Annotated in this window: 99 protein-coding genes, 3 pseudogenes and 1 riboswitch (2 of these 103 only partly in view); of the genes and pseudogenes, 53 read left to right on the top strand and 49 right to left on the bottom strand. The window is 65.6% G+C overall.

The annotated features are described in order from the left end of the window. Both ligB and ACSMEV_RS01140 read left to right on the top strand, forming a co-directional pair. On the top strand, positions 1-921 hold the 3' portion of the coding sequence (gene ligB / locus ACSMEV_RS01135; protein ID WP_459206911.1) for an NAD-dependent DNA ligase LigB. Its footprint begins 780 nt before the window's first position; the window shows 921 of its 1,701 coding nt (coding positions 781-1,701); its start codon lies off the left edge, out of view; it ends in the stop codon at positions 919-921. Between the two features lie 133 nt (positions 922-1,054). Continuing rightward, positions 1,055-1,450, top strand: a complete 396-nt coding sequence (locus ACSMEV_RS01140) for a DUF1090 domain-containing protein (protein ID WP_459206912.1) — start codon at positions 1,055-1,057, stop codon at positions 1,448-1,450. A 30-nt stretch (positions 1,451-1,480) separates the two neighbouring features. Here ACSMEV_RS01140 and ACSMEV_RS01145 read toward each other — a convergent pair whose 3' ends face one another. Further along, on the bottom strand, positions 1,481-1,927 hold the full coding sequence (locus tag ACSMEV_RS01145; RefSeq protein WP_459206913.1) for a c-type cytochrome: 447 nt from the start codon (positions 1,925-1,927) through the stop codon (positions 1,481-1,483). Between the two features lie 123 nt (positions 1,928-2,050). On the opposite strand from ACSMEV_RS01145, the gene mltA reads away from it, so the two are divergent. Beyond that, positions 2,051-3,205, top strand: coding sequence for a murein transglycosylase A (gene mltA, locus ACSMEV_RS01150; protein WP_459206914.1), 1,155 nt, complete (start codon positions 2,051-2,053; stop codon positions 3,203-3,205). A gap of 2 nt (positions 3,206-3,207) precedes the next feature. Here the strand turns inward: mltA and ACSMEV_RS01155 are convergent, their stop codons facing one another. After that, the gene (locus ACSMEV_RS01155) at positions 3,208-3,594 is read right to left on the bottom strand and encodes an MAPEG family protein (protein ID WP_459206915.1); all 387 of its coding nucleotides are present in this window, start codon (positions 3,592-3,594) and stop codon (positions 3,208-3,210) included. A gap of 25 nt (positions 3,595-3,619) precedes the next feature. Continuing rightward, on the bottom strand, positions 3,620-4,453 hold the full coding sequence (locus ACSMEV_RS01160; RefSeq protein WP_459208274.1) for an EamA family transporter: 834 nt from the start codon (positions 4,451-4,453) through the stop codon (positions 3,620-3,622). Between the two features lie 215 nt (positions 4,454-4,668). Here ACSMEV_RS01160 and ACSMEV_RS01165 point away from each other — a divergent pair, with 215 nt between their 5' ends. After that, positions 4,669-5,904, top strand: coding sequence for a sodium:proton antiporter (locus ACSMEV_RS01165; protein WP_314491755.1), 1,236 nt, complete (start codon positions 4,669-4,671; stop codon positions 5,902-5,904). 47 nt (positions 5,905-5,951) lie between these two features. Here the strand turns inward: ACSMEV_RS01165 and ACSMEV_RS01170 are convergent, their stop codons facing one another. Next, positions 5,952-6,353, bottom strand: coding sequence for an acyl-CoA thioesterase (locus ACSMEV_RS01170; RefSeq protein ID WP_459206916.1), 402 nt, complete (start codon positions 6,351-6,353; stop codon positions 5,952-5,954). A gap of 187 nt (positions 6,354-6,540) precedes the next feature. After that, positions 6,541-6,637: riboswitch (S-adenosyl-L-homocysteine riboswitch) on the top strand. Positions 6,638-6,657: 20 nt separating this feature from the next. On the opposite strand from ACSMEV_RS01170, the gene ahcY reads away from it, so the two are divergent. The 4 genes from ahcY to ACSMEV_RS01190 all read left to right on the top strand — a co-directional run bounded on the left by ahcY (position 6,658) and on the right by ACSMEV_RS01190 (position 12,266). Next, positions 6,658-8,067, top strand: a complete 1,410-nt coding sequence (gene ahcY / locus ACSMEV_RS01175; RefSeq protein WP_296266186.1) for an adenosylhomocysteinase — start codon at positions 6,658-6,660, stop codon at positions 8,065-8,067. A 155-nt stretch (positions 8,068-8,222) separates the two neighbouring features. Further along, entirely contained in the window at positions 8,223-9,068 is an 846-nt protein-coding gene (metF, locus tag ACSMEV_RS01180) for a methylenetetrahydrofolate reductase [NAD(P)H] (protein ID WP_459206917.1), read from the top strand. A gap of 316 nt (positions 9,069-9,384) precedes the next feature. After that, entirely contained in the window at positions 9,385-10,170 is a 786-nt protein-coding gene (locus ACSMEV_RS01185; RefSeq protein ID WP_459206918.1) for a substrate-binding periplasmic protein, read from the top strand. Positions 10,171-10,391: 221 nt separating this feature from the next. Next, a complete protein-coding gene (locus tag ACSMEV_RS01190) occupies positions 10,392-12,266 on the top strand; it encodes a DEAD/DEAH box helicase (protein WP_459206919.1) in 1,875 nt (624 codons plus the stop codon). Between the two features lie 168 nt (positions 12,267-12,434). On the opposite strand, the pseudogene ACSMEV_RS01195 reads toward ACSMEV_RS01190, so the two are convergent. Then, positions 12,435-12,877 (bottom strand): annotated as a pseudogene (locus ACSMEV_RS01195) (IS5 family transposase); the annotation flags it as partial. A 250-nt stretch (positions 12,878-13,127) separates the two neighbouring features. Between ACSMEV_RS01195 and ACSMEV_RS01200 the strand changes: the two are divergent. After that, complete coding sequence (locus ACSMEV_RS01200; RefSeq protein WP_459206920.1) at positions 13,128-14,963, top strand: M60 family metallopeptidase; 1,836 nt, start codon at positions 13,128-13,130, stop codon at positions 14,961-14,963. A 94-nt stretch (positions 14,964-15,057) separates the two neighbouring features. Here ACSMEV_RS01200 and ACSMEV_RS01205 read toward each other — a convergent pair whose 3' ends face one another. The 3 genes from ACSMEV_RS01205 to ACSMEV_RS01215 all read right to left on the bottom strand — a co-directional run bounded on the left by ACSMEV_RS01205 (position 15,058) and on the right by ACSMEV_RS01215 (position 18,532). Continuing rightward, positions 15,058-15,636 (bottom strand): YceI family protein, encoded by a 579-nt coding sequence (locus ACSMEV_RS01205; protein ID WP_459206921.1) that lies wholly within the window; start codon positions 15,634-15,636, stop codon positions 15,058-15,060. Between the two features lie 35 nt (positions 15,637-15,671). Next, positions 15,672-16,223, bottom strand: a complete 552-nt coding sequence (locus ACSMEV_RS01210) for a cytochrome b (protein ID WP_459206922.1) — start codon at positions 16,221-16,223, stop codon at positions 15,672-15,674. 338 nt (positions 16,224-16,561) lie between these two features. Then, positions 16,562-18,532 carry a flavin monoamine oxidase family protein gene (locus ACSMEV_RS01215; protein WP_459206923.1) on the bottom strand — a complete coding sequence of 657 codons (1,971 nt, stop codon included), beginning with the start codon at positions 18,530-18,532 and terminating at the stop codon, positions 16,562-16,564. A gap of 194 nt (positions 18,533-18,726) precedes the next feature. Here ACSMEV_RS01215 and ACSMEV_RS01220 point away from each other — a divergent pair, with 194 nt between their 5' ends. Both ACSMEV_RS01220 and ACSMEV_RS01225 read left to right on the top strand, forming a co-directional pair. Then, the gene (locus ACSMEV_RS01220; protein WP_459206924.1) at positions 18,727-20,133 is read left to right on the top strand and encodes an adenosylmethionine--8-amino-7-oxononanoate transaminase; all 1,407 of its coding nucleotides are present in this window, start codon (positions 18,727-18,729) and stop codon (positions 20,131-20,133) included. Positions 20,134-20,284: 151 nt separating this feature from the next. Beyond that, positions 20,285-21,004: a 16S rRNA (uracil(1498)-N(3))-methyltransferase gene (locus tag ACSMEV_RS01225; RefSeq protein WP_459206925.1), complete on the top strand. Its 720-nt coding sequence runs from the start codon at positions 20,285-20,287 to the stop codon at positions 21,002-21,004. 57 nt (positions 21,005-21,061) lie between these two features. On the opposite strand, the gene trhA is transcribed toward ACSMEV_RS01225, so the two are convergent. From trhA to ACSMEV_RS01260, 7 genes are all read right to left on the bottom strand, one after another. Continuing rightward, positions 21,062-21,679, bottom strand: coding sequence for a PAQR family membrane homeostasis protein TrhA (gene trhA, locus ACSMEV_RS01230; protein ID WP_459206926.1), 618 nt, complete (start codon positions 21,677-21,679; stop codon positions 21,062-21,064). Positions 21,680-21,773: 94 nt separating this feature from the next. Then, entirely contained in the window at positions 21,774-22,232 is a 459-nt protein-coding gene (locus ACSMEV_RS01235; protein ID WP_459206927.1) for a chemotaxis protein CheW, read from the bottom strand. Further along, positions 22,225-27,135 carry a hybrid sensor histidine kinase/response regulator gene (locus tag ACSMEV_RS01240; protein WP_459206928.1) on the bottom strand — a complete coding sequence of 1,637 codons (4,911 nt, stop codon included), beginning with the start codon at positions 27,133-27,135 and terminating at the stop codon, positions 22,225-22,227. Before ACSMEV_RS01240 ends, ACSMEV_RS01235 begins: the two co-directional genes overlap by 8 nt. Before the next feature lie 10 nt (positions 27,136-27,145). Then, on the bottom strand, positions 27,146-29,170 hold the full coding sequence (locus ACSMEV_RS01245; protein ID WP_459208275.1) for a methyl-accepting chemotaxis protein: 2,025 nt from the start codon (positions 29,168-29,170) through the stop codon (positions 27,146-27,148). Positions 29,171-29,217: 47 nt separating this feature from the next. Then, on the bottom strand, positions 29,218-29,772 hold the full coding sequence (locus ACSMEV_RS01250) for a chemotaxis protein CheW (RefSeq protein ID WP_313741024.1): 555 nt from the start codon (positions 29,770-29,772) through the stop codon (positions 29,218-29,220). After that, complete coding sequence (pilH, locus tag ACSMEV_RS01255) at positions 29,769-30,134, bottom strand: twitching motility response regulator PilH (RefSeq protein WP_413046100.1); 366 nt, start codon at positions 30,132-30,134, stop codon at positions 29,769-29,771. Before pilH ends, ACSMEV_RS01250 begins: the two co-directional genes overlap by 4 nt. Before the next feature lie 46 nt (positions 30,135-30,180). Next, the gene (locus ACSMEV_RS01260; protein ID WP_313741025.1) at positions 30,181-30,582 is read right to left on the bottom strand and encodes a response regulator; all 402 of its coding nucleotides are present in this window, start codon (positions 30,580-30,582) and stop codon (positions 30,181-30,183) included. Positions 30,583-30,833: 251 nt separating this feature from the next. On the opposite strand from ACSMEV_RS01260, the gene gshB reads away from it, so the two are divergent. The 10 genes from gshB to ACSMEV_RS01310 all read left to right on the top strand — a co-directional run bounded on the left by gshB (position 30,834) and on the right by ACSMEV_RS01310 (position 39,881). Beyond that, on the top strand, positions 30,834-31,796 hold the full coding sequence (gene gshB / locus ACSMEV_RS01265; RefSeq protein ID WP_459206929.1) for a glutathione synthase: 963 nt from the start codon (positions 30,834-30,836) through the stop codon (positions 31,794-31,796). 209 nt (positions 31,797-32,005) lie between these two features. Then, positions 32,006-32,905, top strand: coding sequence for an energy transducer TonB (locus ACSMEV_RS01270; protein ID WP_459206930.1), 900 nt, complete (start codon positions 32,006-32,008; stop codon positions 32,903-32,905). 61 nt (positions 32,906-32,966) lie between these two features. Then, positions 32,967-33,536, top strand: a complete 570-nt coding sequence (locus tag ACSMEV_RS01275; protein WP_296266220.1) for a YqgE/AlgH family protein — start codon at positions 32,967-32,969, stop codon at positions 33,534-33,536. Then, the gene (gene ruvX, locus ACSMEV_RS01280; protein WP_459206931.1) at positions 33,536-33,961 is read left to right on the top strand and encodes a Holliday junction resolvase RuvX; all 426 of its coding nucleotides are present in this window, start codon (positions 33,536-33,538) and stop codon (positions 33,959-33,961) included. Before ACSMEV_RS01275 ends, ruvX begins: the two co-directional genes overlap by 1 nt. Positions 33,962-34,006: 45 nt before the next feature. Next, complete coding sequence (pyrR, locus tag ACSMEV_RS01285; RefSeq protein WP_459206932.1) at positions 34,007-34,525, top strand: bifunctional pyr operon transcriptional regulator/uracil phosphoribosyltransferase PyrR; 519 nt, start codon at positions 34,007-34,009, stop codon at positions 34,523-34,525. 11 nt (positions 34,526-34,536) lie between these two features. Continuing rightward, positions 34,537-35,541 (top strand): aspartate carbamoyltransferase catalytic subunit, encoded by a 1,005-nt coding sequence (locus ACSMEV_RS01290; protein ID WP_459206933.1) that lies wholly within the window; start codon positions 34,537-34,539, stop codon positions 35,539-35,541. After that, positions 35,538-36,809, top strand: coding sequence for a dihydroorotase (locus ACSMEV_RS01295; RefSeq protein ID WP_459206934.1), 1,272 nt, complete (start codon positions 35,538-35,540; stop codon positions 36,807-36,809). The genes ACSMEV_RS01290 and ACSMEV_RS01295 overlap by 4 nt, the downstream gene beginning before the upstream one ends. 421 nt (positions 36,810-37,230) lie before the next feature. Beyond that, positions 37,231-37,761, top strand: coding sequence for an ATP-dependent protease subunit HslV (hslV, locus tag ACSMEV_RS01300; RefSeq protein ID WP_296266229.1), 531 nt, complete (start codon positions 37,231-37,233; stop codon positions 37,759-37,761). Positions 37,762-37,837: 76 nt separating this feature from the next. Continuing rightward, entirely contained in the window at positions 37,838-39,181 is a 1,344-nt protein-coding gene (gene hslU / locus ACSMEV_RS01305) for an ATP-dependent protease ATPase subunit HslU (RefSeq protein WP_296266232.1), read from the top strand. A 322-nt stretch (positions 39,182-39,503) separates the two neighbouring features. Beyond that, positions 39,504-39,881 carry a gamma-butyrobetaine hydroxylase family protein gene (locus ACSMEV_RS01310; protein ID WP_459206935.1) on the top strand — a complete coding sequence of 126 codons (378 nt, stop codon included), beginning with the start codon at positions 39,504-39,506 and terminating at the stop codon, positions 39,879-39,881. Positions 39,882-39,893: 12 nt separating this feature from the next. On the opposite strand, the gene ACSMEV_RS01315 is transcribed toward ACSMEV_RS01310, so the two are convergent. After that, on the bottom strand, positions 39,894-40,169 hold the full coding sequence (locus ACSMEV_RS01315; protein ID WP_296266238.1) for a polyhydroxyalkanoic acid system family protein: 276 nt from the start codon (positions 40,167-40,169) through the stop codon (positions 39,894-39,896). Positions 40,170-40,292: 123 nt separating this feature from the next. Here ACSMEV_RS01315 and ubiE point away from each other — a divergent pair, with 123 nt between their 5' ends. The 12 genes and pseudogenes from ubiE (at position 40,293) to ACSMEV_RS01375 (ending at position 50,873) form a co-directional block, all read left to right on the top strand. Then, entirely contained in the window at positions 40,293-41,063 is a 771-nt protein-coding gene (gene ubiE / locus ACSMEV_RS01320) for a bifunctional demethylmenaquinone methyltransferase/2-methoxy-6-polyprenyl-1,4-benzoquinol methylase UbiE (RefSeq protein ID WP_296266240.1), read from the top strand. Then, positions 41,063-41,686 (top strand): ubiquinone biosynthesis accessory factor UbiJ, encoded by a 624-nt coding sequence (locus ACSMEV_RS01325; protein ID WP_313740747.1) that lies wholly within the window; start codon positions 41,063-41,065, stop codon positions 41,684-41,686. The genes ubiE and ACSMEV_RS01325 overlap by 1 nt, the downstream gene beginning before the upstream one ends. Continuing rightward, a complete protein-coding gene (ubiB, locus tag ACSMEV_RS01330; protein WP_459206936.1) occupies positions 41,683-43,293 on the top strand; it encodes a ubiquinone biosynthesis regulatory protein kinase UbiB in 1,611 nt (536 codons plus the stop codon). The genes ACSMEV_RS01325 and ubiB overlap by 4 nt, the downstream gene beginning before the upstream one ends. Before the next feature lie 159 nt (positions 43,294-43,452). Continuing rightward, complete coding sequence (hisI, locus tag ACSMEV_RS01335) at positions 43,453-43,845, top strand: phosphoribosyl-AMP cyclohydrolase (protein ID WP_313740745.1); 393 nt, start codon at positions 43,453-43,455, stop codon at positions 43,843-43,845. A 1-nt stretch (position 43,846) separates the two neighbouring features. Then, entirely contained in the window at positions 43,847-44,182 is a 336-nt protein-coding gene (locus ACSMEV_RS01340; protein ID WP_296266247.1) for a phosphoribosyl-ATP diphosphatase, read from the top strand. A gap of 99 nt (positions 44,183-44,281) precedes the next feature. Beyond that, positions 44,282-44,539 (top strand): annotated as a pseudogene (locus tag ACSMEV_RS01345) (twin-arginine translocase TatA/TatE family subunit); the annotation flags it as partial. Between the two features lie 243 nt (positions 44,540-44,782). Beyond that, entirely contained in the window at positions 44,783-45,253 is a 471-nt protein-coding gene (gene tatB, locus ACSMEV_RS01350; RefSeq protein ID WP_459206937.1) for a Sec-independent protein translocase protein TatB, read from the top strand. Beyond that, positions 45,250-46,035 carry a twin-arginine translocase subunit TatC gene (gene tatC / locus ACSMEV_RS01355; protein WP_459206938.1) on the top strand — a complete coding sequence of 262 codons (786 nt, stop codon included), beginning with the start codon at positions 45,250-45,252 and terminating at the stop codon, positions 46,033-46,035. Before tatB ends, tatC begins: the two co-directional genes overlap by 4 nt. Next, on the top strand, positions 46,032-46,739 hold the full coding sequence (locus ACSMEV_RS01360) for a 16S rRNA (uracil(1498)-N(3))-methyltransferase (protein WP_459206939.1): 708 nt from the start codon (positions 46,032-46,034) through the stop codon (positions 46,737-46,739). The genes tatC and ACSMEV_RS01360 overlap by 4 nt, the downstream gene beginning before the upstream one ends. A 160-nt stretch (positions 46,740-46,899) precedes the next feature. Beyond that, positions 46,900-47,904, top strand: a pseudogene (locus ACSMEV_RS01365) (methyl-accepting chemotaxis protein); the annotation flags it as partial. Between the two features lie 141 nt (positions 47,905-48,045). Further along, positions 48,046-48,759 (top strand): methyl-accepting chemotaxis protein, encoded by a 714-nt coding sequence (locus ACSMEV_RS01370; RefSeq protein ID WP_459208276.1) that lies wholly within the window; start codon positions 48,046-48,048, stop codon positions 48,757-48,759. 161 nt (positions 48,760-48,920) lie between these two features. Next, positions 48,921-50,873, top strand: a complete 1,953-nt coding sequence (locus tag ACSMEV_RS01375) for a HAMP domain-containing methyl-accepting chemotaxis protein (protein WP_459206940.1) — start codon at positions 48,921-48,923, stop codon at positions 50,871-50,873. Positions 50,874-51,000: 127 nt separating this feature from the next. Here ACSMEV_RS01375 and ACSMEV_RS01380 read toward each other — a convergent pair whose 3' ends face one another. From ACSMEV_RS01380 to ACSMEV_RS01435, 12 genes are all read right to left on the bottom strand, one after another. Next, entirely contained in the window at positions 51,001-51,735 is a 735-nt protein-coding gene (locus tag ACSMEV_RS01380) for an amino acid ABC transporter ATP-binding protein (protein ID WP_459208277.1), read from the bottom strand. Then, on the bottom strand, positions 51,728-52,690 hold the full coding sequence (locus ACSMEV_RS01385; RefSeq protein WP_296266262.1) for an amino acid ABC transporter permease: 963 nt from the start codon (positions 52,688-52,690) through the stop codon (positions 51,728-51,730). The genes ACSMEV_RS01380 and ACSMEV_RS01385 overlap by 8 nt, the downstream gene beginning before the upstream one ends. A 129-nt stretch (positions 52,691-52,819) precedes the next feature. Continuing rightward, positions 52,820-53,617 carry a transporter substrate-binding domain-containing protein gene (locus ACSMEV_RS01390; protein WP_296267295.1) on the bottom strand — a complete coding sequence of 266 codons (798 nt, stop codon included), beginning with the start codon at positions 53,615-53,617 and terminating at the stop codon, positions 52,820-52,822. 235 nt (positions 53,618-53,852) lie between these two features. Further along, entirely contained in the window at positions 53,853-56,408 is a 2,556-nt protein-coding gene (mdoH, locus tag ACSMEV_RS01395) for a glucans biosynthesis glucosyltransferase MdoH (protein ID WP_459206941.1), read from the bottom strand. Continuing rightward, on the bottom strand, positions 56,401-58,062 hold the full coding sequence (locus tag ACSMEV_RS01400) for a glucan biosynthesis protein G (protein WP_459206942.1): 1,662 nt from the start codon (positions 58,060-58,062) through the stop codon (positions 56,401-56,403). The genes mdoH and ACSMEV_RS01400 overlap by 8 nt, the downstream gene beginning before the upstream one ends. Positions 58,063-58,386: 324 nt before the next feature. Beyond that, complete coding sequence (dtd, locus tag ACSMEV_RS01405; protein ID WP_314491659.1) at positions 58,387-58,824, bottom strand: D-aminoacyl-tRNA deacylase; 438 nt, start codon at positions 58,822-58,824, stop codon at positions 58,387-58,389. After that, positions 58,821-59,792: a prolyl aminopeptidase gene (gene pip / locus ACSMEV_RS01410; RefSeq protein WP_459206943.1), complete on the bottom strand. Its 972-nt coding sequence runs from the start codon at positions 59,790-59,792 to the stop codon at positions 58,821-58,823. Before pip ends, dtd begins: the two co-directional genes overlap by 4 nt. A gap of 322 nt (positions 59,793-60,114) precedes the next feature. Next, entirely contained in the window at positions 60,115-60,687 is a 573-nt protein-coding gene (locus tag ACSMEV_RS01415; protein WP_459206944.1) for a lipocalin family protein, read from the bottom strand. Next, entirely contained in the window at positions 60,684-60,938 is a 255-nt protein-coding gene (gene bamE / locus ACSMEV_RS01420; RefSeq protein ID WP_459206945.1) for an outer membrane protein assembly factor BamE domain-containing protein, read from the bottom strand. The genes ACSMEV_RS01415 and bamE overlap by 4 nt, the downstream gene beginning before the upstream one ends. Positions 60,939-61,136: 198 nt before the next feature. Beyond that, entirely contained in the window at positions 61,137-61,733 is a 597-nt protein-coding gene (locus ACSMEV_RS01425) for a DUF924 family protein (RefSeq protein WP_459206946.1), read from the bottom strand. A 3-nt stretch (positions 61,734-61,736) separates the two neighbouring features. Next, a complete protein-coding gene (locus ACSMEV_RS01430; protein WP_459206947.1) occupies positions 61,737-62,747 on the bottom strand; it encodes a class 1 fructose-bisphosphatase in 1,011 nt (336 codons plus the stop codon). Between the two features lie 154 nt (positions 62,748-62,901). Next, positions 62,902-65,361: a glycogen/starch/alpha-glucan phosphorylase gene (locus ACSMEV_RS01435; RefSeq protein WP_459206948.1), complete on the bottom strand. Its 2,460-nt coding sequence runs from the start codon at positions 65,359-65,361 to the stop codon at positions 62,902-62,904. Between the two features lie 201 nt (positions 65,362-65,562). Here ACSMEV_RS01435 and ACSMEV_RS01440 point away from each other — a divergent pair, with 201 nt between their 5' ends. Further along, on the top strand, positions 65,563-65,967 hold the full coding sequence (locus ACSMEV_RS01440; RefSeq protein WP_296266282.1) for a YkgJ family cysteine cluster protein: 405 nt from the start codon (positions 65,563-65,565) through the stop codon (positions 65,965-65,967). Between the two features lie 110 nt (positions 65,968-66,077). On the opposite strand, the gene typA is transcribed toward ACSMEV_RS01440, so the two are convergent. Beyond that, positions 66,078-67,898 carry a translational GTPase TypA gene (gene typA, locus ACSMEV_RS01445; protein ID WP_459206949.1) on the bottom strand — a complete coding sequence of 607 codons (1,821 nt, stop codon included), beginning with the start codon at positions 67,896-67,898 and terminating at the stop codon, positions 66,078-66,080. Between the two features lie 126 nt (positions 67,899-68,024). Further along, complete coding sequence (gene thiI / locus ACSMEV_RS01450) at positions 68,025-69,479, bottom strand: tRNA uracil 4-sulfurtransferase ThiI (RefSeq protein ID WP_314491642.1); 1,455 nt, start codon at positions 69,477-69,479, stop codon at positions 68,025-68,027. A 510-nt stretch (positions 69,480-69,989) separates the two neighbouring features. Here thiI and glnA point away from each other — a divergent pair. From glnA to ACSMEV_RS01505, 11 genes are all read left to right on the top strand, one after another. Then, positions 69,990-71,396 (top strand): glutamate--ammonia ligase, encoded by a 1,407-nt coding sequence (glnA, locus tag ACSMEV_RS01455; protein WP_296266288.1) that lies wholly within the window; start codon positions 69,990-69,992, stop codon positions 71,394-71,396. 154 nt (positions 71,397-71,550) lie between these two features. Then, a complete protein-coding gene (locus ACSMEV_RS01460) occupies positions 71,551-72,093 on the top strand; it encodes a chorismate mutase (protein ID WP_459206950.1) in 543 nt (180 codons plus the stop codon). 257 nt (positions 72,094-72,350) lie between these two features. Next, positions 72,351-73,436 (top strand): nitrogen regulation protein NR(II), encoded by a 1,086-nt coding sequence (gene glnL, locus ACSMEV_RS01465; protein ID WP_296266293.1) that lies wholly within the window; start codon positions 72,351-72,353, stop codon positions 73,434-73,436. Continuing rightward, the gene (ntrC, locus tag ACSMEV_RS01470; protein ID WP_459206951.1) at positions 73,433-74,869 is read left to right on the top strand and encodes a nitrogen regulation protein NR(I); all 1,437 of its coding nucleotides are present in this window, start codon (positions 73,433-73,435) and stop codon (positions 74,867-74,869) included. The genes glnL and ntrC overlap by 4 nt, the downstream gene beginning before the upstream one ends. Before the next feature lie 76 nt (positions 74,870-74,945). Next, positions 74,946-77,285: a pyrroloquinoline quinone biosynthesis protein PqqF gene (gene pqqF / locus ACSMEV_RS01475; RefSeq protein WP_459206952.1), complete on the top strand. Its 2,340-nt coding sequence runs from the start codon at positions 74,946-74,948 to the stop codon at positions 77,283-77,285. 146 nt (positions 77,286-77,431) lie between these two features. Next, positions 77,432-77,503: a pyrroloquinoline quinone precursor peptide PqqA gene (gene pqqA, locus ACSMEV_RS01480; protein ID WP_003243383.1), complete on the top strand. Its 72-nt coding sequence runs from the start codon at positions 77,432-77,434 to the stop codon at positions 77,501-77,503. A 62-nt stretch (positions 77,504-77,565) separates the two neighbouring features. Continuing rightward, positions 77,566-78,477 (top strand): pyrroloquinoline quinone biosynthesis protein PqqB, encoded by a 912-nt coding sequence (gene pqqB / locus ACSMEV_RS01485; protein WP_459206953.1) that lies wholly within the window; start codon positions 77,566-77,568, stop codon positions 78,475-78,477. Between the two features lie 20 nt (positions 78,478-78,497). Next, on the top strand, positions 78,498-79,253 hold the full coding sequence (pqqC, locus tag ACSMEV_RS01490; RefSeq protein ID WP_459206954.1) for a pyrroloquinoline-quinone synthase PqqC: 756 nt from the start codon (positions 78,498-78,500) through the stop codon (positions 79,251-79,253). Continuing rightward, positions 79,250-79,525 (top strand): pyrroloquinoline quinone biosynthesis peptide chaperone PqqD, encoded by a 276-nt coding sequence (gene pqqD, locus ACSMEV_RS01495; RefSeq protein ID WP_459206955.1) that lies wholly within the window; start codon positions 79,250-79,252, stop codon positions 79,523-79,525. Before pqqC ends, pqqD begins: the two co-directional genes overlap by 4 nt. Next, positions 79,497-80,657 (top strand): pyrroloquinoline quinone biosynthesis protein PqqE, encoded by a 1,161-nt coding sequence (pqqE, locus tag ACSMEV_RS01500; protein WP_459206956.1) that lies wholly within the window; start codon positions 79,497-79,499, stop codon positions 80,655-80,657. The genes pqqD and pqqE overlap by 29 nt, the downstream gene beginning before the upstream one ends. Continuing rightward, complete coding sequence (locus ACSMEV_RS01505) at positions 80,650-82,557, top strand: S9 family peptidase (protein WP_459206957.1); 1,908 nt, start codon at positions 80,650-80,652, stop codon at positions 82,555-82,557. The genes pqqE and ACSMEV_RS01505 overlap by 8 nt, the downstream gene beginning before the upstream one ends. A gap of 36 nt (positions 82,558-82,593) precedes the next feature. Here the strand turns inward: ACSMEV_RS01505 and ACSMEV_RS01510 are convergent, their stop codons facing one another. From ACSMEV_RS01510 to bioB, 9 genes are all read right to left on the bottom strand, one after another. Then, on the bottom strand, positions 82,594-82,752 hold the full coding sequence (locus tag ACSMEV_RS01510) for a YqaE/Pmp3 family membrane protein (RefSeq protein WP_296266310.1): 159 nt from the start codon (positions 82,750-82,752) through the stop codon (positions 82,594-82,596). A gap of 338 nt (positions 82,753-83,090) precedes the next feature. After that, on the bottom strand, positions 83,091-84,869 hold the full coding sequence (locus ACSMEV_RS01515; protein WP_459206958.1) for an acyl-CoA dehydrogenase C-terminal domain-containing protein: 1,779 nt from the start codon (positions 84,867-84,869) through the stop codon (positions 83,091-83,093). A gap of 191 nt (positions 84,870-85,060) precedes the next feature. Beyond that, complete coding sequence (locus ACSMEV_RS01520; RefSeq protein ID WP_459206959.1) at positions 85,061-86,866, bottom strand: phenylacyl-CoA dehydrogenase; 1,806 nt, start codon at positions 86,864-86,866, stop codon at positions 85,061-85,063. Positions 86,867-87,098: 232 nt separating this feature from the next. After that, a complete protein-coding gene (locus ACSMEV_RS01525) occupies positions 87,099-87,395 on the bottom strand; it encodes a pyrroloquinoline quinone biosynthesis protein PqqE (RefSeq protein WP_459206960.1) in 297 nt (98 codons plus the stop codon). Between the two features lie 124 nt (positions 87,396-87,519). Then, entirely contained in the window at positions 87,520-88,200 is a 681-nt protein-coding gene (gene bioD / locus ACSMEV_RS01530) for a dethiobiotin synthase (protein WP_459206961.1), read from the bottom strand. 10 nt (positions 88,201-88,210) lie between these two features. Continuing rightward, positions 88,211-89,026, bottom strand: a complete 816-nt coding sequence (gene bioC / locus ACSMEV_RS01535; protein ID WP_459206962.1) for a malonyl-ACP O-methyltransferase BioC — start codon at positions 89,024-89,026, stop codon at positions 88,211-88,213. Further along, positions 89,019-89,750 (bottom strand): alpha/beta fold hydrolase, encoded by a 732-nt coding sequence (locus ACSMEV_RS01540; RefSeq protein WP_459206963.1) that lies wholly within the window; start codon positions 89,748-89,750, stop codon positions 89,019-89,021. The genes bioC and ACSMEV_RS01540 overlap by 8 nt, the downstream gene beginning before the upstream one ends. Continuing rightward, a complete protein-coding gene (bioF, locus tag ACSMEV_RS01545) occupies positions 89,743-90,915 on the bottom strand; it encodes an 8-amino-7-oxononanoate synthase (RefSeq protein ID WP_459206964.1) in 1,173 nt (390 codons plus the stop codon). Before bioF ends, ACSMEV_RS01540 begins: the two co-directional genes overlap by 8 nt. A 2-nt stretch (positions 90,916-90,917) precedes the next feature. After that, on the bottom strand, positions 90,918-91,976 hold the full coding sequence (gene bioB, locus ACSMEV_RS01550) for a biotin synthase BioB (RefSeq protein ID WP_459206965.1): 1,059 nt from the start codon (positions 91,974-91,976) through the stop codon (positions 90,918-90,920). An 89-nt stretch (positions 91,977-92,065) separates the two neighbouring features. Between bioB and ACSMEV_RS01555 the strand changes: the two genes are divergently transcribed. From ACSMEV_RS01555 to rarD, 4 genes are all read left to right on the top strand, one after another. Beyond that, positions 92,066-92,803 (top strand): double zinc ribbon domain-containing protein, encoded by a 738-nt coding sequence (locus tag ACSMEV_RS01555; protein ID WP_459206966.1) that lies wholly within the window; start codon positions 92,066-92,068, stop codon positions 92,801-92,803. A gap of 135 nt (positions 92,804-92,938) precedes the next feature. Then, positions 92,939-93,703, top strand: coding sequence for a TOBE domain-containing protein (locus tag ACSMEV_RS01560; protein ID WP_459206967.1), 765 nt, complete (start codon positions 92,939-92,941; stop codon positions 93,701-93,703). A gap of 79 nt (positions 93,704-93,782) precedes the next feature. Continuing rightward, positions 93,783-94,757 carry a serine/threonine protein kinase gene (locus tag ACSMEV_RS01565; RefSeq protein ID WP_459206968.1) on the top strand — a complete coding sequence of 325 codons (975 nt, stop codon included), beginning with the start codon at positions 93,783-93,785 and terminating at the stop codon, positions 94,755-94,757. Positions 94,758-94,977: 220 nt separating this feature from the next. Then, complete coding sequence (gene rarD, locus ACSMEV_RS01570) at positions 94,978-95,862, top strand: EamA family transporter RarD (protein ID WP_459206969.1); 885 nt, start codon at positions 94,978-94,980, stop codon at positions 95,860-95,862. 128 nt (positions 95,863-95,990) lie between these two features. On the opposite strand, the gene ACSMEV_RS01575 is transcribed toward rarD, so the two are convergent. Beyond that, the gene (locus ACSMEV_RS01575; RefSeq protein ID WP_459206970.1) at positions 95,991-96,509 is read right to left on the bottom strand and encodes a glycine cleavage system transcriptional repressor; all 519 of its coding nucleotides are present in this window, start codon (positions 96,507-96,509) and stop codon (positions 95,991-95,993) included. A 422-nt stretch (positions 96,510-96,931) separates the two neighbouring features. On the opposite strand from ACSMEV_RS01575, the gene ACSMEV_RS01580 reads away from it, so the two are divergent. Next, positions 96,932-99,106, top strand: a complete 2,175-nt coding sequence (locus ACSMEV_RS01580) for a malate synthase G (RefSeq protein WP_459206971.1) — start codon at positions 96,932-96,934, stop codon at positions 99,104-99,106. Positions 99,107-99,336: 230 nt separating this feature from the next. Here the strand turns inward: ACSMEV_RS01580 and ACSMEV_RS01585 are convergent, their stop codons facing one another. Next, entirely contained in the window at positions 99,337-99,783 is a 447-nt protein-coding gene (locus ACSMEV_RS01585) for a response regulator (protein ID WP_459206972.1), read from the bottom strand. Positions 99,784-100,158: 375 nt separating this feature from the next. Between ACSMEV_RS01585 and ACSMEV_RS01590 the strand changes: the two genes are divergently transcribed. The 3 genes from ACSMEV_RS01590 to ACSMEV_RS01600 all read left to right on the top strand — a co-directional run bounded on the left by ACSMEV_RS01590 (position 100,159) and on the right by ACSMEV_RS01600 (position 105,790). Beyond that, positions 100,159-102,096: a putative nucleotidyltransferase substrate binding domain-containing protein gene (locus ACSMEV_RS01590; RefSeq protein ID WP_459206973.1), complete on the top strand. Its 1,938-nt coding sequence runs from the start codon at positions 100,159-100,161 to the stop codon at positions 102,094-102,096. Further along, positions 102,093-102,803, top strand: a complete 711-nt coding sequence (locus ACSMEV_RS01595; protein WP_459206974.1) for a 3'-5' exonuclease — start codon at positions 102,093-102,095, stop codon at positions 102,801-102,803. Before ACSMEV_RS01590 ends, ACSMEV_RS01595 begins: the two co-directional genes overlap by 4 nt. A 173-nt stretch (positions 102,804-102,976) precedes the next feature. Beyond that, positions 102,977-105,790 (top strand): dermonecrotic toxin domain-containing protein, encoded by a 2,814-nt coding sequence (locus ACSMEV_RS01600; RefSeq protein WP_459206975.1) that lies wholly within the window; start codon positions 102,977-102,979, stop codon positions 105,788-105,790. Here the strand turns inward: ACSMEV_RS01600 and ACSMEV_RS01605 are convergent. From ACSMEV_RS01605 to glnE, 8 genes are all read right to left on the bottom strand, one after another. Then, entirely contained in the window at positions 105,751-107,193 is a 1,443-nt protein-coding gene (locus ACSMEV_RS01605; RefSeq protein WP_459206976.1) for a lipopolysaccharide kinase InaA family protein, read from the bottom strand. The two genes, ACSMEV_RS01600 and ACSMEV_RS01605, sit on opposite strands and share 40 nt — an antisense overlap. Then, a complete protein-coding gene (locus tag ACSMEV_RS01610) occupies positions 107,193-107,945 on the bottom strand; it encodes a lipopolysaccharide kinase InaA family protein (RefSeq protein WP_459206977.1) in 753 nt (250 codons plus the stop codon). The genes ACSMEV_RS01605 and ACSMEV_RS01610 overlap by 1 nt, the downstream gene beginning before the upstream one ends. Then, positions 107,942-108,676 carry a lipopolysaccharide kinase InaA family protein gene (locus ACSMEV_RS01615; RefSeq protein ID WP_459206978.1) on the bottom strand — a complete coding sequence of 245 codons (735 nt, stop codon included), beginning with the start codon at positions 108,674-108,676 and terminating at the stop codon, positions 107,942-107,944. Before ACSMEV_RS01615 ends, ACSMEV_RS01610 begins: the two co-directional genes overlap by 4 nt. Further along, complete coding sequence (gene rfaP, locus ACSMEV_RS01620; protein WP_459206979.1) at positions 108,676-109,482, bottom strand: lipopolysaccharide core heptose(I) kinase RfaP; 807 nt, start codon at positions 109,480-109,482, stop codon at positions 108,676-108,678. The genes ACSMEV_RS01615 and rfaP overlap by 1 nt, the downstream gene beginning before the upstream one ends. After that, the gene (locus ACSMEV_RS01625) at positions 109,479-110,603 is read right to left on the bottom strand and encodes a glycosyltransferase family 4 protein (protein ID WP_459206980.1); all 1,125 of its coding nucleotides are present in this window, start codon (positions 110,601-110,603) and stop codon (positions 109,479-109,481) included. Before ACSMEV_RS01625 ends, rfaP begins: the two co-directional genes overlap by 4 nt. After that, a complete protein-coding gene (gene waaC / locus ACSMEV_RS01630) occupies positions 110,603-111,661 on the bottom strand; it encodes a lipopolysaccharide heptosyltransferase I (RefSeq protein WP_459206981.1) in 1,059 nt (352 codons plus the stop codon). Before waaC ends, ACSMEV_RS01625 begins: the two co-directional genes overlap by 1 nt. Continuing rightward, positions 111,662-112,711 (bottom strand): lipopolysaccharide heptosyltransferase II, encoded by a 1,050-nt coding sequence (waaF, locus tag ACSMEV_RS01635; protein ID WP_459206982.1) that lies wholly within the window; start codon positions 112,709-112,711, stop codon positions 111,662-111,664. Between the two features lie 406 nt (positions 112,712-113,117). Then, positions 113,118-115,343 carry the 3' portion of a bifunctional [glutamate--ammonia ligase]-adenylyl-L-tyrosine phosphorylase/[glutamate--ammonia-ligase] adenylyltransferase gene (gene glnE / locus ACSMEV_RS01640; protein WP_459206983.1) on the bottom strand. The gene runs 708 nt beyond the window's last position, so 2,226 of the gene's 2,934 nt are visible here — the last part of the coding sequence; the start codon falls outside the window, past its right edge; it ends in the stop codon at positions 113,118-113,120.

Consider the following 115,343-nt stretch of genomic DNA (forward strand, 5'->3'; position numbering starts at 1 on the left):
GTCGCGCAGTGGCGTCGGCACTGGTACCGCACGCCGCTGCCCTTCGCCACCGATGGCGTGGTGCTGCGCCAGGATCGGCGGCCACCTGCCACACGCTGGCAGACTCAGGCGCCGCACTGGATCGCGGCCTGGAAATACCCCTTGCGCCAAGTGCTGGCCGAAGTGCGTGCCGTGCAGTTCAAGATCGGTCGCAGTGGCCGTATCACGCCGCTGCTGCACCTGCAGCCGGTGCAGCTCGATGACAAGCGCATCACCCAGGTCAGCCTCGGCTCGCTGGCGCGCTGGCAGATGCTCGACGTGCGCCCGGGCGATCAGGTACAGGTCAGCCTAGCGGGATTGACCATCCCGCGCTTCGAGAAGGTGGTGCACCGCACCCGCGTGCGCCAGACCCTGCCTGTGCCCGACCCTGCGACCTACCACGCGCTCAGTTGCTGGCGCGCGAGCGAAGGTTGCCACGAGCAGTTCGTCGCCCGCCTGGCATGGCTCAGTGGCAAGCAGGGGCTGGCCATGCCGGGTGTGGGCGCAGGCACTTGGCGGCGACTGGTGCAGGCTGGAGTGGTCAACCACCTGGGCGACTGGCTCGCCCTCGACCTTGCCGACTTGCGCCAGGTCCCAGGCATCGGTGAGGCGCGAGCCGAACAGTTGCTGCGCAGCTTCGGACTCGCCCGCACACGCAGCTTTTCGGCCTGGGTCCGCGCCCTGGGTGCGCCGCCCGCCAAGGGGCTGGTCTGGACGCCGGACTGGGCCAGCCTCGCTGGGCGCGACACTGCCCAGTGGCAGCAGACACCAGGTGTCGGCGCCCGCAAAGCCCAGCAGCTGCATGCCTTTTTCACCCACGAAGAGGTGCAGGCAGTGGCCGAGCGGTTGGGTCAGTTGCGCTTGCCCGGATTCGCCCCGCCTTCCATATCAGAGACGCAATAGTGAAAGGGCACATAACGCGTAGGCTAATTCTGATAAATGACTACAAAGCGTTATCAATGCTTTCTTAAAGCACGAAACCAAGGCAGGATTTCCCCCATCTTTTTGCTACCGCGCCCCGTTCAGGAGGCTTTCCATGAAACATCTGCCGTCCCTCGCCCTGTTCACCACCCTGTTCCTGGCCGCCGCTGGCGCCCAGGCCGCACAGCCCGACGCCGGCCTCACCGGTTGCGCCGCCAAGCGCAGCGCCATCGAGAACCAGTTGAAGATCGCGCGCGACAAAGGCAATTCGGGCCAGGTCGCCGGGCTGGAAAAAGCGCTGCAGGAACACAGCGAGCACTGCACCGACGCCAGCCTGCGCAAAGAGCGCGAGCAGAAGGTGCTCGATGCCCGTCACGAAGTGGCACAGCGCACCAAGGACCTGGACAAGGCCATGAAGAAAGGCGATGCGGACAAGATCAACAAGCGCAAGGAAAAGCTCGCCGATTCGAAGAAAGAACTGCAAGACGCCATCGACCAGCTCGAGCGCTGAGTTTCGCGCTTCATAGCGCTTGGCGTGGTTTCAGTGGTTGCGAAACTCCCGGTGGCAAGCCGTGCACGCCTGCTCGACCGCGTCCAGCGGCGCTTGCAAACCACTCGCACGCAAGGGCCGATGCTGGCTTTGCCCATGCAATGCAGCTGTCGCCGCCTCCAGTTGCTCAGCCAGATCCTCGAAGCGCGCCCGGCGTTGCCATACGGCGGGCTGGGCATTGCTCCGTTCCCCCTCGGCAGGTACCGGAAAGTGCTGCCAGGGCTGGCGAGCCAAGGCATCGAGACGCGTGGCGCCTTCGGTGAAGGCGTATTCGTCGAACGCCACTCTGCCGCGCAACATGCCGCCCAACTGCTCGCTGACGTGCAGCATGTCCTTGAAAATCGTTTTGCGCAGGTTCAAGGGCGAGTTCGGGTCGGCCCGCTCGCAGCCACACAGTACGGCGGCGACGCACAGCATGGCGATGAGACGCTTGTACATCCTCGGCCCTCGGGCAGGTAAGCAGGTGAAAAGGCCCGCCAGTATCCGCGCCCGTGCCACAAAGACCAATCCCTTACAAACATCAGGGCCAAGCGCTCGCCCGCCCGCAAGGACACCAACCCCATGACCCATTCCCTACGCCGCCTCGCCGGCGCCCTCGCGGCCCTGGCACTGCTGGCAGGTTGCAACGGCAGCGACGAGGACAAGAAACCCGCGCCCCACGCCATCGCCACCTATACCCCCGCCACCTGGAAAGACCTGCCCGCCGTCAGCGACGCGGACCTCGTGGCGGGTTTCGCCGCCTGGCGCCAAGGCTGTGAAAAGCTCGCGCGTAATCCGGTCTGGGCGGCGACCTGCGAAGCCGCGCAGGCCGTGCCGGCCGATCCGCAGCAGGTACGTGGCTTTCTCCAGGAGCGCTTGCAGGTCTACGGCCTGCGCTCGGCGCAGAACCAGGCCAACGGCCTGATCACCGGCTACTACGAACCGGTCTATCGCGGCAGCCTGACCCAGACCGCCGAAGCCTCGGTGCCGGTCTATGGCATCCCCGACGACATGATCGTGGTCGACCTGGCCGAGGTGTACCCCGAACTCAAGGGCAAGCGCCTGCGCGGCCGCCTCGAAGGCCGCGTACTCAAGCCCTACGATACTGCCGAGGTGATCGGTCGCGAAGGCGCGAAGGCGCCCGTGCTGGCCTGGCTGACCGACCCCATGGACTTGCAGTTCCTGCAAATCCAGGGCTCGGGCCGGGTACAGCTGGACGATGGCCGGCAACTGCGCCTGGGCTATGCCGACCAGAACGGCCACCCCTATCGGCCCATCGGTCGCTGGCTGATCGAACAGGGTGAACTGACCCAGGATCAGGTCAGCATGGGCGCCATCCACGCATGGGCCCAGGCGCATCCGCAGCGGGTCCCGGAACTGCTGGCGAGCAACCCCAGCTACGTGTTCTTCAGCACCCGCCCAGACAGCAACGAAGGCCCGCGCGGCTCGCTCAACGTGCCGCTGACCGCCGGCTACAGCGTGGCGATCGACCGCAAGGTTATCCCGCTGGGCAGCCTGCTGTGGCTGTCCACCACCCGTCCCGACGGCAGCCCGGTGGTGCGCCCTGTGGGCGCGCAGGACACCGGCGGCGCGATCACCGGCGAAGTACGCGCCGATCTGTTCTGGGGTACCGGGCCAGAAGCGGGCGAGCTGGCCGGCAACATGAAGCAACAGGGCCAGATCTGGATGCTCTGGCCCAAAGGCCAGCCATTACCGGACGTGCCCAAGGTGCCTTGAGCTCAGACCGATACCACGAAGAAGCTGACGATCAGCAACAGCCCGGCGAAGTACATCAGCGAACGCAGCGCAGCCCAGTCGGCCATGTAGCAGATGATGAACAGCAGTCGGCTGGTGATGTAGAGCACCGCCAGCACGTCTTGGGTCACCTGTTCGGCATTGCCCACCACGTCGGCCACCAGCACGGCGGCGGCGAAGGCAGGGAAGGTTTCGAAACCGTTCTGCTGGGCTGAGTGCAGCCGCCTTGGCAGGCCGGACAGGGTATCGAGAAAGGCGCGCGGGTCGTGGTTTTCGCGAAAACCGAAACGGCCACTGGCGACTTTGGCGCCCAAGGCGCTCAGCGGCGGCAACAACATGGCGAACAGGATGCACCACAGGGCGACGGTCATAGCAGGACCTCCAAGGTCGAATGAGTCAGAGTTTCATCACCAGCACGCCAGCTAAGACCAGCCCGCACGCCAGAAGTCTCGGCCCGCCGAAGGGTTCCTTGAGGTAGCGCATGCCCAGCAATACCACCAGAATCACGCTCAGCTCGCGCAAGGCCGCCGCTTCGGCGATCGACCCCAGGTGCATGGCGAACAGCACCAGCGCATAACTGAGCAGCACGCACACCCCCACCGCCAGCCCCAGCCGCCACTGCGTACGCCAGAACAGTACGAAGGCCGGTCGGCGCGCCACGCCCGCCAGCAACGGGAAGGGCACCGAGCAGCACAGTGTCAGCCACACCAGGTAGTCCCAGGGCTGGCCCCAACGCTGCACCGCCTGCCCGTCGAGCCAGGTGTAGCAGCCGATGCACAGGCCGATCAGCGCCACCACCGGCAACATCGACCAGGGCAGACGCTCGCCGCCCCCGCCCTGCCACAGCAGGCAGGCCATGCCGCACGGAATCAGCAGGATGCCGACGATCTGCTGCGCGCTCAGCGACTCCCCGGCGAACAGCAGCGTCAAGACCAGCACCACCAACGGCGACGTTCCGCGCATCAGCGGGTAGATCAGCCCCAGGTCGCCTACCCGATAGGCCTGAATCAGCAAAACCCGATACAGCAACTCGGCCAGCGCCGAAGCGACCAGCCATGGCCAGATCCCGGCCGGCGGCGTCTCGACCCAAGGCAGGGCACATAAGGCGAACAGCAGGCCGACCGTGTCCATGCAGGCGATCACCAGCGAGCGCTCGCCGCTGAACTTGATGAGGGTGTTCCAGGTGGCGTGCAGCAACGCGGCGAACAGGACGAGCGAGGTAGCCAACACCGTTCGAGGCTCCAGCATGGGATGAAAGGTAAGCGAATGTTTCGTCATGCACCCTACCCTGCTCGTGACCAGAAAACGAGGTTCCAGCGCGCCACAAAAGGAACGTTATGCAGTTTTCTGGTCAGAGCATGTGCCCGACCGCCCGGTCAGCTCATCGAATAACTGCCCCGAACCATTCGGGTTTCGACTTGGAAGCCATTGCCACAGGATTCAGGATGCTTGAACTCGTTGCTGCGTTTATCTGCTTGACCACCCTCCTCACCTACGTCAATTACCGTTTCATCGGTTTGCCGCCCGCCATCGGCGTGATGGTCACCGCCCTGCTGTTCTCGCTGATGATCCAGGGCCTGAGCCTGCTCGGCTTCCCGGGCCTGGAAGCGCGCGTCGAAGGCCTGATGAACCAGATCGACTTCAACGATCTGCTCATGCACTGGATGCTGTCGTTCCTGCTGTTCGCCGGCGCCCTGCACGTCAACCTCGGCGACCTGCGCAGCTACCGCTGGCCTATCGGCCTGCTGGCCACCGTCGGCGTATTGATCGCCACCGTGGTGATCGGCTTGCTGGCGCACTGGGTGTTCGCCCTGTTCGGCTGGCATGTCAGCCTCATCTACTGCCTGCTGTTCGGCGCACTGATCTCGCCCACCGACCCCATCGCGGTGCTCGGCGCGCTGCGTACGGCCAATGCGCCCAAGCCGCTGAAGACCACCATCGTCGGCGAATCGCTGTTCAACGACGGCACTGCGGTAGTGGTCTTCACCGTACTGCTGGGCATCGCCCAACTGGGCGAGACGCCGAGCATGGCCGACACCGCCGTGCTGTTCTTGCGCGAAGCGGTCGGTGGCGCGGTCTTCGGCGGCCTGATCGGCTACGCCACCTACCGCATGATCAAAGGCATCGAGCAGTACCAGGTGGAAGTCATGCTGACCCTGGCCCTGGTCATCGGCGGCTCGGTGATGTGCTACGAACTGCACGTCTCGGCACCGATCGCCATGGTGGTGGCGGGCCTGATCATCGGCAACCTGGGCCGCAACCTGGCCATGAACGACATGACCCGCCGCTACATGGACGGCTTCTGGGAGCTGATCGACGACATGCTCAACGCCCTGCTGTTCGCCCTGATCGGCCTGGAGCTGTTGCTGCTGCCATTCAACTGGCTGCACCTGGCGGCCGGCACCGTGCTGGCCGTGGCGGTACTGGCCGCGCGCCTGCTGACCGTGGCCCCGGCCATCCTGCTGCTGCGGCGCTGGCGCAGCGTGCCCAAGGGCACCATCCGCGTGCTGACCTGGGGCGGTTTGCGCGGCGGCGTTTCGGTAGCCTTGGCGCTGTCGCTGCCGACTGGCGATGAGCGGGATTTGCTGTTGTCGATTACTTACATCGTGGTGTTGTCGTCGATTCTGATTCAGGGGTTGACGGTAGGTGGGGTGGTGCGGCGGGTGAGTGAGCAGCCGTAAGCTGTAGCAATCCAATGCAAGGGCCGCGCAATGCGGCCCTTTTTCGCTCACTCCACCGCACTGTCCGGAAACTGATCCTGCAAATACTTGATCTGCGTCCGCCCATGCGCCGCCGGCAATCCATCCTCGCCCAGGTTGACGAACACCATGCGGTCCACCGTCAGAATGCTTTTGCGCGTGATCTTGTTGCGCACCTCACAGCGCAAAGTGATCGACGTCCGGCCGAACTCCGTAGCCATGATGCCCAGTTCGATGATGTCGCCCTTGCGCGAGGCGCTGACGAAGTTGATCTCCGACATGTATTTGGTCACCACGCGCTGGTTGCCCAGCTGGACGATGGCGTAGATCGCCGCTTCCTCGTCGATCCAGCGCAGCAGACTGCCGCCGAACAGTGTGCCGTTGGGGTTGAGGTCTTCGGGCTTGACCCATTTGCGAGTGTGGAAATTCATCGGTGCTCCTCGTGACTGAAAGGGCGGGATCGGGATGGGGCCATGATGGCAGAGCGGCCGGGGCCCGTGCATGCGTCTTGGACCATGGTCGCGAACGATTCGACAGAAAACCTTGGGCTCTGTCACCCGCGCAGCTATAATCGCTGCCGTTTCACATGGCCGCCCCCTGCGCGGCCATGCCCGCCACCCGTCCGAGGGGCGCTGCAGCAGGTCGATCCTGTCAGGCTCGGATGGGGCGTTGTCCGCGTTCGCGGACGCCTAACGCACAACGGCGCCCATTCGACATGACGAATGGAGGCTCTTGATGAGCGCTGTAAACACGCCTGCCGGTTTTTCCGATTTCAAAGTCGCCGACATTTCCCTGGCCGACTGGGGTCGCAAGGAAGTCATCATCGCCGAATCGGAAATGCCCGCGCTGATGGGCCTGCGCCGTAAGTACCAAGGCGAACTTCCGCTCAAGGGCGCGAAGATCATCGGCTGCATCCACATGACCATCCAGACCGCCGTGCTGATCGAGACCCTGGTCGTGCTGGGCGCCGAAGTGCGCTGGTCGTCGTGCAACATCTTCTCCACCCAAGACCAGGCCGCCGCCGCCATCGCCGCCGCCGGCATCCCGGTGTTCGCCTGGAAAGGCGAGACCGAGGAAGAGTACGAGTGGTGCATCGAGCAGACCATCCTCAAGGACGGCCAGCCATGGGACGCCAACATGGTGCTGGACGACGGCGGTGACCTGACCGAAATCCTGCACAAGAAATACCCGGCCATGCTGGAAAAGATCCACGGTGTGACCGAAGAGACCACCACCGGCGTGCACCGCCTGCTCGACATGCTGGCCAAGGGCGAACTGAAAGTCCCGGCGATCAACGTCAACGACTCGGTCACCAAGAGCAAGAACGACAACAAGTACGGCTGCCGTCACAGCCTGAGCGACGCCATCAAGCGCGGCACCGACCACCTCCTGTCGGGCAAGCAGGCGCTGGTCATCGGCTACGGTGACGTGGGCAAGGGCTCGGCGCAGTCGCTGCGTCAGGAAGGCATGATCGTCAAGGTCACCGAAGTCGACCCGATCTGCGCCATGCAGGCCTGCATGGACGGCTACGAAGTGGTCTCGCCGTTCAAGGACGGCATCAACACCGGCACCGAAGACGGCATCAACCGTGACCTGCTCGGCCGCATCGACCTGATCGTCACCACCACCGGTAACGTCAACGTCTGCGACGCCAACATGCTCAAGGCCCTGAAGAAGCGCGCCGTGGTGTGCAACATCGGCCACTTCGACAACGAGATCGACACCGCCTTCATGCGCAAGCACTGGGCCTGGGAAGAGGTCAAGCCGCAGGTGCACAAGATCCACCGCACCGGCGCCGGCAGCTTCGACGCGCAGAACGACGACTACCTGATCCTGCTGGCCGAAGGCCGCCTGGTGAACCTGGGCAATGCTACCGGTCACCCAAGCCGGATCATGGACGGCTCGTTCGCCAACCAGGTGCTGGCGCAGATCTTCCTGTTCGAGCAGAAGTACGCCGAACTGGACGCCGCGAAGAAAGCCGAGCGCCTGACCGTTGAAGTGTTGCCGAAGAAACTCGACGAAGAAGTGGCCCTGGAAATGGTCCGCGGCTTCGGCGGCGTGGTCACCCAGCTGACCCCGCAGCAGGCCGAGTACATCGGCGTGACCGTCGAAGGTCCGTTCAAGCCAGAGGCTTACCGCTACTAAGCGGCCACTGCGGGTAGGCGCACCCTCGGGTGCGCCCGCTTGCAGCTGTACAGGCAGTATTGGAATGATGTTCAGCCAGGCCGACCCATGTCGCCCTGGCTTTTACTTGCAGCTTGCAACTAGCAGCGCGTGGTTCGCTGCTCAGGAAAAAGCCGATGTCCAAACCCCGCAATTACAGTTTCGAATTCTTTCCGACCAAGACCGAAGCCGGCCACGACAAGCTGATGGCCGTTGCCCGCCAATTGGCCACGTACAACCCGCACTTCTTTTCCTGCACCTATGGCGCCGGTGGCTCCACCCGCGACCGTACGCTCAACACCGTGCTGCAACTGGAAAACGAAGTACAGGTGCCCGCCGCACCGCATTTGTCGTGCGTGGGCGACACCAAAACCGAACTGCGTGCCCTGATCGCCCAATACAAGGCAGCCGGCATCAAGCGCATCGTCGCCCTGCGTGGCGACCTGCCTTCGGGCATGGGCATGGCCGCAGGCGATCTGCGCTACGCCAGCGACCTGGTGCGGTTCATCCGCGAGGAAACCGGCGATCACTTCCATCTGGAAGTGGCGGCCTATCCGGAGATGCATCCTCAGGCACATAGCTTCGAAGCCGACCTGAAGAACTTCGCCACCAAGGCCAAGGCCGGTGCCGACAGCGCCATCACCCAATACTTCTTCAACGCCGACAGCTACTTCCACTTCGTCGAGCGCGTGCAGAAGCTGGGCGTCGACATTCCACTGGTGCCCGGCATCATGCCGATCACCAACTACAGCAAGCTGGCGCGCTTCTCGGACGCCTGCGGTGCCGAACTGCCGCGCTGGATCCGCAAGCAGTTGGAAGCCTATGGCGACGACAGCGCCAGCATCCAGGCCTTTGGCGAAGAAGTGATCACACGCATGTGCGAGCAGCTGCTGGACGGCGGCGCGCCGGGCCTGCACTTCTACACGCTGAACCAGGCCGAGCCGAGCTTGGCGATCTGGAACAACCTGAACCTGCCGCGCTGATAACACCTGTTTGCACCTGTCCAGCGGGCAGTCGAGGCACAGGCAGAATGCGCGTGCCTCGACTGCTTCCACCGCAAGCAGGTCAAGCATGGCACCACCGCCCGCACACCCCGCCCTCCCGCTCCCGCAGATCTGCGACGCGCGGTCGTCCAGTCCGCGAAACCTGGCGCGACATGCCTGGGGCGCCAGTGCGATGGCGCTGTCTCCAAACCCGAGGCGCAGCGAGATGGGTGCATTTGCTGGCCCGTTCACAGCGCTGACAGCGACGAAGACCACGCGCCTGTTCATCCATGAAGCACCCAGGTAGTCTGCCGACATGCGCATCTTCCTGACTCTGTTCGGCACCCTGCTGCTCATCTGCCTGAGCCCGTTGGCCCAGGCCGAACGGCTGCGCATCGTCAGCGACGACTGGGCGCCCTACATCTATCAGGAAAACGGCCAGCCGCGCGGCCTGCACTACGAAGTGGCCACCGAAGTGTTCAAGCGCCTGCACATCGAGGTGGAGTGGGGATTCATGCCGTGGAAGCGCTGCCTGGCCGCGGTCGAACAGGGCCAGGCCGACGGTATCCTGGGCGTGTTCAAACTGGCCTCCCGCGAACCCTTCATGCTGTATCCCGAAGAGCCCTTGTCGCAGGTCGAATTCGTGCTGTTCCAAGCCCGGGCACGTCCCCATTCGGTCACTACGCTGCAGGATTTGAGCGGGCTCACGGTAGGCACCTCGTCGGGCTATGACTACGGTGAGGCCTTCGACACTGCGGCCAACTTCCGTCGGGAATCGGCGCCGACCCACGTCGCCAACCTGGGCAAGCTGGCACTGGGTCGGGTGGACCTCGTGGTGACCGACCTCCATGTCGGCCGCTATCTGCTGCAACGCCTGGGCCTGGAGCAGCAGATCGAAGCCTTGCCGGTGGTGGTCAACGATTTGCCGCAGTACCTGGGCCTGGCGCGCAAACCCGGCCGTGAAGTCCTCGCCGAGGCCTTCTCGGAAACCCTGCGCGCATTCAAGCGCGAACCGGCCTACGCCCACATCATGAGCCGTTATGGCGAGCAGAATCCGAGCCTTGCCACTGCCGTTGAGCAACAGGGGCTCAGCACACACTGATTGCTCTGTTATACTCGGGCCTTCCCGCCAGGCTCACGCCCGGACGCTCGGCCTCGTAACAGGCATCCCGATCGGCAGAAACGCAGCTCCACGCGCCTTTGCCGCCCGCCCGATGCGCAGTGCACGCCCAGCTGGACCGGACGCGATCGCATTCCTCAGATGCCCGTCGCGCCAGGCAGATCATCCCATCGGGCTCAGCCCACACGAGAACAGGATTGCCCATGTCCTTTGCTTCCCTCGGTCTCTCCGAGGCACTTGTCCGCGCTATCGAGGCCGCGGGCTATACCCAGCCCACTCCCGTGCAACAGCGGGCCATTCCCGCCGTGTTGCAAGGCCGCGACCTGATGGTCGCCGCGCAAACCGGTACCGGCAAGACCGGTGGCTTCGCCCTGCCGATCCTGGAGCGTTTGTTCCCCGCCGGTCATCCCGACAAATCCCAGCGCCACGGCCCGCGTCAACCGCGCGTGCTGGTGCTCACGCCCACCCGCGAGCTGGCCGCCCAGGTCCACGACAGCTTCAAGCTGTACGCCCGCGATCTGAGCCTGGTCAGTACCTGCATCTTCGGCGGTGTCGGCATGAACCCCCAGGTGCAGGCCATGGCCAAGGGTGTCGACGTGCTGGTGGCTTGCCCGGGCCGACTGCTCGACTTGGCTGGCCAGGGCAGCGTGGATTTGTCCCACGTGGAAATCCTGGTGCTCGACGAAGCCGACCGCATGCTCGACATGGGCTTCATCCATGACGTCAAGAAAGTCCTCGCGCGTCTGCCGTCCAAGCGCCAGAACCTGCTGTTCTCGGCGACCTTCTCCAAAGACATCACCGACCTGGCCGACAAGCTGCTGCACAACCCCGAGCGCATCGAGGTCACGCCGCCCAACACCACCGTCGAGCGTATCGAGCAGCGCATCTACCGCCTGCCGGCCGGTCACAAGCGCGCCTTGCTGGCGCACTTGATCACCCTCGGCGCCTGGGAACAGGTACTGGTCTTCACCCGTACCAAGCACGGCGCCAACCGCCTGGCCGAGTACCTGGAAAAGCACGGCCTGACCGCCGCCGCGATCCATGGCAACAAGAGCCAGAACGCGCGCACCAAAGCCCTGGCCGAATTCAAGGCCAACACCGTGCGCGTGCTGGTCGCCACCGACATCGCCGCCCGTGGCCTGGACATCGACCAGTTGCCCCACGTGGTCAACTTCGAACTGCCCAACGTCGAAGAAGACTACGTGCACCGCATCGGCCGTACCGGCCGTGCCGGGCGTTCGGGCGAGGCCATCTCGCTGGTCGCACCCGACGAAGAGAAGCTGCTCAAGAGCATCGAGCGCGTCACCCGGCAGAAGATCGCCGACGGCGACTGGATGGGCTTCGACGCCAGCAAGATCGAAGTCGAAAAACCGGAAGTGCGCGAGCGCGCCCAGCCCAACGCACGCGGCGGGCGCAACGGCCAGAGCCGTGGCGACGGCGCCAACGCCGGCAGCGGCGGCCGCAAGGACAAGGGCAAGGACAAAGGCAAGACGCGCCAAGCCAGCGCCGACAAGCCGGCGGAAAAGGCCAAGTCCGGCGAGCAGCGCCAAGGCCAGCAGCCGCGCAAGCCACGCGAGCAGCAGAAGCCGCGCACGCAGCAGTCGGCCCAGGCCAGCAAGCCAGCTGACAACGGCAACCGTGACCCTGAAGCCTTCCTCGACGACGACGTGGACAACTTCGGTAATCGCGCCGACTACGTCAGCCCTTACCAGAACACCAAGAACCAGGGCCGCAACCGGCGCCCGGGCGCGGCCGCAGGCGGGCAGACCCAGGGCCAAGGCCAGGGCCGCAGCCAAGGTGCAGGTCAGCGTAACAACGGTCCGCGCACAGGCGGCGACAAAGGCCCGCGCAATAATGCCAACGCCGGTGGCGCACGCCGTGACGGCGGTGGCCGCAATCGCCGCGACGACAGCCCTCGCCAGGAACCTGCCGTGCGCAACCCGCGCGAGCAGCAGAACCAGCCGGTGATCATCCGCAAGGAATCCAAGCTGGAGCGCTATCCGACCCCTGAGCAGCTCGACGACCTGCCGAACCGTCCGCGTGGCGAACGTCCGGCATTGCTGACGCGTAATCGCTGATCACGAACAAGCGGGCTGTAATGAGCCCGCTTGCTTTGACAGATAAGCGCTGGCATGCGATATACCGTCAACGCTAGATCCTGTGTCCGTTCAGGGCTAGGGTCTGTACGAAAGGTTTTGAGACGCTAGCCAGACAAGGCCGATGGCGGCCCCGCGAAAACAGGCGAAAAAGCGGAGCGTACTAGCGTCGTAGAGCATGTGGATTTTAGTTGTCAGCCCCCCGGCTGCGGCCTAAGGCGTGATCGGCAGCCTCGTCAGGCCCCCTTTTTTCGAGCACCTGATGAGGCTCGGGTGTCGCGCACTGCGGTCGAGTCGATCATCCAGGTCTGCAAATCAATCAAACCTCGCTCGTTCAGTCGCAGGTGTAAGCGCTTGAGCATCCGGTCAAACGCCCCGTTGTTTCGCCAATCCCGAAACCGTTGATACACCGTTGACCATGGGCCGAAATGCTCCGGCATGGCGCGCCAGGCAGCGCCGGAACAAAGCACCCAAAGCACGCCATTGAGCATCAGCCGGTCACTCAATCGAGGCCGACCACACTTATGTATTTCGGTGAAAAGATCAGAGACCAGCTCCCAGGCCTCGTCCGAGATTTCGTACCGATTCGCCATCACAGAATTCCTTTCCGTTGATGGCTGAGGAATCTACAAAATCCTTGCGACGGCGGGGCAATGACTGGGTTTCTACGAATTTCGTACAGAGGCTGGTACCGTCAGAATAAACCTGTTGCACTCTGCCACCTGGATAGAGCGCGAAGCTTTTATATAACGGGCCGCTCGTTTTTACTGTTATTTTTGTCAGTTGCGCCCGCGAAGCACCATCCACCATGCTGCCGCTACCTATCAAGCGGAGCATTTTCAAATGCCTAACAAAAAAACACCTGCCTCTTCTCCCTTGCTCGACTTTGAATGCTCGACGCCGACGATGTCTGATGAAGGCCTATCAGCCTTCGCTACAGCGCAGACTTGCTGCGTCGTCGCTAATGCCATTTCGTCGGACACCCTCGCGATAGAGCTGACCACGCCGTCATTGCCCGATGGCACCCGTATCCATCTCAGACAAGCCGACGGTAATATGCATGAGCTTGGAATGATCCGACAAGGATCGTTCTTCCTCCCAGCGCTGGCCACAAGTGTCATTGGTCGAAGCGGCCTGGCGTTGTTTGTCGATGGCGTAAACCTTTCCTTCGAGACGAAGCCAGTTATTGAAACCTTATCCCTTAGAATTGACATGGTAAAAACGGAGGATGGCGAGAAAAAAGTGGCCGAGATGCGCGGCAGCACTTCAGCTCGGAGCGGCGTGGTAGAGGCGTATTCTGACGGAGTTTGGAAAGGTGTTGGGGCTGTTAATTCGGATGGCACATTCAACAATCCAAACGTACCCCTTAGCTACTTACAGACACCTGACAGCATTCTAGTCCGCGTCAAAGATCAGTTGATCTCGGAGCCCGTTTTGGCCAACGACTATTTTGTCCATTCCCGCTCCATTGAATTCTTCCCGACTGCGACCCAGGCAGATGATCAGGTCTTCTATCATTGGCGTCAGCAGCGCGCGCAATATCAACCTACGGGTTACTGGATTCCTGATGGTATTCGCGTGACCCTTTGGCTGGAAGGCGATGACAGCGTTGTATTGGCGTACGTAGGCACTCAAGGTATGGCGAGGGAAGAAGATCGGTCACAGCAGACGGATAACATGCGCATCACTCAACTCAAGCGTGGTTACAACACATTACCCCTGGACCAAGGTGGGGTCTTGCATATTTCCAATACGGGACGGTCGGCCTGTCGGATAATCATCGGACCAGAAGCAATACCCATCCCATTCTACAGATTGATGCAAACGCCTCCCCCCGATTGGGATCGCATGCGTGGCCATGAGTCAAAACGGCCTGTGCAGATGGTCGGGAAACAGGTAGTCATCTCTTGCTACCCCGATACCTATAAGCTCTTTGCCCACGATGATGTGGGCGAAATCGTTAGATCGCATGAAGACGTCATTGCGATGGAAACTGAAGCTGCCGGTTTCAAAGTCAATGATCCACAGGCGATTCATCGTGAAAGCAACACCTGGCTTTATGCAGTGGAGAGCAGTTCTAGCGCAGTTCCACACGCCACGACTGGCTATATCGGCTTGCCCCATCGCACCCAGCCCGGCAATGAGTACATGTTGGCTTTAGTAGGAGGAAAAGCACGTAATCTATGGGTAACACTGCATGAGTACGGACACCATTTCCAAACCAAGCTCAATAGCGTCTCTCCGTTCAGTGAGGTGTCAGTCAACATTTATGCCCTCGCCGTCAGTCGCCAGCACAAGAACCAGTACTCAGATGTATTTCCAGGACGCTGGTCCTCATTGCATCAATGGCTCCGACAAAGTTCGGACAAAGAATTCATTACGTCGCCCGATACCCATGCGATCTTCGAGCAACTGCGGCTGCATTATGGGAATAATTTTCTGCCAAACTGGGATCGGCGTTGTCGAGAGCTGGCACAATCCAACCCTGGCTACCCGAGCGATCTGACCCATTTCGCAACATCGCTTTCGCAGCTTGCCGGACAGAACCTGGCCAACTTCTTTGTGAGCTGGGGCGTTATAAAAAGCGGAGATAGCGTATGGCAAACGCTCCAGGCACTCAATCTGCCAGACGCGCCTGCTAGCATGATCGATATTGTGCCGTATCAGGGCAGCGCGTAACTGATATGGCCGGCTCTGCCCCTACGACGTTAGCCTTGGCAGCTCTGAAAGCATAAATCCGATGCCTGCAAAAGGCATCGGATTACAAGATGTGTTACTTCTGCTTCACGCCTTCGAGGCTGATGTCCAGGTCGAGGGTCTGCGAAGTCGGGCCTGGGCCCTTGATGCCGAAGTCGCTCAGGTTGAGCGTGGTGGTGGCGTTGAAGCCTGCGCGCTCACCGCCCCATGGGTCCTTGCCTTCGCCATTGAAGGTGGCCTTGAAGGTGACCGGTTTGGTCACGCCGTGCAGGGTCAGGTCGCCGGTCACGTCGGCGGTCTTGTCACCGGTCGATTTGACGGCGGTGGAGACGAACTTGGCGTCCGGGTATTTCTTCACGTCGAGGAAGTCGGCGCTGGCGATGTGCTTGTCACGCTCGGCGTGGTTGGACCACAGGCTGGCGGTTTTCAGGTCGACGTTGATCTTGCTGGCTTCAGGCTTGGCGCTGTCCCAAGTGAAGCTGCCGTCGAAGTCCTTGAAGGTGCCGTGGATGAAGCTGTAGCCCAGGTGGCTGATCTTCCAGTCGACGAAAGCGTGCTGGCCCTCCTTGTCGATCTTGTAGTCGGCAGCCATGGCCTGACCGGCAGCGAACAGGGCAGTACCGAGAGCCAGTGCGGCAAAGGTCTTTTTCAACATCCTTTGATTCCTTCCGTTGCGATTGAGTGGGTGTTTCAGGCTTTGCGACCGAGCATGCGCAGTAAGGTGGCGTCACGGTCGATGAAATGGTGCTTGAGTGCAGCCAGACCATGCAGGCCGGCGAAAACCACCAGCCCCCAGGCCAGGTAGAAATGGACTTCGCCGGCAAGATCGGCCTGGTCGGGCAGGTTGCTGACCAACGCCGGCACCTCGAACATACCGAATACCGGTATGCCCACGCCATCGGCGGTGGAGATCAGGTAGCCGGCGAGCATCACGGCGAACAGCCCGGCGTACAGACCCAGGTGGCCCAGATGAGCCGCAATCCGCGTGAAGCGACCATGACTGGCAAGCGCCGGCGGTGGCGGACTGAGCAGGCGCCACAGTACCCGCAGGGTCATGACTGCCAGCAGCACCAGGCCGATGCTTTTATGCAGGTCTGGACCGGCCTTGCGCCAAGGATCGTAGTAGTCCAACCCAACCATCCACAGACCCAGCCCGAACAGGCTGAAGACCGTGAGCGCTACGCCCCAGTGCAAGACGATGCTGACCACGCCGTAGCGAGAAGATGAATTGCGAAGTTGCATGATGCTGTCGTTCCCCGTGGAAGCTGTGGCAAGACTACCCGTTAACGTATCGAATAAAAGCAGAAAAAACTGCTCTGAAATATCGAATAAACCGATAGTAATTGTCTGCAAGCACTATTAAGGAAACGTTAACCCTAGACGGTTTTTTAAAGGGTGATCCGAGGCAATGGCGCAGCAGCGATTTGGCATTGCCATTGATGCGCAATGGCCCGCGAAGCGGGCCGAAGGTTGCGCTCGGGTTCTTGGGCGACATCGCTTCGCCTGGATGGCCACAGCGTCGTCGCCCATGCGGGTGAACCGAAGCGCCGGCTACCCGCAGTGGTTCAGAGCATTCGCCGTCAGGCGCCAGTCTGATCCTGCTTGACCGCTGGTTTCTTCTGCGCAGGCTCTGCCGGCTTTTTGGCCGGTGCCGCCTTGGCAGGCTTGTGGGCCGGTTGGCTCTTGTGGGCTGCCGGCTTGTGCGTAGCAGGCTTGGCCGTAGGTTTGAGCGCCGGCTTGGCCGCAGGCTTGGCCGGTGCGGGCGCTGCAACCGGCGCTGGGACAGGGGCCACAGCCGGTACCGGGGCAGGCGCTACCGCAGGTGCGGCAGGCTCCGGTTGGCTGACCGCCGCAGGCTTGGCCTCAGGCTCGCCCCGGCCGAACAGGCGCGAGAAGAACCCTGGTTTGGCCGGCTCGGCGCTGGCCGATGGGGCCTTGTCGTCAGGTTTGGCCGGCGCGTTCTGGGCCTTGTCGCCACCGCCGAACAGCCGCGAGAAGAAGCCCGGCTTGCCTTGCTCGGCCTTGGCCTCTGACGTCGTTTGCGGTTTCCCGGCCTTGTCGCCCTTGCCGAACAGGTTGGCGAAGAAGCCCGGCTTGCTCGCCGCCGCCGCACCGGCAGCGCTGGCAGTACCGGCCGCCGCCGTGGCCGCCACGGACTTGACCGGCTCGAACGACTTGCCCGCGGCCAGGTCCTGCACCTGGCTAGCGGCGCGCTGGCCGCTGCGCAAGGCGCCTTCCAGGGTGCCCGGGTACAGCGCATCGGTATGCTCGCCGGCGAAGGCTACACGTTGCACCGGCCGCTCCCACAGCCGCCAGTATTTGCTGATCTGCCCCGGTCCATAGGCCAGGTAGGCGCCGCCCGTGCTGGCATCGGTGCTGTAACGACGCACCTCATAACCGCTGAACGCGCCACGGGCCTTGGGGTAGAACGCGTGCATGCGGATCAGCACCTGGTCGACCATCTGCTTGTCGCCGAAGGCTTGCAGCAGGCGCGCGTTGTCGCCCGACAGGTTGATCACCACGTTGGCGCCGCCCTTGAGCGCAGGCTCGATCCACAGCATGCCCAAACCGGCGTTGCTGTAGATTTCTCCCGACATGCGCGACCGGCTTTCCCACACCGGCTGCTTGAACTTGAGCATGATCTGGTCGCGCCAGCCGTAGTTGGTGCCTTTGATCGCGGCCATGTGCTGGTTGTCCAGCGCGGGCGTCATCTGGATCTTGGCCAAGGCGCGCAGCGGCACGGCCATGACCAGATAGTCGGCCGTGTAGCCCACGTTGCCGGCTTTGACCGTCACGCCGTTCTTGTCCTGCACGATGGACGTCACCGCAGCATCGGTCTTGATGGTCTTGACCTGCTTGACGAAGGCCTGGGCCAGCACCGGGCTGCCACCCGGCAGGCGCACCGCACGCCGGTCGCGGTCGTCGACGCCGCGGTACACGCGGTTCTGCTGCGCGAAGTAGAGCAGCGACAGGCGCGACGGCTCGTCGTAGCGGCTGCGAATTTCCTGGTTGATCAACTGGCGCGCGGTGGTCGGCAATTGCAGGCGGTCGAGCCAGTTGGCGACGTTGATCTGGTCGAGGGCGAACAGCGTGCTGTTGGCCGCAGGATTGAGCGGATCGTCGATCGAGCGCGCCAGGTCGTCGACGGTCTTCTCGTAACGCTTGAGGGCTTCGGCGGTGGCCGGTTGCTTGAGGGCAAGGTCCGCTTCGGTGAAGTAGTCGCCGTCGATCAGGTAGCCGGGCGTACGCACGAACTCGGGCGCCGGCAGGGTCTGCAGCTTGAACTGTTGCAAGTACTGGTTGAGCAGCGGCTGGACCTTGTCGCTACCGATCCACTCGCTGGTCGCCAGGCCCGAGCGCCCGCCCAGGTTGGCCTTGGCTTCGAGCAAGGTCACCTGCCAGCCTTTGTTCTGCAGCTCGTAGGCCGCCGTCAGGCCGGCCAGGCCGCCACCGACGACGATGGCCGTCGGAGCCTTGCCCTGCCCCTGCGCAGCGGCGCTGGACAGGCCAATCATGATCACCGCGCACGCGCGCACCCAAGCAGCAGCCATCGAGGCAGACTCCAGATCAGAAAGAAACGTGAAGACGCGCAAGAGCGGACCGCCCTGCGCAAAGAGCCGCCTAGAATACGTGAGCCCCGGCTGCCCTGCTAGCACCCTGGCATCAGTTACATGGGTTGTTCCTACCGCCCGGTTCTCTTAGGCTTACGCGCTTTCACACCGCCATACCGCCAGGAGAACCGCCGATGGGGCTCAATCAACAGTGGATGCAGCGCGACCTCGAGGTCCTGTGGCACCCCTGCACCCAGATGAAAGACCACGAGCACCTGCCGCTGATCCCGATCAAGCGCGGCGAAGGCGTCTGGCTGGAAGACTTCGAAGGCAAGCGCTACCTCGATGCGGTCAGCTCCTGGTGGGTCAACGTGTTCGGCCACGCCAACCCGCGCATCGGCCAGCGCATCAAGGATCAGGTCGATCAGCTCGAGCACGTGATCCTCGCAGGCTTCAGCCACCAACCGGTGATCGAGCTGTCCGAGCGCCTGGTGGCGCTGACGCCCGACGGCCTGGACCGAGTGTTCTACGCCGACAACGGCTCGTCGTGCATCGAAGTGGCACTAAAGATGAGCTTCCACTACTGGCACAACGTCGGCAGGCCGCAGAAGAAACGCTTCGTCACCCTGACCAACAGCTACCACGGCGAGACCATCGCCGCCATGTCGGTGGGCGACGTGCCGCTGTTCACCGAAACCTACAAGGCGCTGCTGCTCGACACCCTCAAAGTGCCCAGTCCCGACTGCTACCACCGCCCTGAGGGCGTGAGCTGGGAGGAGCACTCGCGCACACTGTTCGCCGCCATGGAACAGACCCTGGCCGAACACCACGAGACCATCAGCGCGGTGATCGTCGAACCGTTGATCCAGGGCGCCGGCGGCATGCGCATGTACCACCCGGTGTACCTCAAGCTGCTGCGCGAGGCCTGCGACCGCTACGACGTGCACCTGATCCACGACGAAATCGCGGTCGGCTTCGGTCGTACCGGCACGATGTTCGCCTGTGAACAGGCCGGCATCCGCCCGGATTTCCTCTGCCTGTCCAAGGCCCTGACCGGCGGTTATCTGCCGCTGGCCGCCTGCCTGACCACCGACAAGGTCTACCAGGCCTTCTACGACGACTACCCGACCCTGCGCGCCTTCCTCCACTCGCACAGCTACACCGGCAATCCGCTGGCCTGCGCCGCCGCCTTGGCGACCTTGGACATCTTCGCCGAAGACGATGTGATCGAAGCCAACAAGGCCTTGGCCAGCCGCATGGCCAGCGCCACCGCGCACCTGTCCGAACACCGCCACGTCGGAGAGATCCGCCAGACCGGTATGGCCCTGGCCATCGAGATGGTCAAGGATCGACCGAGCAAAACCGCCTACCCCTGGCAGGAGCGGCGCGGCCTGAAGGTGTTCGAGCACGCCCTGAGCCGCGGCGCCTTGCTGCGGCCACTGGGCAGCGTGGTGTACTTCCTGCCGCCCTACGTGATCACCCCCGAGCAGATCGACTTCCTCGCCGAAGTGGCCAGCGAAGGCATCGACATCGCCACCCGCGAGCACGTCAGCGTGGCCGTGCCGGCCGATTTCCATCCCGATTTTCGCGACCCGGGTTGATGGCTGCGCCGCGCGCCCTCGCAGCGACGGCCGTTCGCTGCGGTGAGCGGTAGCGCCCACAACGCCTCGCCAAGCGCGGCGCAGGCGGGCCGGCCCCAACCCCGCCCGCCTGCGCCAAGCACAGTCCCCGTCCTCCCTATCCGAGCCCTACATGCGCCTGTCCCGTTTCTTCATCGATGCCCCTCTCTCCCTCGGCGAGCACACCCTGCCCGAAGCTCAGGCCCACTACATCGGCCGCGTGCTGCGCATGGCCACCGGCGACGCCGTGCAGCTGTTCGACGGCAGCGGCCAGGAGTTCCTCGGCCACCTGCTCGAAGTCGGCAAGAAGACCGTACGGGTGAGCCTCGACCAAGCCCTGCCCGGCCAACCCGACTCGCCCCTGCACGTGCACCTGGGCCAAGGCCTGTCGCGCGGCGAGCGCATGGACTGGGCGATCCAGAAAGCCACGGAGCTGGGCGCCAACGAGATCACCCCCATCGTCAGCGAGCGCTGTGAAGTGCGCTTGAAGGACGAGCGCGCCGACAAGCGTCTGGCCCACTGGCGCCAGGTGGCGATCAGTGCCTGCGAGCAGTGCGGCCGCTCGACCCTGCCGCTGATCCATCCGCCGCGCACCCTGGCCGAATGGCTGGGCGACGTCGACGCCGACCTCAAGCTGGTGCTGCACCCTGTAGCCGAGCCGCTGACCACTCACCCCAAGCCTGCGCGCCTGGCGTTTCTGATCGGACCGGAAGGCGGCTTGAACGATGCCGAAGTGGCGCAGGCCAGCGAAGCCGGCTTCCACGCCGCGCGCCTTGGCCCACGGGTGCTGCGCACCGAGACCGCGCCGGTGGTGGCGCTGTCGGTGGCCCAGCAGTTGTGGGGCGATTTCTAGACCCGTGCGCAGCTCACCCGGCCTGCGGCATGCCACCGCCGTAGGCCGGACGGGCTTTCAACGGACGTAGAAGAACACTGCGATGAAGTGCAGCAGGCTGCCGGCGATGACGAACAGGTGCCAGATGCCGTGCCCATGGCGCAGTCGTCGGTCCAGGGCGAAGAAGAGGATGCCCACCGTGTAGAACACGCCACCGGCCGCCAGCCAGGCGAAGCCCGCCGTGCCCAGGGTCGCCAGCAGCGGTTTGACCGCTACCAGCACGATCCAGCCCATCAAGGCATAGATGACGATCGACAGCACCCGCGCTTCGGAGCGCGGCTTGATCTCTTGCAGCATGCCGATCAGCGCCAGCCCCCAGACCACGCCGAACAGGCTCCAGCCCCAGGGGCCGCGCAGGCTGACCAGGCAGAACGGTGTGTAGCTGCCGGCGATCAGCAGATAGATCGACAGATGATCGAGCTTGCGCATGATCACCTTCGCCCGACCGCGGGTGCTGTGGTAGACGGTCGAGACGCTGTAGAGCAACAGCAGAGTGAAGCCGTAGATGGAGAAGCTGACGATCTTCCACGGATCGCCCTGCAATCCCGCGGCAATGATCAGCCAAAGCGCGCCCAACGCGGCCAGCATGGCGCCGACCAGGTGGGTCCAGGCGTTGAAACGTTCACCGTGATACATCGAGCGAAGGCCTCCTGGGTTGGATGTGTGCGAAGGTGCGCGCGTGTGCCGGGATGGTCTGCGTCTTAGTCCCCCTCAGCCGATGGGGCTGCCATCACAACTGCGTATCCCGCACCAGCCGCTCTAGACCGGCCAGATCCGGCACTCGCACCACCTGTTCGGCCACCTGAACGGCCGCCAGTTCCAGCGACGCCAGCGGCACGTCCACGTAATTGAGCTGGCTGTCGAGCTTGCACGACCGCGGAATGCCTTGCAGCAGCAGCGCCAGGTAACGCAGGCCGGTGTCGCCCAGGGCATTGAGCACCACGATGCGCGCCCGCTCGCCGCACGGCGTGTGCCCGCCGCAAGCGGCCTCGAAGCCGATCAACGGCAGACGGTGCTGGCGCCAGTCGAGCCAGCCCATGTGCCAGTCCACGACGCCGCGCTCGCAACTGAGCCGGCGCTGGCCCACCAGTTCGGCGACCGCCACGTTGGGCAGCACCAGGGTGCGGTCGCCCAGGGGCAGTAGCAGTCCGGTCAACTGGCTGCGCTGGCCGACGATGTGTTCAAGCATGGGGCGCGCTCCAATGGGCGATGCTGTTGAGCAGAACCGATTCCTGGTACGGCTTGCCCAAGTACTCGTTGACGCCGATGGCCATGGCGCGATCGCGGTGCTTCTGCCCGCTGCGCGAAGTGATCATGATGATTGGCAGGTGCTCGAGGCGCTCGTCCTGGCGGATGCGGGTCGCCACTTCGAAGCCGTCCATGCGTGGCATTTCGATGTCCAGCAGCAACACGTCGGGCTGATGCTCGCGCAACTGCGCCATCGCATCGACGCCGTCCTTGGCCGTGAGCACGCTCATGCCATGGCGCTCCAGCAAGCGGCTGGTGACCTTGCGCACGGTCACCGAATCGTCCACCACCATCACCAGCAACGGGCGCTGCGCCGCCGGCCCCGGCAGTTGCGCAGCGATGCGGCCCGCTGAAGGCAGGCGCGCCCGGCGTCGTTGCTGGCCGCGCAGCTGGCCGAGCAGGTCGAGGATCAACACTACCCGACCGTCGCCGAGCAAGGTCGCCCCGGCCAGGCCCGGCACGGCGGCGAACTGCGGGCCGAGGCTCTTGACCACGATCTCGCGGCTGGGCGACAGGCCATCGACCTGGATGGCGAACGAGCGCTCCTGAGAATGCACCAGCAGTACTGGCAGCGGCACGCTCAGGCCCAGCAGGCTGGGGCGCGGGGCATCTTGTAGCAGTTCGCCCAGGTAGCGCAGGTCGTAGCTGAAGCCGGCATAGGTGTAGCGGGGCGGGTCGAGCTGGTAACAGGCGTCCAGCTCGGCCGGCGGCACACGCACCACCCCTTCGATGGTGTTCAGGCCGATGGCGTACTGCTCCTCGCCCAGGTGCACCATCAAAGCGCGGTTGAGCGACACGGTGAACGGCAAGCGGATCAGGAAGCGCGCGCCCTTGCCGGGGCTGGACTCGATGCTCATGGCCCCGCCCAGTTGCTTGACCTCCTCATGCACCACGTCCATGCCCAGCCCGCGTCCGGAAATCTGGGTGATCTTTTCGGCGGTGGAAAACCCCGGCCGCAGGATGAACTGCAACACTTCGTGGTCGCTGAGCGTTGCCTCGGGATCGAGCAGGCCGCGCTTTATGGCTTTCTTGCGCACCGCTTCGAGGGGCACGCCGGCACCGTCGTCGCTCATCTCGATGACGATGTCGGCGCCTTCGTGCAGCAGGTTCAGGTGGATGGTGCCCTGCTCGGGCTTACCCGCCGCACGCCGCGCCGCGCCGGTTTCCAGTCCGTGGTCGACGGCGTTGCGCAACATGTGTTCCAGCGGTGCCACCATGCGTTCGAGCACGCTGCGGTCCAGCTCGCCCTCGGCGTTGCCCACCACCAGCTCGACCTGTTTGCCCAGCTCGCTGGCCACTTGCCGCACCACGCGCTGCAAACGCGGCACCAGGCGCTCGAAGGGCACCATCAGCGTGGCGGTGAGGCCCTCCTGCAACTGGCTGTTGATGCGCCCCTGCTGTAACAGCAGGCCATGGGTGAGCTGGGCGCGTTGAGCCAGCGTCTCCTTGAGATCGAGCAGGTCCGAGGCCGATTCGAACAAAGCCCGCGACAGTTGCTGCAACTGCGAATGGCGGTCCATCTCCAGCGGGTCGAAGTCGTCGTAGGCGTCGCCTTCGACCGCATGCCGACCGAGCAGACCGCTCTGCGTCTCGTTGTCCAGGCGCAGCAGCTGATCGCGCATGCGTTCGAGCGTGGTCTCCATTTCGTTGAGGGCGATCTGGGCGTCGTTGACCTGCTGTTCGATGCGCCCGCGGATGATGGCGTGCTCGCCGGCCAGGTTGCCCAGGTCGTCGAGCAGTTCGGCATCGACTTTGACCATGTCGCCCGCAGCGCGCTCCTGGGGGGCCACCGGCACCTCGGCCGGCGCCGTTTCGCTGGCCGGCACCTCGGTCACGCCGTCGTTGAGCGCGGCGCTGGAGAAATTGCGGATGTAGTCGATCAGCGCCGTGGCCGCTTGCAGCGGCTGGCCCAGGCGCACGGCGTCGAGCATGTGTGCCAGACGGTCATGGCAGTTCTGCAGCAGGCTGAACAAGGCCGGGCTCGACGGCAGGCGCCCGGCGGCCAGCAGTTGATAGAGCGATTCCAGCTCATGGGCCAGGTCGCCGATGGCGCCGATCTGCACCATGCGCGCGCCGCCCTTGAGGGTGTGCAGCTCACGCAGCAGGTTCTCGGCCTCGGTAGAGTCGCGGGGCTCGGCCTGCCAGCGGGCCAGCGCGGTGGCGGCGCTTTCGACGATGTCCGAGCTTTCTTCGAGAAAGACTTCCAGCAGCGCGGCGTCGTCCGGGGTGTCGTCCAGCACCGGGGCGTCGGCTTCGGGATCGAGCGCTGGCGGCAGCGCGGCCAGCGTACGCACGCCGTGTGCGCCGACCACGCCAAGGCTGTCGGGGTCGAGCGCCTCGTCGTGGGCACCGCGCAGGTCGGCAAGCAAGGCGGCGCGTGGGGCGATGGCCTGGCCGGCGGCCAGTTCGTCGAGCATGTCCATCGACGCCGCAAGCCCCTCTTCGGCCAGCGCGAACAGGCGTGGCGTCGGCGCCAGGCTGCCTTCCTCGACGGCGCCGAGCAGGTCGAGCAGGGCTTCGCAGACCTCGTCCAACGCGACCAGATCGGCCAGGTGCGCGGCATGGCCCAAGGCGGTCAATTCGTCGAGCAAGGCGTCCAGTGCGTCGCGCTGCGCCGGCTGGGCCTGCCAACGGGCGAGCAGCGTTTCGGCTTCGAGCAGGCGGTCCATGGCCTCGCCGAGCCATTGCCCGGTGGCCTGCGCATCGCGCGTGGGGCCTGCGCTGGTCGGCGCGGGGGGATCGGCCAGCCGTGCGTCGAGCGCCTGGCCGAGCGTTTCGATCAATTCGGCGGCGCCTGCGAGGCGTTGCAACGGCGCATGTTCCACGCGCTTAAGGGCCTCGTGCAGTAGACCGCTCGCCGCCTGCAACTGCGCGAGATCGTCGGCCTGCAAGGCCCAGCCATGCGCCTGATGCTCGCGGACCAGGCGGTCCAGCGCCGTAGCCAGCTCCGCCATCGGCAAGACGCCGGCCATGGCTGCGCTGCCCTTGAGCGTGTGCACGGCCCGTTGCAGCGCGTCGCTGACCACGCTGGGCGCGCTTTGGGCGGTTCGCAGGAAGGCATCGAGCTGCTGCAAGTGCCCGGCGGCCTCGGCGGCGAAGATGCTCAGCAAACGCGGATCGAGGCCGTCCGCCTCGAGGGACGTGGCCGGTGCGCGGTCGGCCAGCGCATGCAGATGGGCCGCCAGGGCTTCGACCTCGCGCGGCGCTGGCATGTGCCCGGCGGCGATGTCGGCCAGCATGTCCGGCAAGCGCATGAACACCTGCTGCAAGGCCGTTTGCTGCTCATGGCCCAACGCCGTGCGCCCTTGCAGCACGCGGTTGAGCAGGTGCTCGCCGCCCCAGGCCAGCGCCGCCAGGGCGTCGGCCCGGACCACACGGCCACTGCCCTTGAGCGTGTGCAACGCGCGGCGCAGTTCGACCAGGGCGTGGCGAGCCGTATGGTCGGCGCACCAGCGCAGCCACTCGTCCTCGCAGGTCTGCAACAGCGCGTGGGCTTCTTCGAGAAAGACTGCGCGCAGCTCGTCGTCGATAGCGCTTTCGGCAGGCGCTGCGCCGCAGGGCGCGGGCTCGCGCGGGCACGCCACACCCAGCTCAGCGAGCCGCGTACAGGCCTGGTCGAGCCAGGGCACGGCGTCGGCCAGCGGGTCGGCCAGGCGCCACTGCACATAGCATTCGGCGGCGCACAGCGCCTCGGCGAACGATTCGAGCGCCGGCGCTTGCGGCGCCTGCGGCAACTGTTCGAGCCAACCCTGCACATGCCCTGCGCACGCGCCGAAGACCTCGGCGGCATCGTTGAGCATCAACATGCTGAGTGCTCCGCGCACCTGTTGCAGCAGGCCAGGCAAAGCTTGCAGGCGTTGCCAGGACCAGTCCGCGTCCACGCACTCCTCGATCGTTTCCTTGACCTGCTGCACCACCGACAACGACTCGCCCAGCACCTGCTGACGAATCTCCAGCACGTCCGAACCCGGCAGACTGGCGGGGCCTTCCTCCAGCGGGCCGGCCATGCCGTTGAGCGTGGCCTCCACGTACAGCAAGGCGCCGGCCACATCCGTCAACAAGGCCTCGTCGGCCTCGCGGCGCTGCTCGCTGACGCCTTGCAGGGCCAGCACCTGGTCGACGATCACCCGCCGCGGTTGCTGGAAGCCCAGCACTGCCAGGGTATCGGCGATTTGCCGCAATGCCGTGACCACGCTGTCGAGGGCGCTGCGGTCGTGGCGATCGCTGCGCACGAAATGGTCGAGCCGCTCCTTGATGCGCATCAGGTCGTCGCACAGGGCGATCACCACCGAACGCAGCGCGTCGTGGCCCTGCCCCGCTTGCAGGTGCTCACGCCAATTGCCCAGCGACAGGTCGAGATCGGCCAGGTCCGCCGAACGCTGTCCCGCCCCGGCCCCGGTCAACGGATTTTCATGGGCCAAGGGTTCGAGGCCGCGGCAGTGCCGCAGTTGGTTGAGCAACGGCAGCATCACCAGCGGCAGGTCGTGGCGTGCGCCGCGCAGGCGTTCCAGGTAGGCGGGCAGTTGCTCCAGGGCACGGAACAGCACACCCAGGCATTCGCCGCGCGAAGGCTCGGAGGCGCCCTTGCCGATGTCGGCCATGGCGGCGCCGAGCAGCTGCATCTCCTCGGCCAGGTGCGCGGCGCCGCGTAACTCGAGCATGTCCAGGCAGCCGCGTACGCGCTGCAAACATTCGCCGAAGATCGTCATCGACGCCGCTTCGCCCGGCTCGCGGGCGAACTGCTCCAAGGCCTGGCGCGCGTCGCCGAGACACTCGAGCAACGCGCCCTTGGTCCAGGCCAGCGCCACGGTGTCGTGCCGGTGCAGGGTCAGCGTGGCCGCCATGTGTGCGTCCTCATGTGCGTGCGGCCTGTTCAGGCAGGTTGAAGCCCGACACCGACCGACGCATTTCGCTGGCCATGCGCGCCAGGTGGCGGATGCTGTCGGCGGTGGCGGTGGAGCCGGCCGAAGTCTGCGCGGTGATCTGCTGGATCACCGCCATGGTGTGGGAGATCTGCCCCGCCGAAGACGTCTGCAACTGGGCTGCGTCGGAAATGCTCAGGATCAGCTCGGCCAGGGTCTGCGATACGCCTTCGATCTCGGCCAGCGACACGCCGGCGTCCTGGGCCAGGCGCGCGCCGCGCACCACTTCGGCAGTGGTCTGTTCCATGGAGATCACCGCTTCGTTGGTGTCGGCCTGGATGGTGCGCACCAGCGCTTCGATCTGCCGCGTGGCCGAGGAAGAGCGCTCGGCCAGGCGCTGCACTTCGTCGGCCACCACGGCGAAACCGCGCCCGGCTTCGCCGGCCAGCGAGGCCTGGATCGCGGCGTTCAAGGCGAGGATATTGGTCTGCTCGGCGATGTCGTCGATCAGGCTGACGATGTCGCCGATCTCCTGGGACGATTCGCCCAGGCGCTTGATGCGCTTGGCGGTGTCCTGGATTTGCTCGCGGATGTTGTTCATGCCTTCGATGGTGTTGTTCACCACTTCGTTGCCCTTGTTGGCGATGGCCACCGAACGTTCGGCGACCTTGGCCGATTCGTAGGCATGGCCCGAGACCCGGTCGATGGACTCGACCATGTCGCCCACCGCCAGCGAGGCCTCGGTGATCTGCTCGGCCTGGTGCTCGGACGCCTTGACCAGTTGCCGCGAGGTGTTCTGCGTGTCCTGCACGGCGGCGGCGACCTGCTCGGCGCTGTGGTTGATGGTGGTGACCAGGTCGCGCAACTGGTCGACCGAATAGTTGATCGAGTCGGCGATGGCCCCGGTGAAGTCTTCGGTGACCGACACGGTGACGGTCAGGTCGCCGTCGGCCAGCTCTTCGATTTCGTCGAGCAGGCGCATGATCGCCTGCTGGTTGCGCTCGTTCTTCTGCGCGGTCTCGCGCAACTGGCGGCGCGTGGCGCGAACCATGATCGAACCGATGAGGATGATCGCGGCCAGGGCCAAGAGCACCAGGCCATAGCCGCCTACGGTATTGAACAGGCGGCTGGCGGCCAGGTTCTCGAAACCGTTGGCCAGGTGCGAGGCCTCGTCGAGCAGGGTCTGCGAGCCGCTGAAGATGTTGCCTGCCGCTTCGCGGACGCGCAGCAGCTCTGGCGAGGTCTCGATGATTTCGTCCACCGAGCCTGCGACGAACTGGAATAGCTCGGCGATGTCCGCCAGCCGCGCGCGCGCGTCGGCGTCTTCGACCCGGCTGATCTGCAGCGCCGGGTTGCCGTCGAGCATACCTTGCAGCACCTGGCCGAAGCGGTTGGCATCGCGGCCGAAGGTGGCGGCGGCCTGGGCGGTGGTGGCATCGCCGGCCAGCACCGTGTTGACCGACCCGAGGATACGTTCGGCCAGCAGCAACTGGCGCTGCGCCACTGCCACCTGGCTGGCGGGCGCGTCGCGCTTGAGCAGGATTTCCACCACCTTTTCGTACTCGACCTGCAACTGCGGCACGGTCTCGGCCAGGGTCGCGGCCACCTGATGCAACGACAACACCGTCTGCTCGCTGGCCAGGATGGTGTCGGTGTTGTGCCGCAGGGTTTCCCAGTCCTGATGCACGGCGGCCATTTCCTCGTGCACCCGCGCAGGGGCGGCGGGCAAGCCGGTGGCACTGTCGCCGTGGCGCAGGTAGCCCCAGCGCCGTTCGAAATCGTTGCGCGCATCGGACAGCAGCTTGAACGCCAGCGCCTTGCCCGCCGCCGCCTCGGTGGCGTTCTTGGCGATGCGCTGGGACAGCACGCGCAGCTCGCCGGCGTGGCCGATGTACTGTTTGTCGTAAGTCGACTGGGTGTTGAGGTAGGCGGAATTGGCGAACAGCAGCACGATCGACAGGATCAGCACCACGAACAGCACGGTGATCTGCAGGCTGCTGCGGCTGCGCTGGGTCATCGCGGGGGCACTGACGCCTGGGGTGGACTTGCTCACTAAGGCATCCTCTACAACGCCACGTCGATGAAACCTGGCGCCTGGGCCAGGGCGAATGGGCTGAAGATCGCCCAGGTGCGCTCGCCGGGGAAATGCCCCTGGACGAAACGCGCGGCGCTGCGCATCAGCGGCTGCGGGGGGGCCAGTTGCAGGCTGGCGAGCGGAAAGTGCTGCAAGCCCAGCACTTCGTCGACCAACAAGCCGACGAACAGGTCGTCGTGGTCGAGCACCATCACCCGCCGCTGTTTGCCGGCCGCGACCGGGCCCAGACCGAGGAAGTGCGACAGGTCCATCACCGGCAACAGGCGCCCGCGCAGGTTGGCCACCCCCACCACCCAGGGGCGTACGCCCGGAACGCGGCTGCTGCGCGGCTCGCGCAACACCTCGGCCACCTCGCCCATGGGCGCGACGAACCATTGGCCGGCGATGCGAAAGCCGATGCCGCTCCAGTCTTGCAGGGGAGCGTCGTCGAAGGGCTGGTCGGCCACCAGCAGGCGGCAGCGCCGGTCGATGTCCAGCAGCAACTCGAAGGCGGTCAGCGACGCGCCCTGGGGCCGGGTGGTCAAGCGCGCAGCACTTCATCGACGACGCTGATCAGCGCCGCCTCTTCCACCGGCTTGGTGAGAAAGGCCCGGGCGCCCTGGCGGGTGGCCCAGATGCGGTCGGTTTCCTGGTCCTTGGTAGTGACCACGATGACCGGGATGGCGCTGGTTTCGGGATCTTTGCTCAGTTGCCGGGTGGCCTGGAAGCCGTTCATGCCGGGCATGACGATGTCCATCAGCACCGCATCGGGCTTCTCCTGGCGGGCCAGGGCCACGCCATCGGCGCCATTGTTGGCCTTGAACACCACGTGGCCATGCTGTTCCAGCCAATCGGTGAGTTTGTACATCTCGGTCGGCGAGTCGTCGACAATCAGAACTCGGGCCATGCTGTGTCCCCGTCGGAAAAGGGCGAGGCCGCCATGCTCGGCGGCCTCAGGAGGCGTGTTGGGGCTGCTCGACGAACGCCGGCACATGGGCGCGGATGGCGTCGAGCAACGCTTGCTTGCTGAAGGGTTTGGTGAGGAACTGGTCGGAACCCACCACCCGGCCACGGGCCTTGTCGAACACGCCATCGCGCGACGACAGCAGGATCACCGGGGTGTCCTTGAAGGTGCTGTTCTGCTTTATCACCGCGCAGGTCTGGTAGCCGTCCAGGCGCGGCATGAGCACGTCGACGAAGATGATCTGCGGTTTGTGGTCGACGATCTTGGCCAAGGCATCGAAGCCGTCGCTGGCGGTGATCACTTCGCAGCCGGCCTCGCCGAGCAACAACTGGGCGGTACGGCGGATCGTGCGCGAATCGTCGATCACCATGACCTTCAGGGGCTGTTCCATAACGTTGTACTACCGTGGCGACGCGCGAAGGAAGCGCAAGGCCGCGCGCATCGCAAAGGCCCTTGGGGCCCATGCGGAGCACGGCGCTTGCGGCGTGATGCTAGGGGGCATTTTTAGCACACTCCAGGAGGCCGTTCCATCTGCCCGCCCCTTGACCGAGCGCGCGCGCGGGGCCACCCTGAGCGACTTTTCATTTCCAACCTTTTCATTTCGAACCGTCGCGGCCGCGCGCCGCCAAGAGGAACTACCCCATGAGCGTTCGCCTCGGGATTGTCATGGACCCCATCGCGTCCATCGCCTACAAGAAGGACAGTTCGCTGGCCATGCTGCTGGCCGCCCAGGCCCGGGGCTGGAGCCTGTTCTACATGGAGCAGGCCGACCTCTACCAGGGCGAAGGCAAGGCCCGCGCCCGCATGCGCCCGCTGAAGGTGTTCGCCGACCCGGCACGCTGGTTCGAGCTGGGCGAAGAGCAGGACGCACCGCTCGCCGAACTCGACGTGCTGCTGATGCGCAAAGACCCACCCTTCGACATGGAGTTCGTCTACAGCACCTACCTGCTGGAGCAGGCCGAGCGTGACGGCGTGCTGGTGGTCAACCGCCCACAGAGCCTGCGCGACTGCAACGAAAAGCTCTTCGCCACGCTGTTCCCGCAGTGCACCGCGCCGACCCTGGTCAGCCGCCGCGCCGACATCCTGCGCCAGTTCGCCGCGACCCATGGCGACGTGATCCTCAAGCCGCTCGACGGCATGGGCGGCGCGTCGGTGTTCCGCCACCGCCAGGGCGACCCGAACCTCTCGGTGATCCTCGAAACCCTGACCCAGCACGGCAAGCAGCAGATCATGGCGCAGGCCTACCTGCCGGCCATCGTCGACGGCGACAAGCGCATCCTGATGATCGACGGCGAACCGGTGCCCTATTGCCTGGCGCGCATTCCGGCCAGCGGCGAAACCCGTGGCAACCTGGCCGCCGGCGGCCGTGGCGAAGCGCGGCCGCTGACCGAGCGCGACCGCTGGATCGCCGCCCAGGTGGGCCCGACCTTGCGCGAGAAGGGCCTGCTGTTCGTCGGCCTGGACGTGATCGGCGACTGCCTCACCGAAATCAACGTCACCAGCCCGACCTGCATCCGCGAGATCGACGCCGCATTCGACACCGACATCGGCGGCCGCTTGATGGACGCCATCGCGCGCCTGCTCGAGACGGGCGGCAAGCTGTAAGCGACCCCTACGCACATTCGGCACGGGTCTGCCCTGGGCGCGGCCCGCGCCGATCCGCCGCGTACGTCCGCGCCAGCGCCCGTGTGCGGCACGCGCAGTGCACAGTGAAGCGTCTGCCCTCGCCCGGCGCCGGATGACGCGCACTTGCAGCCCACGCCGAACCCCTTGAAACTTGCCGCTTCTGGCCCGCTACCGCTTCTGGACCCCCGATGACGCTGTCCGCCGACCTTCCCTCCGACCTGCTGCAACCGCGCGTGCGCCCGGTCGACCGGCTGGGTTTCACCCTGTTCCTGGCGGCCCTGCTGCACATCGCGCTGATCCTCGGGGTGGGCTTCAGCGTCAGCATGCCCAAGCAAATCCGCCACACCATGGACTTCACCCTGTCCACCTTCAAGAGCGAGAAGGCCCCGGAAAAAGCCGACTACCTGGCCCAGGACAACCAGCAAGGCAGCGGCACGCTGGAAAAGAAAGCCTTGCCCACCACCACCGAAGTGGCGCCGTTCCAGGACAGCAAGGTCAACAAGATCACCCCGCCGCCGGCCGCGCGCCCCGAGGTGCCGCCCGCGCCGGCCAAGGCCGTGGTCAGCACCAAGGCGCCCAAGGCGCAGAAGGTCGAGCCGCAGCCCAAGCCGAGCAAGCCGCAGCCCAAGCCGGCGGCGCCTGCGCCCGAATTCGACAGCTCGCAGCTGTCCAGCCAGATCGCCAGTTTGGAAGCGGAGCTGTCGCAGGAGCAGCAGCTTTACGCCAAGCGCCCGCGCATCCACCGCCTCAACGCCGCTTCCACCGCCCGCGACAAGGGCGCCTGGTACAAGGAAGACTGGCGCAAGAAGATCGAGCGCATCGGCAACCTCAACTATCCCGAGCAGGCGCGCAACCAGAAGCTGTACGGCAGCCTGCGCCTGTTGGTGTCGATCAACCGCGACGGCTCGCTGCACGAAGTGCTGGTGCTCGAATCGTCCGGGCAACCGCTGCTCGACCAGGCCGCACAGCGCATCGTGCGCATGTCGGCGCCGTTCGCGCCGTTCACGGGCGATCTGGCCGAATTCGACCGCCTGGAAATCGTGCGCACCTGGCGCTTCGCGCGTGGCGACAGACTTTCAAGCAACTGATAGCGCCATGGCGGCCGCGATTGGCTTGTCAGCCTCGCTGCCTGGCGCCACACTAGCGCCCATGAAAAAACACACCCCGACTTACCTCAAGCATCAGTTCCTGATCGCCATGCCGCACATGAGCGATCCGAACTTTGCCCAGACCCTGACCTACATCGTCGAGCACAACGCCAATGGCGCGATGGGTCTGGTGGTGAATCGCCCGCAGGAACTGAGCCTGGCGGACATTCTCGAGCAACTGCGCCCGGACGAGGAGCCGCCGCTCGGCACCTCCCACGTCCCCATCTACCTGGGCGGCCCGGTGCAGACCGACCGCGGCTTCGTGCTGCACAGCCCCGAGTGCAGCTACCAGGCCACGGTCGAGCTGCCCGGCCTGTCGCTGACCACCTCGCAAGACGTGCTGTTCGCCATTGCCGCCGGCACCGGCCCGCAGCGCAGCCTGATCACCCTCGGCTACGCCGGTTGGGAAGCCGGCCAGCTGGAAGAAGAGCTGGCCGACAACGCCTGGCTCAACTGCACGTTCGATCCCGAGATCCTCTTCGCCACGCCCAGCGAGTTGCGCCGGGAGGTGGCCGCGACCAGCCTGGGCGTCACCCTCAGCCTGCTCACCAACCAGGCGGGCCACGCCTGATGGCCGAGCTGCGTCTGCTGTTGGGCTTCGATTACGGCACCAAGCAGATCGGCGTTGCCGTTGGCCAGGTCGTCACCGGTCAGGCCCGCGAGCTGTGCACCCTCAAAGCGCAGAACGGCGTGCCCGACTGGGCCCAGGTGGAAAAGCTGGTCGACGAATGGAAGCCCGACGCCATCGTCGTCGGCCTGCCGTTGAACATGGACGGCACCCCCAGCGAGATGAGCGCCCGCGCCGAAAAGTTCGCCCGCCGTCTCAACGGCCGCTTCAATCTGCCGGTGCACACCCACGACGAACGCCTGACCACCTTCGAGGCCAAGGGCGAACGCCAGGCCCGGGGCGGCCAGCGCGGCAGTTTCCGTGACAATCCGGTCGACGCCATCGCCGCCGCCCTGCTCTTGCAGGGCTGGTTGGAAGCCAACACCTGACCGCTTTACGGCCGGCTGCGACCGGCCTCTTCCAAGGAGTCCGCAATGAGCCTTCCCGACCCTGCCGCGCTGATCCGGCAGATGGCCCTCGACCTCGGCGCCCACCTTGCCCGCCGCCAGATCGGCGAGCCACGCTTCATCGGCATCCGCAGCGGCGGCGTCTGGGTGGCCCAGGCTCTGCAAGCGGCACTGGCCGACGACAGCCCATTGGGCACCCTGGACGTCTCGTTCTACCGCGACGACTTCAGCCAGAACGGGCTGCACCCGCAGGTACGCCCCTCGGAGCTGCCGTTCGAGGTCGAGGGCCAGCACCTGGTGCTGGTCGATGACGTGCTGATGAGCGGCCGTACCATCCGCGCCGCGCTCAACGAGCTGTTCGACTACGGCCGTCCGGCCAGCGTGACCCTGGTCTGCCTGCTCGACCTGGACGCCGGTGAGCTGCCGATCCGCCCCAACGTGCTCGGCGCCACCTTGGCGCTGGCCGCCGACCAGCGGGTCAAACTGACCGGCCCCGAGCCGCTCGTGCTCGAACTGCAAAACCTGACCACCGCATCCGCCCTTTGAGAGTCCCCGCGATGACGCCACTCGACGCCAAGCGCCCGCTGCAGCTCAACGACCAGGGCCAGCTGCGCCATTTCCTTTCGCTGGACGGCCTGCCCCGCGAGCTGTTGACCGAAATCCTCGACACCGCCGACTCGTTCCTCGAAGTCGGTGCGCGGGCAGTCAAGAAAGTGCCGCTGCTGCGCGGCAAGACCGTGTGCAACGTGTTCTTCGAGAACTCCACGCGCACCCGCACCACTTTCGAGCTGGCGGCCCAGCGCCTGTCGGCCGACGTGATCAGCCTCAACGTCTCGACCTCATCGACCAGCAAGGGCGAGACGCTGTTCGACACCCTACGCAACCTCGAAGCCATGGCCGCCGACATGTTCGTGGTGCGCCACTCCGACTCCGGCGCCGCGCACTTCATCGCCGAGCACGTCTGCCCTCATGTGGCCGTGATCAACGGCGGCGACGGCCGCCACGCGCACCCGACCCAGGGCATGCTCGACATGCTCACCATCCGCCGCCACAAAGGCAGCTTCGAAAACCTCTCGGTGGCCATCGTCGGCGACATCCTGCATTCGCGCGTGGCGCGCTCGGACATGCTCGCGCTCAAGGCGCTGGGCTGCCCGGACATCCGCGTGGTCGGCCCGAAAACCCTGATCCCGATAGGCATCGAGCAGTACGGCGTCAAGGTCTACACCGACCTCAGCGAAGGGCTGAAAGACGTCGACGTGGTGATCATGCTGCGCCTGCAACGCGAGCGCATGACCGGCGGCCTGTTGCCGAGCGAGGGCGAGTTCTACCGCCTGTTCGGCCTGACCACCGCGCGCCTGGCCGGTGCCAAGCCCGACGCCATCGTCATGCACCCAGGGCCGATCAACCGCGGCGTGGAGATCGAATCGGCAGTGGCCGACGGCAGCCATTCGGTGATCCTCAATCAGGTCACCTATGGCATCGCCGTGCGCATGGCCGTGCTGTCGATGGCCATGAGCGGCCAGCACACGCAACGTCAATTCGAGCAGGAGAACGCGCTGTGAGCCTCAGTATTCTTGGCGCCCGGCTGATCGATCCGAGCAGTGGCCTGGACCAGGTCTGCGACCTGCACGTCGATCAGGGACGCATCCTCGCCCTCGGCGCCGCGCCGGCCGGCTTCACCCCTGAGCGCACCTTGCAGGCCAGCGGCCTGGTGGTCGCGCCCGGTCTGGTCGATTTGTCCGTGGCCCTGCGCGAACCGGGTTACAGCCGCAAGGGCAGCATCGCCAGCGAAACCCGCGCCGCCGTCGCCGGTGGCGTGACCAGCCTGTGCTGCCCACCGCAGACACGCCCGGTGCTCGACACCTCGGCCGTGGCCGAACTGGTGCTGGACCGCGCGCGCGACGCCGGCAACGCCAAGGTCTACCCCATCGGCGCCCTGACCCGTGGCCTGGAAGGCGAGCAACTGGCCGAGCTGGTGGCCCTGCGTGACACCGGTTGCGTGGCCTTCGGCAACGGCCTCAACGAACTGGCCAGCAACCGTACCCTGGCTCGCGCCTTGGACTACGCTGCCACCTTCGATCTGAGCATCGTCATCCATTCCCAGGACCGCGACCTGGCCCAGGGCGGTCTGGCCCATGAAGGCCCGATGGCCAGCTTTCTCGGCCTGCCGGGCATTCCCGAGACTGCCGAGACCGTGGCCCTGGCGCGCAACCTGCTGCTGGTCGAGCAGACCGGCGTGCGCGCGCACTTCAGCCAGATCACCAGCGCCCGTGGCGCGGAGCTGATCGCCCAGGCCCAGGCCCGCGGCCTGCCGGTGACGGCGGACGTGGCGCTGTACCAGCTGATTCTGACCGACCAGGCGCTGCGCGACTTCTCCAGCCTTTACCACGTACAGCCGCCACTACGCACCGCCGCCGACCGCGACGGCCTGCGCGCCGCGGTCAAGGCTGGGGTCATCCAGGCCATTTCCAGCCACCACCAGCCCCACGAGCGCGACGCCAAGCTGGCGCCGTTCGGCGCCACCGAGCCGGGCATCAGCAGCGTCGAACTGTTGCTGCCGCTGGCCATGACCCTGGTCGAAGACGGCTTGCTCGACCTGCCGACCCTGCTCGCCCGCCTCGGCCACGGCCCGGCCCAGGCCCTGCGCCTGCCGGCCGGTGAGCTGAAGGTCGGTGGTGCGGCGGATGTCGTGGTGTTCGATCCGCAGGCGTCAACGGTGGTAGGCGAGCAGTGGTTCTCGAAGGGGCAGAACTGTCCGTTCGTCGGGCATTGTCTACCGGGGGCGGTGCGCTACACCCTGGTCGATGGGCGCATCTGCCACGAAGGCTGAGTACGCCTCCAATGAGCAAACCGCATGGGAGCGGCCGGTTCGGCGCTCCGACTGCAATGGCCTGCGCAGCCAGCCCCAACTCCCTGTGGGAGCGGCTTTAGCCGCGATGGCCTGCGCAGCAGGCCCGGTAGCTAAGATCGGTTTTCTTCAGTTGGCCAGTGTCGCTTGAATGGGGGCTCCAGCCACCCATCGCGGCTAATCGGAGCGCCGAACCGGCCGCTCCTACAGACGTTTGCGTGCGGACTTCAGCCATGGTGGGTCGCTAAGCCTTCCTATCCCCCACCAGGGTGTAAAACAACCGCCGTCCTTGGCGCGCGATCGGAACACACAGCCGGCCGCATCCACCGGTTGAAATCCATCTCAAGATCCCCATATCAGTTTCCATCAGGCATTTTCGCCCCCGCTGCATGGAGACGTCCCCTTGACTACCATCGTTTCAGTTCGCCGCCACGGTAAAGTCGTCATGGCTGGCGACGGCCAGGTGTCGCTCGGCAATACCGTGATGAAAGGCAACGCCAAGAAGGTCCGTCGCCTGTACCACGGCCAGGTGATCGCCGGCTTCGCGGGTGCCACCGCCGATGCCTTCACGCTCTTCGAGCGCTTCGAGGGCCAGTTGGAGAAACACCAGGGCCACCTGATCCGCGCCGCGGTCGAGCTGGCCAAGGAATGGCGTACCGACCGTACCCTGAGCCGCCTGGAAGCCATGCTGGCCGTGGCCAACAAGGACGCCTCGCTGATCATCACCGGCAACGGCGACGTGGTCGAACCCGAAGACGGCCTGATCGCCATGGGTTCGGGCGGTGCCTTCGCCCAGGCAGCGGCCCGCGCCCTGCTGAACAAGACCGAACTGGGCGCTCGCGAGATCGCCGAGACCGCCCTGAACATCGCCGGCGACATCTGCGTGTTCACCAACCACAACCTGACCATCGAGGAGCAGGACCTGGCCGAGTGATCAGCTGTTCTGGCGCCCAGCCCCAACGGCTGGGCTTTTCCACGCTGAACCACCGCGCACGAGGACCATCATTCTTATGTCCATGACCCCCCGCGAAATCGTCCACGAACTCAACCGCCACATCATCGGCCAGGACGACGCCAAGCGCGCCGTGGCCATCGCCCTGCGCAACCGCTGGCGGCGCATGCAGCTGCCGGCCGAGCTGCGCGCGGAAGTGACGCCCAAGAACATCCTCATGATCGGCCCTACCGGCGTCGGCAAGACCGAAATCGCCCGGCGCCTGGCCAAGCTGGCCAACGCCCCGTTCATCAAGGTCGAAGCCACCAAGTTCACCGAAGTCGGTTATGTGGGTCGCGACGTCGAGTCGATCATCCGCGATCTGGCCGATGCCGCACTGAAACTGTTGCGCGAGCAGGAAATCGTCCGCGTGCGCCACCGCGCCGAAGACGCCGCCGAAGACCGCATCCTCGACGCCCTGCTGCCCCAGGCGCGCGCCACCAGCTTCAGCGAGGAAGCCGCTCAGACCAGCACCGATTCCAACACCCGCCAGCTGTTCCGCAAACGCCTGCGTCAGGGTGAGCTGGACGACAAGGACATCGAGATCGAAGTGGCCGAGTCGGCCGGCGTGGACATCGCCGCCCCACCGGGCATGGAAGAGATGACCAGCCAGTTGCAGAACCTGTTCGCCAACATGGGCAAGGGCAAGCGCAAGTCGCGCAAACTCAAGGTCAAGGAAGCGCTCAAGCTGGTGCGCGACGAAGAGGCCGGCCGCCTGGTCAACGAGGAAGAACTCAAGGCCAAGGCCCTGGAGTCGGTCGAGCAGCACGGCATCGTGTTCATCGACGAGATCGATAAGGTGGCCAAGCGCGGCAACGTCGGCGGCGCCGACGTGTCCCGCGAAGGCGTCCAGCGCGACCTGCTGCCGCTGATCGAAGGCTGCACCGTCAACACCAAGCTGGGCATGGTCAAAACCGACCACATCCTGTTCATCGCCTCCGGCGCGTTCCACCTGAGCAAGCCGAGCGACCTGGTGCCCGAACTGCAAGGCCGTCTGCCGATCCGCGTCGAGCTCAAGGCACTGACCCCGGAAGACTTCGAACGCATCCTGCAGGAGCCGCACGCGTCGCTGACCGAACAGTACCGCGAGCTGCTCAAGACCGAGGGCTTGAACATCGAGTTCGTCGATTCGGGCATCAAGCGTCTGGCCGAGATCGCTTACCAAGTGAACGAGAAGACCGAAAACATCGGGGCGCGACGTCTGCACACGCTGCTCGAACGTCTGCTCGAAGAAGTGTCGTTCAGCGCTGGGGATCTGGCCAGCAGCCACACCGAAGCGCCGATCCGTATCGATGCCGACTACGTGGACACGCACTTGGGCGATCTGGCGCAGAACGAAGATTTGTCGCGTTACATTCTGTAAGGGGTGTGGCGATTACCAGGGGCCGCTTTTGCGGCCTTTGGTTTTTACTCGGCGGAAAACACGCAAGGCCTCGACCTGTCACGCCAGTGCCGGCGCGCAGTGGCATTCATGAACGCTGCTGCCGGTGATGCAAGCGACCCTTCCATGGCCGCGACAACTGTCGGCACGATCTATCGAGGTGTCCGGCGTTGATCGACCACCCCACAAGCGCCACGCGCGCGCTCTACGACGCCAACCCAAGGCCGTCTTCCCCAGACAACCGCTTGAATCTCTCCAGCCGAACCCCGAAGCTTGGCCATCCGTTTCTTCAGAGACCGCCGCCATGCCGCGCCTGCCCACCGCCATCAACCTGCACAAAGCCTCAAAGACCCTGTCACTGACCTATGCCCCCGACGAGGTGTACCACCTGCCGGCGGAGTTCCTGCGGGTGCACTCGCCGTCGGCCGAGGTGCAAGGCCATGGCAAGCCGATTCTGCAATTCGGCAAGGTCAACGTGGGGCTCGCGGGCCTGGAACCGGCCGGGCAGTACGCGCTGAAGCTGATCTTCGACGATGGCCACGACAGTGGGCTGTTCACCTGGGAGTACCTGGAGCAGTTGTGCCTGCGCCAGGAGGCGCTGTGGGAGGACTATCTGGAGCAACTGCGCCTGGCCGGTAAAAGCCGTGATCCGGTGGAATCGGTGGTCAAACTGATGCTTTGAGGTGCCCGCCCCTCACGCCAACGCCTTGTCCAACGCCCGCTCGATTTCACCCTCGATGGTGCCGCTCATCATCGACAGCATCATGCCCAGCTTCAAATCCACCCGAATCGACTCGTCGCCGATGTGCACGCTGCCCTTGGCACCGCTGCGCGCGATGTCGACGCGGTCGCCGTCCCAGTTCGCCTTGAGGTCGTATTGGCTGGAGAGTTTTTCCACCAGGGCCTCGGCCTTGGCGCGGGCGGCTTCGCGGCCGAGGCTGTGTTTGCGTTCGACGCTGATCTGGGTCATGCGTGGGGTCCTGAAGCTGAGACAAGCTGGTCATTATGCCTGCCCCTGTCAGAGGGCACACCCCGCCAAGACAAATCCGCCGGTTCGCCCTAGAATGGCGGTAATTTTTCCCCGGTGAGCGATATGAACGATCAGCGCAAAGGCGATGCCGCCGAACCCACCACCCATTTCGGTTACAGCGACGTTCCGGAAAGCCAGAAGGCCAAGAAGGTCGCCGAGGTCTTCCACTCCGTCGCGGCCAAGTACGACCTGATGAACGACGTGCTCTCCGGCGGCATGCACCGTTTGTGGAAGCGCTTCACCATCGAGCTGTCGGGCGTGCGCAGCGGCAACCGGGTGCTGGACATCGCCGGCGGCACGGGCGACCTGGCCGCCAAGTTCTCGCGTCTGGTCGGCCCCACCGGCCAGGTGGTGCTGGCCGACATCAACGAGTCGATGCTCAAGGTCGGCCGCGACCGCCTGCTCGACCGCGGTGTGGCGGGCAACATCGAGTTCGTCCAGGCCGACGCCGAGAAGCTGCCGTTCCCGGACAACCACTTCGACTGCGTGACCATCGCCTTCGGCCTGCGCAACGTCACCCACAAGGACGCCGCCATCCGCTCGATGCTGCGCGTGCTCAAGCCCGGCGGTCGCCTGCTGGTGCTAGAGTTCTCCAAGCCCACCAACAAGCTGATGTCCAAGGCCTACGACGCCTACTCCTTCGCCTTCATGCCGCTGGCCGGCAAGCTGATCACCAACGACTCGGAAAGCTACCGGTATCTCGCCGAATCGATCCGCATGCACCCCGACCAGGAAACCCTCAAGGGCATGATGGTCGAGGCCGGCTTCGACCGCGTCACCTACCACAACATGACCAGCGGCATCGTGGCCGTGCACCGGGGAATCAAGCCCTGATGCTGCTGGCCGGGGTGCTCGCAAGCGTCGAGCATGGCCTGAACCGCGTGCTGCGCATGGACAGCACGGCCCTGCCGCGCCTGGCCGCGCTGGAGGGCAAGGTCATCGCCATCGACTGTCGCCAACCCGCGCTGCGGGTGTTCGTGCTGCCCGACGAAGACGGCCTGATGCTCGCCGGCCATTGGGAAGGCGAGGTGCACTGCACCCTGCGGGCACCGGCCAGCAGCCTGGCGCGGTTGGCCCTGAGCCGCAACAAGACCGCCGTGCTGCACAGCCCCGAGGTCGAGCTGCACGGCGACAGCGCCGCCCTGCTCGACCTGTTCGGCGTGCTGCAAGACCTGGAGCTGGACTGGGAATACGAGCTGTCGCGCTGGCTCGGCCCGGTGGCCACCTCGCTGCTGGCCGGGCACCTGCGCCAGCGCGCGGGCTGGACGCGCCAGGGCCTGGCGCGCTTCGGCCAGAACCTCTCCGAATACCTGGCCGAAGAATCGCGCACCCTGGTGGGCCAGCGCGAAGCCGAAGCGGCCTTCAGCGAACTCGATGCGCTGAAGCTCGACATCGAACGACTCGAGGCGCGCATCCGCCGCCTTTCCCGCCCCCTTGATACCAGCGATAACGCATGAAGCTGCTCGCCGTCCGCCGTCTGTTTCACATCCAGCGCGTGGTGATCCGCTACCGCCTCGATGACCTGCTGTTCGCCATGCCCCTGCCCTGGTGGCTGATGAGCCTGCGCCTGCTGATGCCCTGGCGCTGGCTGCCGCGCAAGCCCGCCGAGGCATCGCGCGGGGCGCGCCTGCGCATGGCGCTGCAAGACCTGGGGCCGATCTTCATCAAGTTCGGCCAGTTGCTCTCGACCCGTCGCGACCTGCTGCCTACGGACGTCGCCGACGAACTGATGCTGCTGCAGGACCGCGTGCCGCCGTTCGACCCCAAGCGCGCCGTGGAGCTGATCGAAAGCCAGCTGGGCGCACGCATCGAGCAGGTGTTCAGCCGCTTCGACGTCGAGCCGCTGGCCTCGGCCTCGGTGGCCCAGGTGCATGCGGCCAAGCTCAAGACGGGCGAGGAAGTGGTGGTCAAGGTGGTGCGCCCTGGCCTGCAAACGGTGATCGCCCAGGACCTGGCGTGGCTGTTCCTGATCGCCAAGGCCGCCGAGCGGCTGTCGGCCGATGCCCGTCGCCTACACCCGGTGGACGTGGTCGGCGACTACGAGAAGACCATCTACGACGAGCTCGACCTGCTGCGCGAAGCTGCCAACTCCAGCCAGTTGCGGCGCAACTTCGAAGGCTCCGACCTGATGTACGTGCCCCAGGTGTACTGGGACTACTGCCGGCCCAAGGTGCTGGTGATGGAGCGCATCTACGGCGTGCCGGTCACCGACATGGCGACCCTGGCCGACCAGGGCACTGACATGAAGCTGTTGGCCGAACGCGGCGTGGAAGTGTTCTTCACCCAGGTGTTCCGCGACAGCTTCTTCCATGCCGACATGCACCCGGGCAACATCTTCGTCAGCACCGTGCGCCCCTGGAGCCCGCAGTACATCGCCATCGACTGCGGCATCGTCGGCAGCCTCACCGACGAAGACCAGGACTACCTGGCGCGCAACCTCATCGCCTTCTTCAAACGCGACTACCGCCGTGTGGCGCAGTTGCACATCGATTCGGGCTGGGTGCCGGCGCACACCAAGGTCAACGAATTCGAGGCGGCGATCCGCACCGTGTGCGAGCCGATCTTCGAAAAGCCGCTCAAGGACATTTCCTTCGGCCAGGTGCTGATGCGCCTGTTCCAGACCGCGCGGCGCTTCAACATGGAAGTGCAGCCGCAGCTGGTGCTGTTGCAGAAGACCCTGCTCAACATCGAAGGCCTGGGCCGGCAGTTGCACCCCGAACTCGACCTGTGGACCACCGCCAAGCCGTACCTGGAGCGCTGGATGCGTCAGCGCATGAGCCCCAAGGCGGTGCTCAGCAACGTCTACAGCCAGGTCGAGCAACTGCCGCACCTGGCCGGCATGACCCGCGACCTGCTGGAGCGCCTGTCGCAGCCGCACCGCAAGGACCCGCGCCTGCCCGACCAACGCAACCGCGGCGACCACTGGGCCCTGCGTCTGCTCGGCGCAGGCCTGCTCGGCGGTGGCGCGACCCTGGCTGCCGGCGCGGCCAACCTGACCGCCCCGGCCGTGTGGCCGGCGTACCTGATGCTCGCGGCGGGGTTGTACCTGATCGTGCGTCGATAGCCAGGGGCAGCGACGGCTGGCACACTAGCCCGCCTGTACGAGCGGCCAATACGGCGCACCGGACCGCCTGCAAGGGCGACTCCGGACCGAGCGCCCCACACGCCGCGACCGATGCACAAGGCCCCCTCGTCTTCCTGGGGGCCTGTTCTGGAGTGAGAGATGAAAGACTGGTTGGACGAGATCAACTGGAACAGCGACGGGCTGGTACCGGCCATCGCCCAGGACCACAAGACCGGGCGCGTGCTGATGATGGCCTGGATGAACCGCGAAGCCCTGGCACTGACCGCCGCCGAGCAGCGCGCCATCTACTGGTCGCGTTCGCGTGGCAAGCTGTGGCGCAAGGGCGAGGAATCCGGGCATGTGCAGAAGCTGCATGAGATGCGCCTGGACTGCGACGCCGACGTGATCATCCTGATGGTCGAGCAACTGGGCGAGATCGCCTGCCATACCGGTCGGCAGAGCTGCTTCTACCGCGTCTACGAAAACGGCCAATGGCACATCGTCGATCCGGTGCTCAAAGACCCGCACGCCATCTACCACGCAGGACACTGACATGAGCGACACCCTCACCCGTCTGGCCGAAGTCCTCGAGGCCCGCAAGCATGCCGCCCCCGACAGCTCCTACGTGGCCAGCCTGCACCACAAGGGCCTGAACAAGATTCTGGAAAAGCTCGGCGAAGAGTCGGTGGAAACCATCATCGCCGCCAAGGACGCCGCCATCAGCCACGATTGCAGCGACGTCATCTACGAAACCGCCGACCTGTGGTTCCACAGCCTGGTCATGCTCAGCGCGCTGGGCCAGCACCCGCAGGCGGTGCTCGACGAACTGGAGCGGCGCTTCGGCTTGTCCGGGCACGAGGAAAAGGCCGCGCGCCAGCCGTCGGCCTGACGCCGGCAGCGGGCTTGACCCATGCGGGTCTGAATGCGAGCGCGAGGGGGCGATGCGCCTCTCGCGACACAACCGATACGTCTGTTCCTGGAGTACGCAATGGGTATTTTCGACTGGAAACATTGGATCGTCCTGCTGATCGTGGTGGTCCTGGTCTTCGGCACCAAGAAGCTGAAGAACCTCGGCGGCGACCTGGGCGAGTCGATCAAGGGCTTTCGCAAGGCCATGAGCGACGAAGAGCACAAGCCCGCCGAGCCCACCGCGCCGGTGCACAACGCGCAGCCCGTGCCGCCTGTGCAGCCTGCGCCGATCCAGCCACAGGTGGCGCCGGTCCAACCGGCACCCGTACAGCCGCCGGCAGCGCCGGCCCAGCCCTACGTCGCGCCCCCTCAGCCGCAGATGGCACCGACTCAGCCAGCGCCCGTTCAACCACCGGCAGCACCTGCTCAACCAGTACCGGCTCAACCCCAAACGAGCCCCATTCCGCCAGCCCCTGCCCAACCCGAGGCAGTACCGGCCCAGCCGCACACGCCGCCCCCAGGCCAGACTTTCGATGGCCAGACCACACCCGTTCAAGACCCCTTGAGGAAAGACTGAGCCATGTTCGGCATCAGCTTCGGCGAACTTCTGCTGGTGGGCCTGGTGGCTCTGCTGGTGCTCGGCCCCGAGCGCCTGCCAGGCGCGGCGCGTACCGCAGGGCTGTGGATCGGCCGTCTGAAACGCAGCTTCAACAGCATCAAGATGGAAGTGGAACGCGAAATCGGTGCCGACGACATCCGCCGTCAGTTGCATAACGAGCACATCCTGTCGATGGAACAGGAAGCCCGGCGCATCCTCGACCCGAAGAATGCCATGGCCAAACCGGCCGAGCCTGCCGACGCACCGCCTGCGATGCCGGCCGATGCCACGGCTCCGGCAGCACCGAACCAGAGCGTTCCCTTCGTGCCGCCCGCAGCCGCAGCCTCGCACGCGCCTGACGCCACGCTCGCCGTGCCGACGCCACCCGCGCCCGGGTCGCCGGCCACGTCACCCACGCCCTCCGACCAGCCACAGCCACCACGAGCCCCATGAGCGAAATCCCGGACCACGACCAGCCCATGCCGCTGGTCTCGCACCTGACCGAACTGCGTACCCGCCTGCTGCGCTGCGTGGGCGTGATCTTCGCGATCTTCATCGGCCTGTTCTCCTTCGCCCAGCAGATCTACACCCTGGTTTCGGCACCGCTGCGCGACCATTTGCCGGCCAACGCCACGATGATCGCCACCGACGTGGCCTCGCCGTTCCTGACGCCGTTCAAGCTGACCATGATCGTCTCGCTGTTCGTGGCCATGCCGTTCATCCTCCAACAGGTGTGGGGGTTCATCGCGCCGGGGCTGTACCGCCATGAAAAACGCATCGCCATTCCCCTGCTGGTCTCCAGCATCTTCCTGTTCTATGCCGGCATGGCCTTCGCCTACTTCTTGGTGTTCCCGCTGATCTTCGGCTTCTTCGCCGCCGCTACCCCCGAAGGCGTGTCGATGATGACCGACATCGCCAACTACCTCGATTTCGTCATGACCCTGTTCTTCGCCTTCGGCGCGGCCTTCGAGATTCCGGTGGCCGTGGTGCTGCTGGTATGGATCGGCGTGGTCGATGTGAAGTACCTGAAGGGGATCCGCCCCTACGTGATCATCGGCTGTTTCGTGGTCGGCATGATCCTGACCCCGCCCGACATCTTCTCGCAGACGCTGCTGGCCGTGCCGATGTGGCTGCTGTTCGAGATCGGCGTGCTGTTCGCCACGTTGGTGCGCAAGCGCCGGGTAGCCGCCGAGGACGAGGCCGACGCGCCACAGCCGCCTGCGAAACAACCATGAACCTGTTACTGCTCGAAGAGGCCGACTTCATCGCGCCCGACCGCGTGCTGCTGAGTGACCGGCGCCTGACCCACCTGCAAGAGATCCACCGCGCCTGCGTGGGCGACACTCTGCGCGTGGGCCGCATCGGTGGCCTGATGGGCAGCGCCACCCTGCTGCGCCTGGAAGCTCGCGAAGCCGAGCTGCAAGTCGGCTTCGACCAGCCGCCGCCGGCCAAACTGCCGCTGACCCTGGTGCTGGCCGTGCCGCGGCCGAAAATGATGCGCCGCCTGCTGCAGACCGTCGCCACCCTGGGCGTGCCGCGGCTGATTCTGCTCAACAGCTACAAGGTCGAGAAAAGCTTCTGGCAGACGCCCTTCCTGCAACCGGCGAGCATCCGCGAGAACCTGATCCTGGGCCTGGAGCAGGCACGCGACACGGTGCTGCCCGAGGTGATCATCGAAAAGCGCTTCAAGCCCTTCGTCGAAGACCGCCTACCGGCCATTGCCCAGGGTACCCTGGGCCTGGTCGGCCACCCGGGCGACTACCCGGCCTGCCCGCGTGGCGTACAGCAGCCGGTGACCTTGGCGATCGGCCCCGAGGGTGGTTGGATTCCCTATGAAGTCGACTTGCTGGGCCGGGCCGGCTTGCAGCCCGTGCAGCTGGGCGCGCGTATCCTGCGGGTCGAAACGGCGGTCACTGCGCTGCTTTCGCGCCTGTTCTAAACCACTACAGGCCGTGTGCCTATAAAGTTTATGCCCCCAAGGCCGATGAACCTGACAGCCCGCAATGGACGTCCGGCAGCCAATAAACAAGGGGTAATCGGCCATGAATCAACGTTTAAGCCAACTGTTAGGCAACATCAGCGTCAACCGCAAACTCGCCATGGGCTTCGGCCTGGTCCTGCTATTGACCCTGGTCGCCGCCGCCACCGGCTGGACAGGCCTGCGCAACGTCATCGAGCGGGGCGACAAGTTGGGCCACATTTCCGAAGTCCTGCAACTGACCCAGGACCTGCGCATCGCCCGCCAGCAGTACCAACGCAAAGGCAACCCGGACGCCATCACGCAGATGGACGCCACCCTCGACCAGCTCGAACAACGCCTGCAAGGGGTATCCGAGCGTCTGGCCCAGCCGGCCGACCTGCAACGGGTCGAGCGCCAACGTGCCGCCGTCGTCGAGTACCGGCAAGCCTTCGATCAGCTCAAACAAGCCGCCCAACGCCGCGAAAGCAGCCGTGCCGTGCTGGGCGACAGCGCCGACCAGGCCGCTGCCCTGCTCGCCACCCTCGAACAGCGCTTGCAGCAGGCCGGCGACATCGGCCAATACGCCAGCGCCGTCCTGGCCGGCCAGGAGCTACAACGCGCCCGCTTCGAAGTACGCGGCTACACCTACAGCGGCGAGGCCGAGCGCCAGCAGACCGCGCTGGTGGCCATCGACAAGGCTTCGGCGGTACTGGGCGAGGTCGCCACGCGCCTGCCCGCCGGCTACGCCGCAGACTTGCAGGCCGCCGGCCAGGCCTTGGCCACCTACCGCGCCGCGGTGAACCAGGTAGCCAGCGCGCAGAGCGCCAGCGAAGAGGCGCTGCAACGCATGGCCGACCAAGGTCAGGTGATGTTCGACAACAGTCGCCAGCTCACCGAAACCCAAACCCAGGTACGCGACCAGGACGCGCAGCAGGCGCGCCTGCTGTTGGCCCTCAGCACCCTGGTGGCGGTAGTGCTGGGCATCATTGCCGCGTGGATCATCACCCGGCAGATCACCGTGCCACTGCGCGAAACCCTGAGCGCCGCCGAGCGTGTGGCCAATGGCGATCTGAGCCAGCAGTCCCAGGTCACCCGGCGCGACGAGTTGGGCCAGTTGCAAACCAGCATGCAGCACATGACCCAAGGCCTGCGGCAACTGATCGGCGGCATCGGCGACGGCGTCACGCAGATCGCCAGCGCCGCAGAACAACTGTCGGCGGTCACCGGCCAGACCAGCGCCGGGGTCAACAGCCAGAAAGTCGAGACCGACCAGGTGGCCACCGCCATGAACGAGATGGCCGCCACCGTGCAGGAAGTGGCGCGCAATGCCGAGCAGGCCTCGGAGGCGGCGTTGATGGCCGACCAGCAGGCCCGCGAGGGCGATCGGGTGGTCGGCGAAGCCGTGGCGCAGATCGAGCGCCTGGCCCATGAAGTGAACAACTCCAGCGAGGCCATGGGCGAGCTCAAGCAGGAAAGCGACAAGATCGGCAGCGTGCTCGACGTGATCAAGTCGGTGGCCCAGCAAACCAACCTGCTGGCGCTCAATGCCGCCATCGAAGCCGCCCGCGCCGGTGAGGCCGGACGCGGCTTCGCCGTGGTCGCCGACGAGGTACGTAGCCTGGCGCAGCGCACCCAGCAGTCCACCGAAGAGATCGAAGAGCTGATCGCCAACCTGCAACTGGGCACCCAGCGCGTGGCCGACGTGATGGACGCCAGCCGCGGCCTGACCGACAGCAGCGTCGAGCTGACCCGTCGCGCGGGCGGCGCGCTGGGCACCATCACCCGTACCGTGTCGTCGATCCAGGCGATGAACCAGCAGATCGCCACGGCCGCCGAGGAGCAGAGCGCGGTGGCCGAAGAGATCAACCGCAGCGTGATGAACGTACGCGACATTTCCGATCAGACTGCGGCGGCCAGCGAGCAGACCGCCAGTTCCAGCGTGGAATTGGCGCGGCTGGGCACGCATTTGCAAGGCCTGGTGGCGCGCTTCCGTTTGTAAGCCATGGCAGGGCTGCGCAAGGCAGCCCCGCTTCCTACAAGCCATGCGGAAATTTCCCACAGCATTTGCAGGTCCAGTCTGACGCGCATCCTGCCGATGAGTAAGACTCGACGCCATGTCCGATCGCTGGCGTCTTCTGACTCATCCCTGGAGAAGCGCTCATGTTAGGACTACTGGACAGATTTCTCGGCAACCTCAGCGTGCGCGTCAAGCTCGCCCTGGGCTTCGCCACGGTGCTGCTGTTCACCCTGGTCACCACCCTCAGCGGCTGGCTGGCCCTGGACGACGCCATCGAAAGCTCGGAAAAGCTCATCCAGATCGGTCATTTCAGCGACTACAGCAAGGACCTGCGCAGCGAACGCATCACTTACCGGGTGCTCGCCGACGAGGTCAGCCGCAAACAGATCGACAGCACCTTGGGGCGTCTCGATGCGCTGGCCGAAGACATGCAAAGGCGCTACCACGACCCCGAGGTCCAGCGCCTGATCGCCGACAAGCAACGGGACCTGCAGGCCTACCACAGCGCCTTCGCCAGCCTGCAACAGCACGTCGCCGAGCGCCAGCAACTGCAGCAGGACCAGGCGCAGCAGGCCGACCGCCTGGCTGCCAGGCTCGATACCCTGCGCGAACGCCTGATGACGCTATTGGGCGAGTCCAGCGCTCCCAGTGCCTTGGAGCAGGCCACCAACCTGATCGATGGGCTGGCCCGACATCTGGAAGTGGCCAACGAGCAGAGCCTGGCCGCCGCCTACCTCAGCGATCCACTGGAGACCTTCGAGCAGGTCGGCCAAGCGGCCCTGGCCAGTGCCCTCACGCAGATGCAGCAGATCGAGGCGGTCTTGGCTCAGACCGGTCTGGACCTGCCCAACGCGGCCACCCTCCCCGCTGCCATCGAAGCCTATCGTGCCGCCCTGCTCGACTACGCCCGCAAGGCCATCGATGTGGAACGCATCCACAACGACCTGGAGACCCTGGGCCTGCAGCTGGTGGACTACAACAGGAGCATGGGCGAGCTGCAGGCGCAGTTGCGCGACCAGGAGGCGGTGGCCGCGCGCAGCCTGATGACGGTGATCGCCGTGCTGGCGCTGGCCATTGGGCTATTGGCGGCGTGGATCATCAGCTTGCAGATCACCCGCCCCCTCGACGTGGCCTTGGCCCAGGCCGGGCGCATCGCCCAGGGCGACCTGGCGCCGCTGCACAGCGGCCCGCGTAGCGACGAACTGGGGCGGTTGCAGCACAGCATGGGCGACATGACCGGGGGGCTGCGCGAATTGATCGGTGGGCTGGAAGGCGGCGTCGAGCAGTTGTCGCGGGCCGTGCACGAATTGGCCACCGTCAGCGAGGCCACGCAGTTGCAGGCCAGCCAACAGCGCGAGGAAACCGAGCAGGTGGCCACGGCCATGAACCAGATGAGCGCCACCGTGCACGAAGTGGCGCAGAACGCCGAGCAGGCGGCACTGGCGGCGAGCCGTGCGGACCAGCAGGCGCAGGCCGGGGACCAGGTGGTCACGCAATCGATCGCGCAGATCGAGGAGTTGGCCGGGCACATGGACGCCTGCCTGGCGGCCATGCGCCACTTGGCCGACGAGAGCCAACGCATCGGCAGCATCCTCGAGGTCATCACCGCCGTGTCGCAGCAGACCAACCTCCTGGCGCTCAACGCCGCCATCGAAGCCGCGCGCGCCGGCGAGGCCGGACGCGGTTTCGCCGTGGTCGCCGACGAGGTGCGCGGCCTGGCCCAGCGCACCCAGCAATCGACCGAGGAAATCGGCCAACTGATCGCCAGCCTGCACAACGGCACCGAGAACGTCACCCACCTGCTCGACCACAGCAAACGCCTGACCGAGCAGAGCGTGGCCCTCAGCCGCCGGACGGGCGAGGCCTTGGGGCAGATCACCGAAACGGTGTCGAGCATCCAGGGCATGAACCAGCAGATCGCCACTGCGAGCGAAGAACAGAGCGTGGTGGCCGAGCAGATCAACCGCAGCGTGATGGGCGTGCGCGAAGGCGCCGACCGCACCAGCGCCACCAGCGAGCAGACCGCCGCGGCCAGCGGCGCGTTGGAGATGTTGGGTCAGCAGCTGCGGGCGATGGTCGGCAAGTTCAGCTTGTGAGCGTCGAGGTGGGCTGGCGAAGGCTTGCCAGATCGACGACCGGCGCCAAACGCGTCGAGGGCATGGGCGATGAGCGCACGGGTTGTGCTGGCGAACGCCGACCCGCAAGGGCCGGCGCTCGGGTCGATCACAGCACCTGGCGCAGGAAGCTCTGCGCGCGCGGGTCCTGCGGAGCGTCGAAGAAGGCGTTGGGCGCGGCGTCTTCCAACAGGCGGCCGTGGTCGAAGAACAGCACGCGGTCGGCCACTTCGCGGGCGAAGCCCATCTCGTGGGTCACACAGACCATGGTCATGCCTTCCAGAGCCAGGGTCTTCATCACGTCCAGCACTTCGCCGACCATCTCCGGGTCGAGCGCCGAGGTGGGCTCGTCGAACAGCATCACCTTCGGGTCCATGGCCAGGGCGCGGGCGATGGCCACCCGCTGCTGCTGGCCGCCCGAAAGGCGCGAGGGGTACTCGTTGGCCTTCTCGCTGATGCCGACCTTGAGCAGCAAGGCGCGGGCCCGGTCCTCGCGCTCGACCTTGCTGCGCTTGCGCACCACCTTCTGCGCCAGGCACAGGTTTTCCAGCACGGTCATGTGCGGGAACAGGTTGAAGTGCTGAAACACCATGCCCACCTCGCGGCGGTAGGCGTTGATGTCGGTCTTCGGGTCGTCGAGCTGCACGCCGTTGATGGCCACATGGCCGGCGTCGAAGCTCTCCAGGCCGTTGAGGCAGCGCAGGAAGGTCGATTTGCCCGAGCCCGACGGGCCCAGCACCACCACCACTTCGCCCTTGCTCACCTGGGTGGTGACGTTGTCGACCGCGCGCACCACCTGGCCGCGGGTATCGAACACTTTCAGCAGGTCACGGACTTCAATCACTTTGCGCAAGCCTCCGCTCGAGCCGGCTGGCCAGGTGCGACAGCGGCAGGTTGATCAGCAGGTACAGACCGGCCACGCAGAACCAGATCTCGAAGGTCGAGAACGAGGTGGTGATGGCCTCGCGCCCGCTTTTGGTCAGCTCGGTGATCGCGATCACCGACACCAGGGAGGTGTCCTTGACCAGGCTGATGAACTGCCCGGCCAGCGGCGGCAACACGCGCTTGAACGCCTGGGGCAGGATCACGTGGCGCATCGACTGGCTGGCGTTGAGGCCCAGCGAGCGCGCCGCTTCGTTCTGCCCGCGGGCGATCGACTGCACGCCGGCGCGCACGATCTCGGCCACGTAGGCACCGGTAAATAGCGCCAGCGCGGCGACGCCCGCGAACTCGCGGGACAGGTTCAGCACCGTGCCGATGAAGAAATAGAAGATGAAGATCTGCACCAGCAGCGGCGTGCCGCGCACCAGCTCCACGTACACCGTCGACAGGTCGCGCAGGGTCGGGTTGTTCGACAAGCGGCACAGCCCGGCGAACAGACCGATCACCAGGCCGAACGCCCCGGACACCACCGACAGCCATAAAGTGGTCCACAGGCCCCAGGCCAAGGGGCCGGCAGCCCAGTGCCGGGTCACGCCCAGGGCGTCGCCCTCGGCCACGTCGTCGCCGCGGCTGAGCAGCACGCTGTCGGCCTGCACCTGCACGTGCTGCACTTCGCCGTCTTCGGTCTTCACCGTCAGCGTGGCCTGGCTGCCGGACACGGCGATGTCCTGCACGGTGCCGAAACCGGTAGCGCGTTGGGTCTCTTCGGCTTGGTAGGCGAAATACTGCGGCACTCGGTTCCAGCGCCATTCGTAGGACATCATCGAGGTGGCCAGGTACAGGCTGATCGCCAGGCCCACCAACACGAGCGCAGTGAGCCCATGCCAAGGCCACTGGGCTTTTTTATGCTTGATCAAAAAGGTGCTCCAAAAAACGAGACGCCGAGCGGAGGCTCGGCGGTTAGCGGCGAGCGGCGCGCACCTGCAGAGGACAGTGGGCCTCTGCAGGCGGCACGCCGCGGATTGCCTGCCGCCAGCGCGCGGCGCTTACTCCATTTCCTTCAGCCAGTCCTTGTTCTTGAACCACTTGTCGTGGATCCGATCGTAGGTGCCGTCGTGCTTGATCTGGTGCAGGAAGTTGTTGATGAAGTTGATGCTGTCGTAGTCACCCTTCTTCAGGCCGAAGGCCAACGGTTCGAAGGTGAAGGGCTCTTCGAGGAACAGCAGCTTGCCGGCGCCGGCCTTTTCCACCGCGACCACGTTGTACGGCGCGTCGTAGACGAAGGCATCGGCCTTGCCGTTGACCACGTCCATGACCGCTTCCTGTTCGTTGTCATAACCGTGGTACTGCGCCTTGCCGATCAGCTTCTTGGCGATCATTTCGCCGGTGGTGCCGAGCTTGGAGGTCAGGCGGTACTTGTCGCTGTTGAGGTCTTTGTAGGACTTGATCTCGCCTTGCAGCTCCTTGCGGATCAGCAGGGTCTGGCCCACCACGATGAAGGGCTCGCTGAAGTTCAGGCGCAGGTTGCGTTCCTGGGTCAGGGTCATGCCGCTGCCGATCATGTCGAACTTGCCGGTGATCAGCGCCGGAATGATGCCATCGTAGGCCGTGGAGACGGTTTCCAGCTTCACGCCCATGGACTTGGCCATGGCCTTGAGGATATCGACTTCGAAGCCGATGATCTCGCCGCGCTTGTTGGTCATCTCGAACGGCATGTAGGTCGGGTCCATGCCCACCCGCAACGTGCCGCGCTTGACCGCGTCGTCGATGGCGCCAGCCTGCGCACAGGCCACTGCGGCCAGCGCCGTGACGCCCACGAGCAGGCGCGAAAGATAGTGCTTGATCATTACCAGGTTCCCCAGCGAGAAAAGAAGCGAGTCTTATTGTTGGCGCGGCCGTAGAACCGCGCGGCGCGACGGACAGCGATGCTAACGCATGGCGGGCCTGCAAGTCACTGCAAGAGCCGCCGGCCGGCATGCGGGTTTTGCGGCGATGAACAGCCGCTGTCGCCGAACCGCACGTAAAAACGCCTGGGGCCTGCATGTGCAGGCCCCAGGCGTTGGATACGACCGCTGCGGATCAGGCGCCGACCAGGCCGGCCTGCGCCTGCGCCGGCAGCGCGTGCGGGTCGCTGGCGACCGAGCTGCGCCAGGCTTCGATCCAAGCCGCGTTCTGCTCGGCCCAGACACGCTCGTGCAGGCGCGACAGGGCGACCGGGTCGCTGAGCAAGGCCAGGCGGGTGGCCAGGTCGATGCCTTTCGGTCCAGCTTCGAGCGCCTTGGCGACGCGCTCGCCACGCAGCCGTTCGATGGCGGCCGACTGGCCGTGACGCGCCGTGCCCATGGCGCAGGCCAGGGCGTTCTGGCGTGGATCGACCACGGCACGTACGAAACCGTCACGCAACGCGTGCCAACGGTTTTCGTGGGCGTATTGGTCGGTGGCCAGCAGCTCGGCAGGCGTGGCGTACTCCTCGGGGATCAGGAACAGCTTCTCGTCCTTGGCCTTCAGGCCCAGGTTGGTACGGCTGGAAATCACCGACACCGGGATCGACAGCACCAGGGAACCGACGATCGGCGCCAGCCACCACAGGAAGCTCGGGTTCAGCCACGCCACCAACCCGGCCCAGGCGAAGCCCAGCAGGGTCTGTGGGCCGTGGCGACGGATCGCTTCGCTCCAGGGGGTGGAGTCGTCGTCACGCTGCGGCGAGTTCCAGGTCGCGGCCCAGCCGAGGAATGCGGCCAGCACGAAGCGGGTGTGGAAAATCATCCGCACCGGTGCCAGGAGCATGGAGAACAGCATCTCCATCAGCATCGACAGGGTGACCTTGATCCGCCCGCCGAAGCCCACCGAGCCCTTGGCCCAGATCAGGATGACGCTGAGCAGCTTGGGCAGGAACAGCAGCACCACGGTGGTGGAGAACAGCGCGATGGCTTTCTCCGGGTGCCATTGCGGCCACAGCGGATAGAGCTGGAAGGGTTCGAGGAAGTACTGCGGCTCCATCAACGTGTTGGTCGCGAGCAGGGCCGTCGACAGCACCAGGAAGAAGAACCACAGCGGCGCCGACAGGTACGACATCACGCCGGTGAGGAACACCGCGCGGTGCACCGGGTGCATGCCCTTGACCAGGAACAGGCGGAAGTTCATCAGGTTGCCGTGGCACCAACGCCGGTCGCGCTTGAGCTCGTCGAGCAGGTTCGGCGGCAGTTCTTCATAGCTGCCCGGCAGGTCATAGGCGATCCACACGCCCCAACCGGCGCGGCGCATCAGCGCGGCTTCGACGAAGTCGTGGGACAGGATCGCACCGGCGAAGGCACCCTTGCCCGGCAACGGCGCCAAGGCGCAGTGCTCGATGAAGGGTTTCATGCGAATGATCGCGTTGTGCCCCCAGTAGTGCGATTCGCCCAATTGCCAGAAGTGCAGACCGGCGGTGAACAGCGGGCCGTAAACGCGGGTGGCGAACTGCTGCATGCGTGCATACAGCGTGTCCATGCCCGAGGCACGCGGCGCCGACTGGATGATGCCCGCGTCCGGGTTGGCCTCCATCAGGCGCACCAGGCTGGTCAGGCAGTCGCCGCTCATCACGCTGTCGGCGTCGAGCACCACCATGTACTTGTAGGCACCGCCCCAGCGACGGCAGAAGTCGTCGAGGTTACCGCTCTTGCGCTTGACCCGGCGGCGACGGCGGCGATAGAAGATGTGCCCGAAGCCTTTGGCCTCGCGGCAGACTTCCAGCCAGGCCTTCTGTTCGGCCACGGCGATGTCGGTGTCGTTGGTGTCACTGAGGACGAAGAAGTCGAAGCGGTCGAGGTTGCCGGTGGCGGCCACCGATTCGAAGGTGGCGCGCAGGCCGGCGAACACCCGCGGCACGTCTTCGTTGCAGATCGGCATGACGATGGCTGTGCGTGCCTCGGCGCCGATCGGCTCGTTGCCGGCACTGCTGCCGGAGATCTTGTATTTGTCGCGCCCGGTGAGCAGCTCCAGGAAGCCCATCAGCGCCGTCCAGAATCCCGCCGACACCCAGCAGAAGAGGATGCCGAACAGGATCAGGATGGAGGTCTGCAAGGCATACGGCCAGACCTGGACGATGGTGTCCCAGATCGGCTGCGAGGTGATCTCGTCGAGATCGACGAACGACCAGCCCTGGTACGGCAGGATGCCTTTCATGTACCAGCCGGCGACCAGCGTCTGGCCGATCATCAGCGTCAGCAGGATGTAGCGGCGGATCGAGCCGACCGTGCGCCAGCGCGCCACCGGCAGCTCGCGCTTGGGCGGCTGCGGGGCGTTGGTGCGGCCGGTCATGCGCCGCCAGATGCGTACCAGGATGTTGGTGCGCCAGGGCTCGGGCAGTACCCGCGTGCGCTGGATGGGCGGTGCGATCTTCAGGCTCAAGCGGCCATTGGCGTCGACGCCGAGCATCTCGGCGTCTTCCAGTTCGGCTGCACTGCCCGCCGTCAGGCGCGCGGCGACCGAGGCCTGGGCGGCTTCGCCAGGTTCGGCCAGAGGCTGCTCGGCGAGGCGCTGATGCAGCTCGCTGAAGGAGGTGCAGCCGGCCAGTTCGGCCCGCTGCTCATCGTTCAACGGCAGGTGCGCCAGGTACTCGCTCAGCGGTACCGGTGTTGCGTTCGGGTTACTCATCGGCAGGCAACTGATAGGTCCAGGTCTCGGTCAACACCTTCTCGGTGGTGGCCGGTGCTTCTTGAGCGGCGGCATCGGCGGCAGGCTGTTCGGCGGCCGCGTGTTGCTCGGCAGCCTTGACGTGCTTGCCAGTGGCTTTGGCCGGCTTGGTGTCCTTGGCCGGCTTGGGCGCTTCGACCGGCACGTCGCGTACCAGCGCCGCGCGCATTTCGGTGGACTTGTTCGGGTCTTTGACCTTCAGGCGCAGCGTCAGGCGCCAGCCCTTGGTTTCAGGGTTGTAGCGCAGGTTATTCTCGGCCACTTCGGCGTTGTCGCCGACGCTGACCTGGCTGCGCACGCCGCTGTCTTCAGACAAGGCCGCCAAGGTGGGACCGGCGAAATCGACCAGGAACGCGACGCTGCCGTCGGGCTGGCGGATCAGGTTGGACTGCTTGACGTCGCCGGTCGAACGCATGGTCTGCTCGACCCGACCCAGGTCCTGAGCCTGGAACTTGGGCTCGTCCATGGTGAAGTGCAGGCGATAGTCGTGGTCGATCGAAGTACCGGGCTCAGGACGTTTTTCCGGGCTCCAGTAGGCGACGATGTTGTCGTTGGTTTCGTCGGCGGTGGGGATCTCGACCAGATCGACGGTGCCTTTGCCCCAATCGCCTACCGGTTCGATCCAGGCGCTAGGACGCTTGTGGTAGTTGTCGTCGAGGTCTTCGTAGTCCTTGAAGTCGCGGTGACGCTGCATCAGACCGAAGCCGCGCGGGTTTTCCACGCTGAAGTTGCTGACGGCCAGGTGCTTGGGGTTGTTCAGCGGGCGCCACAGCCATTCGCCGTTGCCGCCATGGATCGCCAGGCCTTCGGAGTCGTGCAGGGCCGGACGGTAGTTGAGCACCTTGGAGGGCTGGTTGGGGCCGAACAGGTACATGCTGGTCAGCGGCGCGATGCCCAAGCGGGTGACCTGGTCACGCAGGAACACGCGGGATTTGACGTCGACCACGGTGTCGGTGCCCGGACGCAGGGTCAGCTTGTAGGCGCCGGTGGAACGCGGCGAATCGAGCAGCGCGTAGATCACCAGGTGCTTGTCGGTCGGCTTGGGCTTCTCGACCCAGAACTCGGTGAAGCGCGGGAATTCCTCGCCCGACGGCAGCGCGGTGTCGATGGCCAGGCCACGGGCCGACAGGCCATACGCCTGGCCCTTGCCGACCACGCGGAAGTAGCTGGCGCCGAGCAAGGTCATGATTTCGTCTTGCTTGTCGGCCTTGTTGATCGGGTACAGCACGCGGAAACCGGCATAGCCGAGGTTTGCCGTGCTCTTGGCGTCGTGCTGCACGTCACCGAAGTCGAAGCGGCTCGGGTCGTACTTGATTTCCTCGACCGTGCTGGCGGTGACTTCGTTGATTTTCACCGGTGTGTCGAAGTGCATGCCCTGGTGGTAGAACGACAGCTTGAAGGGGGTCTTGTCCGCGCTCCACTCGGCTTTTTCCTGAAGGAAGCGGATCTTCTGGTAGTCAGCGAACTTCATGTCGCGGAACACCGCAGGCAGATTGCTCTTCGGTGCCTCGTACTTCTGACCGGCCAGGTCCTTGGCCTTGGACGCTACGTCGTCCAGGTTGAAGGCCCACAGCTGGCCGGCGCTCATCAGGCCGACCAAAGCGGCACCGGCCATGACGACCTGGCGCAACCGTTTGCTGGAAATTCTGGGTGAACCACAGGGACTTACGATCACGAGCAACCCTCGCCGAAAACAGATCATGAAACCAACGGCCAGCGACAATTGCCGGGTTGGCGAGCACTGTTCGGACCCCGTAAGGGCGTAATGATTCCCCAGACGGATTCCAGACAGCGCTCGAGTCAAAGTCAAACGAACCCACGGACGCGGATTCTTACAGCGCGCGATTATCTAGCAGGCCGCGTTACAACGCATCAGGCCAGCAGAACTATTTATCGTAGGAAACCCCGTGTTTTCCCGTAAACGAGGGGTTTTTTCCGATCAGATTTGTAACATGAACGTCACCGGGCCATCGTTGACCAGATGGACCTGCATGTCGGCACCGAATCGCCCGGTCGCCACGCCTTCGTGTCGACCCTGCGCCTGCTGCACCAGGTAGTCGAACAGTTCCGCGCCCAGAGCCGGCGGCGCGGCGCTGGAAAAGCTCGGACGCAGGCCGCTGCGGGTGTCGGCGGCCAGGGTGAACTGCGAGACCAGCAGCAGGCCACCGGCCACCTCCTTGAGCGACTGGTTCATCTTGCCCTGGGCATCGCTGAACACCCGGTAGTTGAGCAGCTTGTGCAGCAGTTTGTCGGCATGCTCGCGGGTGTCGTGCGGTTCGACCGCCACCAGCACCAGCAAGCCCTGGTCGATGGCACCGACCACCTCCCCCGCCACTTCGACACGGGCCGAGCGCACCCGTTGCAGCAGGCCCTTCATGCTTCTTCCAAGGGCAGGTCGAGCAGGCGCCGGGCCATCTGGTCGGCGGCGCGCACCAAAGCGTCGGTGATGCCCGGTTCGGACGCGGCATGGCCGGCGTCGCGGATGACCTTCAGTTCGCTGTTGGGCCAGGCCTGGTGCAAGGCCCAGGCGTTGTCCAGCGGGCAGATCACGTCGTAGCGGCCATGCACGATCACCGCCGGCAGGTGGGCGATCTTCGGCACGTCGCGGATCAATTGGTCAGGTTCGAGGAAAGCGTCGTGCATGAAGTAATGGCACTCGATGCGCGCGATCGACAGTGCCCGCTGCGGTTCGGCGAAGCGATCGACCACCAACGGGTTGGGCCGCAGGGTGGCAGTGCGCCCTTCCCAGGTGGACCAGGCTTTGGCCGCATGCATCTGGGCGATCTGGTCGCTGCCGGTCAGGCGCTTGTGGAAGGCCTTGACCAGGTCGCTGCGCTCCTCGGCCGGGATCGGCGCCACGTAGTCCTGCCAGTAGTCGGGGAACAGGCGGCTGGCACCGGCCTGGTAGAACCACTGGATCTCCTGCGGGCGGCACAGGAAGATGCCGCGCAGGATCAGCCCGAGCACGCGCTCCGGGTGAGTCTGGGCATAGGCCAGGGCCAGGGTCGAACCCCAGGAGCCGCCGAACAGCACCCACTGCTCGATACCCAGATGCTCGCGGATGCGCTCCATGTCGGCGACCAGGTCCCAGGTGGTGTTTTTCTCGATGCTGGCGTGCGGCGTGGAGCGCCCGCAGCCGCGCTGGTCGAAGGTGACGATGCGGTACAGGTTGGGGTCGAAGTAGCAGCGGCTCTGGGCATCGCAGCCCGACCCCGGCCCGCCGTGGATGAACAGCACCGGCAGGCCTTCGGGCGAGCCGCTTTCATCGACGTACAGCACATGCGGCGCATCCACGGCCAGATCGTGCCGGGCGTAGGGTTTGATCTGCGGGTACAGGGTCTGCATTGCGCACTCCGTGTGAGGATCGGGCTGGGTACGAACCTGTCTTTGCCAGGGCCGAACAGGGTAAACGGGTGAAGCCATCGGCGGCAGGCAGTGCCTTGGGTCAGGCTCGCGGCTTCACGCAGTATGGCCGAGTCTGGCGATATTTCGTACACCGCGTGGGTCGGCCGGCGGCAATCATAAACCCGAATGGCGGCTTTGAGGATCATGCGCTGCACGGCGCTAGGGTGCCGACGACGACCGCGCTGCGACGAGCACCAGGCGGCGCTAGGTGAACGTGCCATGGCAGGCACCGCTGCCGTCCGTTGCGGACGGCACGCAGCGATCAGTGCATCTTGGCGATGTTGCGGTCGGCCATGCGCCAGATCAGGCGGGTGGTGTCATACCCCTGCTGGCGTGCCTTGGCCAGCAGGCTCTCGCGTTCCCAGGCCGACAGGTGCTGGGCGCGCGACAGGATCCACAGGTGTTTGCGGTCGGGGCTGCCGACGATGGCCGTGCGGTAGCGTTCGTCGACGTAGAGGATCCAGTACTCGGCCCGGGTCACGCCCGGCAGCAGACGGCTCAGGCTGTTGTCGAACTCGACCCACAGCTTGTCGGTGTGGCCGCTGGCCTGCACGTTGGCATGTCCCTGTGCCCGTAGCCATTCGTCGCCCAGGGTGCGGCAACGGTTGAGCACGTCGAAGCTGCCGTCGGGCTTGAGGTTGTAGTGCGCCTCGGACTGGGCGCAGGCGTCCTGATGGGCCAGGGGCAGGCGCGCCAGCTCGTACCAGGTGCCCTGGTAACGCTTGAGGCTGACATTGCCCGCCGTCTTGGGCGCGAGCGGGTCGCTGGTCGTACTGGCGCAGCCGCCGAGCACGGCCAGGCAGCAGACGGCAGCCAGCGCTGCGAGCGCCCTCATTTGAGGCCCTGCCCCGAATACATAAAGACCTTGTCGGCGGCGTACTGCACGCTGATGAAGCTTCTCTCGTCGCCCCAGGTGCAACTGGACATGCCCAAGGCACCCGAGCATTCGGTAGGCGTGCCCAGCAACTGCTCGACCTCGGCCTTGCTCATGCCGGCCTGGAGCCGGGCATAGTTTTCCTGGTTGATCTTGCTGCAGGCGGTCAGGACCACGCAGAGGGTCAGCAAGGCGAAACGACGAAACGACATGACGGGGCAACTCCTGGACAAGGGCTCAGGTTGGAAACCTGCGGAGTGCTTGGAGGGCGAAAAGTCGATCCGGTTCCCTAACCGCCGAGCGATCCGCAGAGGCCACCGGTCGCCACGGCCAGAAGGCGCAAAGCAAAAGGCCAGGCCGCATCGAAAGATGCGGCCTGGCCTGGGGCGACGCTTGGCTAACGTAACGCTTTAGAAACGCGAACCTGGCTCGAGCAGGAAATCCATCTCCTCGTCGGTGCTGGGCCGGTCGAGCTGCAGGTTGCGGTGCGGAAAACGCCCGAACCGCTCGATCACCCGCTGGTGCTGCTGGGCGTAATCGAGAAAGCCTTCGAACAGCTTGCGGTTGGCCTCGGGCTGTTCGTCGAGCAGCGTCTGGTAACGCTCGACGCTGAGGTTCTGCCAGTCGAGCACCTCGGCGTGTTGCAGCACCAGCAGCACGAACACGCGCTGGATGGGCAGCAACTGATAGTCGAGCTGCTTTTGCAGACCCTGCATCGCCACCACCTGGGCACGCCGGTCGCCGTCGAAGGCGCGGGCGGTGTCGCGGTACAGCATGCGCGGCAACTGGTCGAGCAACAGGATCAGACCCAGCCAGCCTTGCGGGCTTTGCTGCCATTCGTCCAAGCCGCCCTCGAGCGCCTGCTCCATCAGCGGCCCGAACAGCGCGCCGGCTTCCTCGTCGTGCTGCTTGCCGAACCACAGCAGGCCTTTCTCATCCGCCACGGCCTGGGCCGTGGTGCCCCAACCGAACCACCATTCCAGCAACGGCTGCCAAGGTGCGAGCATGACTTATTCCTTGTGGTAGGCCGTGACGCGCTCGACCTCTTGCTTCGAGCCGAGGATGACCGAAACGCGCTGGTGCAGGCTCTCGGGCCTGATGTCGAGGATGCGCTCGTAACCGTTGGTGGAGGCGCCGCCGGCCTGCTCGATGATGAACGACATCGGGTTGGCTTCGTACATCAGGCGCAACTTGCCCGGCTTGCTCGGCTCGCGCGAGTCGCGCGGGTACATGAACAGGCCGCCACGGGTCAGGATGCGGTGCACGTCGGCCACCATCGAGGCGATCCAGCGCATGTTGTAGTTCTTCTTCAGCGGGCCGGTCTCGCCGGCCAGCAGCTCGCCCACATAACGCGTGACCGGGGCTTCCCAGTGGCGCTGGTTGGACATGTTGATGGCGAACTCGGCGGTGGTTTCCGGCACTTTGATGTCTTCGTGGGTGAGCACGAAGCTGCCCAGTTCACGGTCCAGGGTGAAGCCCTTGACGCCATTGCCCAGGGTCAGCACCAGCATGGTCTGCGGGCCGTAGATGGCGTAACCGGCGGCCACCTGCTCGGTGCCCGGCTGGAGGAAGGCGTTCTCGTTGAGGGTTTCGTTCTGGCTGAGGTATTCGTTCGGGCAGCGCAGCACCGAGAAGATGGTGCCGACCGAGACGTTCACGTCGATGTTCGAGGAGCCGTCGAGCGGGTCGAAGACCAGCAGGTAGGCGCCTTTGGGATAGCGGCCCGGGATCTGGTAGGCGTTGTCCATTTCCTCGGACGCCATGCCGGCCAGGTGACCGCCCCATTCGTTGGCTTCGAGCAGGATGTCGTTGGAGATGACATCGAGCTTCTTCTGCACCTCGCCCTGCACGTTTTCGGTGCCCATGCTGCCCAGCACACCGCCCAAAGCACCTTTGGAGACGTGATGGCTGATTTCCTTGCACGCACGCGCCACCACTTCGATCAGGAAGCGCAGATCGGCAGGAGTGTTGTTGCTGCGGGTCTGCTCAATCAAATAGCGACTCAGGGTAACGCGAGACATGTATGGCTCCGACGGGATTGGGGGAGAAAAACCCCCGCAGTTTACAGGGAGAGCGGCACGCTAGCGAGCAAAGCGACGCGCCTGGGCGATCAGACGGCGCTTCGCGGGGGGAGTTCATCACCCCCGCAGCACGGGGCCGCGAGGGTGAAACGGTTCAGTCCAAGGCCTTCCAGATGTCGCTGGCGTATTCGCCGATGGTGCGGTCGGACGAGAACCAGCCCATGTGCGCGGTGTTGAGCACCGCCATGCGCCACCAGTCCTCAGGCGTGTTCCACAGCGCATCGACGCGGCGCTGGGCATCCCAGTAGGCGTCGAAGTCGGCGCACACCAGGAAGCGGTCGTAGTCGACCAGCGCGTCCATGAAGCCTGCGTAGCGCGACGGGTCGTCGGGCGAGAACACGCCGCTGCGGATCGCCTGAAACACGTCGTTGAGCCGGTGCGAAGCGCCCAGTGCGGCGCCGGCGCCGAAGTCGTTGTCACGCTTGCGCGCCTGCACCTGCTGTGCGGTCAGGCCGAAGATGAACATGTTCTCGGCGCCGACGTGCTCGCACATTTCCACGTTGGCGCCGTCCAGGGTGCCGATGGTCAGCGCGCCGTTGAGGCCGAACTTCATGTTGCTGGTGCCCGACGCCTCGTAGCCGGCGGTGGAGATCTGCTCGGACAGGTCCGCCGCCGGAATGATGCTTTCGGCCAGGCTGACGTTGTAGTTGGGCAGGAACACCACTTTCAGCAGGCCGCGCACGGTCGGGTCGTTGTTCACCACCCGAGCGATGTCGTTGGTCAGTTTGATGATCAGCTTGGCCTGGTGGTAGCTGGCCGCCGCCTTGCCGGAGAAGATCTTCACCCGCGGCGCCCAGTCGCCGCTCGGCTCGGCGCGGATGGCCTGGTACAGCGCCACGGTGTGCAACAGGTTGAGCAACTGCCGCTTGTACTCGTGGATGCGCTTGACCTGCACGTCGAACAGCGCCTCGGGGCTGACGGTGACGCCGACGCGTTCCTGGATGATGCTGGCCAGGGCGTTCTTGCTGTGCAGGCGCTGGGCGGCGAAGCGGGCGCGGAAAGCCTGGTCGTCGGCCTTGGGCGCGAGCTTGGGCAGGTGCGTTTGCGGATCGTCCAGCAGCTCGGGGCCGAGGGTGTCGACCAGCATCTCGGTGAGTTGCGGGTTGGCCTGGTACAGCCAGCGGCGGAAGGTGATGCCGTTGGTCTTGTTGTTGATGCGGTCCGGGTAGAGCTTGTGCAGTTGCGCGAACACCGTGCTCTTCATCAACTGGCTGTGCAGCGCCGACACACCATTGACGCTGTGCGAACCGAGGAAGGCCAGGTTGCCCATGCGCACGCGCCGGCCGTTGTCCTCTTCGATCAGCGACACGGCGCGCAACACGTCGAAATCGTGCTGCCCCTGGGCGCGCAGTGCGTCGATGTGGTGGGCGTTGATCAGATAGATGATCTGCATGTGTCGCGGCAGCATGCGCTCCATCAGTGCCACGGGCCAGGTTTCCAGGGCTTCGGGCAGCAGGGTGTGGTTGGTGTAGGCCAAGGTGCCGACGGTGATTTCCCAGGCTTTGTCCCACGGAATTTCGTGCTGGTCGACCAGCAGGCGCATCAACTCGGCCACGGCGATGGACGGGTGGGTGTCGTTGAGCTGGATCGCTGCGGAATCGGGCAGGTTGAGCAGGCTGTCGTGCATGTTCAGGTGCCGGCGCAACAGGTCTTGCAGGGAGGCGCAGACGAAGAAGTACTCCTGGCGCAGACGCAGCTCCTGGCCGGCCTCGGTGCTGTCGGCCGGGTACAGCACGCGCGAGATGCTCTCGGCGCGGGCCACTTCGGCCACGGCGCCCAGGTGGTCGCCGGCGTTGAAGCGCTCCAGGTGCAGCTCTTCCAAGGCGCGGGCGCGCCACAGGCGCAGGGTGTTGACGCTCGACCCGCGCCAGCCCACCACGGGCGTGTCGTAGGCCACGGCGCGCACGGTTTCGCCCGGCGTCCAGACCTGGCGCTGCTCGCCGTTGTCGTCGGTCAGGGTTTCGACACCGCCACCGAAGCTGATCGGGTAGATCACCTCGGGCCGCTCGAACTCCCAGGGGTTGCCGAAGTCGAGCCAGTTCTCGGTCTGTTCCTGCTGCCAGCCGTCGACGATGGCCTGGCGGAACAGGCCGTGTTCGTAGCGGATGCCGTAACCGTGGGCAGCGATGCCCAACGTGGACATGCTTTCCATGAAGCAGGCCGCCAAGCGGCCCAGGCCACCGTTGCCCAGCGCCGCGTCGGGTTCGAGCAGGCGGATGCGCTCCAGGTCCACGTCCAGACCGGCCATGGCCTCGCGGGCGACGTCGAGCAGGCCGAGGTTGCTCAGGCTGTCGTAGAGCAGCCGGCCGATGAGGAATTCCAGGGAAAGGTAGTACACCCGCTTCTGGTTGCGCCGGTAGGCGCGCCGGGTGTGGTCCATCCAGTGCTCGACCATGTGGTCACGGGCGGCCAGTGCCACGGCTTCGAACCAGTCGTGCTCGAAGGCGTGCTCGGGGTCCTTGCCGACCGAATAGGTCAGCTTGGCCAGTACGGCGGCGCGGAATTCGGCCACCTCGGCGTCACGTGTTGCGCGGTCCTGGGGTTCCTGGGGCATACGACATCCTCGGAAAGATTGACGGAGGCTTCGAGAAAGGAAGAGTGGTGAGACTAGACGCTTCGACCCAGAGCGCCGCCGACGGTTCGTCCGGGTTGATGGCCTGAGGCCATTCGGGCGAAAGGTTGTTCACATTTTGAGCAACTCCGGTATGATCGCGCGCCCTGGACCCTGATCCGCCTACCTGTACGCCCTGACCTAATGAAAAGCACCCTGATTGCCGCCGCCGAAGTCGACCGCCTGGAAACCTGGCAGCGCTACACCAGCCACATGTGCGGTGGCTGCCATTCGACCTGCTGCACCCTGCCCGTGGAAGTGAAGATCAACGACCTGGTGCGCATCGGCGTGGTCGACGAGTTCGAGAAGAGCGAGCCACCCAAGGCTATCGCCAAACGTTTGCAGAAAGATGGCATCGTCGAGCGCTTCAACCAGAAGTCCGGCATCTTCACCCTCACCCGCATGAGCAACGACGACTGCCTGTACCTGGATCGCAAGAGCCGCCTGTGCACCATCTACGACAAGCGCCCCGACACCTGCCGCAACCATCCACGGGTCGGGCCGCGGCCGGGGTATTGTGCGTATAAGCCCAAGGCGCAGGTGCGCTGAGGACGGGCGCATACGGTCGCTGCGCCGCCTGAGGCGAGCGGCAAAACCCGGACAAACAAAAACGCCCCCGGCCTTTCGACCGGGGGCGTTTTCATTCAGCCAGAACTCACTCAGTTCTTGGCTTTCTTGGCAGCGCGGGTACGCTCGCCTTCGTCCAGGATCTTCTTGCGCAGGCGGATCGACTTCGGCGTGACTTCGCACAGCTCGTCTTCCTGGATGTATTCCAGGGCCTGTTCCAGGGTGAAGCGAACCGGCGGCACCAGGGCGATGACTTCGTCTTTACCCGAAGCACGCATGTTGTCGAGCTTCTTGCCCTTGGTCGGGTTGACGCCCAGGTCGTTGTCGCGGCTGTTCTGACCGATGATCTGGCCACCGTAGATTTCCTGGCCGTGCTCGACGAACAGCTTGCCGCGCGCTTGCAGGGTTTCCAGCGAGTAGGTCAGGGCCTTGCCGGTTTCGACCGACACCAGAACGCCGTTGAGGCGACCGGACATGTGGCCGGACTTGACGTTGTCGTAGCGATCGAAGATCGAAGTCAGGATGCCTGCACCGTTGGTCAGGGTCAGGAACTGGTTACGGAAACCGATCAGACCACGAGCCGGGATGTTGTATTCCAGGCGCACACGGCCCTTGCCATCCGGGACCATGTTGGTCAGGTCGCCTTTACGCAGGCCCATCTCTTCCATGACCTTGCCCTGGGATTCCTCAGGGATGTCGATGGTGACGTTTTCGAACGGTTCCTGCTTCACGCCGTTCACTTCGCGGATGATCACTTCAGGACGGCCCAGGGCCAGCTCGAAGCCTTCGCGGCGCATGGTTTCGATCAGTACCGACAGGTGCAGCTCGCCACGGCCCGAGACCTTGAACTTGTCCGGGGAATCGGTCTCTTCGACGCGCAGGGCTACGTTGTAGAGCAGTTCCTTGTCCAGACGGTCCTTGATGTTGCGGCTGGTGACGAACTTGCCTTCCTTACCGCAGAACGGCGAATCGTTGACCTGGAAGGTCATGGAAACCGTTGGCTCGTCGACGGTCAGCGGCTTCATGGCCTCGACGGCGGTCGGGTCGCACAGGGTGTCGGAGATGAACAGCTCGTCGAAACCGCTGATGCAGACGATGTCGCCGGCCTGGGCTTCTTCGACGTCCACACGGTGCAGACCATGGTGGCCCATCAGCTTGAGGATACGGCCGTTGCGCTTCTTGCCGTCGGCATCGATGGCGACCACCGGGGTGTTCGGCTTGATGCGGCCACGGGCGATGCGGCCGACGCCGATGACGCCGAGGAAGCTGTTGTAGTCCAGTGCGGAGATCTGCATCTGGAACGGACCGTCACGGTCGACCGCCGGGGCAGGCACGTGGTCGATGACCGCTTGGTACAGCGGGGTCATGTCTTCGGCCATGGCGGTGTGGTCCAGACCGGCGATGCCGTTCAGGGCCGAGGCGTAGACGACCTGGAAGTCCAGCTGCTCGTCGGTGGCGCCGAGGTTGTCGAACAGGTCGAAGATCTGGTCTAGCACCCAGTCAGGACGCGCGCCCGGACGGTCGACCTTGTTGATCACGACGATCGGCTTGAGGCCGGCTTCGAAGGCCTTCTTGGTCACGAAGCGGGTTTGCGGCATAGGGCCGTCTTGCGCGTCGACCAGCAGCAGCACGGAGTCGACCATCGACATCACACGCTCCACCTCGCCACCGAAGTCGGCGTGGCCGGGGGTGTCGACGATGTTGATGTGGTAGCCGTTCCAGTTGATGGCGGTGTTCTTCGCCAGAATGGTGATGCCGCGCTCTTTTTCCTGGTCGTTGGAGTCCATGACGCGCTCGTCGTTGAGCTCGCCGCGCTCCAGGGTGCCGGACTGACGCAGGAGTTTGTCTACCAGGGTGGTCTTACCATGGTCGACGTGGGCAATGATGGCGATGTTACGCAGATTTTCGATCACAAAAGCATCTCGAGCAGAGGATTCGGTTGCCGCCAGCTTAGCGGCCAAATATGAAGCGATATGACTCAGTGGGCCCGTTGGTCGGGAGGGCGATGGCGGATGCTGCCGCCATACAGCCCTGGGGTCTTATGCCGGACGATAAACACGCACATTGGCATGTCCCTCACTGAGCAGGTGGTGTGCGTGCAAACGGCTCATCACACCCTTGTCGCAATAGAGCAGGTACTGACGGGTCTCGTCGAGCTGCTTGAAGCGACTGTTGATTGCGTAGAACGGCATGGCCTGCACCTCGATGCCGTCGATTTCCAGCGGCTGGTCTTCCAAGGCGTCGGGGTGGCGGATGTCGATGACGATCTGGCCAGGCAATACCTGGGCCACTTCCTCGATCTCGATGTCCTTGCCCAGCTCGTCGATGACGTTGTCGATCGAGACGAAGCGGGCACGCTCCAGCGCGCTGTCGAGCACGGCCATGTCGAAATGCTGTTCTTCGTGGACGACCCGGTCCGGTTTGGCGCGGGTGGTCGGGTTCACCGAGATCACGCCGCAGTACTCGGGCATGTGCCGGGCGAAGTCGGCGGTGCCGATCTGGTAGGCGGTATCGATGATGTCCTGCTTGTGGCTGGCCAGCAGCGGGCGCAGCACCAGCTTGTCGGTGGCCTGGTCGATCACCGAGAGGTTGGGCAGGGTCTGGCTGGAGACCTGGGAAATCGCCTCGCCGGTGACCAGCGCATCGATCTCCAGACGGTCGGCGATGCGGCTAGAGGCGCGCAACATCATGCGCTTCAAGGTCACGCCCATGTAACGGTCGTCGACCTTGCCGAGAATCTCCCCCACCACTTCCTCGAACGGCACGCTGATGAACAGCACGCGCTGGCTGCTGCCGTACTTCTTCCACAGGAAATGCGCGACTTCCATCACGCCCAGTTCGTGGGCGCGGCCGCCGAGGTTGAAGAAGCAGAAATGTGTGACCAGGCCGCGGCGCATCATCTGGTAGGCCGCCACGGTGGAGTCGAAGCCACCGGACATCAGCACCAAGGTCTGCTCCAGAGCGCCCAGCGGGTAGCCGCCCATGCCCTGGTGCTGGCCGTGGATGATGTACAGGCGCTGGTTGCGGATTTCGATGCGCACCAATACTTCGGGGTTCTTCAGGTCGATGCCGGCGGCGCCGCACTGCTGGCGCAGCTGGCTGCCGACGTAGCGATCGACGTCCATGGAACTGAAATCGTGGTGGCCGCCGCGCTTGCAGCGCACGGCGAAGCGCTTGCCGGCCAGCAGGTGGCCGAAATGCGCGCGGCACTTGGCGACGATGTCGTCGAAGTCGCCCAGCGGGTATTCCTCGATGCGCAGGCAATGGGCGATGCCCGGCGTGCAGCTCAGGCGCTCGATCATTTCACGCAGGACCTTCTCGTCCTCGAGGCGGGTGACCACTTCGAGATTGTCCCAGACACCCTCCACCACCAGCTCGGGATCGAGGTCCTTGAGCACGGCGCGGATGTTCTTCGCGAGCTGGCGGATGAAGCGCATGCGCACCGGCCGGCTCTTGATGGTGATTTCTGGGAAGACTTTGACGATCAGTTTCATGGTCACAGGGCGCGATGGGCTCACCGAAAAATGAGGGGCGCGGATTATATCGGAAATGTTCCGATGTTTGAGCATTTTTTGCACAAAATCTGTTTGCGCATGACTGAAGGCCCCGTGCAATAAGGACTCTGTAGGCGACCGGCCGGCGCTCCGGTTCAGTCGCGATGGACCGCGCAGCGACCCCGAACGCCCCAACCTCCTTATGACAGGAAATACATGTGCTGCCAGAGTTGGGGCCGCGTTGCGGCCCATCGCGGCTGAAGCCGCTCCTACAGTCGCACTACATTGGTGCATACAGCGCGTTTCTTGCCTCGAATAGGTGCGCTATTGACGGCCCATGTACTTGTAGATGCCCCAATCCGCCGCCTTTTATCCCGCCCTCGCCATTTTTGGGCACTGGCATGCAAATTGCTCCCTTGTGAGGCAGGTAAGCTTGGCCGACTATCCGTGCCCGGCAACACCCTTTTCCAGGTCGCGGCCAACCGCGTTCCAGACCCACCGGAGGACAGCATGTCGAAGTCGGTTCAACTCATCAAAGATCATGACGTCAAATGGATTGATCTGCGTTTCACGGACACCAAAGGCAAACAGCACCACGTCACCATGCCGGCTCGCGACGCGCTGGAAGACGACTTCTTCGAAGCTGGCAAGATGTTCGACGGCTCCTCCATCGAAGGCTGGAAAGGCATCGAAGCCTCCGACATGATCCTGCTGCCGGACGACACCTCCGCCGTGCTGGACCCGTTCACCGAAGAGCCGACCCTGATCCTGGTCTGCGACGTGATCGAGCCGTCCACCATGCAGGGCTACGACCGCGACCCGCGCGCCATCGCCAAGCGCGCCGAGGAATACCTCAAGACCACCGGCATCGGCGACACCGTGTTCGTCGGCCCGGAGCCGGAGTTCTTCATCTTCGACCAGGTCAAGTTCAAGTCGGACATCTCCGGCTCGATGTTCAAGATCTACTCCGAGCAAGGCTCGTGGATGACCGACCAGGACGTCGAAGGCGGCAACAAGGGCCACCGCCCTGCCGTCAAAGGCGGCTACTTCCCGGTTCCGCCGTGCGACCACGACCACGAAATCCGTACCGCCATGTGCAACGCCATGGAAGAGATGGGCCTGGTCATCGAAGTGCACCACCACGAAGTGGCCACTGCCGGTCAGAACGAAATCGGTGTGAAGTTCAACACCCTGGTCACCAAGGCCGACGAAGTCCAGACCCTGAAGTACTGCGTGCACAACGTGGCCGATGCCTACGGCAAGACCGCTACCTTCATGCCTAAACCGCTGTACGGCGACAACGGCTCGGGCATGCACGTGCACATGTCGATCTCCAAAGACGGCAAGAACACCTTCTCCGGCGAAGGCTATGCCGGCCTGTCCGACATCGCCCTGTACTTCATCGGCGGCATCATCAAGCACGGTAAGGCTCTGAACGGCTTCACCAACCCGGCCACCAACTCCTACAAGCGCCTGGTGCCAGGCTTCGAAGCGCCAGTGATGCTGGCCTACTCGGCCCGCAACCGTTCCGCTTCGATCCGCATTCCTTACGTGTCGAGCCCCAAAGCCCGCCGTATCGAAGCGCGCTTCCCGGACCCGGCGGCCAACCCGTACCTGTGCTTCGCCGCACTGCTGATGGCCGGCCTGGACGGTATCCAGAACAAGATCCACCCAGGCGACGCCGCCGACAAGAACCTGTACGACCTGCCGCCCGAAGAGGCCAAGGAAATCCCACAGGTCTGCGGCAGCTTGAAAGAAGCCCTGGAAGAGCTGGACAAGGGCCGCGCGTTCCTGACCAAGGGCGGCGTGTTCTCCGACGACTTCATCGATGCCTACATCGAGCTGAAGTCCGAAGAAGAGATCAAGGTCCGCACCTTCGTCCACCCGCTGGAATACGACCTGTACTACAGCGTTTGATGCGCTAGACGCCAGGCGTCGACACGTTCGTCCACAACGGCCTTCTTCGGAAGGCCGTTGTTGTTTCAGCTGTCAGGCATATGGGAAGGCTCCTACAAAAGCGCTCTGGAAGAACCAGGCACACTCGATGGCCCACCACTCGAGGAAGCCTTTCATGCGTTCCATCACCCTTACCTTGCTCTTGGTCCTCAGCCTGTCCGGCTGTGCCTCTTCGAGCAAACCCAAGACCCCGCTGGACATCCTGCTCGACACCATCGAAAACCGCTTGGCCCTGGCCGACGGCGTAGCCCTGCTCAAGTGGGACCAGAATCTGCCCGTGCAAGACCTGCCGCGCGAGCAGCAGATCCTGACCCAGGTCCGCGAAGCAGCTGCCGACCATGACCTCGACGCACAGCGGGCGGCAGGCTTCTTCGCCGACCAGATGGAAGCCGGCAAGCTGGTGCAGTACGCCCTGCTCAACCGCTGGGAACGCGAGCAACGGGCGCCGGATACGCCGCGCCTGGACCTGAAGAACGCGCTACGGCCCCAGCTCGACAACCTGCAGCATCAGCTACTCGCCGGCCTGCAACGCTTCGATCGGCAACGGCCGGGCGACTGCAAGCGGGTGGTGGCCGATGCGCTGGCCGAACGTGCAGGCACCGCACTGCATCAACTGGCCCTGCAACGCGCAGCGGGCAGACTTTGCGACCCTCTCTGAAACAAAGCCCTATATTGGTGCACACTAGGGTGCATGACCGGGGCAGACGGTCCACTTTGTTCCATCGACCGCCTGATTCCCGGTCCGAATCGCCCGCTTTCAGGGCCTGAGTCAGAAAATACCGCTTCTTTTCAGAGCCTTGGTTTGTTTCTTGCATTTTGCAGCTGCATGCCGAGCCTCTGCGCTCCTACCCTGGCCCGATCGGGGCATCACGCGCCCAATGCGCCCGCACTGCGGTAATAGAGGTCACCCTTGCCATGACCATCAGCGACGCGCAGCACCGACTGTTGCTGGACAACCTGACCACCGCCACGCTGCTGCTCGATGCCGAACTGCGCCTGGAGTACATGAACCCGGCCGCCGAAATGCTGTTGGCCGTCAGCGGTCAGCGCAGCCATGGGCAATTCATCAGCGAGCTGTTCACCGAATCCGCCGAGGCCCTCAGCGCCCTGCGCCAGGCGGTCGAGCACGCGCACCCGTTCACCAAACGCGAAGCGCTGCTGACCTCGCTCAACGGCCAGAGCATCACCGTCGACTATGCCGTGACGCCCATCCTGCACCAGGGCACCACCCTGCTGCTGCTCGAAGTGCACCCGCGCGACCGGTTGCTGCGCATCACCAAGGAGGAGGCCCAGCTGAGCAAGCAGGAAACCACCAAGATGCTGGTGCGCGGCCTGGCCCACGAGATCAAGAACCCCCTGGGCGGCATCCGCGGCGCAGCGCAGTTGCTGGCCCGCGAGCTGCCCGAAGACGGCCTTCGCGACTACACCGACGTGATCATCGAAGAGGCCGACCGCCTGCGCAACCTGGTCGATCGCATGCTCGGTTCGAACAAACTGCCCTCACTGTCGATGACCAACATCCACGAGGTGCTGGAGCGCGTGTGCAGCCTGATCGACGCCGAAAGCCAAGGTGGCATCACCCTGGTGCGCGACTATGACCCGAGCCTGCCCGACGTGCTGATCGACCGCGAGCAGATGATCCAGGCGGTGCTCAACATCATGCGCAACGCCATGCAGGCCATCGGCCACAAGAACGAGCTGCGCCTGGGCCGCATCAGCCTGCGCAGTCGCGCCATGCGCCAGTTCACCATCGGCCATGTGCGCCACCGTCTGGTGGCGCGGGTCGAGATCACCGACAACGGTCCGGGCATTCCCGCCGAACTGCAAGACACCCTCTTCTACCCTATGGTCAGTGGGCGCCCGGACGGCACCGGGCTGGGCCTGGCCATCACGCAGAACATCATCAGCCAGCATCAGGGTCTGATCGAATGCGAGAGCCATCCCGGCCACACCACCTTTTCGATATTCCTGCCGCTGGAACAAGGAGCCACCGCCTCATGAGCCGAAGTGAAACCGTCTGGATCGTCGACGATGATCGCTCCATCCGCTGGGTCCTGGAAAAAGCCCTGCAACAGGCCGGCATGGCCACCCAGAGCTTCGACAGCGCCGAAGGCGTGATGGGCCGCCTGGCCCGCCAGCAACCGGACGTGATCATTTCCGACATCCGCATGCCGGGCACCAGCGGCCTCGATCTGCTGGCGCAGATCCGCGAGCAGCACCCGCGCCTGCCGGTGATCATCATGACCGCCCACTCCGATCTGGAGAGCGCCGTGGCCTCGTACCAGGGCGGTGCCTTCGAGTACCTGCCCAAGCCGTTCGACGTCGACGAAGCCGTGGCCCTGGTCCAGCGCGCCAACCAGCACGCCCAGGAGCAGCAAGGCCTGGCCGCGCCGCAACCGCTGACCCGCACGCCCGAGATCATCGGCGAAGCGCCGGCCATGCAGGAGGTGTTCCGCGCCATCGGCCGCTTGAGCCATTCCAACATCACCGTGCTGATCAACGGCGAGTCCGGCACCGGCAAGGAGCTGGTGGCGCACGCCCTGCACCGCCACAGCCCACGCGCGGCCTCGCCGTTCATCGCGCTGAACATGGCGGCGATCCCCAAGGATCTGATGGAGTCGGAGCTGTTCGGCCACGAGAAAGGCGCCTTCACCGGCGCGGCCAACCTGCGCCGCGGCCGCTTCGAGCAGGCCGACGGCGGCACCTTGTTCCTCGACGAGATCGGCGACATGCCGGCCGACACCCAGACCCGCCTGCTGCGGGTGCTGGCCGACGGCGAGTTCTACCGCGTCGGCGGCCATGTGCCGGTCAAGGTCGATGTGCGCATCATCGCCGCGACCCACCAGAATCTGGAATCGTTGGTGCAGGCAGGCAAATTCCGCGAAGACCTGTTCCACCGCCTGAACGTGATCCGCATCCACATTCCGCGCCTGGCCGACCGCCGCGAAGACATCCCCGCCCTGGCCCGCCACTTCCTCGCCCGGGCGGCCCAGGAACTGGCCGTCGAACCCAAGCTGCTCAAGCCCGAAACCGAGGCCTTCATGAGCAACCTGCCATGGCCGGGCAACGTACGGCAGATGGAGAACACCTGCCGCTGGATCACCGTCATGGCCTCGAGCCGCGAAGTCTTGATCGGCGACCTGCCGCCCGAGCTGCTCAACCTGCCGCAGGACGCCTCGCCCGTGACCAACTGGGAGCAGGCGCTGCGCCAGTGGGCCGACCAGGCCCTGACCCGTGGCCAGACCAGCCTGCTGGACAGCGCCGTGCCCAGCTTCGAGCGGATCATGATCGAGACCGCCCTCAAGCACACCGCCGGCCGGCGCCGCGACGCTGCGCAACTGTTGGGCTGGGGACGCAACACCCTGACCCGCAAGATCAAGGAACTGGAAATGAACGTCGCCGGTGGTGAAGAGGACGACGGCGAGGAGCACTGAAGCAACGCGGTCTTTCTGAATTCATCGGCGCCGTAAGGCCGATGCGCTAGCATGTGGCTCCCGCCCAGGAGGCCGCATGCCCGATACCACCCGCCACCTGCACCTGCCCAACGGCTTGCGCGTGACCCTGCGCCACGCGCCGCACCTCAGCCGCGCCGCGGCGGCACTACGGGTGCGCGCCGGCAGCCACGACGCACCGGGGCGTTGGCCAGGTCTGGCGCACCTGCTCGAACACCTGCTGTTTCTCGGCACCACACGCTTTCCATTACCCGACGGTTTGATGCGCTTCGTCCAGGGTGTGGGTGGGCAGGTCAACGCCACCACGCGCGAGCGCACCACCGATTTCTTTTTCGAAGTGCCCTGTCCGGCCTTTGCCGGGGCATTGGAGCGCCTGTGCCAGATGCTCGCCGAACCAGAGCTATGCGAAGCGCGGCAACTGGCCGAACGCGAGGTGATCCACGCCGAGTTCATCGCCTGGTCGCGCGATGCGCAGGCGCAGCGCCAGTTCGCCTTGCTGCAAGCGCTGTCGCCGCGCCATCCGCTGCGCGGTTTCCACGCCGGCAACCGCTATACCCTGAACCTTCGGGCGCCGGCCTTCCAGCAGGCCTTGCAGCAGTTTCACCAGCGCTTCTATCGCGGCGCACAGATGACCTTGAGCCTGTGCGGCCCGCAGCCTCTGGACGCGCTGCAAGCATTGGCCGAGCGGTTCGGCAGCCTGTTCGCACCAGGCCCGGCCTACGATCAGGCCGCACCACCAGCGTTGCTCGACGGGCCGCTGCCGACACCGACGCCCCTCGCCCAAGGCTTGCTGCTGGCCCACGAAGGGCTTGGCCCAGGCGCCGAGCAGGCCGTGGCGCTGTTATGCAGCCACTTGAACGAGCCGCACCTCGGCGGCTGGCTGGCCACCTTGCAACAACGGCATTGGCTGCGTGGCTGCCAGACCCAACCGCTATACGCCTTTGCCGGCCAGGCGCTCTGGCATGTGCAACTCGATGCGTGTCCGAACGCACCCGCCGAGCAGGTGCAACACGCGCTGCACGACTGGTTGGCTTGGTTGCGCGAAATGCACCCCACCCAACTCGACGCGCAGTACGGCGCGCTACAGGCACGCAAGGGCCTGACCGCCAGCGCCTTGCAATGGGCCCGCAGCGATAGCGGCGGCCTGCCGTTCACCGGGCTCGATGCCGATGGCTTCGCGGCGCTGGCGCGCCTGCTCGACGGCCTGCCCGATCGTGCGCGGGGACACTGGCAACTGCCGCCGCCCGAACCTCTGTTGCTCGATACCTTGCCCGAGGCGACCATCCCCCCGTCGGCCGACACCCTTGCGCACGCAGCACTGCACATCGACCCCATCCTCCCCGCCCAGTGCCACTTCGCCAGCCTGCGCCTGCGCTGGCGCCTGCCCGCACCGGCGCTCGCCTTGACCGTCGTTCTGCAACGGGCACTGGCGCCCTTGCAGGCCCGCGCCGAGCGTGCTGCGGTCGCTCTGCGCTTCGACGGCGTGGGCTTTTTTCTGGACTTGGCGTGCAGCGGCCCGCCCGCTGCCGTGATCCGCACCACGGCCCTGGCACTGGCGACCCTGCGCCAGCCCGCCGTCGAGGCCTGGCAGGCGGCGCCTGAAGACACGCTGCCGCCGATGCCGATCCGCGCCCTGCTCGCACAGTTGCCCCAGGCAGTCGGCGGCGCATCACTGCCGCCGAACGACGACGCACCGGCCAGCGTGACCGCGCTCGAAACGCTATGGGCCGCCGCGCGCTGGCAAGGTCAGGCCACCGGCTTCGATCCCGACGGGCTGCGCGCGCTCAACCATGCGCTGCATGCCGTGCCTGGCCAGCCGACCGTCCACACCTTGCCGCCGCCCAGCCAACACCGCCGCTGGTCGCCATGGCTCGCTGCCAGCGGCGAACACGCGCTGCTGCTGTTCTGCCCGGTCGACCCTGTGTGGCAACCCGCCGCGCGCCTGCTCGGCCATCTGCTGCAGGGGCCGGTGTACCAGCGCCTGCGCGTCGAATTGCAGCTGGGCTATGCGGTGTTCAGTGCCTTTCGTCAGGTCGAGGGCGTGGCCGGGCTGTTGTTCGGCGTGCAGTCGCCCCAGACCGAAGTCCGGCAAATTCTTGTACACCTGCAAGCAGTGCTGAGGGCTGGCGTGACGCTGACCCCGGCAGCCCGCCAAGACCTGGTGGCACAGTTCGAACCCTCCCACATGCCGCCCGAAGACCTCGCCCACCATGCCTGGCAGGCTTACCTGTCAGGCGAAGCCAGCGATCTCGGGTGGTTGCGGGCAGCGATCGGCGGGCTGGAACAAGGCGACCTCGACGCCCTGCTGGCCGCCCTGCTCGATCCTGCCGCCCCCTGGCTGTGCCTGGCCAACCGCCCAGCCCCCGACCCTAGCTGGCTGCGACCGATTGTTACCTAGGCTGCAAGAGGCCTTATCCAATAATTAACCGTTTAGAACAGACATTTCTTGTAGGATATCTGCCTCAAGGTTGTGGGAACCTCGCGCTCCAATAGCCACCCAATGACTGGCGACACCTCGCCGCCCCCTTTCCAAGGAGTACGCCCATGTGGACCAAACCTGCCTACACTGACCTGCGCATCGGTTTCGAAGTGACCATGTACTTCGCCAACCGCTGAGCCGTCATGCGGTTCGACGCCTCGGCCTGCCGGGGCGTTTTCGTTTTTGCCTAGGAGTAGTCATGTACATCCAGATCCTCGGCTCCGCCGCTGGCGGCGGCTTCCCGCAATGGAACTGCAACTGCGTCAACTGCAAGGGCTACCGCGACGGCACGCTCAAGGCCACGGCGCGCAGCCAATCGTCCATCGCCCTGTCCGACGACGGCGAGCACTGGATCCTGTGCAACGCTTCCCCCGACATCCGCGCCCAGTTGCAGGCCTTCGCGCCCATGCAGCCGGCCCGTGCCCTGCGCGACAGCGGCATCGACGCGATCGTCCTGCTCGACAGCCAGATCGACCACACCACCGGCCTGCTCAGCCTGCGCGAAGGCTGCCCGCACGCGGTGTGGTGCACCGACATGGTCCACCAGGACCTGACCACCGGTTTTCCGCTGTTCACCATGTTGAGCCACTGGAACGGCGGTCTGGACTGGAACCGCATCGAGCTCGACCGTAGCTTCGTCATCCCCGCCTGCCCGAACCTGCGCTTCACGCCCTTCCCCCTGCGCAGCGCCGCGCCGCCCTATTCGCCGCACCGCTTCGACCCGCACCCCGGCGACAACCTGGGCCTGCTGGTGGAAGACCTGCGTACCGGCGGCAAGCTGTTCTACGCACCGGGCCTGGGCCAGGTCGACGACGCGCTGCTGGAGATGATGCACGGCGCCGACTGCCTGCTGGTCGACGGCACCCTGTGGGAAGACGACGAGATGCAGCGCCGCGGCGTCGGCACCCGCACCGGCCGCGAGATGGGCCACCTGGCGCAGAACGGCCCGGGCGGCATGCTCGACGTGCTGGACGGTTTCCAGCGCCAACGCAAGGTGCTCATCCACATCAACAACACCAACCCGATCCTCGACGAAGACTCCCCCGAGCGTGCCGAAGTGCTGCGCCGCGGTGTGGAAGTGGCCTTCGACGGCATGAGCATCGCGTTGTGACAGCCATTGCCGGAGGTTCGATGAGCGAGCGTACGCCGCTGTCCCCTGCCGAGTTCGAGCAGGCCTTGCGCGCCAAGGGCGCCTACTACCACATCCACCACCCCTACCACGTGGCGATGTACGAAGGCCGTGCCAGCCGCGAGCAGATCCAGGGTTGGGTGGCCAACCGCTTCTACTACCAGGTCAACATTCCCATGAAGGATGCGGCGATCCTGGCCAACTGCCCGGACCGCGAGGTCCGCCGCGAATGGATCCAGCGCCTGCTCGACCACGACGGCGCCCCCGGCGAAGACGGCGGCATCGAAGCCTGGTTGCGCCTGGGCCAGGCCGTAGGCCTGGACCCCGACCAGTTGCGCTCCCAGGAGCTGGTATTGCCCGGTGTGCGCTTCGCGGTCGACGCCTACGTCAACTTCGCTCGCCGCGCCAGTTGGCAGGAAGCGGCCAGCAGCTCGCTGACCGAGCTGTTCGCCCCGCAAATCCACCAATCGCGCCTGGACAGCTGGCCGCAGCACTACCCCTGGATCGACCCGGCCGGCTACGCCTACTTCCGCACCCGCCTGGGCCAGGCCCGGCGCGACGTCGAGCACGGCCTGGCGATCACCTTGCAGCACTACACCACCTGGGACGGTCAGCAGCGCATGCTGGAGATCCTGCAGTTCAAGCTGGATATTCTCTGGAGCATGCTCGATGCCATGAGCATGGCCTACGAGCTGCACCGTCCGCCTTACCACTCCGTGACCCAGGATCGGGTCTGGCACAAAGGAATCCCGCTATGAGCCTGGACCGCACCCTGACCCCTACCTGGCGCCCCGGATACCGTTTCCAGTACGAGCCCGCGCAGAAGGGCCACGTGCTGCTCTATCCCGAAGGCATGATCAAGCTCAACGAGAGCGCTGCCTTGATCGGCGGGCTGATCGACGGCCAGCGCGACGTCGCCAGCATCATCGCCCAGCTCCAGCAGCAGTTCGCCGATGTCCCGGAAGTGGCCGAGGACATCGAACAGTTCATGGAGGTGGCCCGTGCCGAACACTGGATCGTCCTCGCCTGACGCGGCCGGCAAGGCCGAGGTCGGCCTGCCCCTGTGGCTGCTCGCCGAGCTGACCTACCGCTGCCCGTTGCAGTGCCCCTACTGCTCCAACCCGTTGGACTTCGCCCGCCAGGGTGAAGAGCTGAGTACTGCGCAGTGGTTCAAGGTCATGGCCGAGGCGCGGGAGATGGGCGCCGCGCAGATCGGCTTCTCCGGCGGCGAACCGCTGGTGCGCCAGGACTTGGCCGAGCTGATCCGCGAAGCGCGCCGACTGGGCTTCTACACCAACCTGATCACCTCGGGCATCGGTCTCACCGAGAGCAAGATCGCCGCGTTCAAGGACGCCGGCCTCGACCATATCCAGATCAGCTTCCAGGCCAGCGACGAGCAGGTGAACAATCTGCTGGCCGGTTCGCGCAAGGCGTTCGCGCAGAAGCTGGAGATGGCCCGCGCGGTCAAGGCCCATGGCTACCCGATGGTGCTCAACTTCGTCACGCACAAGCACAACATCGACCGCATCGACCGCATCATCGAGCTGTGCCTGGCCCTGGAGGCCGACTTCGTCGAACTCGCCACCTGTCAGTTCTACGGCTGGGCCGAGCTCAACCGCCTGGGGCTGCTGCCGACCCGCGACCAGTTGCAGCGCGCCGAGCGCATCACCAACGAGTACCGCGAGCGGCTCAAGGCCCAGAACCATCCGTGCAAGCTGATCTTCGTCACCCCCGACTACTACGAGGAGCGGCCCAAGCCGTGCATGAACGGCTGGGGCAGCCTGTTCCTGACCGTCACCCCCGATGGCACGGCCCTGCCCTGCCATGGCGCACGGCAGTTGCCGGTGCAGTTTCCCAACGTGCGCGACCACGACCTGCGGCATATCTGGTACGACTCGTTCGGCTTCAACCGTTTCCGCGGTTTCGACTGGATGCCCGAGCCGTGCCGCAGCTGCGACGAAAAGGAAAAGGATTTCGGCGGCTGCCGCTGCCAGGCCTTCATGCTCACGGGCGACGCCAGCAAGGCCGACCCGGTCTGCGCCAAGTCGCCGGACCACGGCATCATCCTCAAGGCCCGCGAAGAATCGGAGCACAGTGCATTGACCATCGAACAGCTGACCTTCCGTAACGAACGCAACTCGCAGGTGATCGCCCGTGGCTGAGTTCAGCGCCGCTGATGCGGTGGCCGCCGGCACCGACTTCGCCGACCTCAAGTGCGGCCCGGCAGGCTTGGTGTGGAACGAGTTTCGGCCGGCCGACGGCGCCTGCCGGCTGTGGCACTGGCAGCGCCAGCAGGCGCGCTGCCTGACGCCCGACGGCTTCAGCGTGCGCAGCCGGGTCTATGAGTACGGCGGCGGCAGTTTCTGCCTGAGCGACGACGGCGTGGTGTTCGTCAACGAAGCCGATCAGCAGGTCTACACCCAGGCCTTCGCCGGTGGTGCGCCCCAGGCGCTGAGCCATGAGCCGGAGTGCCGTTACGGCGACCTGCACTGGCACGCGGGCGCAGTGCTGGCCGTGGAGGAAAGCGCCGGCTCGCCGGTGCGCCACCGCTTGGTGCGCTTCGCCGATGGGCAGCGCCAAGTGCTGGTCGAAGGCGCCGACTTCTACGCGGCGCCGACCTTGAGCGAAGACGGCCAGCGCCTGGCCTGGATCGAATGGGACCGCCCCGAACAGCCCTGGACGCGTACGCGCCTGATGAGCCGGTCGCGCGGTGCCGATGGCGCGTGGGCGCCAGCAGTCTGCGTGGCAGGGGGCGGATCACAGCCGCGCTGCCCCGCCGCTGGCAAAGACGGTTTGTCGCTCGACGCGAACTCAGCGCACAGCAACGGGCTGACGCCCAGCCCTGTTTCGGCTCATAGGGGCGCCGCACAATCCTTACAACAACCGCGCTTCGACGGCGCAGGCCGGTTGTGGGCGCTGAGCGATCTGAACGGCTTCTGGCAACCCTGGTGCGAGATCGACGGCCAGTGGCAGGCGGTGCAGGCACTGCCCGCCGACCACGCAGGCGCGCCGTGGCAGTTGGGCGCCTGCACCTGGCTGCCGCTGGGGGGAGAAGATTTTCTCGCCGCCTGGTTCGACAAGGGCTTCGGCCGCCTGGGCATCCAACGCGCAGGTCACGCACCGCATCGGCTGGCCGAAGGCTACAGCCGTTTCCGCTGCCTGGCTGCCGACGCCGGGGCGGTCTACGCCGTGGCCGCTTCGCCCAGCCAATTGCCCGCCGTGCTGCGCATCGACCGTGTCGACGGCGCCGTACGGGTACTGGCCGGTGGCGCCAGCAGCCTGGCGGCCGAGCGCATCAGCCCGCCGCAACCGATCAGCTACCCCAGCGGCGAGGCGACCGCCCATGGCTTCTTCTATCCGGCGCTGAGCGGTGAAGGCCCTTCGCCCCTGCTGGTGTTCATCCATGGCGGACCGACCTCGGCCTGCCACCCGGCGCTCGACCCGCGCATCCAGTACTGGACCCAACGCGGTTTCGCCGTGGCCGACCTCAACTACCGCGGCAGCACCGGCTATGGCCGTGCCTACCGCCAGGCCTTGCACCTGCGATGGGGCGAGAGCGATGTGGAAGATGCCTGCGCAGCCGTCGCGCACCTGGCCGAACGTGGCTGGATCGACAAGGACAAGGCGTTCATCCGTGGCGGCAGCGCGGGGGGCTATACCACCCTGTGCGCGTTGGCGTTCCGCTCGGTGTTCCGCGCCGGTGCCAGCCTCTATGGCGTCAGCGATCCGCAGGCGCTGGCCAAGGCGACGCACAAGTTCGAAGGCGATTATCTGGATTGGCTGATCGGCGACCCCGAACGGGATGCCGAGCGCTACCGACAGCGCACGCCGCTGTTGCACGCGGCCGCCATCGAAGTGCCGGTGATCTTCTTCCAAGGGGAACTGGACGCGGTGGTGGTGCCGGAGCAGACCCGCGCCATGCTGGCGGCGCTCAAGGCCAATGGCATCGAAGCCGAAGGGCATTTCTATGCTGGGGAACGGCACGGCTTCCGCCAGGCCCGGCATCTGGCCCATGCGCTAGAAGCGGAATGGGCGTTCTACTGCCGGGTCCTGGCGCAATGACGCCCGCTGCCCTGGATCAGGGCCGGGCGCTCGACCTCAACGCTTGGCGATGATGTACACCGCGTGGATGATGCCTGGAATGTAACCGAGCAGGGTCAACAGGATGTTCAGCCAGAACGCGCCGCCGAAGCCAACTTGCAGGAACACGCCCAGTGGGGGCAGGAGGATGGCGAAGATGATGCGGATCAGGTCCATGCGAAATGCTCCGTGAAGGGGTTTCAACACAGACTCGCGGCGCGAGGCAGAGGTTCCGCCCTGTGCCCCAACACAAATCGCGCGCACAGAGAAAACCCCGCCTAGGCGGGGCTTTCAGACTGTTTCCCTGACATCCATTTCGACTCGCGATCCCGGCGAGCAATCCTTCGTAGTCCGTGTTCTGTCCTTTGCGCTTCCTGCGCTACGTCCATGTGGTAAAGATTACGCCTGGAACGAATCTGAACATAGTGGCGAAAAGTCACCGCGTTCTGTAGGAAAAAGCTTACAAACAACAGCCGTTCGCATCTGACGCTACGCTGGCGTAGTGAGGCTCCTGCTCAGAATTGCTCGGCATCGAGCAAGTACAGCGACTCGCTACCGGCCTTGACGGACGCCATCAGGGAATCCATGCGTGGCAGCAAGCGGGCGAAGTAGAAGCGTGCCGTGCCCAGTTTGGCGGCATAGAACGCCTCGTCGCCCGTGCCTTGCTGCGCGGCGGCGGCCATGCGTGCCCACATGTAGGCATAGGCCACATAGCCAAAGGCGTGCAGATACTCCACCGACGCAGCACCGATTTCATTGGGATCGTCCTTGGCCCGTTGCAGCACCCAAGCGGTCAAGTCGTCCAAGCGCTGCAAGGCAGTGGCCAGCGGCTGGGTGAATTCGCCCAGCTCGGCGCTCTGGGTTTCGACGAAGGCTTTCACCTCCTCCGAGAACACCTGGTACAGCGCCCCACCGCTGCCGACCACCTTGCGCCCCATCAAGTCCAGCGCCTGAATGCCGTTGGTGCCTTCGTAGATCTGGGTGATGCGCACGTCGCGCACCAGCTGTTCCTGGCCCCACTCGCGGATGTAGCCATGGCCGCCGAACACCTGCTGGCCATGCACCGTACACTCCAGGCCCAGGTCGGTGAGGAAGGCCTTGGCCACCGGCGTGAGCAAGGCCACCAGCGCTTCGCTGCGTTTGACCTGCTCGGGGTCGGCGCTGTATTTGGCGCTGTCGAGCTGCATGGCCACATAGGTGGAGAACGCCCGACCGCCTTCGATCAGGGCCTTCATGGTCAGCAGCATGCGCCGCACGTCGGGGTGCACGATGATCGGGTCGGCCAGTTTGTCCTTGGCTTGCGCACCGCTCGGCGAGCGGCTTTGCAGGCGTTCGCGGGCATAGTCGACGGCGTTCTGATACGAGCGCTCGGCCGAGGCCAGGCCCTGGATGCCGACGCCCAGGCGCTCGTAGTTCATCATGGTGAACATGGCCGCCAGGCCTTTGTTGGCCTCACCCACCAGGTAGCCTGTGGCGCCGTCGAAGTTCATCACGCAGGTGGCCGAAGCCTGGATGCCCATCTTGTGCTCGATCGAGCCGCAGCTCACCGCGTTGCGCGCGCCCAGGTTGCCGTCTGCATCGACCATGAACTTGGGCACCAGCAGCAGCGAAATGCCCTTGGGGCCGGCCGGCGCGTCGGGCAGCTTGGCCAGCACCAGGTGGATGACGTTCTCGGTGAGGTCGTGTTCGCCGCCGGTGATGAAGATCTTCGTGCCGCTGACCTTGAAGCTGCCATCGGTCTGGGGTTCGGCGCGGGTGCGGATCAATCCCAGGTCGGTGCCGGCATGGGGTTCGGTGAGGCACATCGAGCCGGCCCAGACACCGGCGTACATATTCGGCAGGTACGCCTGCTTGAGCGCTTCGCTGGCGTGGGCATGGATCGACAGGCAGGCGCCGGCGGTGAGCATCGGGTACAGGCCGAACGACAGGCTGGCGGCGTTGACCATTTCCTCGACCTGGGCCGAGATGGCCTTGGGCATGCCCATGCCGCCGAAGGTCGGGTCGCCGCCGACCCCCACCCAGCCACCTTCGGCATAGGTGTTGTAGGCGTCGGTGAAACCTGCCGGCGTGCGCACGGCGCCGTTGTCCCAGTGGCAGCCTTCTTCGTCGGCGGCGCGACTCAACGGCGCGATGCTGCGCGCGGCCACCTTGCCCGCTTCTTCCAGCACGGCCATGGCCGTATCGGCATCGACCAGCTCGGCCAGCGCCGGCAGTTCGGCCCATTGCTCGGCGGCACGGAACACTTCGTTGAGGACGAACTGCATATCGCGCACGGGCGCTTTATAGTCAGCCATGACAACCTCTCGCGGTAGGGAGCGGCAGCGGCAAGGGGCCGTTGCTCGGGGATGGAATAGAGTCTAACTCAAGAAAAAAGCGACCGATCGGGGCGAAAATAGACTGACAAGACAGTTATGGTCACAGTGCTCCTTCGCTCAAAAAAACGCCTGCCACGTGGGCAGGCGCCTGGTTCGACTCGGTCGAGCGCTTAGATCGACAGGCCGAAAGCTTCTTCGTCCATCGCCATCAGGTTGCCGGCGCCGGACAGGATGGCGGCAACGTGGGTGCGGGTGCGCGGCAGGATGCGCTGGTAGTAGAAGCGCGCGGTCTGCAATTTGGCGGTGTAGAACGCCTCTTCGCTGGTGCCGGCCGCAAGCTTCTCGGCCGCTACGCGGGCGATGTCGGCCCAGAAGTAGGCCAGGCAAGCGTAGCCCGAGTACATGACGTAGTCCACCGATGCAGCACCGACTTCCTCACGGTCCTTCATGGCGGCCATGCCGATCTTCATGGTCAGCTCGCCCCACTCCTTGTTCAGCGCGGCCAGCGGCTCGACGAACTCCTTGACCGCCTCGTTGCCTTCCTGGGCCTGGCAGAACTTGTGCACGATGCGGGTGAAGCCCTTGAGCGCCTCGCCCTGGGTCATCAGCACCTTGCGCCCGAGCAGGTCGAGGGCCTGGATGCCGGTGGTGCCCTCGTAGAGCATGGAGATGCGGCTGTCGCGCACGTTCTGCTCCATGCCCCACTCGGCGATGAAGCCGTGGCCGCCATAGATCTGGACGCCATGGTTGGCGGCTTCGAAGCCCACCTCGGTCATGAAGGCCTTGGCGATCGGGGTCATGAAGGCCAGCAGCGCGTCGGCTTTCTTGCGCGCCTCTTCGTCCTGGCTGTACTTGAGAATGTCGACCTGCTTGGCGGTGAAGTAGACCATCGCCCGGGTGCCCTCGGCGAAGGCCTTCATGGTCAGCAGCATGCGCCGCACGTCGGGGTGCACGATGATCGGGTCGGCGGCTTTTTCCGGCGCTTTGGGGCCGGTCAGGGCGCGCATCTGCAAGCGGTCGCGGGCGTATTTCAAACCGCCCTGGAACGCCACTTCGGCGTGGGCCAGGCCTTGCAGGGCAGTGCCCAGGCGCGCGGTGTTCATGAAGGTGAACATGCAGTTCAGGCCTTTGTTGGCCGGGCCGATCAGATAGCCGGTGGCGCCGTCGAAGTTCATCACGCAGGTGGCGTTGCCGTGGATGCCCATCTTGTGTTCGAGCGAACCGCACTGCACGGCGTTGCGCTCACCGACGCCGCCCTGGGCGTTGGGCAGGTGCTTGGGCACGATGAACAGCGAAATGCCCTTGGTGCCGGCCGGCGCGTCGGGAAGACGCGCGAGCACGATGTGCACGATGTTCTCGGCCATGTCGTGCTCGCCGGCGGAGATGAAGATCTTGGTGCCGCTGATCTTGTAGCTGCCATCGGCCTGGGGTTCGGCCTTGGTGCGCAGCATGCCGAGGTCGGTGCCGCAGTGAGCTTCGGTCAGGCACATGGTGCCGGTCCATTCGCCGGTGACCAGCTTGCTCAGGTAAGTGTGCTGCTGCTCGGGGGTGCCGTGGGCCGACAAGGTGTTCATCGCGCCGTGAGACAGGCCAGGGTACATGCCCCAGGACCAATTGGCCTCGCCGACCATTTCGCTGACTGCCAGTCCCAGAGACTCGGGCAGGCCCTGGCCACCGTGGGCCAGGTCATGGGCCAGGCTCGGCCAGCCGCCTTCGACGAACTGCTGGTAAGCCTCTTTGAAACCGGTGGGCGTCTTCACCCCGGTCTCGCTCCAAGTGCAGCCTTCGCGGTCGCCCACTTGGTTCAGTGGCGCCAGTACCTGCTCACAGAACTTCGCACCTTCCTCGAGAATCGCATCGACCATGTCGGGCGTGGCGTCTTCGCAGCCTGGCAGGCTTTGATAGTGCGCTGCGTAACCCAGCAGCTCGTCGCGCACGAAGCGGATATCACGCAAGGGGGCTTTGTAATCAGGCATGGCGATCGACCTCTAGTTATGCGTTCGGTACCGAAGAAAGCCGGCGGGCTTTCGGTCAAACAAGTGTTTGAAACTTACGTTTAGAGGGAAGGCTTGTCAAGGTGGCACGCTGGTGCCATTCACGCCGCCGATGATGACGAAAATGCCATTGCCGAGACGCACGCAACCGCAGGGCTCCGGCGCGTCGTGCACGCCAGAGCCTCGGGCTTGTTTGTGGGAATTGGGAAGTGGCTTACGCCCAGGTGTCGATCAGACGGCCGAGCATTTCGTCGGAAGCCTTGGCCACTTTGGCACCCAGCTCGATCTGCTGGGCCGCGAGCGCCTGCTCTACCGTTGCGGTGGGCAGGTCCATTTGTTGGCTACGGTCGATACTGCGCAGGCGCTCGGCCTGGTAGTCGCTCGACTGGCTGGTCGCAGCGCGCTCGGCGCTGAGGTTGGCCACTTGGCTAGCCGCCTGGTCGAAACGGTTCTGCCCGGCCTGGATGGCACCCAGCCCTGCGTAGAACGCGGAATTGCCAGTGATTTCCATGTCAGGACTCCATGACGCTGGATGGACGAACACGAGCCATTAAAGCAGCGTCTTGGCAAAAACGCCCGTACAAATCCCTAATGGCACGGTGCCATATCATAGACAGGGTCGATCCTGCCCAGGTTCAGGCCAGCAGGTGCAAGTGCAGATGGCCGGCCACCGCCTTGGCACTGGCCTGCTGCAACCTGGGCACACGCCCCAGGCACGGCGCGCCCAAGCGGTCGGCCAGGCTGGCGAGGTTTTCCTCGAGGCGCGAGGTCTGCGGATCGATGACATTGGCGACCCAACCGGCCAGGTGCAGGCCGTCCCGGGCGATCGCTTCGGCGCTGAGCAGCGCATGGTTGATGCAGCCCAGACGCACACCCACCACCAGGATCACCGGCAGTTGCAGGGCCATGGCCAGGTCCGACAGCGCGGCCTGGGCCGACAGCGGCACCCGCCAACCGCCGGCGCCCTCGATCAGGGTGAAATCGGCGCCCTGCGCCAGCACGTGGCGCATCGCCGTGGCGAGGGTCTCGACCTCCAGCGTCATCCCGGCCTCCAGAGCCGCCAAGTGCGGCGCGATGGCCGGTTCGAAGGCGAACGGATTGACCTGCTCGTAGGGCAGCCGCAGCGTGCTCTGCTCGATCAGCGCCAGGGCATCGGCATTGCGCAAGCCGGCGGCGGTGCGTTCGCAGCCGGAAGCCACCGGCTTGGCGCCCAGGGTGGTCAGGCCACCGGCCCGCGCAGCTTGCAACAGCCCGGCGGCAATGGTGGTCTTGCCGATGTCGGTATCGGTACCGGCGATGAAGTAGGCGGGATGCATGTCAGTGTCCTTACTCGTCGGGTTTGCGCAGCACGCCGTAGACTACTTGATAGGTGGCGGGCAGTCCCCGCTCGTCGCGCCAGCTTTCGTAAGCTTGTAGCAGACTTTGCAGGCGCGCGCGCCCGGTCAGGCCCGCAGGCCGCCCTGGATTGAGATTGTGTGCGCCGAGGGCTTTGAGCTCATGGGTCAGGCTGCGCAGCTCGGGGTAGTGCAACACATGGGGCTGGCGTTGCAGGTCGAGCACCTGCAAGCCACTGGCGGCGGTCAGCCTTTGGTAGTCGGCGAAGTGCCGGAAGCGGTTGACGTGCACGCTGCCGTCGACCGCCTCCCAGCTGGCGCGCAGCTCCTCCAGCGTGCCCACGCACAGGCTGCTGAACGCCAGCACGCCGCCTGGGCGCAACACCCGTGCCGCTTCGCTCAGCACACTGGAAAACTGGCTGCACCATTGCACCGCCAGGCTGCTGAACACCAGATCGACGCAAGCGTCGCGCAGCGGCAGGCGTTCGGCATCGCCGGCCACATGGTGGCGCGCACCGCCCAGCGCCTGGGCGTGGCGCAACATGCCCTCGGCCAGGTCCAGGGCGACGCCGCTGGCGGCCGGGAAACGCTCGGCCAAGGCCCGGCTGAAACAGCCGGTGCCACTGCCCAGGTCGAGCCAGCGGTCGATCGCGACGCCGCTCGGCAAGCGCGCGAGCAGGTCGAGCCCGACCGCCCGTTGCAGCGCCGCCACGCTGTCGTACGTGCTCGCCGCCTTGGAAAACGAGGCCGCGACCTGGCGTTTGTCCGGCAACTGGCCGGGCAGGTGCGGCAGGGATAGATCAGTCATCGCCACTCTCATGCAGGAAACTCTTGATGCCTTCGGCCAACGCCTCTGGATACTCCAGCAGGAAGGCATGGGAACTGTCTTCCACCAGGCCCACTTCGACATCCGGCAGCAGCTCGCTGAGCGCCTGGGCCGCCTCGGCCGGCACCAGCGCGTCGCTGCCGGCGAACAGATGCAGTTGCGGCCCGCTGTACTGCTGCAGCGCCAAGCGTGTGTCGAGCTGCGCCAGCACTTTCAAGCCGTTGGCCAGGTACAGCGGGTCGGTGTCCGGCACACCGACGCCCAACTGACGCAGGAGCGTGCGCGGCTGCAGAGCGCCATCGCTGCACAGCGTGCGAAAGCGTTTGAGGGTCACGTGGGGGTGGTGCTGGCAACCGTCGAGGAAGGTGCTGAAAGTGTCGGGGGCCATGCCGTGGCGCCAGTCGCCGCGGGCGACGAAGCTGGGGTTGCTGGCCAGGGTCAGCAACCCGCAGCAGTGCTCGTCGCGCCGCGCCGCCAATACGCTGGCGAGCATGCCGCCGAGCGACCAACCGCCGAGCCAGACGTCTTTGGGCAGGCGTTTGTCGAGGTACTCGATCCAGGCGTCGGGCTCGCTTTCGGCCAGCTCCGGCAGTGGCACCAATTCTACGTGCAGGCGTGGGTCCTGCCCGCGCAAGCTCGCCGCCAAGGGTTCCAGGGAGGCGGTGCCCAACCCCCAGCCCGGTAGAAGCATCAGTCGGTCACGCATGGTCAGCCTCCCGCGTTGGATGGCACTCGGCCAATACTTCCAACAATAGCTGCACCTGCGCCGCGCTGTGGGCCGCGCTGAGGGTGACGCGCAGCCGCGCGCCTCCGGCCGGCACCGTAGGCGGGCGAATGGCCGTGACCAGCACGCCGCGCGCGCGCAGGCGCCTTGACAGCTCGAGGGCCCGCGCGCTATCGCCGATCAGGATCGGCTGGATCGGCGTGTGGCTGTCCATCAATTGCAGGCCGATGGCCTGGGCGCCCTGGCGGAACTGGGCGATCAACGCCGCCAAGTGCTCGCGGCGCCAAGTCTCGCGACGTAGCAGTTCAAGGCTCTTGAGCGTGGCGCAGGCCAGCGCCGGTGGCTGACTGGTGGTGTAGATGTAGGGCCGGGCGAACTGCACCAGCGCTTCGATCAGTTCTTCGCTTCCGGCGACGAACGCCCCGGCCGTACCGCAGGCCTTGCCCAGGGTGCCGACCAGCACCGGCACCTGGTCCACACCCAGGCCAAAGTGCTCCACCACGCCGCCGCCTTGCCGGCCCAGGGTGCCGAGCCCATGGGCGTCGTCGACCATCAGCCATGCCCCGCGCGCCTTTGCTACCGCCGCCAAGGCCGGCAGGTCGGCGACATCGCCGTCCATGCTGAACACCCCGTCGGTGACCACCAACGCGTCGCCCACGGCCTTGTCCAGGCGCTTGCCCAGGCTGGCGGGGTCGTTGTGCAGGTAACGGCTGAAGCGCGCGCCGCTGAGCAGCCCACCGTCGAGCAGCGAGGCATGGTTGAGGCGGTCTTGCAGCACGCTGTCGCCCTGCCCGACCAATGCCGTGATGGCGGCCAGGTTGGCCATGTAGCCGGTGGAGAACAGCAAGGCCTGCGGCCGCCCGGTGAGGTCGGCCAGCGCTTCTTCAAGGGCGTGGTGCGGCGCGCTGTGGCCGATCACCAGGTGCGAGGCACCGCCGCCGACGCCCCAGCGCTCGGCGCCGGCACGCCAGGCCGCGATCACCTCGGGGTGGTTGGCCAGGCCCAGGTAGTCGTTGTTGCAGAAGGCCAACAGCGGCTGGCCGTCGACCACCACCTGCGGTCCCTGCGGGCTTTGCAGCAAAGGACGCTGGCGATAGAGGTCCGCGGCGCGCCGCTGAGCCAGGCGCGCCGTGAGGTCGAACGCCATGCTCAGGCCGACGCTGCGTCGTAGAACAGTTCGCTGCTGCGCTGTTCGACCAGCGCTTGCTCGATGGCCGCCTGGTGCACCTCGTCACCGTGCTCTTCGCGGGCTTCGGGCTTGATCCCCAAGCGGGCGAACAGCTGCATGTCCTTGTCGGCCTGGGGATTGGCGGTGGTGAGCAGTTTTTCGCCGTAGAAGATCGAGTTGGCGCCGGCCATGAAGGCCAGGGCCTGCATCTGCTCGTTCATCTGCTCGCGACCGGCCGACAGGCGCACATGGGACTTGGGCATCAGCAGGCGAGCCACGGCGAGCATGCGGATGAAGTCGAACGGGTCGACGTCCTGCTCGTCGGCCAGGGGCGTGCCGGCCACTTTCACCAGCATGTTGATCGGCACCGATTCGGGGTGCTCGGGCAGGTTGGCGAGCTGGATCAACAGGCCCGCGCGGTCGTCCAGCGACTCGCCCATGCCGAGAATGCCGCCGGAGCAGATCTTCATGCCCGCGTCGCGCACGTAGGCCAGGGTTTGCAGACGCTCGCCGTAGGTGCGGGTGGTGATGATGCTGGTGTAGAACTCAGGCGAAGTGTCGAGGTTGTGGTTGTAGTAGTCCAGGCCCGCCTGGGCCAGGGCCGCGGTCTGCTCCTGGTCGAGCTTGCCGAGGGTCATGCAGGTTTCCAGGCCCAGGGCCTTGACGCCTTTGACCATCTGCAACACGTAGGGCATGTCCTTGGCCGAAGGGTGCTTCCAGGCGGCGCCCATGCAGAAGCGCGTCGAGCCGATGGCTTTGGCCCGCGCCGCTTCTTCGAGCACTTTCTGCACTTCCATCAGCTTCTGTTTTTCCAGCCCGGTGTTGTAGTGGCCGGACTGGGGGCAGTACTTGCAGTCTTCCGGGCAGGCGCCGGTCTTGATCGACAGCAGCGTGGAGACCTGCACCTGGTTGGGATCGAAATGCGCGCGATGCACGGTCTGCGCCTGGAACAACAGGTCGTTGAACGGCTGCTGGAACAGAGCCTTGACCTCGGCCAGCGACCAGTCGTGACGGGTGGTTACAGTTGTGCTCGCGCTCATCGGCGTTTCCTTATTTAAGGTGTTGCTGGCGCTGCCCCACGGCGGAATGGCGGCGCCTCACGGATAGCGCGCATAGTCATGGATGGCCTATGAACTGTCAACTCATGCTCAAACGCCTGGTCAACAATTGTTTAAATAACAACCAAACTTGTTTGTTGTGCGACTCGCAGGCCGTGCAGCCACGCCCGTTGTGCCACGCCTGCGAAACCGACCTGCCTTGGCTGACCCAGGCGTGCAGCCATTGCGCCCTGCCCCTGCCAGGGCCGGGGCTGACCTGCCTGCGCTGTACCTTGGCGCCGATGGCCTTCGACAACGTAGTCGCACCCTGGCAGTACGCCTTTCCCATCGACACCCTGGTCAGCCGCTTCAAGCACCAACGCCAGTGGCCATTGGGCCGCATGATGGTGGATTCGCTGGTCCAGGCGCTTGGCCACCGCTATGGCGACGGCCTACCACGTCCTGACCTGCTGCTACCGATTCCTTTGGCCAAGCGCCGTCTACGCCAGCGCGGCTTCAATCAGGCGGCGATGCTGGCGCGCTGGTTGTCGCGGCAACTGCACGTGCCCTGCGAGCAAGGCTGGTTGCTGCGCGCGCGGGAAACGGCCACGCAACAAGGCCTGGACGCCCAGGCGCGCCGGCGCAACCTACGGGGCGCCTTCGCCTTGACGCCGCGGGCGGCGCCGACCGGCCTGCACTTGGCATTGGTCGACGACGTACTCACTACCGGCGCCACCGCTCAGGCCTTGGCGACCCTGCTCCGCCGAGCAGGGGCCAGGCGCATCGATGTCTATTGCCTGGCGCGCACGCCGCAGCCGGCCCAAGCTTGAAGGCCTAGGTGGCGCGATCGGCCGGCCCTGTTGTATTCCACCACGCCGTACCCCTCCTTGCCGCCGCCGAACTTGACTTGCCCGAACGGCGGAGGCACCGTCGCCGCTCCTGCCTTCGTCCCGCCAGGCCATGCCATGTCTCTGCCGCCTTCGTTGACCCAGCACATCGCCCGCCGTCCGCAACGCATCGCCCTGCTGCAGCACATCGCCGAACAAGGTTCCATCACCCGCGCCGCGAAGGCGGCCGGCGTCAGCTACAAGGCGGCCTGGGACGCGATCGACGAGCTCAACAACCTGGCCAGCCAGCCGCTGGTCGAGCGCAGTACCGGCGGGCGTGGCGGCGGTGGCGCGCGCCTGTCGGACGAAGGCACGCGGGTGCTGGGTCTGTACCAACGCCTGCAAGCGTTGCAAGCGCAATTTCTGCAAGCGGCCGACGGTGGCGACGACCTCGACCTGCTGGGCCGCCTGATGCTGCGCACCAGTGCGCGCAACCAGCTGCAAGGCCGGGTCAGCGGATTGCGCCGCGAAGGACGCCATGACCGGGTCAGCCTGGCACTGGGCGGCGGGGTGGAGATCGACGCGCTGATCACCCCCGACAGCACCGAGCGCCTGGCGCTGGCCCTGGGGCGCATGACGGTGGCCCTGCTCAAGGCCGGCTGGGTGCGCCTGCTCGCCGAAGACGAAACCGCCGAGCCAGGCAGCAACTGTTTGCAGGCCAGGGTCGAGCAGGTGCAGGTGGAGGACGACGGCAGCGCCGAGGTGCGCCTGGCACTGGGCAATGGGCAAACGCTGTGCGCGCTGGCCGAGGCCGAGTGGCTGAGCGCGCAGGACATCCAAACAGGCCGAACCGTACGGGCGCAGTTCCACCCTTCCCATGTGCTGATCGGTATTCCGGCGTAGCCAGGCGCAGGCGCGGCGCGCCCTGGCATGGCGCAGAAGCGTTACCATGGCGCCCCGCCGTTCAGCTCAGGAGCCCACCATGTCCCACCCCTTCGATGCACTGACCCCCGACCTGGTCCTGGACGCCGTGGAAAGCCTGGGATTTCTCAGCGATGCCCGGGTGCTGGCCCTGAACAGCTATGAAAACCGCGTCTATCAAGTCGGCATCGACGAAGCGCAACCCTTGATCGCCAAGTTCTACCGCCCGGACCGCTGGAGCGACGCCGCCATTCTCGAGGAACACCAGTTCACGGCGGAACTGGCCGAATGCGAGGTACCGGTGGTGGCGCCGATGCGGCACGAAGGGCGCACCCTGTTCGAGCATCAGGGCTTTCGCTTCAGCCTATTCCCACGCCGCGGCGGGCATGCGCCGGAACCGGGCAACCTCGACCAGCTTTACCGCCTCGGTCAGCTGCTCGGGCGGCTGCATGCAGTGGGCGCCACGCGCCCTTTCAAGCATCGTGAAGCTTTGAGCGTCGAGGGCTTTGGCCACGCTTCGCTGCGCACCCTGCTCGACGGCAACCACGTGCCCAAAGAACTGTTGCCGGCCTTCGAATCGGTGGCACGCGACCTGTTGCAGCGCGTGGAAGCCGTCTACGCCCGCACGCCCCACCAGATCATCCGTCTGCACGGCGACTGCCACCCCGGCAACCTCATGCACCGCGACGAGGCCTACCACGTCGTCGACCTAGACGACTGCCGCATGGGCCCGGCAGTGCAGGACCTGTGGATGATGCTCGCCGGCGACCGTGAAGAGCGTCTGGGGCAGTTGGCCGAACTGATCGACGGCTATAACGAATTCCACGACTTCGACCCGCGCCAACTGGCCCTGATCGAACCGCTGCGCGCCCTGCGCCAATTGCACTACAGCGCCTGGCTGGCCAAGCGCTGGGACGACCCTGCCTTCCCGCGCAGCTTCCCCTGGTTCGGCCAGCCGCGTTACTGGGGCGACCAGATCCTGGCGCTGCGCGAGCAATGCGCGGCGTTGGACGAGGCGCCTTTGAAACTGTTCTGAAGCCTGCGCCCAAGCCTTGAACACACCGCGGTTCGCGCCATGGACGCCGAACGGGCCCGACCTCGATGCCCCGCCCGTTCAGGCGTCCTTGCCGCCACGCCGAGGGATGGCGCACCGGCAAGCCGACCTGCCACATCGCTGACAAGCAATGCTCCGGATCGACCCACAAGCCGTCTACAATACGCCGGCGTTTTGCACCCAATTTCTGCAAGGATCCACCATGCACGCTGCGAACCCGCGACGCGGGTATTTCCTGGGCCTGACGGCCTACATCATCTGGGGCCTGTTCCCGCTGTACTTCAAAGCCATCCAGAGCGTGCCGGCACTGGAAATCATCGTTCATCGCGTGCTGTGGTCGGCGCTGTTCGGTGGCTTGTTGCTGATGCTGTGGAAGCACCCTGGCTGGTGGCGCGAGTTGCGCCAGCACCCGCAGCGCCTGGCCATCCTGGCCCTGAGCGGCAGCCTGATCGCGCTCAATTGGCTGACTTACGTGTGGGCGGTGAACAGCGGGCGCATGCTCGAAGCCAGCCTGGGCTATTACATCAACCCTTTGGTCAACGTGCTGCTGGGCATGCTGCTGCTCGGCGAGCGCCTGCGCCGCCTGCAATGGCTGGCCGTTGGCCTGGCGCTGGCGGGCGTGGCGCAGCAGGTGTGGCAGGTCGGCAGCTTGCCGTGGGTGTCGCTGGTGCTGGCGCTGACCTTCGGTTTCTACGGGCTGATCCGCAAGAAGGCCCCGGTCGCGGCGCTGCCGGGCCTGGTGGTGGAAACCTGGATGCTGGTGCCGGTGGCGCTCGGCTGGCTGTTGCTGCACCCGAGCGCGGTCAGTGCGCAGCCGGCGTTCTACACCACCGCCGAAGCGCTGTGGCTGATGGCGGCCGGGCCGGTGACCCTGGTGCCCTTGGTGTGCTTCAACGCAGCGGCGCGGCACCTGCCCTACACCACGCTGGGCTTTTTGCAGTACCTGGCGCCGACCTTGGTGCTGCTGCAAGCGGTCTGGCTGTTCGACGAGCACCTGAGCCCCAGCACGCTGCTGGCCTTCATGTTCATCTGGGCAGGGTTGGCGCTGTACAGCGTCGACATCTGGCTGAACCTGCGCAAACGCTGATCAATAAATGATCGAAACCCTGCAGGCCACGTACATGCTGGCCTGCGGAGACATCTCCCAAGGTTATGCACAGGCTCATCCCCGCGAAAACTGCATAACCTGCCTGTGCATAAGTCGTGCACCCGCGCTCAGACCTCTGCGCGCAGGTGCAACTCCACCATCAAGTCGTCGGCCAGGCTTTCCAGACGCTGCTGCAAACGTTCGAGGCCGAGCGCCGGCGGCAAGGCCAGCGAGGCCTCGGCCTGGAACAGCGGCTCGTTGCTCATCGGCGCAGGCTGCACCTGGGTGCTGAGCCGCTCCACATTGACGCCCAGTTCGGCCAGCACCCGGGTGATGTCGCGCACGATGCCTGGCCGATCATTGCCGACCAGTTCCAGAGTGAGCGGCGTGCCGCCGGCCAGCGGATCGCTGCCGCTGCGGGCCACTTGCACCCGAATGCCCTGCCCCTGCAAACCTTCCAGCTCCTGCACCAGCGCGTCATGCCGGTCGCTGGGCACCGCCACGCGCAGGATGCCGGCGAACTGCCCGGCCATGCGCGATAGGCGGCTGTCGAGCCAGTTGCCTTGCTGGTCGGCGATGCACTGGGCGATGCGCTCGACCAGCCCAGGGTGGTCGGGGGCGATCACGGTCAGTACTAGCGTGTCCACGGTGTGCTCCTGCTGACGGTGCGGCGAACCCGCACGGTGAATAGGCCTAGGGTTAGAGGCCGGAGTATAGGCGCTACGCGGCAACCTGCCGCGGGGCGAGCGACACCTTAAATCGTGTACCGTTTTTATATTTATCTGGAACAATTCACTCTTTTTTTGCGAACATGCGTTTTCCTAGCGCGACCTGTTGCGGCACAAGGGGTGCAAAACGGCGTTTTTGAGTCGCATGTTCACCCGCCTACGGCTTCATGTAGTATGCGCCGAACCGGACTACAAGACGTCGTCCGGTGGTCTGCCGAGGTGCCTGTACCCAACCTCCAGCCTCGCCCCGCCGCCTGCCGGGCATGTACGGACGCGAGCCGGAGCAAGCGCTTACAGGCTTTTTACGATGAGCGATATCGCTGAGCAGAGTGAGGCAAGCAATGACTGAACACGTTCGAGTCGGTGGCCTTCAGGTCGCCAAGGTCCTGTATGACTTCGTCAACGACGAGGCCATTCCGGGGACCGGTATCGTCGCCGAGCAGTTCTGGGACGGTGCGCAAAAGATCATCAACGACCTCGCTCCAAAGAACAAAGCCCTGCTGGCCAAGCGCGACGAGCTGCAAGCCCGTATCGACGCCTGGCACCAGGAACGTCAAGGTCAGGCCCACGACGCCGCCGCCTACAAACGCTTCCTCCAGGACATCGGCTACCTGCTGCCACAAGCGGACGATTTCCAGGCCACCACGCAAAACGTCGACGAAGAAATCGCCCACATGGCCGGCCCACAGCTGGTTGTGCCGGTGATGAACGCCCGCTTCGCTCTCAACGCCGCCAATGCCCGCTGGGGCTCGCTGTACGACGCGCTGTACGGCACCGACGCCATCAGCGACGAAGGCGGCGCGGAAAAGGGCCAGGGTTACAACAAGGCCCGCGGCGCCAAGGTCATCGCCTTCGGCCGCGCCTTCCTCGACGAAGCCGCGCCGCTGGAAAACGGCTCGCACGCCGACGCCACGGCCTATCGCATCGAAGCCGGCAAGTTGGTGGTCGCCCTCAAAGGCGGCAGCAGCGGCCTGCGCAACCCCGAGCAACTGCTCGGCCTGCATGGCGAGGCCGCAGCGCCCACGGCGATCCTGCTCAAGCACAACGGCTTGCACTTTGAAATCCAGATCGACGCCAGCACCCCGGTCGGCAGCACCGACGCCGCCGGCGTGAAGGACATCCTCATGGAGTCGGCGCTGACCACCATCATGGACTGCGAAGACTCGGTCGCCGCCGTCGATGCCGACGACAAGGTGCTGGTCTACCGCAACTGGCTGGGCCTGATGAAAGGTGACCTGGCGGAGAACGTCAGCAAGGGCGGCAAGACCTTCACTCGCACCATGAACCCGGACCGCGAGTACAGCGCGCCCAACGGCGGCACCGTCACCCTGCACGGCCGCTCGCTGCTGTTCGTGCGCAACGTCGGCCACCTGATGACCAACCCGGCCATCCTCGACGCCCAGGGCAACGAAGTGCCCGAAGGCATCCAGGACGCGCTGTTCACCGTGCTGGCCGCGGTGCACAACCTCAACGGCAACACCCAGCGCAAGAACACCCGCAGCGGCAGCGTGTACATTGTCAAACCGAAGATGCACGGCCCGGAAGAGGTCGCCTTCGCCGCCGAGATCTTCGCCCGCGTGGAACAGTTGCTGGGCCTGCCGGCCAACACCTTGAAGGTCGGCATCATGGACGAGGAACGCCGCACCACGGTCAACCTCAAGGCCTGCATCAAGGCCGCGGCCGAGCGTGTGGTGTTCATCAACACCGGCTTCCTCGACCGCACGGGCGACGAAATCCACACCTCCATGGAAGCCGGCGCCGTGGTGCGCAAGGGCGTGATGAAGAACCAACCGTGGATCGCCGCCTACGAAGACAACAACGTCGACGTGGGCCTGGCCACCGGTCTGCAAGGCCGTGCGCAGATCGGCAAGGGCATGTGGGCCATGCCGGATCTGATGGCGGCCATGCTCGAACAGAAGATCGCCCACCCCCTGGCCGGCGCCAACACCGCCTGGGTGCCTTCGCCAACTGCCGCGACCCTGCACGCGCTGCACTACCACAAGGTCGACGTGCAGGCGCGCCAGGCCGAACTGGCCAAGCGCATCCCGGCGTCGGTGGACGACATCCTGCGCATTCCGCTGGCCGGCGACACGCAGTGGTCGGCCGAAGAGATCCGCAACGAGCTGGACAACAACGCCCAAGGCATCCTCGGCTACGTGGTGCGCTGGATCGACCAGGGCGTGGGTTGTTCGAAGGTGCCGGACATCAACGATGTCGGCCTGATGGAAGACCGCGCCACGCTACGGATTTCCAGCCAGTTGCTGGCCAACTGGCTGCGCCATGGCGTGGTCAGCCAGGAGCAGGTGATGGAAAGCCTCAAGCGCATGGCTGCGGTGGTCGACCGACAGAACGCGAACGATGCGCTGTACCGTCCGCTGGCCGGCGATTTCGACGACAACATCGCCTTCCAGGCGGCGGTGGAGTTGGTCATCGAAGGCGCCAAACAGCCCAACGGCTACACCGAGCCGGTGCTGCATCGTCGTCGTCGGGAGTTCAAGGCGCGTAACGGCCTGTAAGCCGCCGCGCCGGCCTGTGGGTGCGCGAAGGCGCGCCTACGGGCCGATAGCTTGAGTGATTGGGCTGAGACCATTGGCCGGCTGTGCCGGCCATCGCGGCTAAAGCCGCTCCCACGATGATCGGTGATCTCTCGGAGATTGAAGGGTTCAGGCAACGCCCCCGTAGGAGCGGCCGGTTCGGCGCTCCGATCAGCCGCGATGGGCCGCGGAGCCGGCCGCATCTATAGGCCCTACAAGCTCAGCTCTTTGCTCACCAATTCCAGCAAACGGGTCAAATCGACCGGTTTGAGCAGCACGTCGAGCACGCCCAAGTGCATCGCCTTGACCGCCTCCTGCACATCGGTGTCGCCCGACACCACGATGATCGGCAACTCCGCCCGTTCCGACGCCCGCACGTGGCGGATCAGCGCCAAGCCGTCTTCGGGCTGCATGCGCAGGTCGGTGACCATCAGGCCGATCGACGGCCGCATCCTCAAAGCCGCGCGTGCCTGCTGCACGCCGTCGGCCACACTGCACTCCCAGCCACGACTCCTCAGGTACGCCGCCAGTGCTTCGCGGTTGACCACGTTATCGTCCACGACCAACACGGAAGGAGCCGGGCCCGCCGGCGCGCTGACGTCGGCCAGCGCACGGCGCTCGGCGTCACTCAGGATGTCGTCTTGCTCAGCCATGCTCATCTCGTCAAAAAAATCCCTTCAAAACAGTTAAGACCGCAGTTTTACGCATAGCCGAGTGCCTTTCGTCGGAAATTTGACGCTTAAGGCATCGTTGTTTGCGCCACATCAAGGTTGCAGGTCCATGACTGGGTTATGCGTCCGTTCATACAGGGCGGGTGACCGTCGGCGGTCTACGTGCAGGTCGGCACAGCGGCAAGCCTTGGTAGCGCTCGGCCGGCACGCCACAGTCGCCGATGCGAAGCCAAGCGGCCTCATGGCAGACATAGACTTACGTCCAATGTGAAGCTTGCCCACATCGTTCGACCATTGGCCTTACAACAACAAGCGATAACAAGGATTGTGCCAAGTGCGCCGTCTCATCCTGCGACCGATGCCATGAGCCAACGAGACGCCTTCGACCAGGCGGGCAAGACCGCCGTGCGGCAGAACATTCTCGGTATGTTGCAGTTTCTGCAACGCTTTCCGCCCTTCAACCAGATGGAGCACGGCCACCTGGCCTATCTGGTGGAACAGTGCCAGCTGCGCTTTTACGCAAGCGGCGAAAGCATCGTCAAGCCCGCCGATGGCCCGGTGACGCATTTCTTCATCGTCAAGCAAGGCCGTGTGGTCGGCGAACGCCAGCAGGCGCCTGGTGCCGACACCACACCCACCTTCGAGATCACCGCTGGCGAATGCTTCCCGCTCGCCGCCCTGCTCGGCGAACGCGCCACGCGCACCGAGCACCTGGCCGGCGAGGACACCTTCTGCCTGCAACTGCACAAGGCGGCGTTCGTCCGTGTGTTCTCGCTGTCGGACGTGTTCCGCGATTTCGCCTTGCGTGGCGTCAGCAGCCTGCTCGACCAGATCAACCAGCAGGTGCGCCAGCGCGCGGCGCAGACCCTGGGCACGCAATATTCGCTGAACACGCCACTGGCCGAGCTGGCCATGCGCCACCCCGTGATGTGCGCTGCCGACACGCCGGTGCGCGACGCCGTGCGGCAGATGCACGAACAGCAGGTAGGCAGCATCGTCATCGTCGATGGGCAGCGCGCACCCTGTGGCATCTTCACCCTGCGCGACCTGCGCCAAGTGGTGGCCGAAGCCAACGCCGAGCTGGACGCGCCGATCGCCCGCTATATGACCGCCACACCGTTTTGCCTGCACGCCCAGGCCAGCGCCTTCGACGCGGCGCTGGCGATGACCGAGCGGCACATCGCCCACGTCTGCCTGGTCGAGCACGGGCGCCTGTGCGGCGTGGTCTCCGAGCGCGACCTGTTCTCCCTACAGCGGGTCGACCTGGTCCACCTGGCGCGCACCATCCGCCATGCTCCGCGGCTGGAGACCCTGATCGCGCTGCGCGGCGAGATCGGCCAACTGGTCGAGCGCATGCTGGCCCATGGCGCGTCTTCGACGCAGATCACCCAGATCGTCACCCTGCTCAACGACCACACCGTGTGCCGGGTGATCGAGCTGACCCTGGCCGAACAGGGCGACCCCGGCGTGCCCTTCACCTGGCTGTGCTTCGGTAGCGAGGGACGACGCGAGCAGACGCTGTACACCGACCAGGACAACGGCATCCTCTTCGAAGCGGCCGACGCGAGCGAGGCCGAGGCCGTGCGCCGGCGTCTGTTGCCGCTGGCACGGCTGATCAACCAGCAGCTGGCGCGCTGCGGCTTCAGCCTGTGCCCCGGCGATGTGATGGCCGGCAACCCCGACCTGTGCCTGTCGCGCGCAGAATGGGCACGGCGCTTCGCCGGGTTCGTGCGCGAGGCCAGCCCGGAAAACCTGCTGGGCTCGACCATCTACTTCGACCTGCGCGCGGTGTGGGGCGACGAGCAGGGCTGCGAGCAACTGCGCCAGGGCATCCTCGCCCAGGTCGCGGACAATCGCCTGTTCCAGCGCATGCTGGCCGAAAACGCCCTGCGTCAGCGTCCGCCCGTGGGCCGGCTGCGCGACTTCGTGCTGACCCGCCAGGGCAACGACAAGACCGCCACCCTCGACCTCAAGGTGCAGGGCCTCACGCCCTTCGTCGACGGCGCACGGCTGCTGGCCCTGGCCCACGGCATCGGTGCCAACAACACCCTGGAGCGCCTGCGCCAACTGGCCCAGCGTAAGGTGATCGACGCCTTGGACGCCGCCGCCTTCGAAGAGGCCTACCACTTCATCCAGCAGACCCGCATGCAACAGCACCAACGCCAGAGCCGCGACAACCAGCCCTACAGCAACCGCCTCGACCCGGACAGCCTCAATCACCTCGACCGACGCATCCTGCGCGAATCCCTACGCCAGGCACAGCGCCTGCAAAGCAGCCTGGCGCTGCGGTATCAGCTATGAACCCGTTCGCTTGGCTGCGACCGGCTACGCCTCTCGTCCAGGAGGCGCTGAAAACGCGCTTGGCACGCTTGCCGCAGCCCGCGCCCTGGCGCACCTGCAGCTTGCACGAACAGCGCTGGGTGGTGCTGGACCTGGAAACCAGCGGCCTGAACCTGAACCGTGACCAGGTGCTGTCGATCGGCGCAGTGGCCATCGACGAGGGTGCCATCGATTTCAGCCAGCAGTTCGAACGCACCCTGCACCGCCCCGAGCAGAAGACCAACGCCAGTGTGCTCATCCATGGCCTGGGGCCCAGCGCCCTGGCCGCCGGCTGCGATCCGGCCAGCGCCTTCGTGGAACTGCTCGAGTTCATCGCCGACAGTCCGCTGCTGGCCTTCCACGCGCCCTTCGACCAGCACATGCTGGCGCGCGCCCTCAAGCACAGCCTGGGCCACCGGCTGCAATCGCCTTTCGTCGATGTGGCCGACCTGGCACCGATGCTCAACCCCGAAGCCGTGCTGCGCGAAGCGGGGCTGGACGCCTGGATCGCGCATTTCGGGCTGGAAGTGGCCGAACGTCACCACGCCAGCGCCGACGCCCAGGTGACGGCCGAACTGGCCCTGATCCTGTTCAGCCAGGCGCGTCGCCAACAGCTCGACAGCCCTCAGGCGCTGCTTCAGCGCTTGCACGCCTGGCGCCGACGCCAGGCCCACCACCAGGGCTTGTGAGGACTGCCAGCGCCACTGGTGATCGACCACAACCAGCTCGCGCGCAACCTTCGTCAGGCGACGCGATGATTGGCTGCTGCGGCGAGTACCCACCCCACCTACAGACCCCATTACCGCACCCAACCGTCGCAAAAGCGCCAGCGTGACCCGCTCATCCAAAGCGGAGCCACCCCATGAGCCTGGAACACTTCAAATCCTTCGACCTGCCTTTGAGCGCCCTGCTCACCCCGCCACCGCCGCCCGACCCGATGCTGCCGCTGCTGAACGCGCGCCAACGCTATTTCGCCGACCTGGCCGACTACTGGCTGTCCGGCACACCGCCTGCGACCAGCCGCCAAGCCCAGTTGAGCGAGATCCTGCGCCAGCAATTGCTGGCGCAAATCGCCCTGCGCGAGGGCGACCACACCCTGGGCTCCAACCATGCCGAGCTGATGTCCAGTTGCGTGAGCCTGCCGCTGCCTTCGCAGCGCCAGCATCTGCCGGTGGCGCAGCGTCCGCAGGTGTACCGGCCGGTGCTGAGCATCACCACGCCCCACTGGCGCTGCCCTTTGCGCGGCGCTTTCGTCATCGTCGAGGGTGGCCCCGAAGGCGGCATGCCCGACCCTCGCCAACCCGGCGAATACGCCCTGCTCTGCAGCCTGCCCCATGGCATCGAGGCCTTCGACAGCCTCGCCGAACTGCACGTCGAGCTGTGCGAACGGCTCGACGACCCGCAACAGAGCCGTCCGCTGCTGCGCCATCTGCACAGCGACGAGGATCGCGAGCGGGCGTGCAATGCCGAGCGCCTGCGCTACGAGTGGTTCAACGACGACCTGGTCCAGGCCCTGGTCCAGGACTTGATCGACGCGCAACGCACCACGCTCATCGCCCTCTGGGAAAGCGCCGCGCGACGGTCACTGGTGGATCTGTCCATCTTGGCCGAAGACCTGCGAACGGCCGCCGATGTCGTGCCCTGGATCGACAGCCGCTCGGCCCTGCAAACCCGCTACGGCCTGCTCCTGGAGCGCAACTCGCCGGCCTGGCTGCGGCATGCGTCGGCCCAGGGTCTGACCCACATCATGCAGACCGTGCAGGAGCTGGTGGTCGCCATCGACCGGGCATCGGCTCCGGGCATCCTCGACTCCAAGCAGTTTCTCGAGCGCAACAGCTTGCTGGCCTGGACCCGCGACCGTCTGCGCAGCGCATTGCGCCAACGCCACCAATTGGATCTCGACCCGCTCCACACGTACGTCAGCGTGACCCTGGCCAGGCAGAAGGGCCCGGTGCTGCACCCGGGCATCACCACCGCCTGGATTCCCGCGGCCAGCCGCCCGCAGGTGGGCGATAGCGTAGAGCTGGTGCGCCGCACCTACCGCCTCGACGAACTGGCCCTGATCAATGTCAGCCTGCTCGACATCGACTACTGGCTGACCGCCAGGGTGCACGACGCGGACGACCATACCGTGTCCGGCATCACCCCCAGCCAGGTCCGCGCCATGGTGCGCGAATTGAACGTCGGCGAGAGCTATCGCCAATACCTGCGTACCCACCTGCTGACCTCGCCGCAGGCGCAGTGGCGCAAGGACCGTTATGTAGATGTCAGCCGCGCGCGCATGCGTACGGAACTGGCCAAGGCGCACTACGCCGGGCACCTGCTGGAAGATCCGTTCGAACGCGGTTTCGAGTGGGCGATGCTGGTGCTGGACAACCCGACCGCCCAAGCGCGCCAGCGCTTGCGCGGGCAACGTCTGAGCGTACGCCAGCTACTGTTGGGTGGGCATACCTTGCACGATGTCATGCTCGTCACGCCCGAGGGGGCTGGTTTCTCGCGCTTCCTGGCCTACACCCCGGATGCGCCCGATCGGCGTGCCTGGCGGGAATTTCGCAACACCCGCCACCTGCTCAGGACCCTGCGCAGCAAGCCCGCGCTACGCCAATACGTCAAGGAGCGCCTGCCGCTGCTCGACCCCGAGCAGGTCGAACGCTGGCTGACCAAGGGCGGCCTTGGCGCCATCGCGCAACGCCCGGAAATCGTCGGCGACTTCCAGCGCGCCCGCTATGTGGCAGAAGTCAACGCCACACTGGCCCGCGTCGATGCCAGCACCAACACCAAACTCGAACTGCTGGGCGAGCTGACCTTGCATGCGTTGTCGATCCTGCTCGACCTGATCAGCCTGGTGATTCCGGCACGCGCCCTGGTGCCGGTGGCATTGGCGCGCGCGCTCCTGTCGGTCATCGACGCTAATGCGGCATTCAAGGAGGATGACCGCACCGGCGTGCTCAAACACCTGGTCGAATCCTTCACCCACATCAGCGACGCCATCAACAACATCGGCGGCACCACGGTGATGCGTCGGGCCATTCGCGCCATTCCCCCCACCCCGCCGCTGAAGCTGCCGCCTGCCGCAGCCATCAACATCGACACCGACAAGCTACGTTACCGGGTCGACGGCATTCACAAGGAAGGCATCTACGAGCAGCCGTCGCCCTATGCGGGCCTGTCGCTGTACTACATCAAGGACGCGGCCGGCATGAACTACCAAGTGGCATTCGATGGCTACCGCTGGCGGGTGCTCGACCCGCGCATGCCCGATGCGTACCTCAAGGTCCCGGTCAAACGGCGCGCGGATGGCGAGTGGGTCGTGGACTCGCCCGTGCTGTGGTACGACGGCTTGCCCGACCTTGCGGCGCTGTTGGCCGAGTGCCAGTTGCCCGAACGGCCCATGGGCGTCGAGCTCCCCGATGGAGACGGGCTGTTCCGATACGAAGGGCAGCTGTATCTGCTGGCGGGGGAGCAGGCGTTACCGCTGCGTGCGCATTTGCTCGACGATCACTACCACCTGCTGATTCCGAACCAGCCGAACGGTCCCGCTACGGCTTGGGCAATCCTGCGCTGGCGCGACGGGCAGTGGCGTATCCGGGTGCGGCAGGCCGGGCGCAGCAGCGACTGGCTGGCGCTGCCGGCCGCCTACTCGGTCAGGCGCGGAAGCAGCGCGTCCAGCCGCTGATGCAAGGTGCTGCCGCTCGGCCAGTTACGCAGCAGGCGCGCCCGGTCGCGGGCGTAGGCGGCGGCGAAGCTGCGCTGGGTGGCGTGCTGGCACATGGCGTCGAGGTCGATCAGCGACCAATGGCCGTCGACCCAGAACAGGTTGTGCCCCTTGAAGTCGCCATGGCTGATGCGTTCGCGGATCAGCTGTCGCATCAGGCTGACCAGCGCGTCGATCTGCACCTGTGGCGCCTGGCCGTCGTCCACATAGGGCGCGAAGCACTCGGTCAGGTCCGGGCCGTCGACGTAGTCGGTGACCAGGTAGGCGCGGCCACGCAGGCCCAGCATGCGCCGCTCCAGCACGGCCAATGGCTGCGGGGTGGCGATGTCGAGAAACGCCAGGCGCTGGCCTTCGATCCAGGAATGCCAGGCGCGGCTCGGGCGCCAGAAGCGCTTGAGCCAGTGCGCGGCGTTCTTGATGTTGTAGCGCTTGATCACCAGCTTACGGCCGCCCACCTCGACGCGCGCCACGCTGGCGGCGCCGCCGGTCTTGTACAGATGGCCCTGGTCGATGAGCGAGTCGGCTTGCTCCAGCACCGGCGACAAGGCGGCCACTTCGCTGCGGCGGATCGCCTGCAACTTCGACAGGCTGCGCTCGACGCTGAACAAACTGCATTCGCGACCGGCCTTGTCCAGGTAATCCTTCTGCCGCCAGGCACGTACCTTGTCGACTTGCTTCTGCAACGCTTCGAGCGGCAGCGCGTGCTCGGCATTGGCCAGCAGGTAGTGCACCAGCAGCTCTTCGAGGAATGGCTCCAGACGCTTGGGCAACTGGGCGAAAAACACCCCGAGGTTTTCCAGCACGCGCTGGCGCGACAGGGGTTTGCCTGGGGTTTCGGCCTTGATGCCGGCACCGTCGATCAGGTACAGCCGCTCGCCTTGGCGCAGCAGGTTGTCCAGGTGCAGGTCGTCTTGCCACAGGCCTGCCGCATGCATGCGCGCCACGGCCGCCAGGGCCTCGCCGATCACCTGCTGTTGGCCGTCGCTCAATGTGGGCTGGGTCGCTACCTGCTGCCACGCATCGTCCAGGCTTTGCGCCTGGTCGAGAAATTCGAACAGCAACCAGCCGCCCTGGCCTTCGACCAGACCGTCGGCGAGCAGGGTCGGTGTGGTCAGGCCTTGGGCGGCCAGCAGGCGCACGCCTTCGAGCTCGCGCTGGAAATGTCGCGCCGCACTGCCGCCGACCAGCAGCTTGGCCAGCACCGGCGTGCCGCGCCACAGGGCCGCACCCACGTAGCGCTGGCCAGGCAACACGCGCAGCAGGCTGAGCAATTGCAGGTCGGCAGGCCCGGCGGCATCGGCCAGGGTCAAGGTCAGCGGCAGGCTCGGGTTGCGCCCGGCCTGTTTGAGTTCGGCCAGTTGCATCAGCGCGCCCCCTTTTCACGATGGCGGCGCAGCAGATGCTGTTGCCAGTCGCCCACCACCGCGCTGTCAGCGGGTTGGTCGAGGTAGGCGGCCAGGAGCAGGCGCACGTCGCCTTCGCTCCAGACGCGGGCTCGGCGCATCAGCGGCTCGAGGTCCTTGAGGCGGTCACGGCGGCCGAACAACAACGGCCGAGTCTTCTCCAGGTCGATCAGTTGCGCCTGCCAACCGCTGCGCCGTTCGCGCAAGAAGATGTGCTTGGGGTAGAAGCAGCCATGCACTTGCCCGGCGCCGTGCAGGGTGCGCGCCAATTGGCCGCAGGCGCGCAGGATGCCCTCGCGCTGCGCGTCGGCCAGTTCGGGCCACTGCGCCAGCAGGCCGTCCAGGTCGCGCCAATCGTCCAGGGCACGGGTCAGCAGCATCGCCCGATGCGCCTCACGATCCTTGCGCTGGCCGTAGAACACCGCCTGCAACGCCGGAATGCCGAGCGTCTGATAGCGCCGGATATTGCGAAACTCGCGGCTGAAGGTCGGCTCGCCGAAGGGTGCGTGCAGGGTGCGAGTCAGGTAGTCGGCCTGGCGCTTGAGGTAATAGCCCTTACCCTCCAGCTCCAGGCGATAGACGCTGCTCCAGCCGCCACGCCCGGTGTTGGGTTCGTCGACGGCGTCGAGTTGCAAACTCCACAGCGCTTCGAAATCGTTCAGGCCGTGACGCTGCAACAAGGCGACGTCCTCGCTGGCCAGGTAATCGGTCATTCCCTTCCCTCGAAAAAGCTCAGTACCTGGGCGATGCGCTGCTTGTCTTTACCGTTGAGCCGCGCATGGCCGCGATAGTGCAGGTAGAAACGCAGGCGCTGTGTGGCCGAGAGGTGGTACTTGGCCACCTTGTCCAGGCAGGCCAGGTCCTTGATCACCCGATGGCGCAGCATGAAGCCACGCCAGAAGTCGCCGGTCGGGCAGTCGATGAAGAACACCGTGCCCCGATCGTCGACCAGCAGGTTGCGCCATTTGAGGTCGTTGTGGGTGAAATGGTGGTCGTGCATCACCCGTGTGTGGCGGGCCACCTGCCGGCACAGGTGGGCCACCCAGGCGCGGTCGGCCAGGCGCGGATCGTTGCGCTCGGCCAGCACCGAGAGGTCTTCGGTGCGCGGCAGTTCGCGGGTGATCATGGCGCCACGGCCAAAGGCCAGGCCATTGCGCTCCAGGCCCCAGGCGACCACTTCGGCGGTGGGAATGTTCCACTTGGCGAATTGCTTGAGGTTCTGCCATTCGGCCTTGATCCGCGGGCGGCCCAGGTAGCGACGCAGGCCCTTGCCGGCGCCGGTGTAGCGTTTGACGTAGTAGTTGACGCCGTCGCGCTCTACGCGCACCACCTCACTGAGCGGATCGCGGGTCAGGCGCTCGCCTTGCAGGGCGAACACCGCCTCCAGGCTGCCGAAGTCCGCGGCCAGGTGTTCGTACCCCGGCTCCAAGGTCCAGCCGGCCATCAGAGTGCGTCCCCGTAACGCTGCTTGCGCGCGTAGAGCTTGTGCGCCTTGCGTTGCAGGTAGGCAAGCAAGCTGGCCTCGTCGCGCAGTATCTGGCGCAGCGGGCGCTGGAAGTAGCCGCGCAGGAAGCGCAGCTCGTCGCGCGCAGTCAAGCCGATGTCCAGCGCCGAGAAGTACAGCGCGGCCAGGTCCTTGTCGCGCCAGCGGCGGCTGATGCGCGTGCGGGTCTGCGCGCGGTGCAGGTCGATCAGCGACAGCTTCAGCGTGCCCGGGGCGATGGGCCGGTCGGTGTGCAGCAGGAAGTGGCAGATGTAGCAGTCGCGGTGGTTGACCCCGGCGCGGTGCATGGTGCCGGTCATGCGCGCCACCTCGCTGATCAGCGCGTGCTTGAGGGCCGGCGCCGGTGGCTGTTGGCGCCAGTCCAGGCTGAAGTCTTCCAGGCTGACGGTCGGCGCCAGTTCCTCGGTGACGATGAACGAATGCTGGTGCGCCGGGTTGCTGCCGCGCTCGCCGTAGGCCACGGCAGTCATGGTCGGCACGCCGGCCTGGTGCAGGCGTTCGATGGCGCGCCATTCCTGGCCGGCGCCGAGCACCGGCAGCTTGGCGCTGAACAGGTTCTTGAACACCTCGCCCCAGCCGATGCCGCGGTGGATCTTGACGAAGTAACCGGCGCCGTCGACTTCGGTGCGCAGGGTGCGGCGCCCTTCGAGTTCACGGTACACCTCGCCCTGCAAACCTTCGACGGCCTCGAACGGGTCGCGCCCGGCCCACAGCTGCTTGAACGGCTCAGCCAGAATCAGCTTCATGGGCGGGGCTCCGCGAGGATCACGTCGGCGGCATGCTGCGGCATGCTGTAGAGGTCGGCGCTGTCGGCGAAGGCCAGGCCATTGCGCGACCAGGCGGCGCGCTGATCGGGCGCCTGAAGCATGCGTGCCAGGTAGTCGTCGAGCTGCGCCTGGGCGAAAGGCTCGTCGAGCACCAGGCCGCAGTCGGCTTCTTCGATGTAATGGGCATAGCCACAGACCTTCGACACCAGCACCGGCAAGCCGGCCACCAAGGCTTCGAGCAGCACGGTGCCGGTGTTTTCGTTGTAGGCCGGGTGGATCAGCAGGTCGGCGCCGAGCAGAAAGCGCGGGATGTCGCTGCGGCCCTTGAGGAACTGCACCTGCTCGCCCAGACCCAAGGCGGCGCTTTGCAGCTGGAACACCTTGGGGTCGTCCTGGCCGATGACCAGCAGCCGCGTGCGCTTGCGCAAGTCGCCAGGCAAGGCGGCCAGCGCTTTGAGGCTACGGTCCACGCCTTTGGTCTTGAAGCCCGAGCCGATCTGTACCAGCAGCAGTTCGTCGGCGCCGACGTCGAACTCCTGGCGCAGGCCCGCCCGGATGTCTTCGGCGTTGGCCGGTGCGCGGCGGTCCTGGGAGATGCCTGGCGGCAGCAGATGGAAGCGTTCGACCGGGGTGCCGTAGTGCTTGACGAACAGCGGTTGCTGCACCTCGGAGATCATCAGCACCTGGGTCTTGGACTCGCGGGCGAACACCGCCCGCTCGTAGTCAGCGAAATGCTTGTAGCGGCCCCAGCGGCGGTACAGGTTGCCACGCAGGGTCTGGGCCTTGTCTTCGAAGCAGCCGTCGGCGGCGTAGTACACGTCCAGGCCCGGCATCTTGTTGAAGCCGATCAGGCGGTCGACCGGGCGCTTGGCCAGGTCGGCCGCCATCCAGGCGCTGAGTTTCTCGTTGCGCCGATGGTTGAACAGCGCCTTGACCGGCGCGACCAGCACTTCGAAGCCCGGGGGAATGTCGCCTTCCCAGATCAGGGTGTAGACGCGGATCTGGTGCCCGCGTCGTTGGCACTCCAGGGCAATGCGCATGAAGTCGCGTTGCAGGCCGCCGAAGGGAAAGTATTTGTAGAGCACGAAAGCCAGTTGCATCAACGGACATCCTCAGCCAGCAGCAGCGCGCTCAGGCGGCTCGCTACATGCTCGGGATTCAGGCGAGTGAAGCACAGCGGCCACTCGCGTTTGAGATCGAACCGGCGCAGGTCCTCGGCGCTCGGCTTGTAGGTGCATTTCTTTTGCAGGCACGGAGCGCAGGGGAAATCGCTGGCCTGGTGTACCTGGGAGCGCCCGTAGGCGCCGGTCAAGCCAGGGTTGGTCGGGCCGAACAGGGAAATGGTCGGCACGTCCAGTGCCGCGGCCAGATGCCCGAGCCCGGTGTCGACCGCCACACAAGCCTTGGCCGCGGCCAGCACGCGGGCCACCCCGACCAGGTTCAGGCGCGGCAGCACCTGGCAGTGGCTCAGGCCTTGGGCGATGCGTTCGGCGCGGGCCTTCTCGGCCTCGTTGCCCCATGGCAGGCAGACTTGCAGCTTGCGCCGCCCCATGCGCTCGGCCAGCTCGCGCCAGTAGGCCTCCGGCCAATGCTTGGTGGCCCAGGTGGTGCCATGCAGGAACACCACGTAGGGCGCGGCGGGTGGCAGTTGCAGGCGGGCCAGGTCCAGGCCGTAGTCGCCCAGGCCTTCGGGCAGGTCGTAGGCCAGGGCCATGGCGAACAGCTGCCGCGTGCGTTCGACCGCGTGCTGGCCCACCGCGACCGACAGACGCCGGTCGTAGAAGCGGCTCGACAGCCCTTCGCGCGCCGAATAGCGATCCAACCCGGCCACCGGAGCCTTGACCAGACGTGTCAGCCAAGCCGATTTGAGCAGGCCCTGGGCGTCGATCACCAAGTCGTAGGTGTGCTCGCGCAGGCGCTGCCTGAAGACTTTGAACTCGCCGCTCTTGAGCGTTTGCCAGAGGTGCTTGCGCCAGCGGCGGATGGCCACCGGAATCACCCGATCGACCGCCGGGTGCCAGGTCGGAATCTCGGCGAAGCCCTCCTCGACCACCCAGTCGAAGCGGATGCCGGGAATGGCCTGCGCGGCGTCGGTGAGGGCCGGCAGGGTATGGATCACATCGCCGAGCGACGACGTCTTGACGATCAGTACCCGCACTTAGTCGACCTCGGCCAGCAGGTGGATCGGCTGGCCACCGTCGAGGCGCTGCAGGGCCGCGATCACGGCCTGGGGTTCGAGCAGGCGCAGGCAGTTGTAATGGCCGAAACGGCAGGTGCGGTCGAAGCAGGGGCTGCACTCCAGCCCCAGGCGCACCACTTCCACCTGGTCGGCCAGAGGTGGTGTGAAGCCTGGCGAGGTCGAGCCGTACACCGCCACCAAGGGGCGGTTGAGGGCGGCGGCGACGTGCATCAGGCCCGAATCGTTGGACACCACCGCGTCGGCGCACGACATGAGGTCGATGGCCTCGGCCAGGGAGGTTTCGCCGGCCAGGTTCACTGACTCTTCGCGCAGGCCGGGAATCAGCCGCTCGCGGATCGCTTCGCCGACCGGGTGGTCCTTCTTCGAACCGAACAGCCAGACCTGCCAACCTTGGCGCACCAGGGCCTCGGCGACCTCGGCGTAGTGCTCGGCCGGCCAGCGCTTGGACTCGCCGAACTCAGCGCCCGGACACAGCGCCAGCACCGGACGGTCCAGGGCCAGGCCGAACTTGGCCAAAGCAGCGTCGCGGCTGGCCGTTTCGATGCGCAGGGCGGGCTTGGGGTAAGGCTGCGGCAGCTCGGCGCCCGGCGTGTAGGCCAGGGCCATGAAGCGCTCGATCATTAGCGGGTAACGCGCCTTGTCGAGCGTGCGCACGTCGTTGAGCAGGCCCCAGCGCATTTCGCCACGCCAGCCGGTGCGGGTGGCAATCCCAGCGAAGAACGGCACCAACGCCGATTTGAGCGAGTTGGGCAGCAGGATCGCCTGGTCGTACTGGCCCTTGAGCGACTTGCCGATGCGCCTGCGGGTGCCCAGCTCCAGTGCGCCGTGGCCGAGCGGAAAGCTCAAGGCCTGGCGCACTTCGGGCATGCGTTCGAGGAGCGGCCGGCTCCAGTCGGGGGCCAGCACGTCGATGACGCAGTCGGGGTGGCGCTGTTTCAGGACCTGGAACAGCGTCTGCGCCATCACCATGTCGCCGACCCAGCTGGGCCCAATGATCAGTATTCTCATGCGTTTTCCAGAACTCGAAAGGGCCGGCACCTGAGGTGCCGGCCCTTGGAGAAGTCGACGGACAGGCCGCGCCACGGATGGAACAGCGGCTGGGCGCCGGTCTTCTTTCTTTATATTCAGGCTGTGTGGCGCACAGTGTACCACCCGTGTCCGGGAGCTGGGTGAAGGCCATCGTGGGTGCCCGGCGGCATTGGGAGCAGCCGGCCATCGCGGCTGATCGGGGCGCCGAGTCGACTGGTCTACAAGCTCACTACACTCCCGGATAACGCGCGTACTCTGTGGGAGCGGCCGGTTCGGCGCTCCGATTAGCCGCGATGGCCGGCGACGCCGGCCCGATCCAGGCGCTGCGGTTTGCCAGAAAAAATACGGCACCCAGCAGAAAACCGCACGCCCCTGCACAACGCCATCACTCCAACCCCAACGCCCCCCAGATCCGCCGTACCTCGCGGCGCTCCTCGGCGAACTGGCTCGCGTCCACTACACCGGCCTGCTTCTGCAACGCCTGGCGGTGCGAGGCCGAGCGGAACGTCTTGTACGCCTCGCGCAACAACGCGGCGTCGCCTGCGGGCATCAATCCGGCCTGTTCCAGCGCTTCGAGCAAACGGATGTTGTCGGTCCAGCGCAACAGCGCCGGATGGTCGTGGGACCAGGCCAGGGCGGCGTATTGCACCATGAACTCGATATCGACGATGCCCCCGGCATCCTGCTTCAAGTCGAACGGCAAGCCTGGTGCATAGGCGTTGGCCGCCGTGCCGGCCGCGGTGGCCTTGCTGCCCAGGCTGGCGCGCATCTTGGCGCGCATGTCGCTGACGGCGGTGCGCAAGGTGGCGATGTCGCGCGCCTGCCCCAGCACACCGGCGCGCACGGCTTCGAAAGCCTCGGCCACCTGCTTGCAGCCCACCAGCACCCGCGCCCGTACCAGGGCCTGGTGTTCCCAGGTCCAGGCTTCGTTGCGCTGGTAGCGCTCGAACGCGCCCAGCGAGCTGACCAACAGGCCTGCCGCGCCCGACGGGCGCAAGCGCATGTCGACGTCGTAGAGCTGCCCGGAGTTGGTCTGCGTGGTCAGCAGATGAATGATGCGCTGACCCAGACGGGTGAAGAACTGCGCGCCGTCGATGGGTTTGTCGCCGTCGGTCTCGGCATGCGGGTCGCCGTCGTGGATGAACACCAGGTCCAGGTCCGAGCCATGGCCCAATTCGATGCCGCCGACCTTGCCGTAACCGACGATGACGAAGGCCGGGTCGCACAGGCTGCCGTCGCTGCGCTTGGGCTGGCCATGGCGGGCGACCGTATGCCGCCAGGCCAAGGCCAGCACCTGGTCGAGAATCGCCTCGGCCAGCCAGGTCAGGTAATCGCTGACCTTCATCAGCGGCAGGTTGCCGGTGATCTCCGAGGCCGCCACACGCAGGCTGTGGGCCAGTTTGAAATGGCGCAGCGCCTCCATCTGCTGCTCCAGGTCCTCCTCGGGAATGCGCATCAGCCGCTCGCGCAGTTCCGAGCCCAGCTCCGGCGCCAGCGGCGGGCTGAACAGCCGGTCTTCGTTGAGCAATTCGTCGAGCAGCAGCGGGAAGCGGGTGATCTGCTCGGCGATCCACGGGCTGGCCGCGCACAGCGTCAACAGGCGGCGCAAGGCGCCGGGGTTCTCCGTGAGCAACACCAGATAGGCCGAGCGCCGCGCCACCGCCTCGACCAGGGGCAGCACCCGCTCCAGCACCAGGTCGGGGTGGTCGTGCTCGACCGCCTGGGCCAGCAGGCGCGGGATGAAGGCGTCCAGGCGCTCGCGGCCGATGCGCTGCATCGAACGCAGCGACGGGCTGGCGCGCAAGGCGGTGAGCCGGCGCAGGGCTTCGGCGGGGTTGCGCAGGCCGGCTTCCTGCAATTGTCGACAGGCGGCTTCTTCATCCTGTGCCTGTTCCCACAAGGGCGACCACTCGCCGCCCACCACCAGCTCGCCCTCAGCTTCGTCCTCGTCCGGGTCGGCGATGACCTGGCGGAAATGCCAGTCGATACGCTCGCGCCACTGCATCAATTGCGCATGGAAGCCCTCCCAGTCGGCGAAGCCGAGCATGTAGGCCACGCGCGCGCGGTCCAGCGCATCGTCGGGCAGCATCTGCGTCTGGCGGTCGGCGATGGCCTGGATGGCGTGCTCGGTGTAGCGCAGGAAGGCATAGCCGTCGCGCAGCTCGGCCACCACCGCCGGCGGCAGATAGCCCTGCCCTTCCAGCGTCGCCAGCACCTTGAGCAAGGGCCGCTGTTGCAGGCTCAGGTCGCGCCCGCCGTGGATCAACTGGAATGCCTGGGCGATGAACTCCACTTCGCGGATACCGCCTGCGCCCAGCTTGATGTTGTCGGCCATGCCCTTGCGCCGCACCTCCTGCTGGATCAGTTGCTTCATAGTGCGCAGCGCTTCGATGGCCGAGAAGTCCAGGTAGCGGCGGTACACGAAGGGTCGCAGCATAGCCTGCAGCTGCGCACCGGCGGCCTGGTCGCCGGCCACCACGCGGGCCTTGATCATGGCGTAGCGCTCCCAGTCGCGGCCCTGGTCTTGGTAGTAGTGCTCCAGCGCGTTGAAGCTCAGCACCAGGGCACCGGAGGAGCCATAGGGGCGCAGGCGCATGTCGACGCGGAACAC

The sequence above is a fragment of the Pseudomonas sp. MLB6B genome (assembly GCF_054508135.1).

Coding starts and splice junctions, on each gene's coding strand:
- ACSMEV_RS01140 (WP_459206912.1), top strand. CDS start 1,055: ATGAAACATCTGCCGTCCCTCGCCCTGTTCACCACCCTGTTCCTGGCC.
- ACSMEV_RS01145 (WP_459206913.1), bottom strand. CDS start 1,927: ATGTACAAGCGTCTCATCGCCATGCTGTGCGTCGCCGCCGTACTGTGT.
- mltA (WP_459206914.1), top strand. CDS start 2,051: ATGACCCATTCCCTACGCCGCCTCGCCGGCGCCCTCGCGGCCCTGGCA.
- ACSMEV_RS01155 (WP_459206915.1), bottom strand. CDS start 3,594: ATGACCGTCGCCCTGTGGTGCATCCTGTTCGCCATGTTGTTGCCGCCG.
- ACSMEV_RS01165 (WP_314491755.1), top strand. CDS start 4,669: ATGCTTGAACTCGTTGCTGCGTTTATCTGCTTGACCACCCTCCTCACC.
- ACSMEV_RS01170 (WP_459206916.1), bottom strand. CDS start 6,353: ATGAATTTCCACACTCGCAAATGGGTCAAGCCCGAAGACCTCAACCCC.
- ahcY (WP_296266186.1), top strand. CDS start 6,658: ATGAGCGCTGTAAACACGCCTGCCGGTTTTTCCGATTTCAAAGTCGCC.
- metF (WP_459206917.1), top strand. CDS start 8,223: ATGTCCAAACCCCGCAATTACAGTTTCGAATTCTTTCCGACCAAGACC.
- ACSMEV_RS01185 (WP_459206918.1), top strand. CDS start 9,385: ATGCGCATCTTCCTGACTCTGTTCGGCACCCTGCTGCTCATCTGCCTG.
- ACSMEV_RS01190 (WP_459206919.1), top strand. CDS start 10,392: ATGTCCTTTGCTTCCCTCGGTCTCTCCGAGGCACTTGTCCGCGCTATC.
- ACSMEV_RS01200 (WP_459206920.1), top strand. CDS start 13,128: ATGCCTAACAAAAAAACACCTGCCTCTTCTCCCTTGCTCGACTTTGAA.
- ACSMEV_RS01205 (WP_459206921.1), bottom strand. CDS start 15,636: ATGTTGAAAAAGACCTTTGCCGCACTGGCTCTCGGTACTGCCCTGTTC.
- ACSMEV_RS01210 (WP_459206922.1), bottom strand. CDS start 16,223: ATGCAACTTCGCAATTCATCTTCTCGCTACGGCGTGGTCAGCATCGTC.
- ACSMEV_RS01215 (WP_459206923.1), bottom strand. CDS start 18,532: ATGGCTGCTGCTTGGGTGCGCGCGTGCGCGGTGATCATGATTGGCCTG.
- ACSMEV_RS01220 (WP_459206924.1), top strand. CDS start 18,727: ATGGGGCTCAATCAACAGTGGATGCAGCGCGACCTCGAGGTCCTGTGG.
- ACSMEV_RS01225 (WP_459206925.1), top strand. CDS start 20,285: ATGCGCCTGTCCCGTTTCTTCATCGATGCCCCTCTCTCCCTCGGCGAG.
- trhA (WP_459206926.1), bottom strand. CDS start 21,679: ATGTATCACGGTGAACGTTTCAACGCCTGGACCCACCTGGTCGGCGCC.
- ACSMEV_RS01235 (WP_459206927.1), bottom strand. CDS start 22,232: ATGCTTGAACACATCGTCGGCCAGCGCAGCCAGTTGACCGGACTGCTA.
- ACSMEV_RS01240 (WP_459206928.1), bottom strand. CDS start 27,135: ATGGCGGCCACGCTGACCCTGCACCGGCACGACACCGTGGCGCTGGCC.
- ACSMEV_RS01245 (WP_459208275.1), bottom strand. CDS start 29,170: ATGACCCAGCGCAGCCGCAGCAGCCTGCAGATCACCGTGCTGTTCGTG.
- pilH (WP_413046100.1), bottom strand. CDS start 30,134: ATGGCCCGAGTTCTGATTGTCGACGACTCGCCGACCGAGATGTACAAA.
- ACSMEV_RS01260 (WP_313741025.1), bottom strand. CDS start 30,582: ATGGAACAGCCCCTGAAGGTCATGGTGATCGACGATTCGCGCACGATC.
- gshB (WP_459206929.1), top strand. CDS start 30,834: ATGAGCGTTCGCCTCGGGATTGTCATGGACCCCATCGCGTCCATCGCC.
- ACSMEV_RS01270 (WP_459206930.1), top strand. CDS start 32,006: ATGACGCTGTCCGCCGACCTTCCCTCCGACCTGCTGCAACCGCGCGTG.
- ACSMEV_RS01275 (WP_296266220.1), top strand. CDS start 32,967: ATGAAAAAACACACCCCGACTTACCTCAAGCATCAGTTCCTGATCGCC.
- ruvX (WP_459206931.1), top strand. CDS start 33,536: ATGGCCGAGCTGCGTCTGCTGTTGGGCTTCGATTACGGCACCAAGCAG.
- pyrR (WP_459206932.1), top strand. CDS start 34,007: ATGAGCCTTCCCGACCCTGCCGCGCTGATCCGGCAGATGGCCCTCGAC.
- ACSMEV_RS01290 (WP_459206933.1), top strand. CDS start 34,537: ATGACGCCACTCGACGCCAAGCGCCCGCTGCAGCTCAACGACCAGGGC.
- hslU (WP_296266232.1), top strand. CDS start 37,838: ATGTCCATGACCCCCCGCGAAATCGTCCACGAACTCAACCGCCACATC.
- ACSMEV_RS01310 (WP_459206935.1), top strand. CDS start 39,504: ATGCCGCGCCTGCCCACCGCCATCAACCTGCACAAAGCCTCAAAGACC.
- ACSMEV_RS01315 (WP_296266238.1), bottom strand. CDS start 40,169: ATGACCCAGATCAGCGTCGAACGCAAACACAGCCTCGGCCGCGAAGCC.
- ubiE (WP_296266240.1), top strand. CDS start 40,293: ATGAACGATCAGCGCAAAGGCGATGCCGCCGAACCCACCACCCATTTC.
- ACSMEV_RS01325 (WP_313740747.1), top strand. CDS start 41,063: ATGCTGCTGGCCGGGGTGCTCGCAAGCGTCGAGCATGGCCTGAACCGC.
- ubiB (WP_459206936.1), top strand. CDS start 41,683: ATGAAGCTGCTCGCCGTCCGCCGTCTGTTTCACATCCAGCGCGTGGTG.
- hisI (WP_313740745.1), top strand. CDS start 43,453: ATGAAAGACTGGTTGGACGAGATCAACTGGAACAGCGACGGGCTGGTA.
- ACSMEV_RS01340 (WP_296266247.1), top strand. CDS start 43,847: ATGAGCGACACCCTCACCCGTCTGGCCGAAGTCCTCGAGGCCCGCAAG.
- tatB (WP_459206937.1), top strand. CDS start 44,783: ATGTTCGGCATCAGCTTCGGCGAACTTCTGCTGGTGGGCCTGGTGGCT.
- tatC (WP_459206938.1), top strand. CDS start 45,250: ATGAGCGAAATCCCGGACCACGACCAGCCCATGCCGCTGGTCTCGCAC.
- ACSMEV_RS01360 (WP_459206939.1), top strand. CDS start 46,032: ATGAACCTGTTACTGCTCGAAGAGGCCGACTTCATCGCGCCCGACCGC.
- ACSMEV_RS01370 (WP_459208276.1), top strand. CDS start 48,046: ATGAACGAGATGGCCGCCACCGTGCAGGAAGTGGCGCGCAATGCCGAG.
- ACSMEV_RS01375 (WP_459206940.1), top strand. CDS start 48,921: ATGTTAGGACTACTGGACAGATTTCTCGGCAACCTCAGCGTGCGCGTC.
- mdoH (WP_459206941.1), bottom strand. CDS start 56,408: ATGAGTAACCCGAACGCAACACCGGTACCGCTGAGCGAGTACCTGGCG.
- ACSMEV_RS01400 (WP_459206942.1), bottom strand. CDS start 58,062: ATGGCCGGTGCCGCTTTGGTCGGCCTGATGAGCGCCGGCCAGCTGTGG.
- dtd (WP_314491659.1), bottom strand. CDS start 58,824: ATGAAGGGCCTGCTGCAACGGGTGCGCTCGGCCCGTGTCGAAGTGGCG.
- pip (WP_459206943.1), bottom strand. CDS start 59,792: ATGCAGACCCTGTACCCGCAGATCAAACCCTACGCCCGGCACGATCTG.
- ACSMEV_RS01415 (WP_459206944.1), bottom strand. CDS start 60,687: ATGAGGGCGCTCGCAGCGCTGGCTGCCGTCTGCTGCCTGGCCGTGCTC.
- bamE (WP_459206945.1), bottom strand. CDS start 60,938: ATGTCGTTTCGTCGTTTCGCCTTGCTGACCCTCTGCGTGGTCCTGACC.
- ACSMEV_RS01425 (WP_459206946.1), bottom strand. CDS start 61,733: ATGCTCGCACCTTGGCAGCCGTTGCTGGAATGGTGGTTCGGTTGGGGC.
- ACSMEV_RS01430 (WP_459206947.1), bottom strand. CDS start 62,747: ATGTCTCGCGTTACCCTGAGTCGCTATTTGATTGAGCAGACCCGCAGC.
- ACSMEV_RS01435 (WP_459206948.1), bottom strand. CDS start 65,361: ATGCCCCAGGAACCCCAGGACCGCGCAACACGTGACGCCGAGGTGGCC.
- ACSMEV_RS01440 (WP_296266282.1), top strand. CDS start 65,563: ATGAAAAGCACCCTGATTGCCGCCGCCGAAGTCGACCGCCTGGAAACC.
- thiI (WP_314491642.1), bottom strand. CDS start 69,479: ATGAAACTGATCGTCAAAGTCTTCCCAGAAATCACCATCAAGAGCCGG.
- glnA (WP_296266288.1), top strand. CDS start 69,990: ATGTCGAAGTCGGTTCAACTCATCAAAGATCATGACGTCAAATGGATT.
- ACSMEV_RS01460 (WP_459206950.1), top strand. CDS start 71,551: ATGCGTTCCATCACCCTTACCTTGCTCTTGGTCCTCAGCCTGTCCGGC.
- glnL (WP_296266293.1), top strand. CDS start 72,351: ATGACCATCAGCGACGCGCAGCACCGACTGTTGCTGGACAACCTGACC.
- ntrC (WP_459206951.1), top strand. CDS start 73,433: ATGAGCCGAAGTGAAACCGTCTGGATCGTCGACGATGATCGCTCCATC.
- pqqF (WP_459206952.1), top strand. CDS start 74,946: ATGCCCGATACCACCCGCCACCTGCACCTGCCCAACGGCTTGCGCGTG.
- pqqB (WP_459206953.1), top strand. CDS start 77,566: ATGTACATCCAGATCCTCGGCTCCGCCGCTGGCGGCGGCTTCCCGCAA.
- pqqC (WP_459206954.1), top strand. CDS start 78,498: ATGAGCGAGCGTACGCCGCTGTCCCCTGCCGAGTTCGAGCAGGCCTTG.
- pqqD (WP_459206955.1), top strand. CDS start 79,250: ATGAGCCTGGACCGCACCCTGACCCCTACCTGGCGCCCCGGATACCGT.
- ACSMEV_RS01510 (WP_296266310.1), bottom strand. CDS start 82,752: ATGGACCTGATCCGCATCATCTTCGCCATCCTCCTGCCCCCACTGGGC.
- ACSMEV_RS01515 (WP_459206958.1), bottom strand. CDS start 84,869: ATGGCTGACTATAAAGCGCCCGTGCGCGATATGCAGTTCGTCCTCAAC.
- ACSMEV_RS01520 (WP_459206959.1), bottom strand. CDS start 86,866: ATGCCTGATTACAAAGCCCCCTTGCGTGATATCCGCTTCGTGCGCGAC.
- ACSMEV_RS01525 (WP_459206960.1), bottom strand. CDS start 87,395: ATGGAAATCACTGGCAATTCCGCGTTCTACGCAGGGCTGGGTGCCATC.
- bioD (WP_459206961.1), bottom strand. CDS start 88,200: ATGCATCCCGCCTACTTCATCGCCGGTACCGATACCGACATCGGCAAG.
- bioC (WP_459206962.1), bottom strand. CDS start 89,026: ATGACTGATCTATCCCTGCCGCACCTGCCCGGCCAGTTGCCGGACAAA.
- ACSMEV_RS01540 (WP_459206963.1), bottom strand. CDS start 89,750: ATGCGTGACCGACTGATGCTTCTACCGGGCTGGGGGTTGGGCACCGCC.
- bioF (WP_459206964.1), bottom strand. CDS start 90,915: ATGGCGTTCGACCTCACGGCGCGCCTGGCTCAGCGGCGCGCCGCGGAC.
- bioB (WP_459206965.1), bottom strand. CDS start 91,976: ATGAGCGCGAGCACAACTGTAACCACCCGTCACGACTGGTCGCTGGCC.
- ACSMEV_RS01555 (WP_459206966.1), top strand. CDS start 92,066: ATGAACTGTCAACTCATGCTCAAACGCCTGGTCAACAATTGTTTAAAT.
- ACSMEV_RS01560 (WP_459206967.1), top strand. CDS start 92,939: ATGTCTCTGCCGCCTTCGTTGACCCAGCACATCGCCCGCCGTCCGCAA.
- ACSMEV_RS01565 (WP_459206968.1), top strand. CDS start 93,783: ATGTCCCACCCCTTCGATGCACTGACCCCCGACCTGGTCCTGGACGCC.
- rarD (WP_459206969.1), top strand. CDS start 94,978: ATGCACGCTGCGAACCCGCGACGCGGGTATTTCCTGGGCCTGACGGCC.
- ACSMEV_RS01580 (WP_459206971.1), top strand. CDS start 96,932: ATGACTGAACACGTTCGAGTCGGTGGCCTTCAGGTCGCCAAGGTCCTG.
- ACSMEV_RS01585 (WP_459206972.1), bottom strand. CDS start 99,783: ATGAGCATGGCTGAGCAAGACGACATCCTGAGTGACGCCGAGCGCCGT.
- ACSMEV_RS01590 (WP_459206973.1), top strand. CDS start 100,159: ATGAGCCAACGAGACGCCTTCGACCAGGCGGGCAAGACCGCCGTGCGG.
- ACSMEV_RS01595 (WP_459206974.1), top strand. CDS start 102,093: ATGAACCCGTTCGCTTGGCTGCGACCGGCTACGCCTCTCGTCCAGGAG.
- ACSMEV_RS01600 (WP_459206975.1), top strand. CDS start 102,977: ATGAGCCTGGAACACTTCAAATCCTTCGACCTGCCTTTGAGCGCCCTG.
- ACSMEV_RS01605 (WP_459206976.1), bottom strand. CDS start 107,193: ATGCAACTGGCCGAACTCAAACAGGCCGGGCGCAACCCGAGCCTGCCG.
- ACSMEV_RS01610 (WP_459206977.1), bottom strand. CDS start 107,945: ATGACCGATTACCTGGCCAGCGAGGACGTCGCCTTGTTGCAGCGTCAC.
- ACSMEV_RS01615 (WP_459206978.1), bottom strand. CDS start 108,676: ATGGCCGGCTGGACCTTGGAGCCGGGGTACGAACACCTGGCCGCGGAC.
- rfaP (WP_459206979.1), bottom strand. CDS start 109,482: ATGAAGCTGATTCTGGCTGAGCCGTTCAAGCAGCTGTGGGCCGGGCGC.
- ACSMEV_RS01625 (WP_459206980.1), bottom strand. CDS start 110,603: ATGCAACTGGCTTTCGTGCTCTACAAATACTTTCCCTTCGGCGGCCTG.
- waaF (WP_459206982.1), bottom strand. CDS start 112,711: ATGAGAATACTGATCATTGGGCCCAGCTGGGTCGGCGACATGGTGATG.